This window comes from Aequitasia blattaphilus (assembly GCF_024721305.1).
Lineage (GTDB): Bacteria > Bacillota > Clostridia > Lachnospirales > Lachnospiraceae > Aequitasia > Aequitasia blattaphila.
This window is the reverse complement of sequence record NZ_JAMXOD010000012.1, coordinates 1-111,911: the sequence shown is the minus strand read 5'-3', so window position 1 is coordinate 111,911 and position 111,911 is coordinate 1. Positions and strand designations below refer to the sequence as shown.

Sequence of the window (111,911 nt, the reverse complement as noted above, 5' to 3'; positions counted from 1 at the left end):
AGGTCTTTCAGGGTTGTTGTCTATTGTTTAATTATCAAGGTTCTGTTGTGTTTTTATTGGCTGCTCGTCACAGGCAACTTTGATATAATAGCATGGTATCCAAGCAAAAGTCAATAACTATTTTCACTTTTTTTACTGTCTTTCTCTTTTTGAACAAATAGTCCAATATCCCCTCTTCTTTTACCCGTTTTGTTGTCTATTATTATGAGATATAGCTGTCCCCTCCTTAGAGAACCTCTAGGACATTTAGATTTTGGTCTGTCAAAACAATGTCTGCTCTCTTCCCTGCCGTCAGTGACCCTGTATCATGGTAAATGCCAATTCGTTTTGCAGGATTACGGGTCGCTGCCAGCAGCGCCATTCCCTCTGGAACCCCCATACTAATCACACGTTTGACACAGGTGAACAGATTTACAGCCGATCCCGCAATGGTTCCATCTGTCAGTGTCGCTTTTCCGTTTTCAACTACTACAGTCTGCCCTCCCAAATCATATTTTCCATTTTCCATCCCAGTTGCTCTCATAGAATCACTGACTAGAATGACTCGCTTACTGCCAAATAGCTGAAAGGTCATTCGCACTACTGATGGATGAACATGAACTCCATCTCCTATTAATTCCACTGTACAATTTTCACAATCAAAGGCTGCTCCAACCAAACCAGGCTCACGATGTCCCAAAGGAAGCATTGCATTATATAAGTGAGTGATGTGGTTTGCCCCCTTTTTCAGCCCATGAATACAGGTTTCGTAATCTGCTTCTGTATGTCCCAGAGCAATAACGACTTGATTTTGGAGCTCCTCAATAAATTTTTCTCCTCCCTTTATATCGGGTGCTAAAGTGACAATTTTTATCTGGTTCCCACTGATTTCATTGCATTTTTTAAACATTTCAATATCCGGCTTTTTAATATACTCAGCCCGGTGAGCCCCTTTTTTGACAACATCTAAAAACGGGCCTTCCATGTTAATTCCCACAATTCTGGCATTCTTCTCATCCTTTTCTAAATCAGCAGCTGTCTTAAACGCCTTCATTAACATCTGTTCAGGTAAAGACATGGATGTAGGACAGTAAGATGTAATCCCCTGGCTCTTCTGATATTTTAATATCTCCACCAAGCCTTTCTTAGAACCATCCGAAAAATCATACCCTGCCGCCCCATGGCTATGAATATCAATCAATCCTGGAATCACCTTTAATCCCGATGCATCAATGGAAGTTCGGTCACTTAAGCCTTCTTTATCCGAAACAATTCTCCCACCCTCAATAAAAATATCTTTCGAAGTATACAATCCATCTTCACCGAAAACCAAACCATTTCGAATAATCATACCCAGACTCCCTTCCATCCTTTTTCTCTAGTACTTACTCTAGCATATTTACAAAGAAGAAAAAAGAAGGCATCCACAATCAAGCTCGTTCTTACCCAAGTTGATTGAAGATCCCTTCCTTTTTTAATTCTAATCTACAAAATAACAAATATCCTCTAATTCTTTTCTCTTTGGACTTTTATGCTCTACATCAGCAGGCACACCAAAACTCATTAAACAAGTGAAGAAAAATCCTTCTTCATCAAAACCTGTTTTTTCCTTAATCAGATTTACGATTTCTTCCCCTGCGTAATTTGCACTGGTAAGCCAGCAAGAACCGTAGCCTAAATCCGTTGCTGCAAGAGTCATGTGCTCCATCGCAGCTCCTATATTCTGCATTCCCGGATTTGGTTTATACGCCAAATAATTCAGTTCTTCTTCTGAGGCTCCGCTCTTTTTCATTTCATGGTAGCCAGAGGGTAGATAATCCTTTCCCAAAGTAAGAATAACAACTGGAGCATTCTTAATAAATAACGTGAAATTCTTACAGAACTTACGAAATCTATTCGCTGCTTCTTCATCATCTTTTTCAAGTTTTGCTGAAATTTCTTCATTCTTGTCTGCAATTACTTGGCACAAAAGATTAATATTTTCCTTTGTGTCCAAAACAAAGAAACGCCAGTTTTGAAGATTTTTTCCCGAAGGAGCAATCCTCGCTGCATCTAAAATTTTCTCAATGTCCTTGCGAGGGATTCCTTCTTCTTTATATTTACGAATGCTTTGTCTTTTTGATATTAAATCAAAATACTCCATCTTTATGCCTCCGTAGCCGCAATACTTTCCAGGCTCTTTGCAAGTGTCGGAACGATTTGTTTGTAATCTCCTACAATTCCGTAATCCGCCACATCAAAAATAGGTGCCGTTTCATCTTTATTGATTGCAATAATAATATCTGCTTCTTCCATTCCTGCCACATGCTGAATTGCTCCCGAGATACCAATTGCAAAATATACATTTGGTCGAACCGTCTTTCCTGTCTGTCCTACCTGTAAATCTTTTGGTTTCCATCCTGCATCTACAACGGCTCTTGAACAACTCACTTCTCCACCAATTGCTTTTGCAAGCTCTTCTAAAATATAGAAATTCTCTGGACCACCTACTCCACGTCCACCAGATACCAAAATATTTGCATCCATAATATCCACTGTATTAGAAAGACTCTTCACAACATCTACAATCTCAACGTATTTATTATTTTCTTCAAATCCAGGATTGTACGCAATCACTTCTGCCTCAGCATCTGCAATTTTTTCAATTTTCTGCATGACACCAGGTCTTACTGTCGCCATCTGAGGACGGTTATCCGGACAAGCAATTGTTGCAATTGTGTTTCCTCCAAAAGCCGGTCTGGTCATTAACAGCTGATTGTGCTGTTGTTCTTTTCCCATCATTGGCTTAATCGGAAAATCTCCAATATCAAGCTGCGTACAGTCAGCTGTTAAGCCTGTCTGTACTCGTGCAGATACTAAAGGTCCTAAATCTCTTCCGATTGCTGTTGCACCTACTAAAACAATTTCCGGTTTAAACTCATTAATAATCGATGCAAGGGCATGTGTGTATGGCTCTGTACGATAATCCTTAAGTGCTGGATCATCTACAAGAATCACCTTATCAGCACCATACTGTGCCAGCTTCTTTACCAGACCTTTTACATCACTTCCCAAAAGTACTGCTGTTACATCTGTATCCAAATCTTTTGCCAAATCTCTTGCTTTTCCTAAAAGTTCAAGAGCAACTCCGTCTATCTTATTATCTACTTGCTGTACATAGACATATACACCTTTATATTCATTTAAATTCATTATGTCCCAGTCTCCTTTATCTATATAACATGCTTTTCTTTTAGCTTCTCAAGTATGTATCCAACTGATGCTTCAGGGTCTAAGTTTACCTGTTCACCTGCACCTTTTCTGACTTTATCAGAGGCCTTTGCTATCTTTGTAGGAGATCCCTTTAATCCAAGGTTTGAATCCTCTACATCAATTAGATCCTTACGGTTGAATTCTACAATCTCAGCATCATAAGCATCAAAAATTCCACCTGGAGTCATATATCTTGGTTCGTTCAATTCAGCAAGAGCAGTAATCAAACAAGGCATCTTCGCTTTTACAACGTGGTATCTGTCTTCATATTGACGCTGTGCTACTACGTAATCTCCTTCAATTTCAAGCTTTTGAGTATAAGAAATTACAGGAATATTTAGGTGTTCAGAAATTTGAGGACCAACTTGAGCTGTATCTCCATCAATTGCCTGGCGTCCGGTAATGATTAAATCATACTCCAGATTGCGGATTGCGCCTGCCAAAGTTGTAGATGTTGCCCATGTATCGGCTCCACCAAGTACTCTGTCTGTTACTAAAACTGCTTTATCTGCACCCATAGCCATAGCTTCTACTAATACGTCAGAAGCTTTAGGCAGTCCCATGGTGATAACGGTTACTTCTGCACCGTATTGATCTTTTAAACGGAGTGCCGCTTCTAATCCCGCTTTATCATCAGGATTCATAATTGCCAACATTGCTCCTCTATTTAATGTTCCATCTGGATTAAACTGTACGCCGCCTTTTGTATCCGGCACCTGCTTTATACAAACAACTATTTTCACTTTTCGTCCTCCTACTTCAAAAGATCTGCAGCTATAACCATACGCTGTACTTCTGATGTTCCTTCATAAATCTCTGTTATCTTAGCATCTCTCATCATACGCTCTACATCATATTCCCTGATATAACCGTAACCGCCGTGTAATTGGACTGCCTTGGTTGTTACTTCCATTGCAGTTTCTGCAGCATATAGCTTCGCCATAGAAGCTTCTACACTATAGTTACCGCCTCTTTTCTTTGCTTCAGCTGCTCTGTAAACCATCAACTGTGCCGCCTTTACTTTTGTAGCCATATCTGCAAGCTGGAACTGAGTATTCTGGAATTTAGAAATCGATCTTCCAAACTGCTTTCTTTCTTTTACGTACTCAATGGTTGTTTCTAATGCGCCTTCTGCAAGACCTAATGCCTGAGATGCAATTCCGATACGTCCTCCATCTAAAGTATGCATTGCGATGCCAAAGCCTTTGCCTTTTGCACCTAGCATATTTTCTTTTGGAATACGGCAATCTGTGAAGATTAGCTCATAAGTAGCAGATCCTCTGATACCCATTTTCTTTTCCTTTGTTCCAAAAGAAAAACCTGGAGTTCCTTTTTCAACGATGAATGCAGAGATTTCTTTTACTTGACGCCCTCTTTTTTCAACGGTTCCAGTCACAGCGATTACAATGTACACATCTGCATATTTACCGTTTGTGATAAAGATTTTACTTCCATTTAATACCCATTCATCTCCATCAAGAACAGCTTTTGTTTGTTGTCCTTGAGCATCTGTACCTGCTCCTGGCTCTGTCAGTCCAAAAGCTCCCAGCTTCTCACCTTTTGCAAGTGCTGGTAAGTATTTCTGCTTTTGTTCCTCTGTTCCATAAGTCATTATAGGATCCACGCACAAAGATGTATGAGCCGATACAATAACAGCTGTGGTTCCACATACCTTCGCCAGCTCTTCTACACACATTGCGTAGGTCAAAATATCACAACCTTGTCCACCATATTCTTTGGGTACTGGAATTCCTAAGAATCCGTATTTCGCCATTTTCTTTACCGTTTCTTCCGGGAAGCATTCGGTCTCATCCACCTCTTGTGCAAGGGGTTTTACTTCTGTTTCAGCAAAATCTCTAAATAACGTTCTTGCCATCTCGTGTTTACTGCTTAAATTAAAATCCATCTTTACTCCTCCGTTAATCCTGCCATTTAATTTTAAATCTATCTTCCCATTGACTAATGAGCTCTTCTCTGAAGTTTGGATGAGCAATCTGAATCAGTGCTTTGGCACGTTCTTTTAGAGATTTTCCTCTAAGATCTGCTATTCCATACTCTGTTACAATGTAACCCACATCATTTCTTCCTGTTGTAACGGCCACACCTGGTTCCAACATAGGAACAATCTTTGAAATACTTCCACCCTTTGCCGTTGAACTCATTGCAATAATGGATTTACCACCTTTTGACATGTTCGCGCCTCTTACGAAATCAACCTGTCCGCCTACACCAGAAATCTGCATCGTTCCCACACTCTCTGAGCTGACTTGTCCCATAAAGTCCACTGCCACACAAGAGTTGATGGAAATCAGATTATCATTCTTTGCAATCACATAAGGGTCATTGGTATAGTTTGCAGAAGCCATGTAAACAGTTGGATTATCATCAACGAAATCATAAAGTTTTTGACTTCCCATAAGGAAGGTTGCTACCAATCTTCCCGGATTGAAATTCTTCTTCTTATTCGTAATAACACCTGCTTCAATCAGCTCCACCACACCGTCGGAAAACATTTCAGAATGAATTCCCAAGTCCTTTTTATCTTTTAAAGATAGCAACACTGCATCTGGAAGTGCACCAATCCCTAATTGTAAGGTATCTCCGTCTTTAATCAGACTTGCACAATTTTCACCGATTTTCTTTTCCACTTCGGAAAGTTCGCTTCGTGGAAGTTCAATCATCGGAATATCTTCTTCTACCAAATAATCAAACTCACTTAAATGCATAAAGCATTCTCCATGACATCTTGGCATGTTTTTATTGATTTGAGCCACTTTCATCTTCGCAACCTTAGCAGCGGTATAACTATAGTCCACCGAAACTCCCAAGCTTACATAGCCATGTTTGTCTGGCGTACTGACCTGTACCAGTGCAACATCCAAAGGCATGAATCCATCTGTAAATAACGAAGGAATTCTTGAGAAGTACTGAGGCGTGTAGTCTCCACGACCTTCTTTAATTGCAGCCCTCTCATTTTTTCCAACAAAAAGTGAATTGTGTCTGATATGACCTTCGGCCTTCTCGGAACAATATCCGCTTTCACCCATACCAACCATTGTTGTTGTTTCTACATTTTTCAGCTCATCCATTCTGTCACAGAGAGCTTTTGTCAGAGCAATTGGTTCACCACATGCATGTCCAATAGCAACTCTGTCATTGTCCTTAATACACTTTACTGCTTCTGCAGCAGTGACAATTTTGTCCTTATACTTTTCCTTGTAATCCTGCATCTTTTCACCCCATCCAAGAATTTGTTTCATCACTTCTTTCCCACTAATCTGATGGTTCATAAATACTTCTGGTTTCTGTCCCGTTCCTTTTGGACAATTCCTTTCACATCCTGCAACCAGCAGATGAATGTCAGCATCTGACGGATTTGTAAATTGTATCTTTGCAGACAGGTGCCCCCCTATCTCTTTGACCGCTTTCATCCGGTCATACCTAGGGTTACACCCACCACAAAATTTTACATAGATATTCATATACTATTTTTTCTTAATCCCTGCAATGTTTTTTGCAAGCTCTTTTTTATGCTCAACGTTGGCCTGTCTTCCAATCATAATTCTCTGAGCCTGAGGTGAGCCCGCTCCATGCATAGATTCTGTTCGATATCCAACAGCTGCTGTTCCTAGAGTGATGTTCTCAATTAATCTTAATATTCTCATGCGATCCTCAGTGGAAACATCTGCATTACCCTGTAAATATTTATCAATGTATGGTCTTAGCTTTTCATTATCATAATCTTGCTGGCTTGGCATTGTTACCATCAAACCACCTGCAATATCCTCTGCAAGACGTGTGATTTCATAAGGCATACGAGTAATGTTCTGTTTACAGACATTTGCAAGTAAAGTATCTACATAGTAGTTTCCAGCCTTCATTTTTGAACCTTCACAAGAGCATGCAATACCACAAGAATACAAGGTTTCATTTAAGTGATTCATTTCAATAATTTTGTCTTTGATATGGCTTGCTTTTGGTACTCCGTTATAATCTGCTGCCAATGCCGTTGCTCCGATTAAAACATCACCAACACCAACTTTACATCCACCATAGCTTTGACGGTGATAAGATGCAAATCTTTCAACCATCATACCAGCAAAGTCTGTCTCACCATTCATAAAGATGCGGTCATTCGGAACGAAAACATTATCAAAAATCATTAATGCTTCATGTCCTCCAAAGTTCTTATTTCCAACATCGATATCAGCATTTGGTTCCATTTTTCTTGTATCACAGCTTTGACGACCGTAAATCATGAAAATACCTTCTGCATCAGATGGAAGGGCAAAAGCAACTGCGTAATCTTTATCTTCCGGTCTCATTGCTATTGTTGGCATTACAATAACTTCATGTGAGTTTACAATTCCTGTTTGATGGGCTTTAGAACCACGTACAACGATTCCATCTTCCCTTGTCTCTACTACTCTTAGATACATATCTGGATCTTTTTGCTGCGAAGGTGAAAGTGCACGGTCTCCTTTTGGATCCGTCATGGCACCATCCACAACAAGGTCTTCTCTTTGAATTCTTTCCCAGTATTTTTTGAAGTTTTCATGGTAGTTTGTTCCATGAGCTTCGTCACACTCATAAGTAGTTGAATATACTGCATTTGCAGCATCCATTCCCACACATCTCTGGAAGCAGGAGGCAGTTTTCTGTCCAAGAAGTCTTTGCATTTTCACTTTCTTGATTAAGTCATCTGTGCTTTGGTGAAGATGTGCAAAACGATTCACTTTTTCTCCTGTTAAGTTGGAGGTTGCAGTCATTAATTCTTCGTATTCAGGTTGTTGAGCCAATTCATAGGTCATAGCCACTGAGTTCATTGAAGGCTTAATGATTGGATGCTCTGTTGGAACATCTACTTTTTCACCCATAAGATACACTTCCAGGTTAAGCTTTTTTAGACTTTCGATATACTCTTCTCTTGTTTTCATTTGTTTTCTCCTTTTTTATTTTATACATCTTTCATAAATTATTTTTATCTGCTCCTGAGATAATTCAATTGGGTTATTTGCCAGCAGTCTCTGCTGATTTTCAATAACAGAAGCCGCCATTTCTTCCGCTATTTTTTCATCCACTCCAATGCTTCCCAAGCTTTCTCTCTTTAACACAAAATCAAGTAAGTCAAACATCTGCTTCCAAGATTCCTCTTTCGAGCAGTTGAAAATTTCTGCCAAAACTTCTTCTACAGGGCTTAGATCCGCGCCCAATTCTTTGTACATATTGAAGGTTGCTTCAAAAACCATATGGTTTGCTTTTCCATGAGGCACATGATAAATTGCACCAATTGGATAAGCCAAGGCATGTACTGCTGCACATCCTGCATTTCCAAAAGCAACTCCTGCCATTGTGCTGGCAATTAGAAAATCTTCCATATCTGCTGGAAGTTTTGCTTCCTGCTCTTTCTGCATTTTTTGGTAACCATTCAGAATTTTTTCCATTGCTGCTTTTCCAAACATTCTGGAAAATGCTGTCGCTTTCGGTGATACGTAAGACTCCATTGCATGTACCAAAGCATCAATTGAACTGGTGGCGAAAACACCATAAGGCAAAGTGGATAACATCTTTGGCACTAAAGCTGCTTCGTCAGCAAAAAGCTGAGGTACTGCCAATCCCATTTTTGTCTTTTTCTTCTTGAATTCCAAGATGGAGATATTTGTAACTTCACTTCCAGTTCCGCAAGTTGTTGGAATTACAATAAGTTCCCTTTCTTTTACCAAATCAACTCCCTTGGCATAAATTTCTTCTACATTATAATCATCATTAAAACGTAACAGCTTCGATATATCAATAATTGTACCTCCGCCGATTGCAATGATTCTCTTGTAGTTCTTTCCTTTGATGTCTTTAAGAATGGCATCCACCATCTCATCGGATGGCTCCCCTTGTCCGTACTTTTCCTGATACAATACTGCACAAGGTGCTTTTGCTTCGCCTAACTGTGGTGACAGCACATACTCATTGGTAACAATAAGATCGCCTTCTCCCACTTGTTTTTCTTCCATAAAACCTTTTAAAGAATCATAGACAGCAATTGTTGGTTTGATTGAAAAACTCATAGCTTCCTCCTTTTCTTCTTTAAACTCTTTCTATCTTTGTTAATTATTTAACTCTGTTTGCTTATAAATATCCTTACACTCATTAAAAATAGTATAGTTCATCAGTAGTTATATGTAAAATGCATTTAAGGTATGTTAAATATGTTATATTTGTATGGCTATTTCTTTGAAGTTTCTACGATCATTTGCTTCAGCTTATTTGCCGCAATATTCAAATGACGGCTGCTGTCTTCTACCAGACAGATCCTCCGAGGCGGCACCTCTTGTACAAGAGGAATTGCGATTACTTCTTTCTTATTGATTGCTTCAATGGCAAACTCCTCTGGAATAAAGGCAAGACCTATATTGTTCTTTACAAGTGGGAGCAGCTGATCTGTAGTGGCTGTTTCGGTATCTGGCGTTAATACCAGTCCATGGTGTGAATAAAATGTATTATAAAACTCTCGTGTGGTTGTTCCCTTTCCCAAGAAAATCATAGGATATTGAACTGTATCTTTTAGGTCAAGTGGCCGATCCGTCAGTTCTTTATATTGACTGCTTCCAATTAAAATTTCTTGAAAATTTTTCAAATCCGTTTCCACAAAGGGCTTTTGAATCTGCACTGGCGTCGTAACCAAAGAAAAATCTACTGTTCCATTTTTTAATGCCTGTAAGGATTGAGGCGTTGTCTGATTGGACAGCTTTAATTGAATTCCTGGATAGGCCTCTCTAAAATGACTTAAAACCGGCAGAAGAATTCCATGAAGAGCTGTGTTGCTTACACCAATGGTTACCACTCCGCTTTTCAGATTCTTATCATTGGCAAGCTCCAGCTCTGCCGCTTTAAATTGCTCGTATGCAACTGCCACATGGGAATAGAGCTTTTCTCCCTCTGGAGTCAATGTTACACCACGGTTTGTTCGTATAAACAACTTACAACTCAATTGATTTTCAAGGTTGTTTATATATTTGGTAAGATTCGGCTGATTACTATTCAGTACATTTGCTGCTTGTGTAAAGCTCTGGTATTTTGCCACATAATAAAAGATGCGGTAATAATCATAGGTAATTTCCATCCTGTTTTCCTCTCAAATCTTAATTCGATTTCAACTCTTGTATCATACCACATCTGTCATACATAATCTATATAATTGATATATTATAAATACTTTTTACATATACTGCCCCTTGTTATATACTCACATCTATGAAGCGAAGTTTTTCACTTATTGATTGTTATTACTTTAACAATATGCGGAGGAAATGTCATGAATGAAAATTTTACAAAAAGAATACGTAACAAAGACTTACTGGATAAGGTAATGTCTGCTGATGAGGCTGCTAAATTCATCAATCCCGGGATGACTCTTGGGGTGAGTGGTTTCACAATTGCAGGTTACCCTAAAAAGATTGGTGCCTCTCTTGCCAAAAGAGCAGATGCCGGAGAAAAGCTTGATTTAACTGTTTATTCCGGTGCTTCCCTTGGAGACGAGTTTGATGGAGAACTTACTCGTAAGGGTGTTTTCAAAAAAAGAATTCCTTACCAAACAAATACCGATCTTCGTAACGCAATTAATGCAGGAAAAGTCGGCTATTTCGATATGGCTCTTAGCGAGCTCCCACTCTGGGTAAAAAATGGCGTTCTTAACCCAATTGATGTAGCCATAGTAGAAGCTGCAGCTATCGATGAAGAAGGAAACATTATTCCAACCACTTCAATTGGTGTATCAAATACTTATGTTGAATACGCCGACAAGGTGATTATCGAATTAAACACCTATGTTCCAGAAGCAATTGAAGGAATTCATGATGTTTTTTCTCCTAAAAAAGTGCCAAACACAGAACCGATTATGATTACAAAGCCAAGCGATCGCATCGGTACAACATATATAAAGTGTGATCCTTCAAAGATTGTTGCAATTATAGAAAGTGACATTCCGGATAATGGGCGCTCTGTTGCAGCACCTGATGATGAGTTCAGACAGATGGCAAACAACTTAATTGGTTTTCTGAAAAGCGAAGTAGATGCAGGACGCTTATGCAATCCTCTTCCTCCTCTTCAAGCAGGAATTGGTAGTGTGACGAATGCTGTGTTAGACGGACTTCAGGCATCTGATTTCCAACACATGACTGTTTACTCAGAAGTACTGCAAAACTCTATCTTTGAGTTGATGGACAGTGGTAAAATTGATTTCGCCTGTGCTACATCCTTGACTTTATCTGCTGATGTAAGAGATAAATTTTTTGAAAACTTTGAAAAATACAAAGATAAAATTATGCTTCGCCCTCAGGAAATCAGCAACTCTCCAGAGGTAATCCGAAGATTGGGAATCATTGCAATTAACACCGTTATCGAAGCAGACATATATGGAAACACAAACTCAACCTATATTGACGGTCACCGTTTAATGAATGGCGTTGGTGGTTCTGGTGATTACTGCCAGAATGCTGGATTAGCAATTTTCATCACAAAATCCACAGCCAAAAACGGGAACTTATCTTCTATCGTTCCTCTTGTCAGCCATATTGACCATACCATTCATGAAACACATGTCATCATTACGGAACAAGGGGTTGCTGATTTACGAGGTCTTGATCCTATTGACCGTGCAAATACAATTATTGACAATTGTGCACATCCTGATTTCCGTCCTGCACTTCATGCTTATCTTGAGGAAGCACAGGAAAGTTGTTGCAACAAACACAAGCCAGTCAATTTAAAGGCTGCTGTTGAATTTAATAAAACCAAATAATTAATGATTCTATAGGAGGCAATAGAATGGAACAAGACGTAAACAAAATGATTGAAGAAATCGTAGCAAAAGCAAGAGTTGCTCAAAAGGAATTTGAAGCAAACTTCTCCCAGGAGCAAGTTGACGAAATCGTTCGTGCCATAGGTAAAGTGGTATATGACAATGCAGAAGAGCTTGCTAAGATGGCAGTTGAAGACAGTAAAATGGGTGTTTATGAGGACAAGGTTGCCAAAAATCGTGGGAAAGCTAAAATTATCTGGAATAGCTTAAAAGGCAAAAAATCTATCGGTGTCATCGAAGAAAATAAAGAAACCGGTATCCTTAAGGTTGCAAAACCGAAAGGAGTTATTGCCGCAATTATTCCTGCAACAAACCCTGTTGTTACACCTATGTGTAATGGTATGTTTGCATTAAAGGGACAAAATGCAATTGTAATCTCTCCTTCCAGCCGTGTCGGTAACCTGAACAAATATGTGGTTCGCATTTTCCGTCAGGTTTTAAAAGAACACGGTGCACCAGAGGATCTCTTCCAGATTATCGAACCTACCAGAGAAGCAACTGCAGCTCTTTTAAAGAATGCTGATGTAGTAGTAGCAACCGGTGGTTCTTCCATGGTAAAGGCAGCTTATTCCAGCGGAAAACCTGCTTACGGCGTTGGACCTGGTAATGTTCAAACAATTGTGGATCGTGATATCAATTATGAAGAAGCCATTCCAAAAATTATTGCTGGACGTATCTTCGACAATGGTATTATCTGTTCCGGTGAACAAAGTATTTTCATTCCAAAAGAAAAATATGACGAAGTAATAGACGTATTCAAGAAGAATAAAGTTTACTATGCAGAGACTCCGGAAGAGGTTGGCAAATTTGCAGAAGCCATCTTCCCAGGTGGCGGTGGAATGAATCGTGATGTCATTGGACAAAGCGTTCAAACTGTTGCCAAGATTGCAGGTGTGGATGTTCCAGAGGATACACAGATGATTCTCTTAAAAGCAAGAAGCTTAGACCACAACGAACCTCTTTGCAAGGAAAAGATGTGCCCAGTAATGATTAGCGCTGCTTATGATACCTTTGAAGATGCCGTTGCTTATGCACAGGCAAACCTTGAATGGGAAGGAATCGGTCACTCAGCATCTCTTCATAGCAATAGCATGGATCATATTAAATACGCAGGAGAACATTTATCCATTAGCCGTCTGGTAGTCAACCAAACATCTTCTACGGGAGCAGGCGGAAGTCTTTATAATGGATTTTCTCCAACCACCACTCTTGGTTGTGGTTCTTGGGGAAATAACAGTATTTCAGAAAACTTAAATTTTACACACTTAATTAATATCTCTCAGATTGGTCTTTTCAATGCAGATGCAAAAGTTCCAACAGATGAGGAAATCTGGGGATAAGAGAATACAATTTATGGGAGAATCTATTTTTAGATTCTCCCATTTTTTAATACTTCTTTTTGTAATAGAAACACGTAGCAATAGCACCACCTGCTAACACCATAAGAAGAAAATACACAATTATTCTCTGAGACTGTCCCGTCTTTACTGCTGTTGGTACCTTTAATGGCTTATTTACTGGTTTATCTACTGGTTTACTTACCGGTTTCATCTCTTTTTCCGATTCCTTATTTTCATTACTTGGAATCTCAGGATTCTTTGGTATCGCTTCAAAGGAGGCTGCAACTTCTACAGCTTGTCCCGGCATAGTAAATTGATATTGACCATCTACCAAAGGTATTACAACATCATTTGCTCTCACAGAGTCCGCCACAAGGCGATACCCCTCTTCTGGCTGTGGGCTCACCACAATAATCTCTCCCTCCAATGCTTGGTTCTTGTCTACACTTACGTTCCCTTTTCCAATTCCTTTTTGGATTGTAACATCATAGAGAGGTTTCCATTTTGCATAAAGTTTTGTGTTTTGTGTTGCAACATCTTCTTCAAAGTTCCACTCATTTTCACTCCCTGGTTCTTGGTACCAGCCACCAAATACATACCCTTCTCTAATAGGCTCTGTAGGAGGCGTTATAAAATTTCCCTCGAGAAAAAATGTTTTTCCTAAAACAGCATCCTCCTCTCCTCCATTTTCCATCCATTCTATCTGGCGCACCCACTCTCTTTTGGAATACATCCTGCCAACGTAGTTATCAGCCTCAACAGCTACACATATCAGCTGATTTAGTTCCTTCTCCGTAAGGGTGTATGTATCATTTTCAGCGTCACCCATCATTTCATTACCCACAAACCATTGATAGGAAAGAGAACCCATCTCTATTTCCGGAAGAAATGAGCTTTCTCCCAAATCTGCTCTTGCCTTTCCATCCTCATACCCTAGGCTTAAGTTTTCTTTTTTATAGACAAGCTTTAACTCCGGATGAATTCCCGCTCCTGCTTCTAACGGTGCATAATACCAAGAAGATTCTGCCCCATTGAACACATTCTTTTCAGTGACGTTTCCTAATCCATCTGGCACCTGTGCTCTTTGATAATTGGAGCCCTCAAGAGAATCCCTGAGTCCAGATATTTTCCCATTTTCATCTACAGCATCAGCAGTAATGGTTCCTCTCTCATCATAATAACAATCCACACACTCTGCTTCGCCTGTTTGTTGTAATCCTATGATTCCCCCGCCATAAGATGGAGGATTTAATGGAGATGAAAATATAGATGTAATTGATTCTGTATTATAACTACTGTAGACTAACTTCGAATTGTTGCCGGCTACTCCACCCCCATATACACTCGTTGCTGTTTGCAATTTCGGTATATGCATCGACAATACTTCCCCCGTGTTATAACAATGTCCAATAACTTCTTGATTATATCCTGCTATTCCTCCCCCGTAAGCCCCTCCATATGTTGCTTTTTGGGTTAGGGCAGCGGATACTGCTCCTGTATTGTAACTGTTCTGAATATCTCCTTGCTCAAAACCATAATTGTGTCCCACTATCCCTCCTCCATAAGAGTTGGAAAGAAACGTGCTGGATGAAGCCGTTTGAATCTCTCCTGTATTATAACAATTTTCAATAATACCGAGACTATCCCCCGCTATTCCTCCCCCATAAGAAGCCGTACTTGTGGTTTTAAATGATGATAAAATTTTTCCGGTATTATAGCAATTTTCTATGTAGGTGTCCACAAAACAGTATCCAACGATTCCTCCCCCTTTGGAGTTGTTTTCTGATGATGCTATAACTACACCACTATTGTAGCTGCTGCTAATTCGACTATTCGTACTGTATCCAACGATTCCGCCTCCATTGGCAAAACCTGATGCGTAGGCTACAGTGCAGCTATCAGAATCAATCCCAATATTAGAAATATTTCCTCCTTCTATAGAACCAAATAAGCCTGCATAGGCATGTGTTTCATCTCCTAAATCAATTGCAATCATTCTTTTAATTCTATGTCCAGCTCCATCAAAATTTCCTCTAAATGGATTCTCTTTTGTTCCAATGCCTTTCCACGCATTGGTTACTGTTCCACTATATTGAAGAAAATATGTATCATTTTCCTCAATTCTATTTTCTTCCAGCCCCGCTCCTTCTAAATCAATATCTGAAGTTAGTATAACAGTTTTTCCCGCAAAATCATTTCCTTCCCGGACAAGATCAGCAATTGCTGCTAACTCACTGGCTGTACCTACAAAAAAAGTTGCAACTCCTGCAGTGTATAATTCCCGAATCTGTCTATAATCTGCCATGTCATTGTCATAAGATAAATACTCCACACTATCAAAGGCTATTTCAATCCCTGTAAAAGCTTGTCCCTCCGCAGCCTCAGAGACATTTGATAGTATGAATACAAACAATAATGGTACAATCAAAAATCTTGTTATTCTTCTTTTCATTCTGCCATCCCCCCTTAAATCCATATGTTTCTAATAGGATTGTCGGCTGAAATGACAAAATGAATAAATATTTATTTAGCTGATGCTCTATCGGGTTAATAATTCTCCTGGAGTAAAAAATCTTTTAGATGCACAATCTTAATTCCATTAACATTCCCCACGTCAAGTTCTTCAAGGGTCACAACATACTTCGGATAATGGTCTCTAATTTCAAGTAGGTTTGCAATCTCTCTATCCGACCCCTCCGGCAATCTGCGGCATACCTGAACATAAATCCGCTCATCACGATGCACCGCTACAAAATCGATTTCTTTTGCTTCATTTTTACCGATATAGACCTCATAGCCCTTTCGACACAATTCAAGATAGACAATATTTTCCATCATAGCCGCAATCGACTTAGGATCAAAACCCATGATACAATATTTTAGCGAAGCGTCAGCAAGATAAAATTTTTCCTGGGTTTTCAACACCGACTTCCCTTGTAAATCATACCTCCTGCAACGATAAATAACAAAAGCTTTTTCAAGCCATTCCAGATAGTTATATATGGCTTCCACGGAGAGAGAACGCCCTTCACTTTTTAGAAATTTTACAATTGCGTTTGCCGAAAACGTCTTCCCTACATTCTCAACAATATATCTTACAACACGGTTGAACAAATCGTAATTGGTTATTCGGTGACGTCTCGTAATGTCATTTGTGATAACCGAATTATAGATCCCCTCCACAATTTGATGAGACGAAAGTTCGTCAAAATTATACTGAGCAACAATGGGAAAACCACCCACACGGATATACTCATACAACAAATCTTTACGAGACAAATTCTCTGCTTTTTTAAATTCCATGTATTCAGCAAAGGATAGCGTAAAAACCGGAATCGAAATATATCTGCCAGTCAGATAGGTAGATATTTCACTTGACATCAATTTGGAATTCGATCCGGTTACATATATATCTGTATTCCCATTTTCCAACAGACTATTAACAACCTTCTCCCAACTCTCTATTTCTTGCACTTCATCAAGTAAAATGTAATAGCGATCCCCGTCAAGAATTTTTTCTTTAATGCCATTATACATCTCTTTATCTGTCATACCATCAGCAAAATCTTCCGAGGTATACCGCATCTCTATAATATGTTCTGAATCAATACCACTTTTTAATAAGTCCTCTCGCAGCATCTTTAAAATAGTTGATTTCCCACAGCGGCGAATTCCTGCTAATATTTTTACAACAGGCACATCTCGATAAGTTTTTAGAGCTTCTACATATTTCAATCTGATAATCATTGTATCACCTTCCTTATATTACTCATATTAACCAAAAACCTTCTCATTTTCAATAGTTTTTACTTGAAATCCATAAAAAGAGCCATCCCGAAAACATATGCTTTCAGAATAGCCCTTCTTTGTCTGTTTGATTATTTGTCTAATACTTTCATAAAATCTTCTACATTTTTCGAAGCATCACCTTTGAAAACTGCTGACCCAGCTACAATCACGTTAGCTCCAGCCGCTAAAACTTCCTCAATGTTATGAAGATAAATTCCGCCGTCTACTTGTATATCAATCTGACGACCTCGTTTTTCCATAATTGCTCTGGCCTCTTTTATACGTCCAATACTTTCCGGTATAAAGGATTGTCCGCCAAATCCAGGCTCCACAGTCATAATCAAAAGCATATCCATATCATCTAAAAACTCTTCGATTACAGATACATCAGTTTTTGGTTTAATGGATACCCCAACCTTTGCGCCACAATCTTTAATCTTTTGTATGGTTGCTTTTAAATCTTCGCAGGCTTCATAATGCACTGTAATAATGTCTGCTCCTGCCTTCTGGAAGGTTTCAATGTAACGGATTGGTTCCTGAATCATCAAATGAACATCCAAAACCTGTTTTGTATACTTTGATACAGCCTCCAATACAGGCATTCCAAAGGAAATACTGGGAACAAAGAGTCCATCCATCACATCAAAGTGAAGATATTCGGCTCCTGCTTTTTCTGTCTTTTCAATTTCATCTTTTAAATATCCAAAATCTGCTGATAAAATTGATGGTGATAATATGTTTTTCATTTCGTCCTCCAAGGATTTTATATTTTCTTGGGGATATTATATCATAGTTTTACTTTTTTTGCTCCAAATATGCAGCTCTTCCTTCTTCATAAAGGTTATTGCCTTCTGTGTCAATAATTACAACTAAGGGCATTTCCTCTACATAGAGCTCCCTTAACGCTTCCGCTCCAAGATCTTCAAAGGCAATTAGTTCTGCTTTCTTAATGGATTTCGCAAGTAAAGCTCCCGCTCCACCGATCGCACCAAAATACACACCTTTATACTTTTTCATTGCATCAATTACTTCTGGTAATCTGGCTCCTTTTCCAATCATACCTCTTGCACCAACACTCATCATTGTAGGTGCATAGGCATCCATGCGGCCGCTGGTAGTTGGTCCTGCCGAACCTATCACCTGTCCTGGTTTTGCAGGAGTTGGTCCCACGTAATAAATGGTAGCATCTTGAGGATTAAAGGGAAGCTCTTCTCCTCTTTCCAGCGCTTCACACATACGCTTATGTCCTGCATCTCTGGATGTATAAATCGTTCCTGTTAAGTAGACTGTATCACCAGCTCTTAATCCTTTTGCTTTTTCCTCTGTAAGAGGCAGTTGAATGTGTTTTTCCATTATATCACCTCCGATGCATGACGCGTCACATGACAGTTAATATTAACCGCACAAGGCATTCCTGCAATATGAGTTGGCATTGTTTCAATATTTAAACCAATTGCCGTTGTCTTTCCGCCAAAACCTTGAGGTCCTATTCCAAGGGCATTTACCTTCTCCAGCATTTCAACTTCCAAATCTGCATAATAAGGGTCTTCATTCTTGGTATCAATTGGCCGCATCAGAGCTTTTTTAGCAAGAAGCGCCGCTTTGTCGAAGGTTCCTCCGATTCCGACTCCTACCACCATAGGTGGACATGGATTCGGACCTGCTGTTTCCACAACCTCAAGGATAAAATCTTTGATTCCTTGTAATCCAGCTGAAGGCTTAAACATACGGATCATACTCATATTTTCACTTCCGAAACCTTTTGGTCCTACTGTGATATGAATCTGGTCTCCTGGTACAATTTCTGTATAAATCATAGCTGGAGTATTATCTCCTGTATTTCCCCGTCGTACCGGGTCTTTTACAACAGACTTTCTTAAGTATCCATTTTCATACCCTCTTCGAACACCTTCATGAATTGCTTCACTTAAGTCTCCGCCACTTACATGGACCTCCTGTCCTATTTCCAAAAACACACAGGCCATCCCGGTGTCCTGGCAAATTGGTACATTTTGTGCATCTGCGATTTCATAATTTTCTACAATCTGATCCAACACACCCTTTGCAATATCCCAATCCTCACAGGCACGGCAGCTTTCAATTGCATTTTTTACATCTGTAGGCAGATGCTCATTTGCTTTGATACACAGTCTTTCAACAACATCCGTTATCTGATTCGCATTAATTTCACGCATATTCGATTCCTCTTATCTTTCATGACGAGCATATTTTGGCAGTAACAGTGGTGACACATCATCTGTCTGTACGTCAGCAGTTTTTAAAGCTTCTTCATAAGCTTTCACATGATCAAGATTTAAGTTTCCAATCTTTGTCTCCTGTGCCTTTTTCGCTGCCGCCTTTCCAGCATTTCTACCAAATACTATTATATCTAATAAAGAATTTCCCATCAATCTATTTCTTCCATGGATTCCTCCAACTGCTTCTCCTGCAACCAGAAGGTTTCCAAGCTCAGAAACGTATCCATCTCCATTAATTTCAAGACCACCATTCTGATAATGGAGTGTTGGGTAAATAAGAATTGGTTCTTTTCTCATATCAATATCATAGTTTAAAAACATACGAAGCATAGCAGGAATTCTCTTTTCAATTGTTCCTTCTCCACCAAGAATCTCAATCATTGGTGTATCCAGCCAGATTCCTTTTCCAATTGGAGTGTCGATTCCCTTTTCTCTTGCTGTACATTCACGAATAATCGATGCCGCTGACACATCTCTCGTTTCAAGAGGATGCATAAATGCCTCTCCATCTACGTTCACAAGCATTGCTCCTAAGGACCGCACTTTTTCTGTTACCAATGCACCAAATATTTGGGCTGGATAAGCTGCACCTGTAGGATGGTATTGAATCGTATCCTGGTAGAGTAGTGGTGCACCTGCACGATATCCCATAACAAGTCCATCTGCCGTTGCTCCATAATGATTGGACGTAGGGAAATCCTGGTAATGAAGGCGTCCCGCTCCACCTGTGGCAATGATAACAGTTTTTGCTCTTGCTACAGCATAGTCTCCTGTCTCCATATTTAAAAGAATTGCTCCCGCCACTTGACCGTGATCATCTTTAAGAAGCTCTACTGCTGAGGTAAATTCAACAACAGGTATTCCCAGGTTTAACACTTCATCTCTTAATGTACGCATAATTTCCGCTCCGGAATAATCCTTACAAGCGTGCATTCTCTTTCTTGATGTTCCACCACCATGGGTAGTAACCATATTTCCCTTTTCGTCCTTATCGAACATAACCCCAAGCTCATTCAACCATTCAATTGCATCTGGCGCTTCCATAACAAGCCTTTTTAAGAGCTCAGGCCTTGCTGCAAAATGACCTCCTCCGAAAGCATCTAAGTAATGCTGTACCGGAGAATCGTTTTCTTTATCTGCCGCTTGAATTCCACCTTCTGCCATCATGGTATTTGCATCTCCAATACGAAGCTTTGTCACCATCATTACATTCGCTCCGGCCTCTTTTGCTTCGATTGCTGCTGATGAACCGGCTCCGCCGCCACCAATTACCAATACATCCACATCATAATCTATTTTGCTTAAATCGATTTTTTCATTCAGAATACGACTATTGGAATGAATAAGATTTCCTAGTTCTACCGGAATCTTTTGTCCCTTATTTGGACCCACTTTTATTTCAACAAAGCCTTCTTCTCGGTAGTCCGGATGAAATTCTTTTAAAAGCTTCTCTTTTTCTTCCGCACTCATACGTTGTGGTTCATTCTCCATACGTTTTGCGCGGGTCTCTTCAACCTTTTTGATTGACTTTTGCATTTCTTCTGTAAACATCCCGGGCCTCCCTACTTTTCAATCTCTCTGTTATTGTAAAGTTCTTTCATTTCTGTAATTGGTTTTTCCATGATTTGTTCAATTAAACTATCAAACTCGCCATGTATAACCTCTTCCACTCTCTTCTTTAAATGCTCTGTTTCAGGAGCAATGTACTTCCCGGTCAGACGTCTTGCTAACACACCAACCATTGGGTGGGAGATTCCAGCAGGACATCTTGTAGAACAGCATCCGCAGCCCACACAATCAAAAGAAGCTTCTGCACACTTCTCGTACTCTCCTCTTTGAGCATATGCGATGTACTGCATAACATCTAAGTCCTGAGTACAAGCCTTTGTACAAGCATTACATCCGATACAGCTGTAAATTTCAGGATACAGCTCCATCATGATTTGTTCCGTTGGTTTAATTTTCTTTATATCATAAGTTCTCTTATCCGTCGGAAAAAATGGAATACTTGCAACATACATTCCTTCCACTACCTGTGTTTGACAGGCAAGACAAGTTTTGAGCTCATTCTTTCCCTTCACTCTATAAATCGTAGCACAAGCTCCACAGAAACCGTGACGGCATCCACAGCCTCTATTCAGGGTATATCCTGAGTACTCCATTGCTGTCATTATGGTTAGATCTGCAGGTACACTATACTTTTTTCCATAAAAATAAACGTTTACCATCTCTTGCATTTGCTTTTCCAATCCTTTCTAATATTCATCAGGCATACTGTCCACTTCATCACAACGAAAAACGGGACCGTCCTTACATACATACTTATCACCAATGTTACAACGTCCACATTTTCCTACTCCGCACTTCATTCTAAGTTCAAGAGTTGTATAAACCTGGTCTTTGCTAAAACCAATTTCTTCCAAGGCCTGAAGGACGAATTTAATCATAATCGGAGGACCACATACAAGAGCTGTTTTATCAGAGGAAAAACCAATTTCTTTTAAATACGTAGGAACAAAGCCTACATTTCCATCCCAGCCTTCCTGCTCACGGTCAATGGTAAGGTATACATTAACTCCTTCGGTCTTCATCCATACTTCTTGAATCTCTTTCAACTGAACCAAGTCATCAGCAGATCTTGAACCATATAAGATATCTACTTTTCCATAGTTCTCCCTGTTATCCATTACGTAGTTAATAACAGACCGCAGAGGTGCAAGCCCAATGCCTCCAGCAATAAAGAGTAAGTCTTTTCCTCGTAATTCCGTCTCTACCGGAAAATTATTACCGTAGGGTCCACGTACCAAAATTTCATCTCCCACCTCTAAACCGTGAAGATAATCCGTTAAAACACCACATTTCTTTATACTGAATTCTTGAAATTCTTTATTTGTAGGGGAAGAAGTAATCGAAAACATTCCTTCGCTGATTCCCGGTGCACATACCATTGCACACTGTCCCGGCATATGCTCAAATAACTTTCCGCCTTCCGGTGCATTTACACGAAATGTTTTAACATCCGGCGTCTCCTGGCGGATATCCGTAATCACACCTACTTGAGGAACTAAAGTATCTAAAGTATAGTCTTTTTTACAAGTACATTCGCTCAATTTGCTTTTCCTCCTTCCTCCTGAAATCTCTTTATTACTTTCACAATATTTAAAGATGATGGACATTTTGAAACACATCTTCCACAGCCTACACAGGAATACATTCCATCATTATTCGTTGGAAAGTATACCAGTTTATGCATAAATCTCTGACGGAATCTTTGCATTTGAGTGGTTCGGTTATTTCCATGAGCCATCATTGTAAAATCAGAATACATGCAAGAATCCCAACAACGATATCTCTCTACGCTATTGCCTGTATTATAATCCTTTATATCATAGCACTGACAAGTAGGGCAGATAAAAGTACACGTACCACAGGCAAGACAGGAATTTGCAAAACTTTCCCATATTGGAGAGTCAAACTTTTCATCTGTTTTTCCAGCGCCCCATCCTTCTAAGGAAAGATTGGAGTAAGGAAGCTTTTCTACAATACTTCGGATATCCTCTTGAATCGTCTCAACTGCCTTATCATCACTTTCTGCAAACAAACTGCTTACTTTTTCTGTTATCGCTTTTCCCTTGTCAGTGACTGGCTTCCAATAAAGAAAATCCTTGTCAAGCCATGCAGCCACGTCTCCCTTTGGATCTGCACAATCAATATCAAAAACTTTACAGAAGCAAGTTTCCTCTGGCTCACTGCACGCCATTGTCACAATAATACCGTGCTCTCTTCTTGCTTGATAATAGCTGTCTACAGGATCCACTAAAAACACCTTATCCAAAACTTCCACGCCGCGATAATCACAAGGACGCATACCAAAAATTACAAAGTCTTTGTCCCTCAGCTCTTCCTGCTGAATCTCTATTTTCTTCCCATCCTTTTTACAGGTATATAAGCTTTCACCTTGGGGGAAAAATGCGTCTTTCGGTGATTTCACCGAATTTAATGCTGTTAAATCTACTTCTACCTCTTCATCCCAAAGTCCAAAATTCACTTGTCCACTATTTTTGATTGGCAAAATCAGTTCTTGTTCATTTGCTAATAACTGGAATAATGCCGGTAACTTTTCTTTTGCTATCTTATACATACATTATCCCCTTTCTACCGCTTCTTGTGGTTCTGCATCATCAAAGGTAAACTCCGTAAGGGGACCAACTGTTTCCGCATCCTCTCCGGCTCTGAATTCTCCGTACAGCTCATCAATATCTTTGATAAACTTCCGATTGAATAGGTGAAGTGGTATTCCCTCTGGACAAACTCGCGAGCATTCACCACAGTCTGTACAGCGGCCAGCCACATGAAAAGCACGGATAATGTGAAACATTTTTTCTTCAAATGAGTTTGTATTCACTTTTTGTGCACTGTCAAACTTATTACTGTCAAAAACACATTTCCTGCAAGAGCATGCAGGGCAGACATTTCGACAGGCATTACAGCGAATGCACTTACTAAGCTCTTTCTGAAAGAATAAAAACTTTTCTTCTGAAGACATCTTTTCAATTGCTTCTACTTCACTAAACTTATCTTTATCATTTGTCTCTTTAGACTCACCAATGATTTCATCGAAAATACGGTGTTCTTTTCCTTTGCATACATGGCATCTATCCAGAAGAACGTCACTGCGGTTCAGGGTTTTATCACCGTAAAGTGTTTCCACATGAATCTTGTCTTCCTCTTCTGTAATCTTTTGGATTCCTTTTACTCCTGCCTCTTTTATCTTATCAAGGCTAAGCTTTCCACTACATCCAACACCAATGATGTATGCTTTTTCACGATCAATACGGTGCTCCTTTAAAAGCTGATTAAAGCTGTAGGTATCACATGGTTTTAAAAACACCAATGTTTTCCCTTCTTTTTTGGAAGCTTCTATCATAAATTTACTCAGATTTGCTCCACAAAATCCATCGTATATAAATTTATCTAATTCCTCTTCGTTCTGGAAGAATGCAGGCTCTGGATTGTAGGAGAAATCTCCTTCTTTCCATCCAAGAATTCCCACAACGCTTCCATCTGCCAACAGTTCTTTTCCACGTGTAATTAATTCTTGCATCTGATATCCCCCAATCTAACATTTTCTCCAAGAGAATGAATTGTCTTTGCAAAATCATTCATAGTAGTCGAAAACTTAACTCCCTCTGCTGCTGAAACCCATTCCACTCGGGTACGTCCATTTTCCACCCCAATATAATCAAGCATTGAGAATAACAAACTCATACGTCTTCTTGTGTAATAATTTCCTGTACTATAGTGGCAATCACCTGGATGACATCCACATAAAATCACTCCATCTGCACCTTTTTCAAAGGCTCTTAGAATAAACATCGGATTCACACGACAGGAACAAGGCACTCGAATAATCTTTACGTCTGCCGGGTAAGCCAGTCGGCTGCTGCCTGCCAAATCGGCTCCAGCATAGCTGCACCAGTTACAGCAAAAGGCAACTATTTTCGGCTTGAATTCTTTATTTTCTATCGACATATCGCATCTACCTCCGCTAAAATCTGTCTGTTGGAGAATCCTTGTAAGTCCATAGCTCCTGATGGACAAGTAACGGTACAAGCTCCACATCCCTGGCAAAGGGCTGTATTTACCGCAGCAACTCTTCTGGTCTCACGAATCCCATGATCATTGATTTCCTTTTCTTCATAAGCAATTGCTCCATAAGGACACACATTTGCACAGGTTGAACACCCATTACATAAAAGCTCATCAGCTTGTGCCGTACATGGATTGGTCAAGAGCTTATCTTTTGCAAGCAGACCAATGGCTTTTACCGCTGCTGCTCCAGCTTGTGCCACCGTCTCCGGAATATCTTTTGGTCCCTGACAAACACCAGACAAGAATACCCCTGCAGTTGGAGATTCTACGGGACGAAGCTTCGGATGCGCTTCGGTCAGGAAATCATTGGTATCAATACTTGCTGTTAACATCGTTGCAATTTTACGAACCCCTGCTTCTGGCTCAATTGCTGTTGCAAGAACGACCATATCTGCTTCTTTAAGAATCTGTCGATTGTCCAGTAAGTCCACTCCTTGAACCAAGAGCTTTCCGTTCTCCATTGGTGCAACTTTTCCTACTTGACCTTTTACGTAATTTACATTGTATTCTTCCACTGCACGACGGTAGAATTCATCGAAGTTCTTACCGGGTGTACGTACATCGATATAGAATACTGTTACATTAACATCTGGGTATTTATCACGAATCAGCATTGCATGCTTTGCTGTATACATGCAGCAAACCTTTGAGCAGTATTCTTTTCCTCTACAGGTTACATCTCTTGAACCCACACATTGGATAAATACAATTTCCTCTGGATGCTTACCGTCTGACAATCTCTCTAAATGTCCTTTTGTAGGACCTGCCGCATTCATTACACGCTCTAATTCAAGAGATGTAATGACATCCTTACTCTGGTTGTATGCATACTCGTCAAAATCATCCAGCTTAATGGTGTCAAATCCCGTTGCAACTACAATTGCTCCATACTTTTCTGAAATGATTTCATCCTCTTGCTCATAATCAATCGCCCCTGCCTGACAAACCGTCGAACAAAGTCCACATTTTCCGGTTTTAAACTTAATACAGTTTTCACGATCAATAACAGGAACATTTGGAATTGCCTGTGCAAAAGGTGTGTAAATCGCGCTTCTGTTTCCTAGACCTCTATTAAATTCACTGGGAATCTTCTTCATTGGACATTTTTCAGAACATACACCGCATCCCGTACATTTGTCCATATCGATACTTCTGGCTTTTTTCCGAATATCAACAGTAAAATCACCTACAAATCCACTTACCTTGTCTACTTCACTGTAGGTATATATATTAATCTTTTCATGGGCTGCCGCATCCACCATTTTCGGTGTTAAAATACATGCAGAACAGTCCAGGGTTGGAAAGGTCTTATCTAACTGTGACATTCTTCCACCGATACTTGGTGTCTTTTCAACGATATCTACTTCATATCCTGCATCTGCAATATCCAGCGCCGTTTGAATACCGGCGATTCCGCCTCCAATAATCAATGCTCTTTTTGTTACACGGCTTTCTCCTGGAACTAAAGGTGTATTTAAATTCACCTTTGCAATTGCTGCTCTTGCAAGAATAACTGCCTTTTCTGTTCCTTCCTCTTTATCCTTATGAATCCATGAACAATGCTCACGGATATTTGCGATTTCAACCATATAAGGATTGATTCCAGCCCGCTTTGCTGCATTTCTAAAAGTCGTCTCGTGCATACGAGGCGAACAGGAACATACTACAATACCTGTTAAATTCTTTTCTTTTACCGCTTCAATAATCTTCATTTGTCCCGCTTCGGAACACATATATTGGTAGTCTTCCGCATGAACCACACCTGGTTCTAACAACGCGTACTGAGCTACTCTTTCAACGTCTACCGTTGCAGCAATATTACTTCCACAATGACAGACAAAAACTCCTATTCTCTGCACCTTTATCACCTCCGATATCTTCTAAATGCGCTAACCAGTAGTTGTTGGGGTAATTCCGGATCTAACAACTGTGTCACTTCTTCGGGGCTTAACAACTCTGCTCCCCTCTTTCTTACCACCATTTGTCTGACTGTATCGATAAGATTTCCTGGCTTTACATCTCTTGGACAACGTTCCACACATGCAAAGCAGCTTAAGCATTGTTTGATGGACTCTGATTTTAACAATGCATCAATATCATCATTTAGTACATAGGATACAAATTGATGAGGCTTTATGTCCATCTCATTAAATGAGGGACATGAGGCTGAGCATTTTCCACACTTCATACATTTGTATGGATTCACGCCGCTGATTTTCTTAATATCATCCTGTATCATGCCTCTACCTCCTCTTTTACTCCCAATGCTTCTGCCAACAATTCTGTAAAATAGTACACCGGCATATCTGCTTTACTATTGTTTTTATTTAAGTTATACAAACAAAGTGGACAGGCTGTAATCAATCCTTCCGCCTCTGCGCCTTTTGCAGATTCCACAATCTTTGTCACCATCTCTACTGTTCTTTTTTCTTCCTTCAAGGATATGTATCCACCACAACATTCATTGCGAAACGGATACACTACTGGGGTTGCTCCTAATGCTCGAATAAAGTCTTCCATAATGGATGGATTTTCAGCATTATCAAAACCCATAACCTTACTTGGCCGCAACAACAGGCAACCGTAATATGCTCCTATTTTTCTTCCTTTTAAGGGATTTACTACTTTTTCCTTTATTTTGTCAAACCCTACCTTATCTCTTAAGACTTCCAGGAAATGATATACCTTCGTCTCTCCCTTATAAGGAGTATCCAACTCCATGTAGTTGTTTGCTCTTGTTTGAATATCTTCCACGTTTGCCATATCATCATTCACACGTTTAATCACGTGATGACAGGCGGAACACATCGTTACTAAATCCTGCTCCTTTTCTTTTGCCTCATTCAATGCACGAACCGAAGAAAGCTTGGAAGCAATTTCATCGGTTGCCAAAGGATATACTCCTCCACAACACTGCCATTCTTCTATTTCTTCCAATTCGATTCCAAGAGCCTTTGCCGAACGTCTTGCATAGATATCCAAGTCTTTCGCTTTTGTTTTAAGTGTACATCCCGGGTAATAACTGTATGTCATAACTCCTCCTACTTATTCCTGCTTAGATTTCGATTCCTCTGATTACTTCTTTTAATGCATTTGCACTGGCATGCAGTTTTTCCATTTCTTCATCATTAAGCTCTACTGGTATTTTTCCCTGAACTCCATTTGGTCCTACCAGAGTAAGCACACTGAGACAAACATCATCCACTCCATACTCACCATGCATAAGGGTTGAAACTGTGGCAATTGAATCAGAAGAAGCTAAAAGCTTTGCACAAAGCTTAACCACTGAAACGGCAATTGCATAGAATGTAGCACCTTTATTGGCAATAATTTTTCCTCCTGATTTGCGTACATACTCAATCATCGCCTCTTTGTCTACTGGCTTTGTCTCTTTATCAAAGGACTGAGCAATTTTTGTATATTCATCCATCTTCGCTCCACCGATTGCTGCACAAGACCATGGAATAAACGAGGTATCACCGTGTTCACCAAATACGTATGCGTGAATATTTTTTTGCGCCACGTCAAAGTGTTCCGATAAACCAGTTTTCAGCCGTGCTGTATCCAAGGTAGTTCCAGATCCAATAACCTGATTTTCTGGCAATCCTGAAGTTTTAGCGAATACATATGTCATAATGTCCACTGGATTGCTTACGATTACGTAAAGAGCCTTTGGCGCAACTTTAACAATCTCTGGAGCAATTTTTTTCATAATATTTACATTCGTTTGTGTCAATTCAATTCTTGTCTGACCAGGTTTTCGAGCAATTCCTGATGTAATTACAACGATATCTGAGTTTGCTGCATCTTCATATTCTCCTGCTATAATTGAAATAGGATCCCTGAAACTCATGCCTTGAGCGATGTCCATAACCTCGCCTTCTACTTTTTCTTTGTTGATATCAATCAACACGATCTCTGATGCCAGACTCTCCAATGATAATGTATAAGCAATTGTTGCCCCTACACTTCCCGCTCCGATAACCGTAATTTTCCTGCTCATAATAACTTTTCCTCCTTGGATTTCGTTTATTTTTTAACAATCGATAGTTAAAAAAATTAGTCTTCTATCGAATGTATTTCACTGATTCTCTCTGCGTGTCTCCCACCTTGAAATTCAGCATCCAGCCACTCGTCTACAATAAACTTAGCAACTTCTGTTCCTACTATTCTTGCTCCAAATGCGATTACATTTGCATTGTTGTGTTGTTTTACTAATCTTGCTGTCGTCGGCTCACTACATACTGCTGCCCGAACTCCTTTTACTTTGTTCGCTGCAATAGAAATACCAACACCTGTACCACATATGGCAATTCCTTTTTCCACCTCGCCTTTTGCAACTGCTTCTCCAAGGACTTTACCGTAATTCACATAAGAAACACTCTCTACATTATCTGTTCCATAGTCCAGAATGTCAAGACCTTTTTGGGATAAATAGTTAATTATTTCACATTTCAATTCATATCCAGCGTGATCGCTTGCAATTCCTAATTTCATATTCTTAAATCCTCCTTATAAACTTTAAAAGCCAGAGGCCCATAATTTGTGCCTCTGGCCAAGCTTTAAATAAAACTCTTTACTTTTTTGTAGATGCCTTCTGCATCTAAGCCATACTTCTTTAATAATTCCACTGCCGGTCCAGATTCTCCAAATACATCTTCGATTCCAATCCGGTGTACGCTTGCTGCGTTTGTCTCTGCAACCACTTCACTGACTGCTCCACCAAGTCCACCAAGCACAGAATGTTCTTCAATTGTAATAATCTTCTTTGTCTTCTTTGCAGAAGCAAGAATTGCATCCTTATCAATTGGTTTAATTGTATGCATGTTAATTACTTCCGCACTGATTCCTTCTGCCGCAAGCATTTCTGCCGCTTCCAAAGTGTTTGATACCGGCAGCCCTGTTGCAATTAAAGTAACATCTGTTCCTTCTCTTAAAGTAACTGCTTTTCCGATTTCAAACTTATAATCTGCATGATCATTAATAACTGGCACTGCAAGTCTTCCGAATCGCAGATACACAGGTCCGTCGTGCTTATACGCTGCGTGAACAGCTGCCTTTGCTTCCACATCATCTGCGGGGTTTAAAATCACCATTCCAGGAATGGTACGCATAAGAGCGATATCCTCATTACACTGATGAGATGCCCCGTCTTCTCCTACAGAGATTCCTGCATGAGTTGCTCCAATTTTCACATTCATATGTGGATATCCTATGGAGTTTCTCACTTGCTCAAATGCTCTTCCCGCTGCAAACATTGCAAAGGTACTTGCAAAAGGTACAAATCCACAGGTTGACATTCCTGCCGCTACCACCATCATATTACACTCTGCAATACCACAGTCAATGTGAAGATCTGGATATGCTTTTTTCAAAACACCCGTCTTTGTCGCTGCTGCAAGGTCTGCGTCAAGAACTACTAAGTCATCATATTTTTCGGCAAGCTCAACAAGGGCATTACCGTAACTATCTCTCGTTGCTATTTTCTTTACTTCTGACATAGTTCTTCACCTACCTTTTCTAAATCTGCCATTGCAACTGCATACTGTTCATCATTTGGTGCAGCACCATGCCACTCTGCTTTGTTTTCCATAAAAGATACGCATTTTCCTTTTACTGTCTTGGCAATGATTGCAGTTGGTTTTCCTTTCACGGTTTTTGCTTCGTCAAAGGCTGCCTTCAGTTCATCAAAGTTATGTCCACAGATATTAATCACGTGGAAATTGAAAGCTTCAAACTTTTTATCAATTGGATAGGGAGAGTTTACATCTTTGATTGATCCATCAATTTGCAAATCATTGTTGTCTACAATTACAACCAAGTTGTCCAGTTTTCTGTGAGCTGCTAACATAGAAGCCTCCCATACCTGACCTTCTTGAATTTCTCCATCTCCTAATAATGTATAAACTCTGTAATCCTTTTTCTTCATTTTACCTGCAATTGCCATTCCAACTGCCGCAGAGATTCCCTGACCCAGAGAACCACTACTCATATCCACACCTGGTATATGCTTCATATCCGGATGTCCTTGAAGGTAAGATCCTAGATGACGAAAAGTTTTCAAATCTTCAACCGGGAAAAATCCTCTTTGGGCTAAAGTAGAATAGTATCCTGGAGATGTATGACCTTTTGACAAGACAAATCGGTCTCTCTCTGGATTTTTCGGATTCTTTGGATCAATATTCATTTCTTCAAAGTATAAATATGTATAAATATCCGCAGCAGATAGAGATCCGCCTGGATGTCCCGCTTTTGCACTATGAACTGCCGTTACGATTCCTTTACGAACTTCACAAGCAATCTTTTTTAGTTCCAACTCGTTCATTTATTTCCTCCTCTTATTCACCAAACACTGCTTTGTAATCTGCCTGAAACTTCGCAATTCCTTCTGTTGTAAGAGGATGCTTTGTCATTTGTTCAATTACACCGTATGGAACCGTTGCAATGTCTGCACCTGCTAATGCACAGTCGGTTACATGAATTGGGTTTCTTACACTTGCACAAATAATCTCTGTATCCAAACCTGCGACATTGAAAATTTCAGAAATCTCAGAAATCAGATCAACGCCTCTTACAGAAATATCATCTAATCTACCAAGGAAAGGTGATACGTATGTTGCTCCAGCTCTTGCTGCGAGTAACGCCTGTGCTGCTGTAAAAATAAGGGTTACATTTGTTTTAATTCCTTCTTCGGTAAGTACCTTACAAGCTTTTAATCCTTCTACTGTCATCGGGATTTTAACTACCATGTTTGGGTGAATCTTTGCAATCTCTCTACCTTCTGCAATCATTCCTTCTGCATCAACGGTAGTCGCTTTAACCTCACCACTTATTGGTCCATCCACAATAGAAGCGATTTCTGCTATTACTTCTTCAAAATTACGGCCTTCTTTTGCAATCAATGATGGGTTTGTAGTAACTCCACAAATCACACCCATGTCGTTTGCCTTTTTGATATCCTCCACGTTTGCAGTGTCAATAAAAAATTTCATCGCTTTTCTCCTTTATTCTCTTTCTTTGTTGTGGGCTTCTTCCAATTCGTTCATTCGATCCGATTACTCGTTCCCCCATACACATAAATGAGTATGTTGCTCCTTTGACTTCCTCTGTTCACTTATGTGACCATCCCTAATCACTCCGTGTTCATTTTCAATCATAGCAACAGTAGGATATAGAATAACTTCATTTGCTTTGGCACCATTCAATAGTATACTCTAATTCAACCTTTGAATCAAGAACCGCGTGCCTTTTTCTTTATTAATTTTCTATAAGTATTCCATAATACCATCTGCCATTGTTGTTAAAATAATACAACAAGAAGTGGCTCCAGCATCCAACACTCCGCGGGAACGTTCACCAAGTCTGGCAGAACGTCCAAACTTTGCCATCATATCTTTGGTTTTGTCCCTGCCATCTTCTGCTGCTTTTTTCATTTCCAACAAGGAGCTTTTAAAATCCCTCTCTTCTCTCAAAGCATCAACTGCCGGTGAAAGTGTATCCACAAGGGTCTTATCTCCCACTTTTGCCTCCACAATCTCCTGCAGACCTGATAATCCTGCCTCCAGCATTGTCATCAATTCCGCTCTTCCAATTTCATCAAAGTCTTCACCTGCTTCTGCTGCATCCATAAAAATCGTTCCGTAAATCGGTCCCATAGAACCTCCAATTTCCGAAAACAAAATATTCCCAAGCTCATATAAACCATCTGCAAAGCTAAATTCTTTATCCTTAAACCGTTCCTCAAATACCGAAAACCCTTTATTCATATTCATTCCATGGTCTCCATCGCCAATCAGACCATCCACTTCTCCTAAATAAGCTTTATTCTCTTGAATCCCTTTTACCATTTTTAATAGCACGCTTTTACCATTTTCATTTTTAAACATCGCCACGTTTTCCTCCTACTATTTCTGGGTGAGTCCCATTGTCTCCACTGGCAGATCCACTAACTCTTTCAATTCATCATCCAGCTTCATAATTGTCAGAGTAGCTCCCATCATTTCTAATGATGTGAAATAATTCCCCACATAACTTCTATGTGTTACAATTCCTCGTTTCTCTAACAACTGGTCGATTTCATCATACAAAACATAAAGCTCCATAACCGGTGTCGCTCCCAATCCCGATACCAGCACTGCCACCTCGTCACCTTTTTCAAATGGTTTATCAGCCGCCACCAAATCCACCATTCTCTTTGCCATTTCTTTGGCCGTCTCCAGCTCACATACTTCTATTCCCGGTTCACCGTGATGCCCAATCCCCACTTCCATCGTGCCTTCTTTTATTTGAAAATTCGGATGTCCTACTGCCGGAAGCGTACAAGGGGTCAGTCCAATTCCCACGCTTCTTGTATTATCAATCGCTTTTTGTGCAGCTCCAATCACTTCATCCAACGTTCCGCCAAGTGCTGCCTTTGCACCTCCAGCTTTCCACATAAATATCTCGCCTGCCACACCTCTTCTTTTTTCAAGCTGATCCTTCGGAGCAGAGGCAACATCATCATTTGCCACCACAGTCTTCACTGTGATCCCTTCTCGCTTCGCCATCTTCACAGCCATCTTTACATTCATATTGTCACCAGAATAATTTCCATAAAGGCAAGCCACTCCTTGTCCTTGATCTGCTTCTTTGAATGCATCCAGGAAAGCTGCTGCTGTGGGAGAGGAACAAATCTCACCTACTGCCGCAGTATCACACATATTCTCTCCCACATAACCAATAAATGCAGGCTTGTGTCCCGAACCTCCTCCCGTTACAACTCCCACTTTGTTATCTCTGATTTTTCTTGCTTTTACCACTCTCTTGTTGTCTGTCTTAGACACAATATCTTTGTGAGTCTTTAAAAAACCTTCCAACATTTCATCTACGATATTATCTGGATTGTTTAATATTCTCTGCATAACTATTCCTCCTATAATCCTGGCACCAATACAACTTTAAGGGCACCATCTTCACCTGTCTTTGCAATTCGGAAGGCCTCTTCCCAATCTTCAATAGCAAATTGATTTGTAACCACGCCGTCTGTTGGCAAAATCCCCTTGTCAATCCAGTCAATTACAGTATCGTAACAGAAAGGACTCAGATGTGCGCCCAAAAGATCAAGCTCTTTTCGATCCGAAATAATCGACCAGTCACAAGTCACATCTTGTGCAAAAACAGAAAATTCCACAAAACGTCCCATTTTTCTGATGGCCGCCAACCCTTGCGTTACACTTGAAGGGTGTCCTGTTGCTTCTATATAGATGTCACATCCATATCCACCTGTCATTTCTTTGATTTTCGCAACAACATCCTCTTTCCCAGGATTCATAACCACATCTGCTCCAAACTCCTTCGCCTTTGCCAGTCTCTCATCGCTCATGTCCAAAACAATTAAAGCCTTCGGATTTCCTCTTCGGATTGCTCCAACCATTCCCAGACCTAAAGTCCCCACTCCTGACAGCACTACGACGTCCGAAGTTGTAACTTGTGCTCTCTCAACGCAGTGAAAAGAACATCCATAAGGTTCGATAAGCGCTGCCTTTTCAATCGGCATGCCCTCTGGAACACGATAAGGAAGAGCTTCTTTCGTTAATTTTACATATTCCGCCATTCCACCATTGACATTATTCTGAAATCCAAACAAGTCATGCTTTTCACACATCCAGTGACGTCCTGTTTTGCAAAACATGCATTCACCACAAGGTACTATCTGCTCTGGACAAATGCGATCACCTATTTTCCAATCTCCCTTTACATTCGGACCCATCTCTACCACGCGTCCCACAAACTCGTGTCCGGGAATCATAGGTGCTTTTATATAAGCGGGTTGGCCATTCCCTCCCCAAAAACTTTCTGCACCTGCATACGCCTTTGTATCTCCCGCGCACACTCCACACGCTTCCACCTTTAAAATCATTTCTCCTTCTCCCGCTCTTGGAGTGTCCACAATTTCAAACCGATAGTCTCCCGGTGCATACGCTACTACTGCTTTCATTTTCTCTGGTAAATTACTCATTTGTCTACCTTCCTTTCGTTTTATATCGTCATACTTATGTTAACTTTCTTTACTTAAGTCTATATTTTAATCTTTCTTCTGTCAATTGTGAATTCTTAATAAATTTTTTCAGTTTTCTTATACATTCTTTCCAAACGCCCACTATACTTGTGCTTTTCTTACATATTAAAGGTACCTCCTAAAACTCCATCTCATTTTCCATTCTTTCTTTTTGTAAATTTATTTTATATAGGTTTTTGTGCTTTTTATCCAATTTTCATTCTATTCCTTTGGTGCATTGCATGAATACCGTTACTTTTTTAACGTTTTATCAATGAAAATATACATTTTGCACAATTTTAACATGCTTTTTCTGTTGTTATCTATCAATTGACACAATCGAATCTATCATGTATTCTTGTGTAAAGTAAGTTTACAAAACATCCGAGGATAAGGAGGTATAAATATGAGCAACTCAGACTATATTCTTGAAATGAATAATATATGCAAATCATTTCCCGGCGTCATAGCTCTTGATAACGTCACTTTCAAAGTAGAAAAAGGAGAAGTGCACTGTCTCATTGGTGCTAACGGTGCCGGAAAATCCACATTAATGAAAATTTTATCCAGTGCATACACGGAGGATTCTGGAGAAATATACTTTGATTCTAAATTGTTAAAAGCTCATGGAACACAAAAAAGACGGGAGGAAGGAATTGCTGTTATTTACCAAGAACTCTCGTTATTTAATGAATTAACCGTTGGTGAAAATGTTTACATCAACAATTACCCCAAAACAAAGACCGGAGGAATCGACTGGAAGAAAGTTTATCGGGACACGCAAGATCTTGCCGATAAGCTCAATATAAAAATCGATGCCAAAGCGCCAGTCCATTCTTTAAATATAGGACAGAGACAGTTGACAGAAATCATGAAAGCTCTCGCCTGTAATGCAAAATTAATCGTGATGGACGAACCCTCTTCCACCCTTTCACAGTCTGAATTCGAGATTTTAGTAAAGGTAATCGAGGATCTTAAAAACCACGGTATTACCATCATCTATATCTCTCATCATCTTGAAGAACTTTTTATTGTAGGAGATCACATAACCGTGCTGCGAGATGGAAAATTTGTAGCCTGTAAAAAAACTTGTGACTTAGACGAAGACCGTCTGGTTGAGTATATGACCGGTATTGATTTATCTCAAATCGAATCCGAAGAAAAGACTATTCACCCTGTATCTGACGAAGTGGTTTTGGAACTAAAAGATTTGTCCAATGACGTGGTAAAGGATATCAACTTAAAATTACACAAAGGAGAAGTTCTTGGGCTCTACGGTTTGGTTGGCTCCGGAAGAACTGAAATTCTCCAATCCATCTTCGGTGTACGCAGCACTACAAATGGAAAAATACTCCTCAACGGCAAAGAGATTGTAATCAAGGATACCGGCCACGCAATCCGCAACAAAATTGGTTTAGCTCCAGAAAACAGAAAAGCCCAGGGACTTGTTCTTCCTCTACCCGTTTGGGAAAACATGAGTATGGTATCCCTGCCTAAGTTTTTAAAAAAAGGAAAAATCGACTACAAAAGCATCACCACAATATGCGAATCTCACAAGGACAAATTAAACGTAAAAACACCATCTATCAATACCGTCACCCAGAACTTGTCTGGGGGTAATCAGCAAAAGGTTATACTAGCGAAATGGCTGATGCAGGACTGTGACATCTTACTCCTGGATGAACCTACCCAAGGAATCGATGTTATGGCGAAGGAAGAAATTTATAAACTTATCCACGAGATAACCACACAAGGAAAAAGTGTGATTGTCGTATCTTCTGAATTACAGGAGCTTTTAAGAATTTGCGACAATATCCATGTAATGTATGATGGAAAACAAATTTTCGAGTCAAATAAAGGAAGCTTTAACCAAGAACAAATCTTACACGCTTCCGTAATCGGGAGGGCAATTTAATGAAAAAACTTAATATGAGAGAACTACTTAGAAAATACAATTTAATATTACTTCTACTTGTTTTTATGATAATATCCACGATACTATCTCCAAACTTTCTAACCATCGACAACTTTTTGAATCTGTTGCAGCAAGCCTCCATACCAGGAATTGTGGCAATCGGTATGACCACAGTTGTACTCCTTGGCGGAATTGATTTGTCTGTCGGCTCTGTACTGGCCTTCGCGGGGATGGTATCTTCAATGGTGGCTATGAATATTGGAGGAATCGGCGGACTTCTCTTAGCTTTTCTTGCAGGTTTGTGTGTGAGCGGAGTAATGGGATTAATCACTGGTCTTTTGATTTCCCGCTTTAAACTACCTGATTTTATTGCTTCTTTGGCAATGATGGAAATAGGGAGAGGTGCGGCACTTTTAACCACCAGCGGGAACCCTGTCTTCGGATTAAGCGAAGAGTTTCACGAAATTGGAGGTGGTTTTCTTCTTGACAAACTAGCCTATACAGCAATTATCTGGATTATTTTAACCGTAGTTTTTGCACTGCTTTTCAAATATACCATATTTGGCAGAAGCCTTTTTGCAATCGGCGGAAATTATGAAGCTGCTATGCTCTCCGGTATTAAGACAAAAAGAAATTATACCATCGCATACATACTCTCTGGATTATTATCTGGTTTTGCAGGTATCTTAACCGCTTCATGGATGTCCACAGGACAACCTACTGCCGGGAATGGATATGAGCTGGACGCAATCGCTGCCAGCGTAATTGGTGGTGCCAGCTTAAGCGGCGGAAAGGGTTCCGTAATCGGCACCTTTGGCGGTGTATTCCTTTTACAAATCATAACCAATATCTTCAATTTGGTTGGATTGCCTTCCTACTACCAGCGAATTGCAAAAGGAATCATCATTATTCTTGCACTTTTATTAAACAACTTCGTATCCTCTGAACAAAAGAAAAAATAAAAATAAGAGGCAAAAGCCTTTTATATAAAACGAAAGGAGAACACGTATATGAAACTAAGAAAACTAACAGCAATTTTCGCCGTAGCAGCTTTGACCTTATCATTAGCAGCCTGCGGTAACAAGGGAGGAGATACCTCCTCATCGAGCAGCTCTGAAGACACAGATACAAAGAGTGGGGACTCTTTTAAAATCGGATTTTCAAACTGCTCTCAGGACACTCCATTTTTTGCAAACATGACCCCAATCATTGAGGATTATGCCAAGTCGAAAGGACTTGAAGTAGTGTCACTTAATGCCGATAACGATACCACAAAACAAAACAAAGATATCCAGGATTTAATTTCTCAAGGCATTGACGTACTCATTATCAACCCTGTAAATGAGGATGGTCCTACCGCTGGTATTGAAGCATGTAACAAGAATGATATCCCCGTTATTACCGTAGATAAGAATGTTACCAAAGGCAATACCGCCTGGGTTGGACGAGACAATGAGGTTATGGGAAAATTGGTAGGTGAGAGACTAATCGAATTATTAGGTGGAGAAGATGCTACCGGTACTGTATTAGAAATCCAAGGAACTGCCGGTTCTACCACGATGATGAATCGTCGAGATGGCTTCCACGCAGCGTTAGAAAATGCACCGGGGCTTAAAATTGTCCAGTCTTCCTATTGTGACTACGACCGTTCAAAAGCCATTCCAGCAACTCAGGATTTATTACAAGCAAACAAAGATGTAGTAGCAATCTTTGGACACAATGATGATATGGCAATTGGCGCCGCACAAGTTTGTAAGGAACAAAAAATGGAAGATGTTCTAGTATGCGGTGTAGACGGACTTATGGAAGCAGTTCTCAAAATCGAGACAGGAGAATATCACATTACGTCTTCAAACGATCCTGTCCTCCTTGGACAGACTGCTGTAGATGCAGCAATTCAATATATGGCCGGTGAGACCTTAGACGAATTCATCGATGCCGGAACCGTTGTAATCGATACAGAAAACGTTGCAGAATATGCGGATAAAGATTTGGATTTTGCAACCATGGTAAAATAATTTTTCTTCGGCTGCTAAGACGTCAAAATCTTGGCAGCTATTATTTGACAAGAAATCCGTTCTTTAATACAATGATTTTATAAACGAAAAGAGGCGACCCATGTCAAAACATTACTCTGTAACAACTTTAAAAAAGAACAACAAAAAAAATGCTATCCGCTATATTTACAACCAAAGAAAATCCACTCCTCACAAGGTTGCAGAATACCTTGAGCTAAGCAGACCCACAGTTGCAAATATACTTAAGGAATTAGTAGAGGAGGATACAATTTACCAGGAGGGCTTTGCCAATTCTACCGGAGGTCGAAAGGCAAATATCTTCTCCTTTAATATGTCCAAAAAGATTGCCATTGGTGTAGAGATCAGACATGATCGTTATGAGGTTACTGCAATTAATTTATCTGCTCAAATGTTAAAGTTCGAGACTTTTTATATACCTTTCCGTAATGAACCAGTGTATTTTGATACACTCTCATCTTCCATCAATGCCTTTATCAACGCACTCAATGTTTCATCGGACAAGATATTAGGTGTCGGAATCGGATTGCAAGCTCTAATTTCTTCTGATGGAAAAACAATTATCTACGGAAAGCTTTTGGATTGCACCGGACTGTCCATTTCAGAATTTACCTCACGAATCCCATACCCTTGTACCTTCAATCACGATGCTGAATCCTTGGCAAACTCCGAGCTTTGGTTTGATTCATCTCTATCCAATGCAATCTTCTTTAACATCCGCGATAATGTCAGCGGTACAGTGATCATTAATCGAGATTTCTTTCGGGGAGGCGAATTGAAAAGCGGTGTTTTTGAGCATATGACTTTAATCCCCGATGGCAAGCAATGCTATTGTGGAAAGAAAGGTTGTGTTAATGCCTATTGCTCGTTTTCCGCCCTTTTACACCCTGAAGAGGATATCGATTCGTTTTTCTCTGCATTACGAACCGATGATAAGGAAACAAAAGAACGTTGGGAAGAGTATTTAACACATTTAGCCTCTACCATTGACAATCTACACATGATTATCACAAGCGATGTGATTTTAGGTGGAAAAATTTCCAATTATCTTACCCAGAAAGACATTGACACTCTACATAGAAAGGTTCACAAAAGAAGTGCTTTTCCAAGTGAAGAGAGGTATATAAAAACCAGTAAAACCACAAGCCTCCCACTCTGTGTAGGCGCAGCGATTCCACTGGTCAAAAAATACTTAAAGCTTCTATTTTAATATTGCAATATCTCCATACTTATCTGGATTTTTTTCAAATGCCCGAACAACATAAGAGCAAATCGGCACTGCTTTTATGTTGTTTTTTCTTGCCCACTCCACTAATGCATCTAGCAGAAGCCCAGCATAACCCTTTCCACCATGTTCCGGCGACACCTCTGTACGGGTAACATAAATCAGACTGTCATTCGCAACTCGATATTCAATCTCTCCTATTTTCTCTCCCTCATCTGTCTTTAATAAAAAACGATCCAAATTTTCTTTGTGTTCTATCTTCATGTCATATTCATCCTTTCTTAATCAATATAATGCATCAATTCCGCTACAGAATCCACTCCAACTACTTTAATTCCTTCTACTTCAAGTCCTTTCATAGAACTCTTTGGCATAATACAAGTAGTAAACCCTAGTTTTTTCGCCTCATTAACACGTTGGTCCGGCATTGCCACCGCTCTGATTTCTCCACTTAAACCTACTTCTCCAAACACAACCATATCTTCCGGTATAATCTTATTCTTATAGCTTGATATAAGCGCAATAACCACACCTAAATCTGCTGCCGGCTCATTCAATTTTATCCCTCCGGCAATATTGACATAAGCATCATAGTTTGAAAACTGAAACTTCAACCTCTTTTCCAGCACAGCCATCAACAAATTCACACGATTATAGTCCATTCCTGCCGCTGTTCTTCTAGGCATATTAAAATTCGTATAAGTTACCAGAGCTTGTACCTCCATTAAAACTGGTCTCGTTCCTTCCATAGCACATACAACAACCGACCCGGAAGCATTCTTCGGTCTTCCACTCAGCATAAACTCAGAAGGATTTTTTACTTCTTTCAGCCCTTCCTTTTGCATCTCGAAAACACCTATTTCATTTGTAGAACCAAACCGATTTTTTACTCCTCGCAATATTCGATAAGTTCCATGGCGGTCTCCTTCAAAGTATAAAACCGTGTCCACCATATGCTCTAACACACGAGGCCCCGCAACCGTCCCCTCTTTTGTCACGTGTCCAACAATGAAAATCGAAATATTCCTGCCTTTTGCAATCTGCATAAGTACATTCGTTGATTCTCTTACCTGAGACACGCTCCCTGGAGCAGAGGAAACCTCCTCATTATACATAGTCTGAATCGAGTCAATTACTACTACCTGAGGCTTTTCCTTCTCAATTGCATCCGTAATAATCTCCAGATTCGTCTCACAAAATAGAAGGAGGTTTTCATTGAACTTACCAATTCGGTTTGCCCTAAGCTTGATCTGACTCAGAGATTCCTCCCCTGATACATAGAGGACTTTTTTCTCATTCATTGACAAGCTCTGACATACCTGAAGCAATAATGTGGATTTACCAATCCCAGGATCACCTCCCACTAAAACCATAGATCCCGGTACAATCCCCCCACCTAAAACTCGATCCAGCTCGTCGATTTTTACTTTTATTCTTTCTTCCTGATCTGTGCTAATTGCTGAAAGACTCACAGGTCGAACATCACTTTTCCCACTACTTTTCGGACTTTTTCCTGCTGTGGATACACTCTCCTCCACAAATGTGCTCCATTCCTTACACATAGGACACTGTCCCAGCCATTTCATTTCTTCATGACCACAGTTCTGACAAAAGAAAACTGTTTTTTTTGGCTTTGCCATGTACTTCCTCCTGACTATTTCGATAACAAAAGGGTCGGAAAATTTCATTCCAACCCTTTCTTTTTCATTATTTTTTCACTACTTCTACCATAATTTTTTGTCCAGGTTCAAGTTCTGTGCTTACCACTAATTTACCGCTTACATTTGTATTCATATCTCCAATGTTTGCTTGATCCAGATAAACAACGTATTCACTATTTGCTTCCAGCTCCAAGGTAAATTGAATATCCTTATCTCCCTGTACCTGAAACGATACTACTTGATCATTCGCCTGGAAGTGTTCCACTCTAGTTCCGGGTACAGACTCATACACCATCATTCCATTTTTTTCCAATTTTGTGATTTCTGAGAAAGTCTTTACCTTATAAACATCTCCCTTAAACTGAAAATTTTCCACTTTTGACTTCTTATCCAATGTATAATCCCCAAAAGTCAACGTTTCATCCGTTTCAACTTTCAACAATTCATTTGTTAATTCCATGTTGCCCATCCTCCTAATAGGTTTAATAGATTTATTATATCTTATATTCAAGTTATTTTGTAGCTTTTGTGGTAAATTTAATTTCTTTTTTTGATACTCCCGCATAAACAACGGAATCTCTCTTAATTCTTCCACTTAATATTTCCTCAGAAAGAGAATCTTCTAGGAGGTTTTGTATCCCTCTCCGAAGGGGTCTCGCACCATATTTCATATCGGTTTTCGATTCGACAATAAACTTCTTTACAGAATCTCGGATAATCAGCTGAATACCTAATTGTTCTTTTGCTCTGTCCACAAGCTCTTTACACATCAAGCCGACAATCTTCTTCATATGCTCCATATCCAGCGGATGGAAGACTATAATTTCATCGATTCTATTAAGGAATTCCGGACGGAAAAGTAATTTGACTTCACCCATTACCTTCGTCTTCATTCTCTCATAATCTTGTTTTGTATCCTCTTGAATACTAAAACCTAATTTCTTTGGATCTACAATGCTCATAGCTCCTGCATTAGAAGTCATGATAATAATCGTATTACTAAAATCCACCTTGCGTCCTTGAGAATCCGTAATGCGCCCATCATCCAATACCTGCAGCAAAATGTTAAATACATCTGGATGAGCCTTCTCGATTTCGTCTAAAAGCACAACGGAATAAGGTTTCCTTCTTACCTGCTCGCTGAACTGTCCCCCATCATCGTAACCTACATATCCCGGAGGAGATCCAATCAGCTTCGAGACAGAATGTTTTTCCATATACTCGGACATATCGACGCGAATCATAGCATTTTCATTACCAAATACAGCTTCTGCCAAGGCTTTTGAGAGTTCTGTCTTTCCAACTCCTGTTGGCCCAAGGAATAAAAAGGATCCAATGGGTCTTCCTGGATCTTTTAATCCAACCCTGCCTCTTTTAATTGCTTTCGCAACAGCCTGCACCCCTTCGTCTTGCCCAATAACCCTTTTATGAAGTACTTTTTCAAGGTTGGATAAACGCATGCTTTCCGACTCCGTTAAACGGTTGACCGGAATCGAGGTCCATTGAGAAACCACATCTGCAATATCTGATTCCTCTACGATTACTGTTTTATTTTCATTTTGCTTATGAAAGCGTTTTTTCGTTTGTTCCAGCTTCTTTCTTTGTTTGCCCTGCTCTTGTCTGAGCTCACTGGCTTTTTTCATGTCACCTTCTTTTATTGCTTCCTCAACACCAGCTGTTAAGTCTCGAACTTCATCTTCCAGCTGATAAATGTTTTTCGGAACTTTAAATCCCCGCAAGCTCACCTTCGAGCACGCTTCATCCAATACATCAATTGCCTTATCCGGCAGAAACCGATCATTAATATAACGGCTGGCAAGATAAACGGCTGCGTGTACCGCCTCCTCGCTAAGAGACACCTGATGATGCTGCTCATACCTGGACTGTAACCCCAGAAGTATTTGTTCACACTGCTCTTCCGTTGGTTCTTCAATGGTTACAGGCTGGAATCTTCTCTCCAATGCAGCATCTTTTTCAATATGCTTGCGGTATTCCGTAAGAGTCGTTGCACCAATCAACTGGATTTCACCTCTTGCGAGAGATGGTTTTAAAATATTGGAAGCATCTATTGCACCTTCTGCCCCTCCTGCTCCAATAATCGTGTGAACCTCATCAAGAAACAAGATAATATTTCCAGCATTTTTCACTTCAGAGATCAGTTTTTTCATGCGCTCTTCAAATTCACCACGATACTTAGACCCTGCAATCATGCCTGCCAAATCCATGGATAGGATTCTTTTATCCTGCATTCCCTCCGGTACAATTCCGGAAGCTATTTGAAGTGCAAGGCCTTCAATTACAGCCGTTTTACCAACCCCTGGCTCTCCTACGAGACAAGGATTATTCTTTGTCCTTCTGCTTAGTATCTGCATCAAGCGGTTAATTTCATCTTTACGACCAATAACAGGATCCAGCTTTCCTTCTTCGGCAAGCTGGGTTAAGTCTGTTCCAAATTGTTGAAATACGTCCTCTTTCTGTCTTCCCGGATCCTGAAAATTTTCTTCTGCAAATTCTTTGACGTCCATTCCCGCTGCATTTAATATATCAATATAAATCTTCTTTAAATTGACGTTTAGTGTTTTCAATATTCTGGCAGCAACACTATCACCTTCCTGTATCAAAGCAACCAACAAATGCTCTGTCCCAACCTTTTCCGAACGAAATTGGCTTGCTACATCTTTACTTGCTTCAATAATTCCTTCCAGCTTTGGACTCGCCTTCGGTCTTCCTTTCGTTGCCAATTTTCCAACCGGTGCCACTAACTCATTAATAATGCGTAGTACACTTGCCTCAGCCACATCATTCATTGCTAAAACCTGGCCTGCCACTCCTGAATACGCTTTGCAAAGCCCTATTAGCAAATGCTCCGTTCCTACATAGGAATGATTCAGTTCCACTGCTGATTTTTCAGCTATTTTAAAGGTTTCTTCTGCCTGTTTTGTATAGTCCATATCCTAATTCCTCCTATTGAAATTCCTGAAATACTTCATCAATCAACTGATAGATATCTTCCTTCGAAACATTTTTACATCTGCTCTTTGCAATCAAAATACGCATATTATTTTTGATTTCCGAAAGTATCTTCTCCTTATCTTCATTCACCCTTACATAGGCTCCTTTCCGTCGGTCCAACCCAATATAACCTTCTTCCCGAAGAACGGAATAAGCCTTATTTACCGTGTGCATATTAATTCCAAGGGTATTCGCAAGTTGACGAACAGAGGGAAGGGAGTCTCCTTCCTTAACGGACTGATATGCTATTCCAATGATAATCTGATTACGCAACTGTATATAGATGGCTTCCTCACTATCAAAATCTATCTTAAGAATCACAAAAACACCCTCTTTCTTTTGTTATAGTGATAATATAACACACCTTCCCATCTTGTTTCAAGAATTCCCTTACCTCTTTAGAAAAGTTTTAGATAATTGCAATAAAAAACTGCCACAAATCTTGTGACAGTTTTCCTCATTATACACTATACCAATGTTTTAATATCGACATACTCATAATCGCCAAAGCTTTCTGCCACGCCTTTGTGAGTAAGTTTTCCTTTGTAAGTATTAATTGCAGAATAAATTGTATCATCCTGAGCACATGCACCCTCCAGACCCAAGTTCGCAATCTTAAGTCCATAAGAAAGTGTTGCATTGTTCAATGCTATTGTAGATGTTCGTGGAACTGCACCAGGCATATTTCCAACACAGTAATGAACGATTCCATCTACTTCAAAAATCGGATCATCATGATAGGTTACTCTTGTCGTCTCACCACAACCACCCTGGTCAACTGCAACATCTACAAAGACTGCTCCCGGCTTCATCTCTTTCAAATATTTCTTTTTGAAAATCTTAGGAGCTGCTTTTCCTGGTATCAGTACTGCACCAATAACAACGTCTGCATCCTTTACCTCATTCTCAATATTTGCATCTGTAGACACCATCGTCTGAATTCTTGCTCCAAAAATATCATCCAGATAGGATAGTCTATGAAGATTAATATCAAGAATAGTTACATCTGCTCCCATTCCTACTGCAATCTTACATGCATTTGTTCCTACTGCTCCACCGCCAAGGATTACGACTTTTCCTTTTTTCGTTCCTGGAACACCCGATAGAAGTACTCCTGCACCACCAAATATTTTTTCAAGATATTTTGCACCTTCCTGTACACTCAATCTTCCTGCTATCTGACTCATTGGTGCTAAAAGTGGAATGGTTCCCGCCCGGTCAATTAAAGTCTCATATGCAACTCCCTTGACCTTTGACTGTAAAAGTGCATCTGTTTGAGCTTTATCTGCTGCAAGATGTAAATAAGTATAAAGTATTAAGTCTTCTCTAAAGAATTGATATTCCTCTGGTAATGGCTCTTTAACCTTTACCATCATATCGACACTATCCCATACTTCTTTTGCGGTATCTGCAAGCTTCGCACCTGCTGCAACATACTCATCATCTGTAAATCCTGAACCTAAACCAAGACTTTTTTCAACAAGCACATCATGACCGGCATTTACATAGCCCTTCACTGCATCTGGTGTTAAACCTACTCGAAATTCTTTGTTTTTAATTTCTTTTACGCATCCAACTTTCACTTTTTTTCCCTCCTAATGATAAAGTTTCATTATTGATGACGATTATTATTCTTTTCCGTTTCCTCTTGAATAATAACATTCATTTGTTGTATAATTAGACTATCACAAATCATTATATTTATCAATGATAGTTACAAAATTAACAAATCTGACAATTTGATGTTTTTCTAACAATCATAAACCGAAACCGGTTTATTATAGGAGTATGAATTATGAGTGCATTAAGAGAATTAATTAACAAAGCTAATCTAACCAAAACACAAAATGTGATTTCCGAATTTATTTTAGATCATTCTGGAAAAGCCTGCTTTATGACCTCTACGGAAATTGCTTTAAAATTAGGCGTCAGCGAGTCCTCGGTTATTCGTTTTAGCCGCTCTCTTGGTTTCGCCGGATACAGCGATTTCCAAAAGTTTTTAAGAACGGACTACCAAAAGAGAGTGTCCAGTATTTCCAACTCGATTACGAATCCGGCTCAAAGAATTATTGAAAGATCAAAACACGGTGCTGATACGGCCTATATTCCGAATCACTTTAAAAACACTTTACGTAATTTGGAAAATGTTTTTGCCGAAAATACAGCTGCCATTATTGAAAAAGCTGCTGATGATATCATTGCATGCAATAGAAAATACATCGTTGCCTCCCGAGGAAATACTGGCCTGGGTGACTTTTCTCTTCTTTACTTAAAACATATGCTGCCCGGTGTCGAAGGGACAATGTCTCCTTCTGCAGGTTCTTTGGACTGTTTAAGTAATATTTCAAAAGAGGACTGTGTAATTGCCTTTAGCTTTCCCCGTTATTCATTAACGGACAAATTAGCGGTACAAATGGCTTATGATATTGGTGCAAAAATCATTGTTATCACCGACAAACCCAGTGCCTCCCTTGCAAGTTATGCAACCCATTTATTACGTGCTCCTTGTGATGGTGACACTTTTTTCAATTCTCTAGTTGGTGCTCAGTTTGTCACAGAAATTCTATTGGACGCCATCAGCCGTAAAGTAGAAGGTATCGAAAAACGCCTCGAGCTCATAGACCGCTACATGGAAGAAACCGGTAATTTCTAAACCTCATTCAAAAAAGATGTCACAAAACTTTTCTATTTTAAATAGGAGGTTTTATGACATCTTTGCTATTTTTTATGCTTCATCGATTGCTTTTCCAATATCCTTCCGCATATATTTATTCTCAAATTTCACCCACTCTGTTGCTTTATAGGCATTCTCCCGGGCTTCTTTCAGGTTTGCACCTTTTGCAGTAACACCAAGAACCCTTCCACCATTTGTGACAATTTTTCCATTGTCAAAGGAAGTTCCTGCATGGAAACAGTAATATCCTTCCTGTTTTTTGAATTCATCCAGCCCTGTAATCTCAAAGCCTTTTTCGTAGGAAACCGGATATCCGTCTGATGCCAGCACAACGCATACGGCAGCATTGTCTTCAAACTCCAAATCAATTTGATCTAATGTTCCGTTAATGCAAGCCATCATTACATCAACAATATCATTTTTCATTCGTGGCAGAACAACCTGGGCTTCCGGATCTCCAAATCTTGCATTATACTCTAAAACTTTTACCCCTTCTGGAGTCAGCATCAAACCAAAGAAAATAACTCCTTTAAAAGGTCTCCCTTCTGCCTTCATAGCATCCACAGTTGCCTGATAGACGTACTGGTTGCAGAACTCTTCTACTTCTTTGGTATAGAACGGACTTGGACAAAATGTTCCCATTCCTCCTGTATTCAATCCTGTATCCCCATCTCCTGCTCTCTTATGATCCTGAGCCGAACTCATGGTTTTAATTGTATTTCCATCCACAAAGGACAAGACTGAAACTTCTCTTCCAGTCATAAACTCTTCAATAACCATTTCATTTCCGGCATCTCCGAATTTTTTATCCTCCATAATTTCCTTTACACCAGCTTTTGCTTCTTCCAATGTCTGGCAAATCAAAACCCCTTTCCCAAGGGCAAGACCGTCTGCCTTTAATACGATAGGGAATTTCGCTGTTTCCAGATACGCATATGCTTTTTTTGCATCTGTAAAGTTTTCGTATCCAGCTGTAGGAATATTGTACTTTTTCATCAAATCTTTTGAAAAGGCCTTTGACCCCTCTAAGATTGCAGCGTTTCTTCTTGGACCGAATGTCTTAATTCCTGCATCTTCCAATACGTCTACTAAACCACCTACCAATGGGTCATCCATTCCTACAATCACAAGATCAATTTCTTTCTCTTTTGCAAAAGCAAGTATCTTATCAAATTCCATCGCACCAATTGGCTCACATATTGCATATTCGGCAATTCCTGCATTTCCCGGAACACAGTATAATTTATCTACCTGACTACTTTTATTGACACAATAAGCGATTGCATGTTCTCTGCCTCCGCCGCCTACAATTAATACTTTCATCCCAATCTCCTTTACTCCTGAATCCACACTTTGCCGTCTTTTATCTTCACTTTCCCATTTGCAATCAAATCAATGGCTCTTGGTAAAATAACCCACTCTGCCTCTTCCATTACCCTTTGCTGAAGGACTTCCGGAGTGTCACCTTGCTTTACTTCCACAGCCTTCTGCAAAATAATTGGCCCTGTATCCGTTCCTTCATCCACAAAATGGACCGTCGCACCTACTACTTTAACTCCTCGCTCCAACGCTTTTTCATGCACTTTTAAACCATAAAAGCCTTTTCCTGCAAAGGATGGAATCAAAGATGGGTGAATATTGATAATACGATTCTCGTACTTCTGAATCATTTGAGGAGGAATCACCACTAAAAAACCAGCCAATATAACCAAATCCGGATTCATATCATCCATAGTTTTCAAAAATTCCTGATTGAATTCATCCCGTGTTGCATAATCCTTTGGAGAAACACATACATGATTAATCCCATGATTTTTAGCACGGGTCAATGCATAAGCATTTTTATTGTTGCTGATAACTCCTGCTATCTCTGTGTTTGTAATTTTTCCTTCATCAATTTGATCAATAATCGCCTGTAGATTCGTTCCTCCACCAGAAACCAATACTACTATTTTTAGCATAGCGTAACCCCTTTGTCTCCGTTTTGCACTTTTCCAACTACAAATACCTCTTCACCAGAAGCCTTTAATGCTGCAATTGTTTTTTCTTTATCTTCTGGGGAAATTGCCAGCATCATACCGATACCCATGTTAAAGGTGTTATACATATCCTCTTCCTTTACTTGGCCTTTTTCCATAAGAAGTTTAAAAATAGCCGGAATTTCATAACTATTCTTTTCAACAACAGCGTGAACTCCTTCCGGCAGCATCCGGGGAATATTTTCGTAAAAGCCACCACCTGTAATGTGGCTGCATCCTTTAATTGTTACGCCCGCCTCTTTTACTGCGCGCAATGCTTTTACATAAATCTTTGTTGGCGCTATCAACGCTTCTCCTAAAGTAGATCCCAACTGGTCATAGTAAGTATTCAAAGACTCTTTTGTCATATCAAAAATACTTCTCACAAGAGAAAAACCATTACTGTGGACACCAGATGAAGCAATTCCAATTAACACATCACCTTCTGCTATTGTTTTTCCTGTAATCAAATCTTTTTCATCTACCACACCAACTGCAAAACCAGCTAAATCATATTCATCCTCTGGATAAAACCCAGGCATTTCAGCAGTTTCTCCACCGATTAAGGCTGCATTTGATTGTTTACATCCATCAGCAACACCACTAACGATTGTTGCAATTTTTTCCGGGAAGTTTTTCCCGCATGCAATGTAATCCAAGAAGAATAATGGTTCTCCTCCAGCACACGCTATATCATTCACGCACATTGCAACACAATCAACACCAATGGTGTCATGCTTATCCATCAAAAATGCCAATTTTAACTTTGTACCCACGCCGTCTGTACCAGATACCAATGTTGGTTTTTCCATGTTCTTGAATGCTTCCATTGAAAATGCACCTGAGAACCCTCCGATATTTGTGAGCACTTCTTTACGCATGGTTTCCTTTACATGCTTCTTCATAAGTTCTACCGATTGATATCCTGCTTCTATGTCGACTCCTGCCTTTTTATAATCCATAACTTCTCCTTTTACATTTCCTCTATGTATCTTTTATAACCTACTTGATCCAACTTCTCCGCTTTCTTAGAAACAGCATCTTTCATTTCTTTGGAGTACTCTTTTAAACGCTCTAAAAGCTCTGGATTAGAAACAGATAAAATTTTCGCCGCCAAAATCCCTGCATTTGCCGCTCCATCAATTGCTACTGTGGCAACTGGAATTCCCGGTGGCATCTGTACGATCGAATACAGAGCATCGACTCCATCCAAATTCTTTGAAGATAAAGGTACTCCTATAACCGGCAACGGAAAAATTGCTGCACACATCCCCGGTAAATGAGCTGCCATTCCCGCTCCGGCAATAATAACTTTAAAATCTTTCTCTTCAGCAGATTTTGCATAATCAAAAAACACATCCGGCATACGGTGCGCGGAAATTACGGTCATTTCATATTCTACACCTAGCTTTTCCAACATATCTGCAGCCTTTGACATTGTCTTCATGTCTGAATCGCTGCCCATGACTATTCCTACTTTTGGCATTTTTTATCTCCTTTTTCCTGTAAAACTTTTCTTTACCATCTAATAAATAATATCTTATTTGCCCTACTTTTTCAATGGAGTATTTAGAATCTCCATATTTGGCAGCACAAATTCACCTTCTCTGAATATATCAACACTTTCTTGATTCTTTTTATAAACTTTAATTCCACCTAGTTCATCGTAGGGAATCGTGATATCTGTGTGGAGATTGTAGTACGCATTTTTCACATCATCCTTTCGATTTTTTGAGATGCTGTTCTCCTTTGCCACGATTTCTTTTCCATTTGGATTAAAGACCCTTACGTCCTCGCTCCAGCTATAACACGTATCACCAATTGCAAAATGTGTCCCTGTTTTTTCTGCAATAAGAACTGGAAGCTTATCTTCTATTTCATATTTTCGTGCCATCTTATAGGCCAATGTGTTTGTTCCAATAGCAAACTCCCCCATAGGGAGATGTTCTTTATAGTGGAACAAATTGCTTTCAATAAACTTCTGGTTATCTTCCTTAGTCTCAAAATTTTCACAGCTATAATCCACTACTTTTCCATCTTCAAAGCTTAGGATTAATTCTTTAAACAATAAACCGTTTAAATACGCTTTTTTAACATGAAGCTTTCCTTGGGTTCCTTCCAAAACCGGACTGGTAAAGACCTCTCCCACCGGGATATTCACATCAGCAACACAATTTTCAAAGCTTGTTTGCTCCTCGTTTTCCAGCTCGTATAACTTAATTTTAATATCTGTCTGATTCTCTCCGCACCCCAAAACATGAACGTAGTCTCCCAAATCCAATACATCAATAATTCTTTGCTGTAGTTCCAGATATACATCGTAATCCAAAGTGTTTATTTTAATAATCTCTGAAAATATTTCCTGAAAGTCTTTTCCAATTTCTGGTATTGGATAAGCAACAATTGTAAAGCTTCTTTCTTCTCCTGGAACAAATCGATTGACCACCTGTCTTGCCTTCATATCGTATTCGATTTTCAGCATTTCCTGCTCTTTTGTATATCGGATAGCACTCTCTTTTTGACTTGGTTCAAAGGGTTCCTCACCAAAGGTTTCAATAACAGCTGGACCGGCTAAGAGCCTCGCTTCTTCCTTTAAAGCCCCATAGCTTCCCTCTAGTACCTCTAGCTCACGATTCTTATAGGCTCTGTCCATAACAAGGGCTCCGTCCTCCTTGTGATCAAAATCGTACTGAGGATTTGTCCGGCTTCCGCTGTATAACAGGATAGATTTTAATCCCATTTTCTTAAATTTATCCACTGCCCTTGAAACCACTCGTTCAAAACCAATCGGATAGCGAATATTCACCCGGTCTTTGATGGATAAATCCTTCCTTCCCAACTCAAATCCCTTCCGGAATCCTTCCACATAGCTCTCAGCCATTCTGCTAATGACTTCTTCATCTTGCTGCTGTAAAAATTCGGCAACCTTTCTTTCATTTTCTCCTATATACTCTCCATATAAATATAAGGCTTCTAATTCTCCCGACGCTACCCCTTCTACAATCTCCATTGCCTTCCCTTTGTCAGGCAGCAGCTGATTCTCAACTCTTTCCCGAACAAAAATTTCACAGTAATCCTTTTCGTACCAGTAAAGAATATCTTTTAGTTTTTCATAATCTTCTTCATGCCAGGAAAACAAGGAGTATATCTCTAAAAAAAGCTCCATTCTAATCAACAGCTCTTCATTTTTCCCATGAAATGCACATGAAATGCCTCGTCTGACTTCATGATATAAAAAAGTCATTGCTTTCTGTAATTCTTCTCCAAAACACGCCTTGCTATAAGATGGATTTCCATAGCACTTCTCATAATTTTCTTTTAAAAGGTCTCTATAAAGCATATCATTGTCAGCCACCTTTGCTTCCTGACTCAGATTTTTATATTGATTCTTTATAACCAGCACACAAATCTCATCCAGTTTCAGCAAAAAGCTGCACAGCTTCGAGAAATACTCTTTGTATTGTTCTCTTGTCTCTGAATGTTCTTTTATTTCAAGTAATCTTTCTTTTGCGATTCGATAACGTTCTTCGTACATCTTATATCAACCCCCTTATAAAGAGAAGTACCAGGCAAAGGAGTATACCGCTGTTCGCTCCAATACCTGCCTTGCACCAAAAATATCTCTTATTTCTTTCTTTAAATCCCAGAACACCATAATAAATACCTTTTATATCCATATATCCCATAACAATACATAAAAGTCCTGCATAAAGACTGATTCTTCCCTCGTTCATGAAAGCAGCCAGCAAAAGAAGCAAGAGCATAACAAGAACAAGGACGGCCAAAATCATTGATTTCAGCCCTCCTCTGGCGTGTCCTATTTTTTCCTGCCCAAATTTGGTACGGACTAATTTTTTCTCTTTTTTACTTTTTCTTGTAAACATGGTTCCTCCTAAAAAAAGATATTACAGCATAGATCAAATATCCCAGCATGCCTCCAAGGGTGTTTAGCATCAAATCATCTACATCAAAGCTTCCAATCATCGTTAATAATTGCAAAGTTTCAATGCAAAGACTCAGCAAAAAGCTATAAAGCAACGTTATCAAAAAACTTCTGTATCTGCTTGCCATTGGAAGAAAAAAACCAAAAGGTAAAAAAATCAAAATGTTACCTGCAAGATTCGTAAACGTAGCATAAAACCCTAATTCGTTACGATAAATCCAGAATCGTTTTATCTCTTTTAAAGGAATAAAATTATAGCTATATCCGTCTGTATGTACTCGTCCATAAAGATCTGAAAAAAGGAGAAAATATATAATAAAAGACACATACAGAATAAAGAGTACTTTTCCAAGCGCCCGAATCCAAGTATTTTTCTTTGATTTCAATTTTACACCTTCTTTATTTCACACCGTAAATTTCATAATAAGCATCAATTGCTTCTTTTAGCTGGTCATCAATAATTACGTTTCCTTTGTAAGGTTTATTGTATAGATGCTCTACGACCTCTTCCATGGTGACAATAGCCGTTGTTTTTAAACCGTATTTTTCTTCAATTTCTGACAGAGCACTTTTTTCTCCTTGTCCTCTTTCCATGCGATCCACCGATACTACAAGCCCAAGAACCGATACATCCTTTGTCTGGTTAATAATCGGTAATGTTTCACCAATAGAAGTTCCTGCTGTTGTAACATCTTCTATGATGACCACCTTATCTCCTGCCTGAATCGGACTTCCAAGTAAAATTCCTGTATCACCATGGTCTTTTACTTCTTTTCTATTTGAGCAATATCCAATGTCTTTGTTATACTGTTCACTAATTGCCATCGTAGCTGCAACACTTAGGGGAATACCTTTGTAAGCTGGTCCAAACAGAATATCAAATTCAAATCCAAATTTGCCTTCAATTGCCTTTGCATAAAATTCACCCAGCTTCCTCAGCTGACTTCCGGTACGATAGAAACCTGTATTAACAAAAAATGGTGTGTTTCTTCCGCTTTTCGTCACAAAGTCTCCAAATTTTAAAACTTCACAATCAATCATAAACTCAATAAACTCTTTTTTGTACTGTTCCATTCTAATCTCCTATTTCACTAATCCAATGATATCTGCTACATTGTCGAAATTCATTGTCTTTAGATATTCTTCTATTCCATTTTTTATTTTTATCATCGATGTTGGATCGTTAAAATTTGCCGTCCCAACTGCAATACCCGTTGCTCCTGCCAGCAAAAATTCCACACCATCTTCCCAAGATGTAATGCCCCCCATTCCAATAACCGGTATCGTAACAGCATTTGCAACCTGGTGAACCATACGCAAAGCCACGGGTTTAATTCCTGGACCTGATAATCCTCCCGTTCGATTTGCAAGACTAAAGCTTTGTTTGTAAATATCAATTTTCATTCCCAGCAAAGTGTTAATCAACGAGACACAATCTGCACCTCCAGCCTCTGCTGTTTTTGCCATCTCTGCAATATCGGTTACATTGGGACTTAATTTAATGATGATTGGCTGCTTGGCAACCCGTTTAATCTCCCGGGTCACTTCCAATAAGCATTTTGGATCCTGACCAAAAGCAATTCCTCCGTGCTTTACATTGGGACAAGAGACATTTATCTCTAACAAATCAACGGCCTCATCACCTAAGCGTTCTACCACTTCCATATAGTCCTTTGTTGTTCTTCCACATACATTCACAATTATTTTTGTATCAAATTGCTTTAAAAAGGGTAAGTCCCTTTTACAAAACACATCGATTCCAGGATTCTGTAATCCAATCGCATTGAGCATGCCGCTTCTTGTTTCTGCAATTCTTGGGGTAGGATTCCCTTCCCATGGCACGTTTGCCACCCCTTTAGTTACAACGGCTCCCAGTTGGTTTAAATCAACAAACTCCGAATATTCTTCTCCCGACCCGAAGGTTCCGGAAGCACTCATCACTGGATTTTTAAGCTCCACGCCTGCTATACTTACTTTCGTATTCATCAAAATTCCACCTCCCACGCCGAAAATACAGGTCCTTCTTTACAGACCCTTTTGTTCTTTACATGAGTGTGGCTATCTACTTCCTTTGACTTGCATACACATGCTAAGCAAGCCCCAACTCCACATGCCATTTTTTCTTCCAAAGACAAATAAACCTTTTCGATTCCTTCTTCTTTCGCGTACTCTTTTACGGCTTTTAACATAGGTGTTGGACCGCAGGCATAGAGGACATCCGCTTTAATACCATTGTCTCTGATTGCATCTAAAACAGTTCCTTTGGTGCCTGCACTGCCGTCCTCTGTAGCAATAGCAACCTCTCCCCATCTTTGCAAATCTTCCATCAGGAAAGTAGAGTCTTTAAACCCTGTAACAATATAGCTCTTACCACTTCTTTCCTTTGCAAGCTCCAGCATAGGAGGGATACCAATACCACCTCCAATTAGAATTGCATCTTCCGGAATTGAGGTGTCGAATCCATTGCCCAATGGCCCTAGTATCTCTATTTCGTCCCCTTCTGTCATTTTGCTGAAGATCTTTGTCCCAGTATGCTCTCCTGTCACCCGGTATACGAGACGCAGTGCGTTTCTGTCGGAATCAATTTCGCATATGCTAATTGGCCTTGGAAGAAGTCTGCTTTCGTCTCCGGTATAAAGGGATACAAACTGTCCTGCCTTCCCATCTGCTGTAACAGACTGTGATTCGATCCATAAGTCAAAAATATCTTTTGCAATTTCTTTTTGTGAGAGAACTTTTGCGATTTCCTTTTTTCTTTTCATCTTAATTTCTTCCTTCTAGCGCCTGATTAATATCTAAAATCATATCTTCTACTGCTGCCCTTGATGCCTCTGCATAATTTTTTTCGCCAAACTGCTTATAAGCATCTTGTTGATATGCCGCGATGATTCCTCTGGAAGAATTCACAATTGCACCTAATCCATCCTCATTAAAGAAGTGAACCAAATCTTTTCCCTTTCCTCCTTGTGCTCCGTAACCAGGAACTAAAATATATGTTTTGGGCATAATTTTTCTTAACACTTTTCCCATCTCTGGATAAGTAGCACCTACCACTGCGCCTACGTAGCTATAATCATCTCCCATAGCACCATCTCCCCATTCAGCAACTTTTTCACCCACTAATTCATACAATGGTTTGCCGTCTATGAGCTGGTCCTGGAATTCTCCACTGGATGGATTTGATGTTTTAACCAACACAAAGATTCCTTTCTTTTCCTCTTTGCAAATATCAATAAAGGGATTGATTCCATCTGATCCCAAATAAGGATTCACCGTTGCAAAATCTTCATCAAAAGGTGCAATCTTTTTCCCGTTCCATTCTATTTTTCCTAAATGTCCCACTGCATATGCTGCCGAGGTCGAGCCAATATCTCCTCTTTTAATGTCTCCAATTACGACCAACCCTTTTTTCTTGCAATAATCTACTGTCTTTTTAAATGCTACTAATCCTGGTACTCCAAATTGTTCATACATTGCAATCTGAGGTTTTACTGCCGGAATCAAATCCCAAACCCGATCTACAATCCCTTTATTATACTCATAAATTCCATGGGCAATTTGCTCAAGGGGATCTTCTGACACCTCTTTTGCCTCCTCCAATATATGCTTTGGAATAAAGGAAATCATTGGGTCTAATCCTACCACAATAGGAGCCTTTGTCTCTTTAATTTTTTTCACTAACTGATTAATCACGCTTTACTTCCTCCTGCTTCGTATACAATATTTCCATCTATTATGGTATGGGTTACCATACCCTTCACCTCATATCCATCAAAGGGCGTGTTGTGTCCCTTTGATTGAAAGGTACTTTTATCAATTTTATATGTGTTTTCAATATCGAAAATCACCAAATCACCAATCATTCCTTCCGAAACAGACCCTTTTCCTTCAAGATTTAGAATCTTGGCCGGTGCATAACTCATTTTGTCTGCCATTTCCATAAGAGTTAGCTTCCCTGTCTGTACCAAATATGTATACGTTAGTGCTGCACAGGTTTCTAATCCTACAATTCCAAAAGCGGCATCCTGAATGGATTTTTCCTTTTCTTCCTGGCTATGGGGAGCATGATCTGTTGCAATCACATCAATGGCTCCATTTTTCAATCCTTCTATCAGCGCATCCACATCCTCCCTTGTCCTAAGAGGTGGATTCATTTTGAAGTTCCCATCATCTCTTTTAATATCTTCTGTCGTCAAAACAAAATGATGGGGGCAAACTTCTGCAGTTACACAAATATGATCCTTCTTTGCCTCTTCCAGCATGCGGACACTGTCTTTCGTGGAGCAATGGCAAAGATGCAGCCTTACTCCTGTTTCCTTTGCCAATAAAATATCTCTTGCCACAATCACATCTTCCACAGCATTTGTAATTCCCTTAAATCCCATTTTTTTCGCAGTTTCATCGGCATTCATTACGCCACCTTCTACGAGGTTAATGTCTTCACAGTGAGCAAGAACCAATAAATCATTTTCTTTCGCAAGCTTCATTCCCTGACGATATACTGCAGAGTCCATAACAGACTTCCCATCTTCGCTGATTCCTTTGCAGCCTGCTTGTGCCATCCCTTTTATATCTGCAACTTCTTTTCCTTCTTGTCCATAAGTCACAGCACCAAGCTGAATAACATTGACCTTTGTCTCTTCTTTTGCTCTTCTGTGAACATCCTCCACCTTGTCTTTTGTATCGATGACCGGTTTTGTGTTTGGCATAGCCAGCATCGTTGTAATTCCACCTTTTGCAGCCGCCAAACCACCACTTTTCAAATCTTCTTTGTAAGTAAGTCCTGGATCTCGTAAGTGCACATGCATATCAATAAATCCCGGCATAACAATTCGATTTTCTGCATCTATGATTCGATCTGCTTTTTCTTCGATATTTTTTTCTACTTTTTGTATGATACCATCTTGAATTAAAACATCTGAAATCTCGTCCTTATCCGTTTTCGGGTCAACCACCCGTCCTTTTTTTATCAGAATTTTCATACCTTCACACCTTTCTGTTAAAAAGCCACATTGTGATTTATTTTACCATAATCACAAAAAAAAAGAAAGGCGACAGATTTGTATCCATCCCCTTTCTTAATTACTTCAAATAATTGATTGCTTCCTCCAGTTGATTGTCGTAATCCGGATTCTCTTCATCCGCTTCATACTCAACTACTTTATCCGGCGTAATCCCTTCACCGTCTATGTTTCTTCCTTTAGGTGTAAAGTATTCTGCAATGGTCAGTTTTACGCTGGTTCCGTCTTTCAAATCAAAAATTTGCTGTACCACACCTTTTCCATAGGTTTGCGTCCCCATAATCGTTCCACTGCCATAGTCCTGAATCGCTCCGGCATAAATCTCTGACGCAGATGCACTGTTTCCATTTACCAGAACAACCAAAGGCTTTTCAAACTTATTCGCCTCATCAGATGTTAGTTCTGATTTTTTCCCCGACTTATCTTCCATGTAGACTGTGAGTCCTTCTGGAAGCATAAGATCCAAGATATTGCTTACCGTTTGAAGACCACCCCCCGGGTTGTTTCTCAAATCCACAATCAGGCTCTTCATACCTTGCTTTTCCAACTCATCTAAGGCATGCTTGTATTGCTCCAAGGTAACATCACTAAACTCTGAGATTGAAAGATATCCCACGCCATCATTCTTCATCTCAAAATCCACCGTCTGGGCTTCAATCTTCCTTCTTGTAACGGTTACCACCACATCTTCTGTTTCGCCTTCGCGGTAGAGAGTAAGCTCAACCGGAGTTCCTTCTTCCCCTTTGATATGAGTTACCACTTCTGCCAAATCGTCTTTACTATTCAGCTCCCGGTCTCCCACCGTTAAAAGAATGTCACCATCCTTTATCCCAGATTCCTGAGCCGGTGAATCATCATAAACACGTAGAATTGTAATTCTTCCATCCTTTTTATCCTGGGTCAGAACGGCTCCAACTCCACTATACTCTCCCGATGTACTTTCAGACATCTGCTTGGTGTCTTCCTCATTATAATATTCTGAGTAGGGATCATTCAATCCACTGATATATCCTTTATATATCCCATCTCTTAGAGCTTCTTCATCTACTTCCCCAATATAAGAACGATCAATATACTCCTTTAAAACATCCAATTTTTCATCAATTTCGTCTTGAGACACTTCCGTATTCTCTGTCTCATCATCCAGAGTCTCATTCTTTGTTTGTCTATTAATCAAGTTTGAAATTGGCGCACAGGAAACAACTCCCAATACTAATAATATAACAAGGGCGCCACAAAGCGCCCCTTTTAAAAATTCATTTTTCTTCATCGTTTCATCCTTCTACAAATAACTTGTTGCATCAACAGCTGAACCATTTACCATAACCTGGAAATGTAGATGTGGCCCTGTCGAATATCCAGTCGTTCCTACTGCTGCAATATTCTGTCCTCTTTCTACGGTTTCTCCTGCTTGTACATGTAACGCGCTTGCATGCATGTAATAAGTCAACAAACCATTTCCATGATTTATAATAATCCAGTTTCCTGCGGAAGGATCATAGCCAGCCAAAGTCACGGTACCTGCTTCTGCGGCGTATATAGGGGTTCCCATAGACGCTCCAAAGTCTGTTCCCAAATGCATTTGACCTCCTCCTGCAATAGGATCTGTCCGGTATCCAAAAGGACACGTAATAGGCGCTCCCGGTAAAGGATGGGCAAATTGTCCATTCCCTGAAACAACCGTACCACCACCAGGTGTATACACCGAGCCTCCTCCAGATGACGAAGCTGCATTTTCTCTTTCCTGCTGCATTCGAGCCGCTTGCGCTGCTGCTTCCTTTAAGCTTGCAAGCTTATCACTTTGCTCTTTTAGCTGTGTATCCAAAGAACCTATTTCCTGGTTCTTTTGACTCAACATACTCTCAACATTGTCTTGCTTTTCAACAAGGGAACTCTGTAAAGATTCCAGTTCTTGATACTCTGCTTTTAAGTCTGCTTCCTGTTTTTCCATTTCATTTACAGTTTTTTCATACTGGGTCAGCATGTCTCTGTCATACTCTGAAACAGTCTTAATATATTCTGCGTTATTTAAGAACTCTCCAATATTTTTTGAGTTTACCAGAACTTCTACAAACTGTGCATTTCCAGACTCATACATGAAACGGATTCGCAATTTCATTGCTTCATACTGCTCATTTGCATTTGCTCTTGCCACACCAAGCTCTGATTCTTTCTGTGTAATTTCTTCTAGCTTAACATGCACTTTTTTCTGCGTCGCTTCCATCTCCCCAATAATCGACTGCAGATTTGCGGAAAGGCTTGCTGCCTCTTCCTCCGCTGCATTTTTTTGGTTTTCTATCTCTTTTGCTTTTTGCTCTGCCTCGGAAATCTCATCGGCGTTTGCCGTGATTCCCAATGAGAAACATAATATCAGTGATAAAATTATTGATGCTATTTTCTTACTCCCTGTTTTCATAAATGTCCCCCTTATTAAACCTTTAAATGTTTCCGAATTGTAAAGGAACTACCTAAGAACCCGATACCAACTCCCAGTATCAGTCCTACCGGCAATAACGTTTTGTAGACCTCTGTTACAGGTAAAAATGCAATAATATTATTCAATAAACTAAATTTAGCCATTACATATTGGATGACTCTATCATATGCAAAGTAAAGTAACGCTAAAGGTATTATAGCACCAATGAAACCAATCAATAAACCTTCAATTACGAAAGGCGCTCGTACAAATCCATCTTTCGCTCCAATGTACTTCATAATTGCGATTTCTTCTCTTCTGACCGTAATACCCATTGTAACGGTGTTACTAATCAAGAAAATGGAAACTGCAAGTAGTATTACGATAATCGCAATGGATACATATCCTACAAGCCTATTCACACTTGTTAAGGTTTTTGCAACGACATCTGATTTGTTTACCTTACGTACTCCATCCAGCTTCTCTGCTGCATCTACAACAGCTTTTTGCTGAGACACATCCTCCATATAGACTTCGTAATGATCCGAATTTGCAAGTGGATTGTCTTGTTTGAAGCCTTCTGCCAAATCAGGGTTTCCCTGGAAGTATTGTTCCTTGAAATTCTCCCATGCTTCATCTGCACTGATATACTTTATTTCTTTTACTCCGCTTTGCTTTTCCAGCTCTTTTCCAATGCTATCCTTCTTAGATTGTGTTATATCATCTTCAAAGAATACCGTGATGGCCACTCCCTCTTCAGCCTTTTCAACGATATAATTGAAATTGACTACCAACGAATAAAAGATACCAAACAAAAAGATGCAGGCCGCCATGGTTGCGATAGATGCTATTGAGAACATCTTATTACGTCTGATATTCTTAAAGCCCTGCCTCAAGCAATATCCCATTGTACTAATTTTCATGCTTATAACCACCTTTTTTCTCGTCACTTACAATGACACCTTTTTTCATTGTAATAACTCGCTTTTTCATTTCGTTCACGATTTCCTGGTTGTGGGTTACAACAAGGACTGTTGTCCCTCTTTCGTTAGCCTCTTCCAATAGTTTCATGATTTCCCATGAGTTTGTCGGGTCCAAGTTTCCGGTTGGCTCATCTGCCAAAAGAATCGCCGGCTCATTTACAATTGCTCTTGCGATTGCAACTCTTTGCTGCTCTCCACCGGATAGCTCTTTCGGAAATGCTTTATACTTCTGTGCAAGTCCTACTAAAGACAATGCCGCAGGTACTTTTTGCTTAATAATTCTTGTACTTTTTTCTGTGACACGCTGTGCAAATGCAATGTTGTCATAAATATTTCGATCCATTAACAGTCTGAAGTCCTGAAATACAACTCCAATACCTCTTCGGTACATCGGTATCTTTCTATGCTTCATTCGACTCAAATTTTGACCGTTTACGATAATGGTTCCTGATGTTGGCTCCAACTCTTTTAAAATCAGTCGGATTAGAGTAGACTTCCCAGAACCACTGTCACCTACTATGAAGACAAATTCGCCTTGCTCAATTTTCAAATTCACTCCATTTAAGGCTGCTATTCCTTTGGAATACTCCTTCTTCACATCTTTTAATTCAATCATATTGACCTCCTGTTACTAATACTCCAAAGATTCCATATATTTCATGTATTTTACTACCATCAACGCAATTTTAAATGTGATAGCATCTTCAAATACACGCAAATCAAGTCCGGTACCTTTTTGAAGTTTATCCAATCGATATACAAGAGTATTTCGATGAATATATAGTTGTCTGGATGTTTCCGATACGTTTAGATTGTTTTCAAAGAATTTATTAATAGTTGTTAATGTCTCTTCATCGAAATCATCCGGAGACTTTCCTTCGAAAATCTCACGTATAAACATCTTACATAATGGTATGGGAAGCTGGTAAATCAATCTCCCAATTCCAAGTGTGCTGTATGCAACAATATTCTTCTCATCAAAGAAAATCTTCCCTACATCTAGAGCCAGCTTTGCTTCTTTGTATGATTTTGACACTTCACGAATATCATCTACAATAGTTCCATAGGCAATTAAAATCTGATCTTCTCCTTCATCTTTCAGAAAATCATAATAGCTTTGAGCAATTCTGTTCAATTCCTCAATTCCATCCTTCGCCTCTAATTCTTTTACCACAATTGTACTCTTCTCGTCAACTGCTGTTACGAAATCTTTTGTAGGACTTCCTACGATTCGTCTAATAATATCAAGAGTATTTCCTTCTTTTTCTTTTTTTGTTTCAATGATAAAAATAACTCTTCTTACTTCCGTGTCGATTCTTAATTTCTTTGCGCGGTTATAAATATCCACTAACAATAAATTGTCCAAAAGAAGATTTTTGATGAAATTATCCTTATCAAATCTTTCTTTGTAGGCCACTAGTAGATTTTGAATCTGAAAAGCTGCTATCTTTCCAATCATGTAGATATCTTCACTACTACCACTGACAACCAATACATACTCTAATTGATGATCGTCAAAAATCTTAAAAAACTGTTTCCCTTTAATCTCCTGACTGTCCGCCGGAGAATTTACGAATGGTCTGATTTGTTCCTCATAGCTTTCGTGGGTAGCATTTGTGCTCACCACACTTTTTCCATCCAAATCTAAAATCAAAATATCAATTCTGGTAATTGACTTCAAACCTTCTATCGTATTTTGAAGTATCTGATTAGATATCATACTAGTATCCTCCACATCTTAACATATACATTTTTCACAATTTTTCTCATTCCTTCTAGTTCATTTCTTATAGCGTACACATATATCTTAATACATATTAACAAATAAATAAAGAGGAAATCATTTTTTTTTGTTGATTTCCTCTTTCGCACTTATCAATTTGCCCAATTTAGAGCATGTTTTTTCTTTGCTGTATTCGAATTTTCAGTATTTTCTTCTTTAGAAACTGGGTTAATTTCTCTGATATCAGCCGCTCTTTCGAGGAGATTGTGTAGTCCTTTCCAATACCCAGCCAAATTCTTGCATTTAACAAATTTCTGTTTTTAAGAATAAAGTCTTCCTGGAGGGGTGTTGACAAAATCGAAAGCACACATTCTACTTCCCCGCCATTAATTGCATTTACCAGCATATCGTCAGAACGGTTTTCCTCAGACACCTTTGCCATTCCAACAAGTTGAATGTTCTCATATCTTGAGTTTAGAAGATGGTAAAATTCTTTTCCTTCTTCCTCCGAGTTCGTCAGAAGAAATATCCTGCTCTTTTCACGATTCAAGTACTTGAGTAATAGCTTCGTAAAAGTTTTACCCCTGGCTTCTTCCAACAGCTTCTTCTCCGTAATATTCGCCGCCTCCAGGATGTGATCATCTCCCGGAAGAATTAAATCGAAATCTTCCATGCTCCTAATCAGTTCCTCATTGCCATCTAACTGCATGGCCGTATCAAGATTCATAACCTCAACCACACTGAGAGCTTCACTGCCGCAAAACCGAATCACAAGCTTCATCGCCTCTTTGGAAGATATTCTGCTAATATTTATATCCAGTATGTCTATTGTTTCAATCATACAAAATCACCCTTTTTCTATATCCAATTTAAGGATTATATCAAAAGGGTGATTTCATTTCAACTAATACCAGGAATTGTTCATACTATTTAACATTCGTAACACTTTTGTCACATTACGGCACCATTGGATAATCCGGTATAATGATTGCCGCAAGAAAGTAAGCCAATACTACTGTGCCACAAGATACAAATGCACCAAGGACGGCTCCTAATCGAATCAATGTTGAATCAACGTTAAAATATTCTGCAATTCCTCCACACACTCCACACACTTGTCTGTCTCTTCTTGAACGATATAATTTTCTAGGCTCCATGCTCCTACCTCCTATTGATTAAAACTTATTGCAACTTTTCCAACCCCACACTCGACTTTTATGTCTCTGTCACTATTATTTGAAACATTTCCATCACTGCCAATTCCTCCATAAGAAGTCTCTCCAATTCGAACTTCTCCGATTCCACTGGACACACTATAATTGTAATCGGTACTATCTCCCTTAACTCCAACTACGACTTCGCCAACCCCTGTCTCCACATCAAGATTTCTTGTTGCATCTCCTGTTGCTTCAACTCGTCCGGCACCATTTTTAATCGTCACATAATCCCCCTGAAAATCTTCTAACTTTCCTTCTCCTGCTCCTACCTCTAAATGAATCTCTTTCGCCGATAGGTTATTGACTTGCAGTTGGCCTGCACCTAATTCCAAATCCACTTCATCCAACTGTAACTTTTGAGGAATTGTAATTCGCATTGAACGATTTCCTCTTGTGTTAAACCAGGAGATACCACCTTTGTGTGACTCGATTTGAAGTTCTCCATCTTCTACTTCATAATCTGCACTTCTTCCTGTGCGCGTAATTTCTTCCACTTTAATTTTTTTCGCATTTGAATCTGTTAGAATCTCCAGTTTTCCATAATAATATTTCACATCTAAGGATCGGATATCATCATATTCCGTTACTTTTGCATTTCCTAAGTCATCATTATCAAAATCATAATCAAAAAATGGACCAAATCCCAGCTCATTCCTGATTACTCTCGTGCTTGCACCAAGGGAAACACCTAATATCGTCAGAACGAGCCCCAGTACTGCCATGGACGCCATAATCACCCAAAATGTTTTCCATCCTTTTTTCATTACGCCACCACCTTTCGGTTAAATGGCATTCTGCATACATTCACAATAAATCTGCATATTCCCGGAATGCCAACCATGCATAGCCGAACACTGGCCACACTGGCTACAATACCAATTGCCAGTAAAATGAGACCGATACCAATCACTGCAATTCCCACTACGAGCTCAGGAATGAGAAGTGCAAACCCTAAGACAAGAGTTGCCACTCCTGCGATTGCAATTGCAAATGATGCAATCAAAATGCTAAAGAATAAAGCGGCTATTGCAACAACAATAGAGAAAGCCACTGGTATCACAACAGGACCCAGAATGATAATAGCAAGAATAAGCACCACAATCTTTAATACACTATTATTTTGGGAATTCACATGAGAACCTTCTTGCTGTCCCCTGCCAGGATTATATGGAACCTCCTGGGAGGATGCTGTATTGTAGCTCCCTTGATCTGCATTTTGTATAATTGTTGCCGCAACATCTCTGGGACTTTTTAGCTCTCTAATCACTTCTTCTTCTTTATCTGCACCAGCATCATCGAAATACGCCTCATAATATGCTAATGCTTCGTTTCTTTCTTCTAGTGGTAATGATATGAGTAACGAGGATAACTCAGCCATAAATTCTCTACGCTTCATGCTGTTGCACCTCCCTCAAAAAGTCTATTAATCTTTCCGGTATAGTTTTTCCATTCTATCCAATAAAGATTCAACTGGGCTACCCCTTTTTCTGTAACCCTATAATAGCGTCTGTTTCTCCCGTCAATCTGTCTATCATATACCTCTAAGCACTCATCTTTTTGAAGTCTCCTTAACACAGGATATAACGTTGACTCCGATATCTCAATGGCACTTCTCACATCTTGAGTTATCTTGTATCCATATGTCCCCTCATCTTCATGAGAGACCGTCGCAAGTACAATCGCATCCAAAAGCGCTGCACCAGTATTAAACACCATATCATCACTCCTTTTCTATACAATACTGTTTTCATATGCATATTATACGTCATATAATATAGTATGTCAATATAGTATTATATAAAAAATTAAATTGCATATCCTTCTCCAAATTTTGTTGAATAAATCACCTGCTTCTCAACTTCTTTACCTGTCAGTTGCTCCAAGGCCTGTTTATAATAACGAAGCTGTTCTTTATATTTATGTATTAAGACTTCCTTCTTCTCTACGTTGTCTGTTTTATAATCTAATAAAGTAAGCTTTCCATCCCTCTCATAATAAACATCAATAATTCCTTGAACAAGTACCGTTTCTTCTGCTTCCTCCAATTCAACTCCCAAGACAAAGGGTTGTTCCTTAAAAAGGTCACCCTTTTTTGCCGCTTCATGCATTTCCTTACCATAAGGAGAATCTAGAAACTTTTTAATTTCTATTTCGTTAATTATAATTCTCATTTCCTTGCTAAGCTGATTTTTATCCACCATATCATCTAAAAAGTCACTAATCTCCTCTATTGTATATTGTTTTGAATAGTCAATTAATTCAAACACTTTATGGTACAGGCTTCCTCTTTCACCTCCTGTGTAGCGCTTTTCCTTCCGAATAAATTCTGGGACAAGCTGTTCCTTTTCAGAATCTCTTTTATATAGAAGGAACTCATTCTCTTCATTCTCATCTATATAACGCTGCTTAAGTTCAGAGACTGTATACTTGGGCTTCGTTTGGCTACTAACTTTATGAGGATAGAAATAATTAAATTGCTCTTCCAGTACCTCTTTTGTTTTTTCATCATATGTTTTCTCTGGAGAAATATTATCGATGTCTATTTTGATCAAATCATCAATCAATGCTTCCTTTTTCTTTTGAAATATAAATTCATCTTTCGCTACAAGTTTTGCATCAACAATATCTTTTGCTCCTTGTTGAAAAAAGCAAGGTATCATCATGTCCAAATAAGTCTTTGACTCCGATAACAACGAAATTTTTCCCTTTTGGATTTCTTCCTCTGCTTCCTCTAGAATTCCAGTTATTACAAGCTTCTCCTTCGCTCTTGTAAGAGCAACATAAAGAACTCTGATTTCTTCACCTAAAGATTCCAGCTTTTCTGACTGTATAATACTCTTTTTTACAATCCCTGGACTCATCATATTCCTGGCCTGATTTCTCAAGTCAATTCCCAGTCCAATAGATGGATGAGTTTGAATTCCAGCACTGTACTGCCTTGCGTTGAACTTCTGCGCCGTGTTCGCCAGGAAAACAACTGGAAACTCAAGTCCTTTACTCTTATGAATTGTCATAATACGCACGACATTCGCATTTTCATCCTGTAAATTGGCTTCTCCAAAATCCAGCTCATATTTACGCAGCTGCTCAATATAACGTACAAAGTGAAAGACTCCTTTATAGCTTGTGCTGTCAAAAGTACGGCCTTTTTCTATCAACATCTCTATATTTGCCATCCTCTGCTCCCCATCACAAAGAGCCATATTTAATTCCAGATATCCTGATTCTTTCACGATATATGTAAGCAGCTCATGGATTGGCAAATAGACGGATTTTTCTTTAAAATCCTCCAGCTGGCTTTCGAAACGAATTAATTTTTTTGAAACTTTTTCATTTCTCCCTTCCTTTCTATATGTGAAAACAGCATCATGAAAAGGCAGACTTGGATCCATCTCACCTCGTATTATTGCCAATTCTTCTTCATTCAGTCCTCCAAATGAAGAAACCAAGACCGTTGTAAGGGGAATATCTTGTTTTGGATTATCCATAATTTTCAGATAGTCAATCAGCGTTTTTATTTCACGGGTATTGAAATATCCTTCTTGAGAGGCAATGTGTACCGGTATCCCCTCTTCGCTTAATACTTGTTGGTATATTTCCCCTGTGTTTTTGATGCCACGTAAGAGAATTACGATGTCACGATATTCCACCAGCCCCTTTTCAATCTCCATTACGCCCACCATCTCTTCAATACGGCTTGCAATATATCTGGCTTCTACTTCTTTTTTCTCTTCCTCATAATCTCCTTGTTCCAAGATCCGAAGCTCCATTTTCATATCTGCCGACTCTCTATAAGACGCCCCCAGATTTAGTCTCGCTTCCTCATCATAAAGAATTCCTCCCACCCTTGGCTTCATAATACGTTCAAAGAGATAATTCACTCCCTTCAGTACTTCACTTCTGCTTCGGAAATTTTTGCTTAGACTTATCCTCTGGGTTTGGGACTCTTCAATCGAATACCTTTGGTATTTTGAAAGAAACAAGTCTGGCCTTGCAAGGCGGAAGCGATAAATACTCTGCTTCACATCTCCTACCATAAACATATTATATTCTCCCTGAGAAATACGGGAAATGCATTGGAATATTTCTTCCTGAAGATAATTGCTGTCTTGATATTCATCTACCATAATTTCTTTGAATTGCTTTTGATATTCTACTGCAACCTGAGGATCCCGTAATATTCTTAATGCATAATGTTCCATATCTGAAAAATCCAGGATGTTTTTCTTTCGCTTTTCTTCCGTATAGTATTCATCAAACTGCTTCACAAGAGATACAATCACATGAATATAGGGCTTACATTGCTTCATATCAGAAAGCATTTCTAATGGTTCCTGAAAATAAAAATCCTTTACTAGCTTCGCAAGTCCTTTCTTTACTGTATCACGCAGATATTTATTCTCTTCTACTAATTCTTCATCTGCCTCATCCTTCTTATTCTGACGCAGTGTTCCAAAGGAAAACCCTCTTATCCCCTCATATAATTTCTGATACGTTTCCTGTTCTCTTATTGAAAGAAGCTGCTGCTCCAGCTCCTGAAAATACCCTTGATTCGATTTGGGTCCACACTCCAGCATACAATTATCAGCTGCTTGTCTCATGAACTCCACGTACCCATCCACTTGCATTTGAGTATACTGAATAATTTCTTTTATAAAATTCGATTGCTCCATTTCCTCTTCCGAGTCAATATCGTAGGTTTGAAGACAACTTGCTAACCACTCATCCGGGTTTGGGTTACTTTTTGAATACTGGTAAACATTTAAAATCATATCCTCCAAAGATTCATCTCCCCGAATAGATCCATAGGAAGTAATAAAGTCCAGAAAAGAATCCTCTCCCTCTTCATATGCCTTTTCAAAGATTTCCTTCATGGCATCCTTCATAAGAAGCCTTAATTCTCCCTCTTCACCTGTTCGAAGATTAGGATTTAAATCTATTTCGTGGAAATGGTCCTTTATTACAGACATGCAAAAGCTGTCAATTGTGGTAATCTGGGCATTATGAATTAAAATACTTTGGTTTGCAAGATGTTCATTCTCCGGGTTCTCTTCTGCTTTTTTTTCTATTGCTATGCGAATTCTTTCCTTCATTTCGGCCGCTGCTGCCTTCGTAAAAGTTACAACTAAAAGCTCATCTACACTCAAAGGAGAAACGGGGTCTAATACCCTTTGGATAATGCGCTCTACTAACACTGCGGTTTTACCGGAACCTGCCGCTGCAGATATCAATAGATCCCGGTCTCTTAAATTAATTACCTGCTGTTGTTCAGGCGTCCACTTCATTTCCATTCTCTTCTCCTCCTTTCATTCTTCTGAGTCCTTCTTCCATATCCACCGGCGTTGCTTCCCGATATTCGTATTCCTTTTTTGATCCATCAAATCCGCAGATAAAACCATAGGGGCAAAAATCACACCCCGTCTTTTTCCCTAATTTAATCGGTTCCGGAGCAATCCGTCCTTCCAGTATTTCCCCCTTCTCTTTTGCAATCAAGGTCTCTGAATAGTCCATCATCACCTTTAAATCCTCTTTTTCTACTCCTTTTTGATAGGATCTCTTTGATAAACTTCCATCCTTATTAAACTGTATTGGAAGAATTTCTTCCCCGCCTTCCTTTTGGGTTAAAAAATGGGGAAGGCATTCCTCTTCAATATTAATAACTCCATCAGGTTTTAGGGCTTTAAGGAGGAGTCTCATTAACGCAGTCTCATCCTTTGTCTTTTCAATAAGAGGATTTTTGATTTGATAATACATTGCGCCTGCAGGTATTGCCTCTTTCCCTGGATAGTCCCTCTCTGCTTTTGAAAGAGCTGCCTTTAAGTAAAACAAAAGCTGGAGCTGCAATCCATAATACACCTCTGTAATATCAAACTCCTTATGACCTGTTTTGTAATCCAATACTTTCACATAGACCTTATCCTCCGTTTCCGAAAAATCGATACGGTCAATAATTCCATGCTCAAACTTCTCTTCAAAATAAGTAGGAATAAAGTCTCCTGCCTCCAGCTGCTTCGTCAGAGCCCATACTGTTTTCTTCAAAAGCTCTTTGATTCGAGTAATCAAAAAGGCATTTCCCTTTGTATCATCAAAAATGTCATTTTTAAACTCTTCCACTTCACGTTCTACTGATTCATTGACAAGGGCTTCTTTTTCCTCTTCCTCTAAATCTCCCCAGCGTATTCTTTTTTCTTTGAGACTTTTGGAGTATTTTTCCAAAGCCCCATGACACACATTCCCTAAATCCATTGCATTAAAAGTAAACTCTTCCCGTTCCTTTAAATGCAATCCGTAATTCAAGAAATGAGAGTAGGCACAGTTGGCATAGTTTTCCATTCTGGAAATACTTTCACGGAAGTCTTCGTGATACATTGCTTTTGCTATTTCTTCTGAAAGATTCTGGATTTTTCTACTTCCAAATCTTGCCTGGAAAATATTCAAAAGCCTTTCTTCATACTCTTTTCTTTCCCGATACCATTTTATTAATTCTTTCGTTTCATCTGAAACATATTCATTTCTTTTCCATAAAGAATGAATCACCTTAGAAAATCCACTTCCAGTCGTATTTTCATCCTTCCACAATGGGACTTCATCATCAATTCTTTCTTCAATATCACCAAAAAGCCTTTTTACCTCTCCAATAAGGTAGGAAGGCCTTTGAGCACTTCCATCAATTCCCATTGTAGAATAGCTGATAAATAACCGTTCTGATGGTTTCGTTAAGTTACTATACAGATAGAATTTTTGGGTATAAGCTTTTTCTTTTCCTCCAGGTGATAAGGCATATTTCTTTTCCCGGAATTTCTCTCGATCTGACTCCGTTAATAAGCCATGTGTATTGAGATTTCCTGGAATATAAATATCATTCGCTCCTATAAAGAATAAAACCTTTATATGATCCAGTCGTGTTCTGGTCAAATCTCCTACAATCACCTGATCCATTCCCGGAAATACTGCCCCCACCTTGGCCTCTAATAGTCCTGCGTCCAGCAACTCCACAAAATCCTTTAAAGCAATCTTTTCTTCTCCTAAAAGAGCCACCATCTTATCCAGAAGCTCAAGAAGAATCCGGTATACTTGACCGTATTCCTTGCTTCTTTCAAATTCTTTCTTTTCTTCAAAATAAGCTTCTTTCTCTCTGAGCTTTGCTTCAATCTCTTCCTCTACTAAAAATTCGTAAAGAATCCCTGCAATATCTTCGACTGTCTTTTGTGCATTGCGGAACCGAGGCGCATATTTCAGTACTTTTTTCAAAAAATTGTTTTTCAGCTCTGTCAATTCTTCCTTTTCAAGCTGTAACTCTTCCCACTTTTTCTGTCCCTTTGTTCCTCTGGCCAGACAAATATTCTCCAATTCTGCAACCAACAAAAAATCATAGCCAGAAACACTGGATTTTAGGTATCGAAATACGCTGTCATAAGAAAACTTTTCAGTAAACAGCATTAAAAAGCTTCGGATGTAATCGATGACCGGATTATACAAAACACTCTTTTTCTCATCAATAAATAAGGGGATTTCATAATCCTGAAAAGCATTTCGAAGCCCATCCTGATAAACCTCAATATCTCCTACAATAATTCCAATGTCCCGGTAACGCATCTCCTCATTTCGAATCAGGCGTCGGATTTCTTTTGCTGCCATTATTGCCTCTTCTTTTGGGCTCTTTGTTCTTAAAATCCGAATGTTTTTCACTTCATTTTGAAACCCTTCATAGGATTTGCCAAATATGTTCTTATTTAAAAAGGCAAGTTCCAGAGATCCTGACTGTGCAAAACGATAGGGCAAGTCTTCAAAAAGCCGTACCGGCTCCTTAATTTCAACTTTTCTCTCCCTTGCAATCTGTACCAGGGAGGTCACCATCTGCTTACTGAGTGCAAACATATGATACGGGTGAGGATTCGTATATGGATCTACATTTTTTCGAATCGTAACCGTAATGACCACATTCTTGCAATGACAAAGAAGCTCTGTTAAGAGACGCATCTGTACCGGTGTAAAACCTGTGAAGCTGTCTAAAACAAGGGTTGCATTCTTCAATATATTTGATTCCTTTACAAGAGGACAAAGTTTGTCTAGTAATTCCTCTTTTGCTAAATATCGATTGTCAATAAACCCTTTGAATTCCTTATAGAGACTTGCAATATCCTTTAGTTTATAATACAGGCGTGATTTTTCACCCACCTCTTCCAGCATTTCATCCAACTGCTCTTCTCCAATATCGTATTGCATAAATTCTGACAGTACAGACTTTACTTCCTGGATATAGCCCGGTTTCTGCATATTTCCTTTTAGTATTGTGAGGTCCTTTTCACAATGCTTTGCTATTTTTTGAAGAATTAAGTTTTTTCCTTCATCATCCAAAAGAATCAGCTCATTGTATGCCTGTTCTTCAAATACACGGTAAGCGAGACGCGCAAAACTAAGGACATCAATGTTCATGATGCCCTTCTTTGGATGTCTGGTAACAATCTCCCTTTGCGTTGTAAGAGTAAACTGCTCCGGAACCAATATAATGAAATTTTCTTTCGGATATTTGATAGATTCTTCAATTGTATAAGACTGTAGATAGTAAGATTTTCCGGAACCGGATGGTCCCATAACAAACTGCAAGGCCATTACTTTCCCTCCTTCGGACGTGTCTTCTCCAAAATTTCAGGGGTTACATAAGCTTTTACCCATATTCCATCCTCGCGAAACTCTTCTTCTAAAAGTTCTCCATGCTTACGAATTAACTGAATTTTATCCCCTTCTTTATAGTCGTAACGTCCCTCTATATAGACTTTTTTCTCTCTCAACACGGTTCCAATCGCACCAAGCAGCTCTTCAAAGCCCCTCTTCTCTTTGGCCGAAATCGAAACCCTATAATCCGCTTTAAAGTCCCTCAATGTAGAAAGACCTTCCAAAAGATCCTGTTTGTTAAAGGCCGTAACAATTGGTTTATCCTTTATGTCCAACTCCTCAAGGGTCTGATATACCGTATACATTTGTCTCTCTACTTCAGGATTTGAAGCATCCACCACATGAAGAAGGACATCTGCATATTTTGCTTCTTCTAAAGTACTACGGAATGCTTCAATCAAGTGATGGGGAAGTTTTCGGATAAATCCTACCGTATCAGTCAGTAAAACCTCTCCTCCTGTTTCAAGCTTTACACTTCTTGTTGTTGCATCTAAAGTTGCAAACAGTTTGTCCTCTGCCAGGATATCGGATCCCGTAAGCCCATTTAGTAAGGTAGATTTACCTGCATTTGTATAGCCTACAATTGCCACCACCGGCAGCTTATTCCGCTTTCTTGCTTCTCTCGTTATCTCACGGTGTCTTTTCACTTCTTTAAGTTCTCTGTTTAGCTGAGCAATACGATTTTTGATTACTCTTCGATCCTGCTCCAGCTTCTTTTCACCAGGACCTCTGGTTCCAATTCCTCCACCTAACCTGGAAAGGGAAATTCCCATTCCAGTAAGCCTTGATTGGCGATATTTCAGCTGCGCTAACTCTACTTGAATTTTCCCTTCATTTGTTGAGGCTCTTGCTGCAAATATATCTAAAATAACCAAGGTCCTGTCCATGACCTTGGTATCGAGTTCATCTCTTAAGTTTCGAAGCTGAACCGGTGAAAGTTCATCATCACATATGATTCCAGTTCCGTCTAATTCCCACAGAGCATCTTTAATCTCTGAAAGTTTTCCCTTTCCTACGTATGTTCCCGGATGAATCGTTTCCCGTTTTTGAATCATTTTTCCTACCGTTACAGCACCAGCTGTTTTAGCCAATTCTTCCAGCTCCTCCAAGGAAGCAATTGTCTCCTCTTCGCTTTCACCGGCTACACCAACCAGAATTACTTTTTCAATTTCTTTTTCCAGTGTTATCATATTCTATTTATCTCGTTTCTAAGAAATCATGTTCTTTTTTTGCTTTTTCGTCTTCCGGATAATCTGCTATATAAGAGGCAAGCTTGACTTTGGCACTTTCGAAATCACCTTTTTTTTCAAAAGCGGCTATCTGATTGTAACGCATCTCTTTCATCAGCTCTCCGCTTCCTTCTCCCAAATCAATTCCCTGCTCAAAGTATTGAATCCCGCTCTCGTAGCTGCCGCTATTTAGCTTACACAGGCCTAACAAATTATAGATGGTGGCTGTTTCCTTTGTACCATTTTGAAGGGCGCTCTCAAAGGCTGCCGCCGCCCCTTCATAATCCTCCATCTCCCATTTTGCCAGTCCAATACCTCTGTAGGCATCACCAACATTTACTTCCTTTTCCACTGCCTTTTCAAATTCCTCAATGGCACTTTCGTAGTTCCCCTCTTCCAGATAAGCCAATCCTTCTTTTCCAGGATTTTTCTTGGTACAAGCTACCAGTAAACCCATCACTAAAAACAGACAAAGTAACCGTAATCTTTTTTTCATCATTATTCGTTTATATGCTCCATTCCCTGACTGATGATGGTCTGAATATGATCATCTGCCAGAGAATAGATAACTGTTTTCCCTTCTTTTCTGTTTTTGACTAATTTCGCTTGCTTTAGAACCCGCAGCTGATGAGAAATTGCTGACTGATTCATTTCCAACAGCTCTGCCAAATGACGTACACAGAGATCTGCCTCCTGTAAAGCACAAAGAATTCGTATTCGTGTTCCATCACCAAAGACCTTATAAAAATCTGCTAAACTATTTGTGGTCTCTGAATCTGCCATCTTTGACCCGATTTCTTTTAGTATATCGTCCTGACTACAGCAATTTTTTTCACTCATGTATACGACTCCTTTTCTTACTATATTGATTATGACAAATCACCTCTGAAAAAGCAACCCTAAAACTTCTTTCTGTATAGAATTCGAACGGAGTTTAATACACACAGCAATGCCACACCCGTATCCGCAAAAACTGCCAGCCACATATTGGCAAAGCCCATAAATCCAAGAATCATAACAATTGCTTTAATGGCCAGTGCAAATACTACATTTTGAATTGCTATCTTCCCGGTAGACTTTGAAATCTTAATGGAATTCAAGATTGCTCCAACCTGGTTGTTCATGAATACAACATCTGCAGCCTCAATCGCCGCATCTGCTCCACTTCCCATAGCTGCTCCCACATCTGCTCCAGCCAGTACAGGAGCATCATTGATTCCATCACCAACAAACAACACAGGACCATATTCTTTCCGCAGCCCTCTCAGCCGTTCCAGCTTCTCGTCCGGCAACAGCTTTCCATACACATCCTGAACACCAACCTGCTCTCCTACTGCCAATGCACTGGTCTTTTCGTCACCTGTTAAAATACTGGTATGTAGTTTTAATTGATTCATTTTTTGAATTGATTTTTTCGCATCTTCCTTAATGGTATCATCTATGAGTATCCACCCTGCTAATCTGTGGTCAAGAGCAACATAGACTATTGTAGCACCACCTGGATTTTGTGGAGTTTCTTCTAATTCAACCCCTGCATCCTCCATAAGCTTTCTATTTCCACAAAGAAGTTCTCCCTCTGAAAACAGTGCCTTTATTCCTTTTCCCCGAATCTCTTGTACCTGACTTGGAGTGACTGTTTCATAACCCTCGGCTCTTGCCGCACGTACAATACTGTTGGCAATTGGATGGGTGGAGGCACTTTCCGCGCCTGCTGCCATGGTTAGGATTTGTTTATTGGTAAGACCTGAAAATGCTTTTATTTCTTTTATAGTAAAGGTTCCCTTTGTTAAGGTACCTGTTTTATCCATGGTAACTGCCTTGATTTTTTCTAACCCTTCAATGGCTGCTCCACCTTTAAAAAGAATTCCTCTTTTTGATGCTGCGCCAATTCCTGCAAAGTAAGCAAGAGGGACACTTAAAACAAGCGCACATGGACAACTGATAACCAGGAATGTAACCGCTGTATAAATCCATTTGTTCCAGTCTCCAGTAATCAGAGACGGAATGATTGCTGTTGCTACCGCAATCAGTACAACAATTGGTGTGTATACCTTTGCAAATCTAGAAATAAATCGATCCAGTTTTGGTTTTGTCGCTGCTGCATTCTCCACAGAGTTTAAAATCCTGGTAACCATAGAATTCTCCAAAGCCCTTGTTACCTCTACTCTTAGCACACCGCCTTCGTTCACACACCCTGATAAGATTTCATCACCTGGCAACACAGATACAGGTACGGATTCTCCCGTTACCGGAGACGTATCCAAACGGCTCTCTCCCTCTACCACTTTTCCATCTAAGGGAATGCGGTCCCCTGGGCGTATCAAAATAATATCTCCAGGCTTTGCCTCTTTTGCACCCACCTCAATGATCTCATCACCCTTTACCACATGAACACTTTCCGGGCGCATATCAACGGCATCCATAATCTGAGAACGGCTTTTCTCCACTGCTACATCTTCAAAGAATTCACCTACTCGGTAAAACAGCATAACCCCGGCTGCCTCAGCAAAGTCTCCCAGTGCAAATGCTGCAATGGTTGCGATACTCATTAAAAAGTTTTCATCAAATACTTGTCCCTTTGTAATGTTCACTACTGCCGTCTTTAGAACCTTAAAACCAAAAATCAGATAAGCTGCTGTAAACAGGATGTTTCCTGCTATTGGAACGTATCCTCGTGAAACAAATCCTGCTATAAAAAGAACTGCCCCTGCTATTAAAGAAATAATTTCAGCCTTCTTTTCTTGAAACAATGTTTTTTTCACTACTTTTGTATCTTCTTTTTCTTTGAATACAACACCATCTTCTACTGAGTCCGCTATCCCTTGGATTTTTTTCAAAAGTCCATATTCATTCTTCGTTTCCACGGTCAGCTGCTTGGTCACAAAAGTCAGAGAGGCGCTCTCTATCTCTGGCATTTCTTTGATTTTATTTTCGATTACACCTGCACAGTGTGCACAATCCAGATTTTCAAACGTATAGGTAAGCTTTTTGGTCTTTACCTCTTCTTTCTTTTTGAAAATGACTCCATCTTCTACCGAATCTGCTACAGATTGAATTTTCTCAAGCATTCCCTTTTCATTTTTCGCTTCAACGGTCAATTGTTTCGTGACAAAAGTAAGGGACGCACTTTCCACCTCCGGCATTTTTTGAATCTTACTTTCAATTACTCCTGCACAGTGTGCACAATCTAAATTCTCAAACGTATATACTAGTTTCATAGCCTTTCCTCCATTTATATATGAATGATTGTTCATATGTTCATACATCCACTATAACTCTACGCCTGTGAAAAGTCAATAGAAAAAAACGCATCTTCCCGATGCGTTTCTCTTTCCTTAATCAATCTGCCAATCTATGGGTTCTTCTCCTCGTGAATGCAGAAATTCATTTGTCTTGCTAAAGGGTTTACTTCCAAAAAATCCTCTATAAGAAGAGAGGGGACTTGGATGGGGTGCCTTTAATACCAGGTGATTCGGATTCGTAAGCATTGACGCCTTTTTCCCTGCCGGTCCACCCCAGAGAATAAACACGATTGGACGGTTTACTTCATTGAGTGCCTGAATCGCAGCATCCGTAAATTGCTCCCAGCCGATTCCTCTGTGAGAATTTGCCATATGAGCTTTTACCGTGAGTACTGTATTCAAGAGAAGCACTCCTTGATTCGTCCATTTCGTAAGATTTCCATGATTGGGAATTGGACATCCCAAGTCATCTTCTAATTCTTTATAAATATTCACAAGAGACGGTGGAACCGCCACACCTTTTTGTACGGAAAAGCATAGTCCATGGGCCTGCCCATCATTGTGATAAGGATCTTGTCCCAAGATAACTACCTTCACCTTTTCAAAGGGCGTGTATGCAAAAGCATTAAATAGATCTTCTTTCTTCGGAAAAACTTTATACTTGCTGTATGCATCTACAACCTTGCTATATAATTCCCGGTAATAGTCTTTCTTAAATTCTCCCTGCAGCACTTCTTTCCAGTCGTTTTCAATACCAGCCATAATCTATACCCTTACCGGAATACCTTTTTCCTTGAGATATTCCTTTACTTCTAAAATTTCCAGTTCCTTATAGTGAAATAGGGATGCTGCAAGAGCTGCATCTGCCTTGCCCTTTTCAAAGGCATCATAAAAATCTTCCAGTTCTCCTGCTCCCCCTGAGGCAATAACCGGAATCCCTACTGCTGAAGCAATCTGATTCGTGACATCTAAATCATATCCTGACTTCGTTCCGTCGCAATCCATGCTAGTCAGGAGAATTTCACCTGCACCTAATTGCTCTGCTTTTACTGCCCATTCAATGGCATCTAGTCCAGTATCAATTCTTCCACCATTTTTATAAACATTCCAGCCACTTCCATCTGCTCTCTTTTTTGCATCAATCGCAACCACAATGCATTGACTTCCAAACTTCATTGCACCCTCTGTAATTAGTTCAGGCGTATTGATTGCAGAAGAATTAATGGAGATTTTATCAGCACCTTCCCGCAGAATCTTTTTAATGTCCTCCACAGTTCGTATCCCTCCACCCACTGTAAAAGGAATGAAAACCGTTTCTGCAACCCGTCTTACCATATCTACTACTGTTTCTCTGGCATCGGATGATGCCGTTATATCCAAGAAGACTAATTCATCTGCTCCTGCTCCGTCATAAGCTTTTGCGATTTCAACCGGGTCACCTGCATCCTGCAAATCCACAAAATTTACGCCTTTAACTACTCTTCCATTATGTACATCTAAACACGGAATAATCCTTTTTGTATGCATAGCCCCTCCCTATAATTCAATAAAATTCTTTAGTATCTTCAGACCGGTTTTGGAACTTTTTTCCGGATGAAATTGACACCCAAATACATTATCCTTCTCCACAGATGCATGAATCGTAACACCGTAATCTGCAGTCGCCGTTACCACACTTTCATCCTTGGCTTTCAGATAATAGGAGTGCACAAAATAGACAAAGGAATTTTCGTCAACTCCTGAAAATAGGTTTCCGCGTCTCGGGAAATCCAACGAATTCCAGCCCATATGAGGGATTTTTAATTCCCTGGAAGATGGAAACTTGCAAATATCTCCTTTTAAAATCCCTAAACCTTCCACGCCTTCCGCCTCTTCACTTCTTTCAAATAAAAGCTGCATCCCCAAACAAATCCCAAAGAAAGGGGTTTTTCTTTGGATTACCTCTAAAATTGTTTCCACCAAATCATATTCCACAAGCTTTGCTTTTGCATCTCCAAAGGCTCCCACTCCTGGTAATACCACCTTATCCGCTCTTAATATTTCTTCCTTTTCTCTCGTTACTTTTATATCCGCGCCTAAATATTCAAATGCTTTTACAACACTTTTTATATTCCCGGCATCATAGTCAATTATTGCTATCACAGGCTCTCATCCCTTCTTTAAAAAGTCACTTTAGTTTACCATATTTTTAATTAAGCATCTACCTCAAACCAAAATCCAACTCCATTATCATAATTTGTGACTCCATATTTTTGATTTAAGGACTCCATTGCTGCTTTTACAATAGATAAACCAATTCCATTCCCACCATAAGCTCTTGTTCTCGCTTTATCCACTTTGTAAAACATGTCCCAAATATGGTCGATATCCTCTTCCGGAATTGGCGCTCCTGTATTAAAGACGGAAACATGAATTTTATCTTCTTGTTTTTGTATTTTAATTTCGATTACCTTCTCTTTATCCAAATGATTCAATGCGTTATTAATGTAGTTTCGCACAACTTGTTCAATTTTAAGCTCATCTGTACACACAAAGGTATCCTCTTCATGTTTAAAAACCACAGTAACATCTTTTTGTTCAATTAATATTTCCATACTTTGAAGGATGCTTTGAATCAACTGGGTTAAATTCACTCTGGAAAATACCGTACTCTCTTTTCCAAACTCCAATTCATTAAGTGTAAGAAGATTCCGTACCGTTCGATTCATTTTATTGGCTTCATCAATAATAACATCTAAGTATGCCTCTTGGTGCTCCTTATCATCATGGATGCCTTCTTTTAGACCTTCTGCATAGCCTTGAATCAAAGCAATAGGAGTCTTTAGCTCGTGAGAAACATTCCCTAAAAATTCGTTTCTCATTTCTTCTTCTTTTTCTTTCCGCACAATGTCCTGCTGAAGATCATTGTTGGCTTTTTTCAGTTCCAGAATCGTTTGCTCCAGCCGATTAGACATTCGATTGAAGTTCGCCCCTAACTCTCCTATTTCATCTTCCTCTTCTCCTGTATACCTTGCCTCAAAATCAAGATTCGCCATTTGGGCCGACAGAATGGTCAGTATATTAATCGGTCTGGTAATACGATTCGAGAAATACCAAACCAAAAGACTGCTGATTACAATAAGTATACTTCCAATAAAGATAAAGAATTGATTGGAAATTGTCGCCGATTCCTGAATACTTTCCAATGGACTTCTGAAGATAAACGAGGTGTCATCATCAAGCTTCCCCCACATTTCTATATATTCCATGCCATTTCTTGTGTCCCTTGATTGAAAAATCTGATATTTCTCCGTAGCATGTATAATCTTGCCTTTTTTTTGAATTTGATCAAGCATATAACCACTTAACTGACTCATCAATCGGTCTCTGTCACTTACATTAGAAATAAGCCTTTCATTCTCTATGTCAATAACCAGATAAGCCACATTGCTTTTTTCAGCTTCTTTTGCCATCACAGTCATTGTATCCTGATTTGTCCAGATTTCCTCTTTCACTTGATTTAATTCGTCATAAAATTGGACAAACTCATCCTCTTTCTTGGCGAGGTGGTACTTTTCCAGAAAATTGACATTGATAAAAAGTATCACCAATAACAGCGATACCATTAATCCTATAAAGACAACCATCATTTGTGCCTTAATTGATCTTTTTACACTTCTCACCTAGTTCACCTCGAATTTGTATCCCATACCCCATATTGTCTTGATATAATCACCTTTTTCACCTAGCTTGCTACGTAATTTTTTCACATGGGTATCGATTGTCCTGGCATCTCCAAAATAATCATAGTTCCATACACTGTTTAGTATTTTCTCTCTGGACAGAGCCATCCCTTCATTTTCTACAAAGTAAGATAGAAGCTCAAATTCTTTAAAGCTTAAGTCAATAACTTTATCACCTATTTTGACTTCATGAGCTGCCTTATCAATCATAATTCCCCCTGCATCGATTACATCCGAGGTCTCTTTCTTATACATTCTTCGATAAATTGCATCCACTCTTGCTACCAGGATTTTAGGGCTAAAGGGTTTGGATATGTATTCGTCTACCCCCAACTCAAAGCCTTTTAATTCATCGCGTTCCTCTCCTCTTGCTGTAAGCATCATAATAGGAACCTTGGAAGTTTCTCTAATTTCACGACACACTTGCCATCCATCCATTCGTGGCATCATCACGTCCAAAATAATGATTGAAATGTTTTTATTACTGTAAAACAAATCCAATGCCTCCATGCCATCTTTTGCTTCCAGCACCTGATAATTTTCTCTTTCCAAAAAATCTTTTATTAACGTTCTCATTCTGTCTTCATCATCAACAACTAAGATTGTAGGTTTTTCCATCTTATATCGCCCTCCGGTTCTTTGCTTTTCCCTATTTTAACAGGGAATTATGTCTCTTTTGTGAATATGCTTATTTTGATTGTAAACGAGTAAGCGTTACAAGTCAAAGAGAGCAGTACATTCTTATGCACTGCTCTCTCTAACTCCGAATTATATTTCGTGAAAGTGAAACTTATACTTTTTGAATATTCTTACGCATATCCAGTACCACTGAACCAATAATAATCAGACCTTTTAAAACATTTGTCATATTATCATCCACACCCATTAGAACCAATCCATTGTTGATTACACCCAGAATCAGTATACCTGCAATTACCCCAGTTACTGAACAAACACCACCTGTATGGGAAGTTCCTCCAACTGTTGCTGCTGCAATCGCATCAAGCTCATAGTTGAGTCCTGATGTTGATGGATCTGAGGATCCAGACCTGCCGGCCAATAGGATTCCTCCCAGTGCTGCCATCACCGAACACCAAATATATACTTTTATCAGTGTCTTTTCCACATTTATTCCTGCTACTGTTGCTGCCTGTGCATTTCCACCAATGGCGTATAGACTCTTACCAAACCGGGTATGGTTTAGAATAAACCAGGCCAGAATCGCAATAATGATAAATACCAGAACTATCATTGGAATTCCGAAAAACTGTTTGCTTCCTAAAAAACGATAAGATTCCGGCAAATTTGAAACAGGTCTGTTTGAAACCATTTTTGCTCCGGCGCGACAAATCAATTGTGCCCCCAAGGTTGCAATAAATGCTGGAATATGCGTATACGCGATAATCGCTCCAATACAGGCTCCAATCAAGGCTCCAATTACTAATCCCAGTAAAATAGATAATGGTACTGACAAATGTGCTCCACCTGGAAAGGCTCTGGTTGCCAAATCTATCGGCTGTACTAATCCTCCTGTGATTGCTCCCACAAGCGCCGCCACTGCACCAATCGATAAATCGATTCCCTTTGTCAAAATCGCAAATGCCACACCAAAAGCCATAATTCCTTTAATCGCTTCTCCTGTTAATAGCGTTCTTAAATTTGCAACAGTTGCAAAATTTCTGTTTGCAACGGACATAAAAATAATCAACGCTATCAATACAAGCCAAATCATATTATCCGATAAAAATTTTTTTCTCTTCAAACTCACTATTCGTTCCTCCTATTGCACTGCTTTTTGTTTGCTCTTATCAAGTGTGGCATATTTCATAATTAACTCCTGAGATACTTCTTCACGCCCCAGACAGCCTGTAACGACTCCTTCACGCATGACAACAATTCGATCTGCAACACCTAAAACCTCAGGCAATTCTGAAGAAACAACGATAATCGATTTTCCCATACCGGCTAATTCTGAAAGAATTGTATGAATCTCTGCCTTCGCACCAACATCAATTCCTCTCGTCGGCTCGTCTACAATCAAAATATCCGGATCTGTTAACAGCCACCTGGCTAGTAGCACTTTTTGTTGATTTCCACCTGACAAATTGCCAATCGGCGTTTCAATAGATGGTGTTTTGGTTCCCAAGCGTTCCACATAAGCTTGCGTATCCTCAGCCATTTTTCTGGAATTTATTGGAAATCCATAACTCTTTAAATGAGCCAATACCGTATTCATCTTAATACTAAGAATCCCAACGATACCATTTCCTCTCCGGTCTTCCGTCAACATCCCAATACGATTCCTGATTGCATCCTCCGGACTCTTAATATGGATTTCCTTTCCATCTTTATATATTTTCCCACCTGTTTTCTTTCGCATACCAAAAATGGTTTCCATTGTTTCAGTTCGTCCTGCACCAACAAGTCCTGCAAATCCCAGGATTTCACCTTTACACAAGGTGAAAGAAACATTTTGAACTGCTTTTCCCGAGCACAAATTTTCCACTTTCAGAACTTCTTCACCTATTTCACAATGCTTTTTAGGAAACATATCTGTAATCTCACGGCCTACCATAAACTCAATTACCTTGTCTTGCGTTAAATTTTCCGCTCGGTCCGTCGTAACATATTCACCATCACGGAAGACCGAAATATCATCGCTGATTCGGAATATTTCCTCCATCTTATGAGAGATATAGATAATCGCAACACCCTTGGATTTTAGTTCTTCAATAATTTTAAATAAATCTTCTACTTCCGACTCCGTCAATGCTGATGTTGGTTCATCCATAATGACAATCGATGCATCGTAAGAAATTGCCTTAACAATCTCAACCATTTGCATTTTCGCAACGGTCAGGTTTTTCATCTTTTCACTAGGATCTATCTTCAAACCAATCTTTTCAAATAGCTCTAAACAATCCCCGTGCATTTTTTTATAGTCCAGAAAAATCCCCTTTTTAGGCTCTCTTCCCAGAAATACATTATCGCTGACAGATCTCTCCAAAACCGGTGAAAGCTCTTGATGAATCATTGATATTCCAGCGTTTAAAGCTTCCTGTGTTGTTTTAAATGCTACTTCTTTTCCTTTGTATATTATTTTTCCAGATGTAACAGGCTGCATCCCTATCAAACATTTTACCAGGGTTGATTTCCCGGCGCCGTTCTCACCCATTAAGGTGTGAACGGTACCAGGACGTACACTTAGCTGCACTCCGTTTAGTGCTTTTACCCCTGGGAATTCTTTGACAATGTCCTGCATTTCCAGAATATATTTATCACTCAATATATTCACCTCAACCTTCAGCTTTATCTATTGTCATAGTCTGCAACATTATCCTTTGTTACTGGTTCAAATGGAACCCATAAGATGTTCCCTGTATCATCCAGTTCATAATCCGAGCCATCATTAATTGCATTTCCTTCAATCAGATTTTTTGCCGCCACTAAAGCACCTCTTCCTTGTCCTTTCGGATCTTGGAATACCGTCATATCTAACGTTCCATCCTTCACAGCTTGTCGTCCATCTGCTGACGCATCTATCCCAACGATTGGCACAGATGTTGGATCAATTCCTTCTGCGTTCATTGCTTCAATTGCGCCAAGTGCCATGCCGTCATTGTTTGAAATGATACAGTCATACTTGGTTGTTTTAAGCAATGGTGCTATCATGTCTTGAGCAGTTTCTCTAGCATAATCACAAGCTAATGGTGCTGTTGCTTCTGTTGCATTAATACCATTATCTTCTAAGGCTTTTAATACAGACTCTGTTCTTAAGGTCGTCGAGGTTTGTCCAATAATTCCATTTAACAAGATATATTTGATGTCCGTTTTTCCTTCTTCGTTAAAGTGTTCCGCCAGCCATTCACCCTGGTATTTCCCTGAGGTGTTCTCGTCAGACCCTACGTATACAACCTTCTCATTTAACACTGAGTCATCCGCCGGATATCGATTTACAAATACAACAAACATATCTCCAGCTGCTTCCACACATTGAGCTGCTGTTTCCGGGTCTACCATGTTAATGATAATCGCCTTCTGTCCATCATTACGGGCAGTTTCAATGAACTGCAGCATCTTGCTGGCATCACTTTGTGCATCAACTGATGTCAGCTTAATTCCCAGCTCTTTTGCTTCCTTAAGAGCAGCCTCTTCCATTTCACTAAGCCATTCGTCACGCTGTGACATGATTAAAGTTAATGCCATTGCGTCATTTCCTGTTGCTGATGTGCTTCCTGATTCCTCTTTGTCACCACAGGCAGTTAACATGCTAATTACCATGGCTGCCAACAAAAAAACTGCTATCACTCTTCCAAAAATTCTCTTTTTCATTCTACTTTCCTCCTCTTTTTGTGTTGGATTTATTTAAAAAGTAATTCCTTTTCAATTCGTTCACGTGCTTCCGGTGCTTGTTTATCCATTTTCTCAGGGAATCCAAAGTATGATACTGCTGCAATCGGCTCTCCACCGACCTTAAATTTACGATTGGCAAAATCCGTCTCTCTCAAGGTTTGAAAAATCCGTTCAAAATCTACGTCTCCCTCACCCATTGCCAGATGCTGGTGTACCGTTACGTCTGCTTTTCCACGGCCATTTAACCATGGCGGATTAACAATATAACGGCAATCCAGTTCCTGATTAAACGTATCACCAAATAAAACGTGTGATAAATCATCCCCTGCATATTCAATCATGCTCTTTACATCCCCTTTACCTTGATCATAAAAGAAACCATGAGCCGTTGCATATACATATTTCAGGTAGTCCGAACGAAAGGATTTAACAAGATCACAACATTCATTGTTCAACTCACAGAAATCATAAGGATGGGATTGAATCTCAACACGAATTCCTTCCTTTTCAAAAAGCGGCAACAGTTCCTCCACTGACTTGAACCACATTCCATTGCAGATTTCCTGCCGATTTGGATCCCCTGACAGCTCCGTGTTGATAACTTGAACTCCCAGATTTACTGCAATCTCAATTAATCTTTTCCAATTTTCAACAGCAAACTGTCTTTGTTCTTCTGTCGGTCCTGACCACCGATATACACAGATTAATGAGGAAATCTCAACTCCTGTTTCCCTCAGAGCCTTCCTGTACTCCGCTTCACACTCTTTTGAAAAGAGAGGATGTTTATAAAATGGATTGATTCTTGGATGTGGGGATTGTTCAATATATTTATAGCCCCAATCTGCCACCTGATGAACCATTCTGTTTATATCCATTTGTTTTGCTAAAACATCAACATCAAATGCTATCTTCATACTTTCTCTCCCTCCTTATAACCCTGTTTTTTGGGTAATGTACTTTCTGGCTTTGATTGCATATTCCAGAGGATTTGCTTTGGCTGGATCTTGTTCCGCTTCCACCACCATCCATCCTTCATAATCCGCTTCATCTAAAATTTCAAACAAAGGTCCAAAGTCAACATCACCATCACCCGGTACTGTAAATACGCCCTCACGAACCCCTTTTAAGAAACTCCATTTTTCCTGTCGTGACTTTTCGACCATCTCTTTACGAATGTCCTTTAGATGCACATGCCCAACCCTATGAACATATTTCTTTAATACTTTTTCTGGATTGATTCCTGCAAAGGATAAGTGTCCACTATCAAACAGCAAGAAGACCAATTCCGGATTCACCATATCCATAAACTTATCAATCTCTGCCTCTGTTTGCACAACTGTACCCATATGATGGTGAAACGTCAGCTTCATTCCTTTATCTTTGGCAATTTGTCCCAGTTTATTAAGTCCCTCAGCCAACATTAGCCATTCCCCTTCGTTCATCTCATACTTGCCCTCCCAAACCGGCTGGTCAAGCATTCCCTGAATGCTGTAACTTTGTTCTGAAACTCCAATCACCCTTGCTCCAACTGCTTTTAGAAAATCTAACTGTCGAATAAACTCTTTCTCCGTTTCTTCATAAGGTTTGGAAATCAGAAAAGATGAAAACCAGCTGTTGCAAATAGTTAAACCACGAAGATCCATTGCTTTTTTTAAAACCGCCGGATCCGTTGGATACTTTGCTCCAACTTCCGAGGCTGCAAAACCGGCTAATGCAATTTCACTGACACATTGCTCAAATGTATTTTCCTTTCCCAAATCCGGCATATCATCATTTGTCCAGGCAATCTGTGCAATTCCTAGCTTTACCTTATTTTTATCGAACATTCACTGTTCCTCCTTGCCCTAGTTGAAATATTTATTTACAAAAGCCTTCGTTACCTCGGCTGCCTTTTGAACATTCTCAGCATGAGAAAGCTCATAGTATTCCGGACGAAATTCTTCTATTGTGCACACACCATCAAATCCTATTTTCTTTAATGCTGCTACAATTCCTGCATGATTTACAACTCCTTCTTCTGGCCACAAACGCTTATCATCACCACAAGAACCCAGCGGTAAATCCTCACAGTCATTTAGGTGATACGCAAAAATCTTTTTGCCATCTGCCTTTTCTAAATCCTCTAATTTTGAACACATCTCATGGAAATGGAAGGTATCAACAGTTACACCAACATTATCACGATTTACTTCTTTTACTACATCGTAGGCTGTTCCAAATTGATTGATTGAGCAATTTGGTGCACCACAGAATTCCAAAGAAATCTTCATATTCGGTCCTACCTTGTCTGCTAAATAGCGTAGTCTCTCAACTGCTTCTTCCTTGATTTCTGAAACGGATTTGTCTTTTACATCAAAGGATGGAACTGTGATAAGCATTTCCATGCCAATTGCCTCAGAAACTTCCATAATGAAATCCACCTCATCATCAATTTCCTTTTTTCCTGCTTCATCTCTTTGGTTAAAAAAGATTAAAGTATTATATGCCCATGGCTTTAAGTTATGGGTCTTAAACCAGGTTGCCAGTTCGTCAAGCGTATGTTCCTTCAAATAATCTTTGATACAGTCGAAGCGGATTTCAATATAATCGAAACCATTTTTCTCACATGCTTCTAAATCTGCCATCAATGATTGTCCCTTACATTCTAATGCTGTTGCCTCATTAAATCCTGTTTTCATCTTCATTTCCTCCTCATGGGTTTTATTACTATTTGTAGAAGTCTGGTTTCTCTACTGCTGTAACAACTGGCTCAATTTGTCCGGTTTCTTGTGCTTTTACTAAAGCATCTGCTGTTACTGCTGCTAAGTATCCATCCCAGGCATTCGGTCCGGTAATCACACCGTCTTTCGCCTTATCTGCCCAATCCTGGACTTCAACATCATAAGCATCTTTAAACCGAACAAAGCAGTCTGTGTCTATTGTTGTAGACAGCTTTGCATCCCTTCGCACATCTGGATAAGCTGGTTCAGCCATTTTAATAGAACCATCTTCACAAACAACTTCACACTGAATATCGTAACCAAATTTGCAATTCACAAACACTTCAACATCAATACAAATTCCCTTTTTCGTCCTTAAAAGCATAATTTGTGGATCATTTAATTTTCCATGGGAATATTTCGTTACTCTTGGCATAATCACTTGTACAGATTCGTATTCATCATCTGTTAACCAATGAAGAACATCAATCTCATGAATCGCTGTGTCATGCACTGCCATTGGCGTTGTATAGTTTTCTCCTACTTCAGGATTACGATGGGTACAGTGAAGCATCAATGGCTCTCCATACATGCCCGAGTCAAGAGCTTCTTTTACTTGGCAGTACCCTTTGTCATATCTTCTCATGAATCCAGTTTGAATTAAGTGCTTTCCTGCCTTTACTTCTGCATTTACAATTTCAAGGCAATCCATCGCTGTTGTTGCCAATGGCTTTTCACAAAATACTCTTTTTCCCAGTTCAATTGCTTTTAATAGAGGCTCTTTGTGAGCAAAACCTGGAGAAACAACAAAAATTGCATCAACATCCTGTGCCTCAATCAAAGCATTTGCATCTTCATAAATCTTCCCTCCACAGATTGCAGCTGCCAATTTTGCATTGTCTGCTACTGGATCAGAAACTGCTACTACTTCCACACCTTGAATTTTGTTTGTTAAGCGGTCAATATGGTCTCTTCCCATACCGCCGCATCCGATTACACCTACTTTTAACATCTCCTATATCCTCCTATAATTTTCTTGGACTTATAATCCAAAGCTTCTTTTGTTTGTCTAATAGTAGCATTTGCGGTCACGTGAACGCAATGTGTTATTTAACTAATCTTACCTTTGCATTTTTGTGAATATCACCAAATTGTTAATTAAAAAACAAAAAAAGTGTGCAAATTGTAGAAAATTCATCCGATTTTCTTTAATTTACACACTTTAAATTAGTTGTTTTGTATACTGTTGGTTATGTTCTGGTTTATTTTTGTTATTTGTTGGTTATATATTGAATCTATTTTTGATTATTATGCTGGTATACTCGAATTCCTTTTCTGGATTTCGCTCTTCAACCAATAGTCTAAAGAGAATCATAATTGGCTCATATCCCTGCATATATCCTTCTTGACCAATTAAAAAATTTATTGTTCCTTCCTCTAACTGTTTGAGATTCTCCTGCAGCAAATCATGAGATATCAACTTTATCTTCTTATCTACACGTTTCTTTCGCATAGCCCTGCATACGCCTAAGACCACTGGCGGACTGACATATACTCCTCCTAAATCAGGATATTTCTCAATCATTTTCAATGCAATTTTTTCCGATTCTTTATTATCATTTTCGTTTGTAACATATAAAGAATCAACAATTTCAATATCCGGTCGAATTCCCCTTAAGCCCTCAATAAAACCATTTGTCCGGCTTGGAATAGCTGGATTGAGCTCTAATCCTCCAATGACACAGACCTGACTGTTGGCTGGCAAACATTCTGCCATAAGACCAGCCGCTGTTCTTCCAGCTTTGTTATTGTCCTGCCCTACAAAACAAATCCGTTTACTTTTTGACACATCAGCATTTAGAGTTACAACTGAAATGTTGTCTTCTTCCGTTAACTGATTGATTTTCTTCTTTACCTTTTCATCATCCGTAGGAACAAGCGCTATACCTCTAACTCCTACTTGCTTTAACTCATCAAGTGCCGCTATCGTCTGATGCACATCTTTACCATAAGTCGTTCTAATCTCAATGATTACACCTTTTTTTTCAACTTCTTCTTTTGCATCACGAACGCCTTTTAATACCTCTTGCATAAAAGGAGTTTGCATGGACGATAATAGGACACCTATTTTAAAATGTTGTTTTGAAAGCGCCAACATCCTTGCTGCTTGATTTGGATGATAACCCATCTCTTTTGCAATTTTCTTGATTCTCTCTGCCACCTCTGGGCGCACCCGCCCCCGATCTTTCAGTGCACGATCTACAGTCGCCCTTGAAACACCTGCTGCATCGGCAATTTGTTGTGATGTTACAGCCATCTTAAATACTCCTTTTTATTTCTTTATTTCCACCAGTACTTCTGGCAAAATCAAATCTCTGCTTTTTAGAACATTCTCTTTCTTTAACATAAGGTTTTCAAAAAACAGTTCAAGATACTTATTATCATTCCTAATCCCTTTTTCATAATTTGTATATTTTCTGGAGATACTCACTCGGTTCCAACTCATCTACGGCTTGAAGACCAATTGCCATATCCCAGGTAGAACGCTTATATTCTTTACTATATTTATTTTCCAACTCTCTATATTCTGACATGTCAAATTTCCTTATTTCATATCTTTTATACCAATTCAATTATTCCATAAGGGAGCAGATCGAAACGCTCCTTCATTATATCACTCTCAGACAGCAATGCAACACAAGGCAACACAAAAAATAAGAGACGCTTTAAAAAGGCGTCTCTTGACAATGGGGCAGACAAAACTACAGACGAATCGGTTACTATGCGTTACAACCGAGTATTTTATATGCGCTGTAAAGATTTCTTTAGATTAACAATTTTCTGCAAATATTTATTGACATACGGTGCACCGTATGCTATAATTAAAACATAGAAAGGAGGTAATAAATGGCTAAGAAGAAAAAGAAACACAAAAAGAAGAGCCATATCGACTGGATTCAAATTGTGGTTGAAATCGTCGCTGGACTCTTCACAGGGATTATCTTAATGATAATCGACAGGCTACTCAACTAGCCAATGGAGGGGCGAAAGCCCTTCCATATAATAAATATAACACACTTAGTCATTTTAAACAACATGCGTACAATTACAATCATTATTATAGCGGTCATTGTTGGATTTATTGCTGGTCGCATCTACAAAGTCTGGAGGGATAAAAATGGACGAAAAGAAAATTAGACCTCAAGATAAGTGGAATGCCAAAGCTGGATATATTAGCAAATCCTACAAGCTAAAAAAAGAAATCGTTGCCGACTTTGCCGACGCTTGTGAAAAAGCTGGTGTAAGTCAAGCTGGCCAAATCACCAAAATGATGTTGGAATTCTGTGAGCAAGTTAATAATGCTGAATAACGAAAAACAAGGCTCCCCGGTCAGAGGAGCCTTGAGTGATTATTGCTTCATAATGAGACCACCCGATGAATTAAAGTTACAATTAATCGCAACCTTACCAGTTACCATCTGCCCTTCTGCAACTTTTAATTCCTTTGTTCGTGCTGCCGGACAGAAGTAGTATGCGATACCTGCAACAACGTACAGACCTACAATCATAGCCCCTAGCACGATGCCGTTTGCATCATCATACTTAGTAGAAAGGTAAAACCATCTCTTGGCATCATAAAGCCAACCAGTAACCATCTGCCCCTCTTTATAAGTCTTTCCATCGTGGTGTTTTTTGCCCGATACCGGATTGAGATAGTACCATTTTCCGCTTGTTTTAATCCACCCGGTCATCATAAATCCATCAGCGCCAATGAAGTACCAAGCACCTTTATCAGATACCCAATCATTTACCACATACTTACCGTTCTTTTTATATTTCCACTTCTTACCGACCTGTTCCCATCCTGTCTTCTTTACTTCTTCCGTTTTAATCCCCATTGCATTTAGCAAACCTCTCGCAATCGCATCTAAATTGTTGTTAAACTTTGTGAGATCTGCATGGTTTGTAATGAAGCAGCACTCCACTAATCTGTAAGGATACCCTTTTGCCGCTGCCCTATCCGCATTAGAAAGTGCTTGGTTTACAATCTTGTTAGACCTCCCCTGAAAGTACCCTGATATAAAGTCTGCGATTGCATTGTCTATCGCGTCTGGAGTAAGCCCAGGCTTTATAATTACATGCCCGCCTCTTGCAGTGCTACTGGCTGCATCTAAATGCAATTCTACAATCTGAGTCCCTGCAGGCAAATTAAGATTAGATATAGCACCTGTTGAATAATAATCGATGCTGGTATCCCCTATCGTGACATCTGCGCCCCCCAATGCCTTCATGCGAGCTGCTAATGCCCTTATTCTTTCTGCCTCTGTAAATCCAAATCCGGAAGCACCAGAATCTACACCCCCGTGACCCGTTATAACAAATACTTTTGCCATGATAAAAATTCTCCTTCCAAAAAAGAGCACCCTCTACGGATGCTCCTGATTATCTGTTGTTTCTATTTTGCTCTCTGTCTGGTCTTGTACGTATTTAACCAGCTTAAGCAAAAACGGTGGCAATGGTGTTCCTATATCACCTATGTTCTCTAAAATGCTTATCAACTCATTACAGATTAGCCATATGGCAACTATACAAGCCACTGCAAAATCAAATGGTATGCGATATCCGGCGGTAGCCACTGCATATATGATTAGCTGGTCTAATATAGCCCCAACTACCACTAACAGCCACATACACACCTTTTTCACGATACCCTTCATACTTTTGTAGGACGATATCTTTTCGTCACGACTCGGACTCGCCCAAAGCCCAGTAACATAGTCGATTACATTACATAGGACTAACAAACATACTGGAACAAACAAAACCCCTAGCATGCTTGATACGAAAGCCAAAACACTTGTTACTAAAATCTTAATCTTATCCATTTTCTTCATTTACCTCACCTTCTTTTTCAAAAAAATAACACCCGCCTAGGTGTTGGTTAACGAGTTACATTTATGCAGTCCTTACCCATATAGCTGCCGCAATATATGGCGGTAACTGGTTTTTTGAATCCGAACTAGCGGTATGTTTATGTACAGGTACAGAATGAGTGTGTCCGGGCGTTGTATGGGTATGCCCGCTTCCAGACCCTGTCGAACTGGAAGTGAACCCTGTCCCGCCACTAACAACTAATCTACCGTTAAATGCATTACCAGGAACCCATGCTCCAGCAGTAGAGCTCTCCGTACTGGAACTCTTTACTGGTATAGTGTGGGTATGTCCAGGCATCTGTGCTGCCGTAATAGCTGTGGAGCCAGTATTACCCGCGCCGCCTGTGCCAGTATTAGCTGCAGCATTGTTGGCAACACTAATCGTATGGGAGTGTGTAGAAGAACCTCCTGTTGTGCCAGCCGCCGTTGAGCTACTCGCACCTAATAACATTCTTCCTTCGGCATACCTCGACCATGTAGTACCTGGATAACGTTCCTGAGGGTTGTATCCTGTGGTTATTTCTATTGAGCCTACTGGTGGATAATTAGTATTATTAGCACTTGAAGTTATGGCTTCGAAATATGTTCCGGTATATACCAACTGCACAATCGAGTTTACCTCTAATTGGAGCGTATTGCTTGCCGAAATTTGTGAAGCATTTTTATAGATAGGTGATGATGATACTGAGTTCATTCCCTTGACATCAAGATATATATTCACGGCTGTGTTACCCTGGGCAAAAAGTACGGTAAGTATGCTTCCAGGAAGCAAATCTATTGTTGTTGGGATATCAATTCCTTTATAAGTTGCCGTTGCCTCAGTGTAACAGATTGCATAGAATGTTTTTTCGTCCGATGGCGCTGGGTAAATGTAGGGATTATCTTCATCCGATGGTATCATCCAAGGCTCTTGCTTCCACAACTTTCTTATTGTGCTTGTTGTCGATGCCTGCTTCTGGTACACGATTATGTTGTAATACCAGTAGTCGTAACCTCGATTGGTGCCATAACTACATTTGTTCCACAAAGGGTCTGTTTTCAGCGGCGTTCCCGTCGACAAACTTCGGATGAGCCCAAATTGCTGAATATCGACCGCGTATCCCCTAGTACTGTTGTATGTATCTATTAGTATTGGTTTAGATGTCACAGACCATTTATCGTTGTACTTAAATACTATTTCGCTCCACAAGCACACATAGGGAGTAGGAATGTCATACCGGGATCCTACTGTCCATTCGGTAGGCACCGTACTCGAATTAGATGAGATACCATAATAAATTTCGATTTTTTCTAATTTGGTATTCATCACTAAACTTCGAACCAGCACCTCGCACTCCCCATATTCGCCCATTATCTCAGCGGCATACTTAATCCTCACATCTTCTATAAGTATATTCGAGGCATGTTCAGTCCACGTCAACTCTAGTTCATCACTAGTGCTAGTTTCATAGCCTTTTCTATACCACTTTAGTTTATCGACTTGACTGGTGATATCTGTTTTACCATCATATATTTTTGCCGTAAGAGTTGTCTCCCCTCTTCCGTTGTAGAATATGAGACCGTCACTAGCTTCAATTTTGTAAGTGTATCTACTTTTCCCATCGTTGACATTTGTTACTGTAACCTCATATCCCCCCGACGCTTGTTTGTAGGTGGATTCATATCGAAATACGCTCTTTTCATCTATGTGTTTAGCCTCAATAGATATACTTTTACCTGTCGCAATATATTGTCCATCTTGATACCACTCTATGGTTGCCTTATTTGTTATTTCTGTTACACCATCCAAAACCCTTGCAGTTAAAGTTGTCTTCCCTACACTGTTTTTAAACACTGTTCCGTTGCTGGATATAATCTGGTATTCATACTGCTTATTGGCAGCAATTAGTGCTTCCATGCGATTAATCAAAGATTGTGATATCTGGCTGCCAATATTTTTAAAGTTGGAAAAAGTAGTCCTGTTTTTCGATGGCGTTGTAAAGCTCTCTGTCTGTTCGGACACTCTAGCTTCAATAATTAAAATAGGGTTGAATTGATTATTTTCTATTGTTACCGTATCTCCAGGATTCGTGTCAAAATATCCATCAACCTCATATTCCACCTCTGGAACACAATTCTTTTTCAGTTCTGCTAGTGCAGCTCCGCACAAAGCAGCCTGTGAAGTATACTCTGTCTTAAATCCTTTATTAATGTACCTGTCATTTGTCGAATTAACAGAAGATGGATATCTGTTTCTAGCCTGCACTGCGAGAATTACTCCGTTTTCTAAGACGTATTCAAGGTTCCCATATTTATCATACTTGGGAGGCATATTATATCCGATTAGATATAAATCGTTTTTCCCTGTTGCCGTAATAGCAGTATACAGTTCGTCAATGCTTTCTCTCTTTGATATTGCCTTTATTTCTTTTCCAAGCCTTAATGTCACACTGGTTCTATCGATACCCATGCCCTGATTATTCTCATCGTGTTTTCGATAAACATTCATCCTATTTTCTTTCAACGAATAATCCGGATTTAGGATTGTGACAAACTCTATTTCTGCATCAAATACATTCGCAACTGAGTACAGTCGCCCCAAGGTATTCTGGTCTCCTGTCCATTCATGAGTAATGCGCTTATCAGACACCTCGTTTACATTAATCTTTAATGTTCTCTCTGGATCAAAAATTGCCACGTACTCGGCAAAACTCATAGCTTTTGGAGCCTTGTATGCACCCTGCTCCTCGTTATTTAGTTCCAAAAAGAGAGAATAAGCAGTAAGTGTTATCTTTTGCTCATTCTCTTCTGTGTTGGATATAGTCATCCAGTAGTCTTTCTTACGCCACACAAACGCCAGCTTATTACCAACCGCTAGATGCTTAATGTCATCATTTGTCTTTAAAACATCAAGAGTGAGCACACTGGCATCACCCTCGATGAATCTTGTTAATGTATCATTTGTATAATGCAATGTATCAACCGCCGAATTATCTAATACCGTCAAGGTTTGGCTATCTATACTGTCTCTCACCATTATTCTTACGTTTTCCATCACACCCATGCCTCCCTTATTTCTGCGGTTATCTTGTCGAACACACCGAACGAAGATTTAAAAAATTCCACCGTAGTTTCACCTGGTGGAATCTTAAAATATTGCGTTCCCTTCACCTCGTCATCTATTGCCGGTATCCCATTTACATAAAGTTTTGTGGTATTACCATCAATTACAAGCTCACTACCTGCTGCATATCGGTTCGGGACGTCTCGCCACTTACTTACTCCCACTTTAGTAAATTGGAAGTTCGTGGTCTCCAAATAGTGTCTCGTTATAAACGTGCTATCTAATGCCCTATCATTATGCTGTCCAATATAAAGACCTATCTTGGCACATTCCCAGCTCTTTATTTCGGGGACGGTATATGTGTATTGAACGCCCCAGTAATAAAAAGTTAGCTTATCGCCACTCTTACGTAAATCGGTTGGACCTCGAGTAATATCGAATGAGTTTTCGGTAGTCTTGCTACTCGCCGTAAACGTCCATTCTTTTACTGTACGGGGGTTATTTCCACCCACATAAAACGTGCAACGACCAGTGTTGCCTGATCGGTCATCTTTGGCAACAAAATACCCAGCTATCAATTTATCATCAGCTGTGAAAAAATCAACATTGACACATCCTGTTTGCCCCATCAGTCCCGCTTCGAACCAAAATCTGAACCATGCATAAAAATTCACTGCACCAACTTTGCCATTACTGTCCGGCGGTATAGTTTGCATTTTCATGCCACCATTCCACCAGCCACCACCAGAACCCGGGGAAGTCAAAGACAGGAACTTGCGGTTATTTGATGTAATCTCAGACAAAGTGCCGTTTGTAGATTTATTTACTTTATCCTGGGGATTCTGACCCGTATATCTTGGCCAAGAGCCTATGCCGCCATTTATCAGCCTTTCATTCGCTGTATAGGTTTGTCCATCTTTTTCATCGATTTTCCCAAACTGCATAGCCCCATGCGCGGATACAACACCTACGTAACCATTGTCCTGGTTGCCATGTTTAATTCTAAATGTAACTGGCACCTCTTCAGTACCTTCATTCTTTATTTTTACTGTCGTTTTCCCTCCGCTAGTTGTAGCTGTAAAAGACTTAATAGTCGTGGAATGTGCCAAGCCGTCCGGAACAAGCCATGTGATAGTTCCAATACCAAGAAAATTATTTTCTTCGACGTTTACGTCACCGGTTGGAATTGCTAAGTAATACTTGTCCGGTTCATCACCAAAAACCAGTTTCTTCGGTTCCTTAACATCTAATATTTTCGCAAGAGCTCTACGTTTGGCAATCAAATCATAGCGTAGTTTAAACGGCATAGAAAATTGTGCTTCTTCCTTCGTGGAAGATACAAAACTTCCACCTCTACTGTTTCCAATCTTAAGGAGCTCCACATCTCGACTTGTCCCGATACCTCGCTCAAAACCAGATATAACTGTTAAAAAATCCGATAACTCATGACCATCAAATTTTACGGATAGATTCATTATGCTTCACCCCTTACTTTTTTTCTTATATAGTCCCTTCTATCATTCGTTTGTTTAACAATTGTTGCTGTATTTCTTCCAACAACTTCGTCATTCATCTCAAGGACGTTTTCCACTACAATATATTGCGGGGACTCATTATTTTGCCTGTTGTAATAATTATTTGTTGTATTTGTCCCAACCATAGCTGACACCCTGTTTCCGAGTAACTTCTCAGCATTTAGAGCTGGCAATACAACATTTTCTGCCACTCCTGCAAGTGCAAGTTCTGGATATTTGGCATACTTATCAAACCCATCAGCCCATCCAAGCATCATGTTTTTGGCAATAAAATCACGCATCCACCGTGACGGTGAATGAATATCCATAGCCGCTTGAATAGTTGCCTTTACACGGTCGGCAATGCTTTGTGCTGCGGCAATAGCTGCGTCCCCTCCAGCACTTATTCCTCTCGCAAGTCCATAACCCGCATTTAATCCATAAGAGTAAAAGGCAGATTCTAAGCTTGATACAATAGAGGTCATGCTGCCACAACCGCTCCTTGTGGCGGATACGGAAGCGTTCATACCGTTTGAAACGGCATTTCTAAAACTATTCATCCCAGAATTTGCCACTGCCGTACTTGTAGCAAACCCAACTCTAAACGTCGTTTGCATAGTCTGCATTCCGCTATTCGTTGCTGCGTTTGCCTGTGCCATATTCGTTCTTGTTGTTGCAACAAACATTGTAAATGCCATAGCACTCACCATGTTTATATTTGCCAACCCCACTTGGAATGACATGTTTATCATAGACATCATGCTTTGGATTGTTCCTGTGAGGATTCCCTGTTGTGACAGCACACCATTATTTATACCAATGACAATATTTTGTCCCGTTAAACTGAAATCGGCTGTTGCCATAGCCAAGTTCACGGCTTGGACAACCTGGGTCATGACAGACATTCCCATAGCGCTGTAATCAGCTGCCGCCACAGCTGTGTTAATATCGGTTGTTATTTTTTGTACAACTGTAGTTCCTACTCCTTCAAATCCAGTACTCTCGGTAAATCCTTCATTTATCTTCTGTGTAACCTGTGTTCCAACAATAGCAAAGTTTGCAATGCCAATGGCTTCTACTATTGCACCTAAGATGGTTGTTACCATAGTTGTTCCAAGCATTTTCATAGATTCTTGGCTCTCTGCCATTGAAGTCTGAACCTTTTCGGTTATGCCTGTTGCAACAGTTGTTCCTATCTCAGAACTTTCAACTGCGGTAGTTGCCGCCGTCTCAAACCCCTGCACCATTTCGGTACCTGCAGTGTCAACAGCTTCTTGATTTTCTGTAACGGACGTAGCCACTTTTTCAGACACACCTTGCCCTATTCCGCTAAAATCCGCCGCTGCAACCGTTGAGGCTAATGTCTCAGGAATTGTTTTGGCCATTGCTTCAATTTCAGGTGCTAAGTCTATACCACCTATTTTTTCTTTTAATGCTACATCGGCATGATCACCAGCAAGCGAAAATTGATTTGATAATGTGGATAATTCTTCATCTGTCGCACCAACCATTGTAGCCACATGCTGAGCATATTCTGGACCTAGTTCTCTCATACGCTGCACAAACCCTTGGTCGAGTCCTAAATCTGCTGCTCTTTGTGCAAGAGTTTGTATATTTGTCGACCAGTCTAGCATTGCCTGTTGGTTAAATTGTAGGTTCTGTATCATTTCATCCATTGATTGCGCTGACTTTATCGAAATCTGGTCAAACATATCGGATGACTGTGTATACAAGTCCTGATAAGCCGATGTTATATCGTCTACAGCGCTTTTAGCACCATCTGACAATTTGTCATAGGATGAAACCATTTGCCCTGTTGTGGCATCTGTGGTTTGTTGTTGTTCAACAAGGCTTGATTCCATACGTCCTGTTAGTAGCTCGATTTCGTCACCGCTTTTTCGATACGCCTCTTGGAGTTCCGATTCTTTCTCAACTGCATCTACTTGTTGCTGCGAATAAAGTTGACGAATCTTCGAATACTCAAGTATTCCCTCTTTTTCTTCTTTGCTAATACCTTTTGTTTTCTCTTTCACCTCGTTCAATTGATTCTCGATAGCAATTTGCTCTTTCGTGGCTTCGACAAGCATTTCTTGTGCTGCCTGTGCCTCTGCTAAATCTTTCCATGCCGATATTTGTGCCCGTATTTCCCCTTCTGTTTTATTCAACGTTCCGCTTACCGAATCATAAGCTAGATTCAATCCATCTACCGAGCTGTTAAGAGTGTTTATAACACTTTGTAATTCTTCCAAACTCCCCGAGCCATTTTTCACATCTTTTGCCAACGAAACAACTTGACTTGCTAACTTGTTATACGCTTGTGACTCATTATCAATATCTGATAATTGCTCTTTTCTAGCTTTTTGATTTGACTCTGTACTTTTCAATAATTCATTTGATGAGCTGATTAGCTCCTCATGCTCTTCCCGCATCTTTCTCAAATTATCATTGTTACTCATTATCACTTTGTCTAGAGCCATTACGCCGCCCACTAAAACGGCTAACGCTGCCGCCGTAGCTATAGCAGGGTTTGCAAGCATTACATCATTCCACAAGCTTGTTGCTGCTGTTACAATGCCTATTTGCCCCGTCAAGACACCTATAAGTAATGTTTTGGTTGTGATAACTCCATTATTCGCTAGTTGCATAGCTGTGTCTCTTTCTGTTGCCTTTGTTGCAGCTGCTTGAGCTGCTGCTCTTGAGCTTAAAACAACCGTGTAGCTTCCTGTTACAAGGTCAGCAGTCATAAGTGCGCTATTAGCAATTTCAAGTGCGGTACTTACTTTTCTCACAACACTATCTATTGTCATAGCCGCCTTAAATGCGATCAGTCCAGCGGTTGCCCCTTTGATGGCTGGCGTAAGCGCAACAAATGCTTTTCCAGCAAACTCTACGCTTTTCGCCACACCCTTGAATACATCATTAATGGTTCCCTTCAAGGAATTAAGATTCTGTGCTATATTCTTTCCCGTCATTGTTGTTACCATCTTGTCAAACGCCGTAATAACATCCGTAACACCTTTTGTTACTGCGGTTTTAATGTTTTTAAAGGATGTAGCGATACCCTCAGAGTTTACTCTTGCTAGCTCTGCGAATCCTCCCATACCTTCGTTAAGCTCAACTAATTTTGCATTAAAATCACTAAATGTTATTTCTCCATCTCTCAAAGCAGCGTAAAGATCATTCTTTGCCGACTCTCCCACAAAGCCAAAGGACTCTGCAACCTTAGTAAGGGCATAAGGCATTGTCTCTAACAACGTCTTCCACGACTGCATATCAACCTTCCCGGATGATAACATCTGCACATATTGGGTTAATCCACGACTTGCATCAACTGATGATGCACCAGAAGCCAAGAAAGCATTGTTTAGAGCTATTGTTGTATCTGTGGCACTTTCCAAATCTCCTGTGATGAGGGCGAGGTTTTGAGCTGATGCCACCACTTCATCTAGGGATGTTGGAAGTCCGTCTATGCCATCTGAAAGCTTGTTAATCGCATTCTTAGCATCCAAAGCAGAATATCCTAAGTTTTGCATCATCTTTGGGAATCGGTTCATGGTATCAAATCTTGATATCGCCCCATCCAAGGAGCTTTTAAGAATTTCTAAGCCCTTAGCCGCCGCTTTTGCTGCCAAGAGTGATACAGTCATAGTCTTTATGCCCGAATTAGCTTTCTGTGCCGAACCGTCTAGCCCATTGAATGAGTTTGAGATTTCGTTTACACTACGAGAAGCATCTTTGTCATCTACATTAATGACTATTTTTACTTTTCCATCCGCCATTTACTCACCTTCTTCCTCTTCCGGTAATCTGTATATTTCCTTTAGTTTCGCCATCCGGGTATGTTCCTTTTCATTTTTGCTCGGCTTTTTCCAAGTCCGGATTGACACCACCTGGGAAAACTTTGTATTACTTGGTAGTCCCGATAAAAGGGCTTGAAATTTTGTCCATGACAGTTTCCCTTGCTCTTCAATCAAATCAATCCCGTAAGCTTGCATAAAAGAGGCGTAGATAAACTCGGCATCATGTTTTAAAGAGTAGTTCCGTTCTTCAGGGTCTTTCATTTGTGGTAATTCATTCCCTGCAATGTCGTACTTGATTTCTTCCTTACCTTTGCCGATAAAAAGCTCAATAAGCTGATTAAACACCTTGTTCAGCTCATTAAAATCCCTTTCAAGGAGTTCATCACCGTCTAAATCCCCCAGGAACATTTGCAAGCCGATAATGACCTTATAAGCTGGCTCTACCATGACATCGTTTAGCATGTCGATAAGCCTTATTACATTGTCAAAAGAATCATCTACCGGATATATCTTTCCATCTATCTCAATATCTGTTTCTGGTTTATAAGCAAGTGAAAACAATACAATCACCTACTTTGTCAGATACTTTGATGCAATAGCTTTCATTGGGTCTTCGGTAATCTCCTTTTTGATGCCTAAGCACAACTCAAAAAAGTAAAACGCAATATTTGTCACTGACGGAATTAGTTCGTAGATTTTGTCATAGGCACCTTCTTCCAACATGGAATCAAGAGCGTCTTTAAGCAGCTTTCCTAATGCGTCTATCTTTTCTGGCGTTGCTTCCTCATTGGCTTCTTCCGTTTCATCGAAAAGCTCATGATATGTTTTTTGATATCCGTTTAGTTTTTTATAAAACTCCTTGATATGCTCATCCGACTTATCAAACTTGAATTTCAGCTCCCCAATCTCCACATCTATATAAGGTTTTTCCATTAAAATCTTAATTGCCATTGTTTTTCCTCCTAAAAAGAGCGATAAGGTCTCTCTCCCTACCGCTCCTATCTTCTTATGCTCCTGTGTTTGTTTCCTCTGGGATTTGGTCATAGTTCAAAATGCAACCAAATGCTTCGTACTCAGACGCTTCACCGGAACCGGCTTTAATTTCCGATACGGTCGCAACTCCAATTGCTGTTACTCCGTCTGTCTGTACTACCTTGTGCCATACCTTACGGTCGTCTCCAAGTTTTCTCTTCATTCCTGCAATTAATTTCTGTGCAGGGTCTTCTGGATCATAAGTTCCTTCTACTGTCCATTTCTCAGAAACTGATGTAACATCTGTAGATGGGGTTCCGTCTCCAGCGTAATCCGCATAGTCATCTGATGCCTCATCGGTATCATCTGAAATGTTAGTAATCCATTTGGCCAGCTCTAAATAAGCTTCATCTGCCGGTTTTGTTTCTGCGTTCGTGTAAGGTGCGATAAAGTGACCCCTTAGGGCATTCTTTTTTCTACTCATTGTTTTCCTCCTGTTGTTAAGTTCGCTTGAAAATCCAATAAAAAAACGAACCAACCTTGTTCATCTGCATCGTTGATGAATGGCTTGCTCGTTATGTTTAAATCATTGAATTCAAACTGTTTACTTTCTAAAGTTTCCATTGTTTCTAAAAAATCAGCCACAAGCCAAAGACAGGTGTCTATTTTCCCTGCATCTTTAGACTTCATAGCAATTTCGCAATTTAGTTCAATATCCTTTGCCCCATCCATATAGGTTTGAGCTTTTTGTCCGCCTGGAAGCGGATAGAGTACCATGCATTCCGTGGGACCAAGATACCCTTTACGGATTGGCAAAGGAAGGTTCGGAATCTGATTAATCGACTCCACTAATTTGTCCATAAAATCCATTTAAAATCCTGCTCCTTTCAAGAATGCTTGCTCCCATTTTTTCATATACAGTCCTTTCGCTTTTAAATCCCAACGTGGACCAGTACCAAGTGTTGAGTAACCTTTCTTAAGCAATTTGGGGTTATTCTTGAGTGCCCAAAAGATAAACTTACGTTGCTTATCTGTAAGTTTCTTCTTTCTTCCGCCCTTAGGACCGTAAAACTGAATACCTGCATACTCAGTACTCCATATCAACTCACTACCATCTCCAGACACGCGTCCAGTTTGCCGTAAGGTGTTTGACTTTTTCGGCACAAATTGATTCATGTCTGCAAGCATCTGATTCGCCATTGCATATTGTCCACGTTTAAAATTACCCCTGGATAGCTTTTTTGATACACCATCCAAATCAATGCTAATTGATACACCCATTAGACCACTTCCAATTCATAAGAATATAGCTCTTTAGTGTAAGGCTCGTAGATAGGTACTACCTTCGTTAGGATGTGTTCTTTTTCATCAAAGATGATTTTTGACATCTCCTTAAACCCCGGCATAGGTGTTGACATACCAGTGTAACAAAAGATTACCGCATTGTAGAGCAGGTGCCTACCTGTACCATCGAAGGTATACCGAGATTCCCGGTCAATACGACACACTTGAATATCGACCGGCTCTGCATAAATTGTTTCTCCCCAAGAAGCTTCCCCCTGTACCTCACAATACTGAAAAGCATCAATCAGAAATTCTTCTGGTGGTTTTGGTGCACTCATCTCATCACCCCCCGGTATAATAAACCAGTACCCTCTAAATATAGCATCACATCCTCAGCCAAAAGTTCTTTTGACTCATTTTTACCTCCGGCATTGTATCGGCTCCCAAGAGATACTGATGTCCGGCCAGCGGAAAAGCTCTGAGGCATCTTATTGATAGCCTCATAAGTGTCTCCGCCCATTTCAACAAAATAGAGAATCTGAGCGCATAGAGCCTTCTTGAACTGAGTTGAGCGAAATCGATTATCCTGTATGATATCATTGAAGTGGTAAAAGTTCCGGGTCAGATTATCAAGAACAGACTGTGCCTTAGGTAAGAATCTATCAAAAACAGGTTCTTCTACTTCATCTCGGTTTGTCAGCTTTTTGAACTCTTCATAGGTCAAATACATGGTCATTCCTCCTAAGGAAGAGAATACTACTTGCCTTCCTCTTCTTTATCTCCTCTTGTAAGGGTTTTTGTCTCCTTTTTTACATTTTTGGTGTCGGGTTCTTTGGGTTGTTCCGGTTCCTTGAGCGGTTCCGAAATCTCTTCAATCAGAGGGACTCCCTGGAGATTCTTACTTGTTGACAGTATCTCCAACCGCTCCTTCGTCACTTTAAGGCCTTCCCGGGGGAATGTATCCCCCTCATCATACTTGTGACCTTTATCTTCAATATCTGTAAACATTTTAACTACTCTATACATATCCTACCTCCTACGCTCCTGTGAATAGTACCTTAGATACTGCCTTTTTGTTGTCATCAAGAATAAATTCTCCGGCTTTACCTGCTCCCTGAAGAGCGACACCGTCAAAGTCCTCGGATTCAATTGTACGTGCAGTATTGATGCCGGTAAATGCCTTACCTACTCCAGTGATGTATGCATAAGCAACTTCCCCTGTCTGCATAAGTTCATCCGGCATCTCTTCGATTAAGAACCCTTTAAATTTAACAACACCATTCTCATCAATATTGGCTGTGGAATGTTTACTGGTTGTCATAAGCGGGTGATCTACAATAGCATTGTAGAGATCGGCATTTACCTTTGCTGCCTTTGTGCCAATCGCCTGAATATTTACATAGTACTTAGACAGCTCATTGAAGAGTGTCAGTACTGCCTCCGGTGTGTACGCCGCCAAATTAATAGACTTTCCTGCCGCATTGGAAATAAACTTTCCGTGCTGTGCATTGAATTTTTGAACCTTTGCTTGTGCCTGAAGATCCAGTCTATCTGCAACAGCTGCATTAAAGTCATTATTTACCGTGTGTCGATCAATTCCTTCGTGGAATACCCACTCCCAGGTATAAGGTACCGGTGTATCCTGATAGATAATTTCTTTTCTCTCTCCAAAACGGGTGGATTTCCCTGTTCCGGATCCGAAACCTACATTCGCATCTTTGATATATGCGTTTCCCACCACGACAGGAATGTCAGAGGTTTTTACATAAAATGCAGTATCATTGTGCTGCACTCCATCAAGTGCTTCAATCCCACCTCCAAAAAAGTCTGCAAAATATGCTTGCTTCTTAAAAACTGCCGATAACAGCTGCTTAAATTGCTTTTGATAACTACGTGCTGCTTTGTTCTGATTGTGTGTTGACATAATAAATTCTCCTTTTTCTTATTCGTATTTTGCGAGTTTCGCTTCAAACGGATCATTAGGTGTTGAATTTCCACCTGTTGGATTTCCCTTATGAACGATTTGTGGGGGTACAACCTCTGGCTCAATAGATTCCTCGTGTTGGAATAAGAAAGCTTTGTTTTCTTTCAATCCATTTAATTGTTCCTCGAATCCTTGGAGTTTCCCGTCTACGAGCTTTACCGTATCTTTGTCAATCTGACCCAATACGATATCCGCATCTAAGGCTTTTGCATCCTTAATAGCCAGCCTTAAAGCATAGTCCATGTCCTTTGCCGTCAATGCCTCTTGGTAGGTCTTTTCAGACTCATTAAACTTTTCTTGCAGCGTTTCAAGCTGTTTCGTAAGTTCTTCGTTCCCTTTGGCTGCTTCCTTTAGGGCGTTTAGCTCCGTTTGATTAGTTTGTAACTGTTCTTCCAGTTGCTCTTTTTGACCTTTGAGTTTCTCGTATCTTTCTCCAAGCTTTTCCTCATTTGCCAGATAAAATTTATTCTCAGGCATGCCACTGACAATCGCTTCTGCTTGTTCCTCAGATAACCCTTGTTTCAATAGATACTCTTTAAATGTCATATTTCTTCCTCCTATACGCTTTTTACGTGGTTGCATCACCTTAGTTTGTTGTTATCCCATTTATTACGCCCTGGATAAAGGAGGGCATAAGAAAAAGCCCCATAAGAGGCTTTTGTATATAAAAATAGCACCTAACCAGATTTGATTAAGTGCTAGATTTATTCAATTATGTCGATTTCTTTAATGTCTGAAACAAATACCAGTTCTAATGGGTATTGCTTCGGTGGTTTAAAGGGTAGATGCTGACATTTTTCATACACAAGTAGTGCGTCTCCTTCGTCATTATCTATTTCTAGTTCGCATTCATCCACTAAGCCTGTGATTACGGTTCCATCATTTTTGATTATCTGAACGATATGATTTTCGTAATCATATACATTTATGTTTTTTGGCATTTACTCCCTCCAATCTTTTTGCCTTGTCGGTGCAATGTGACAACCTGTTTTTGACAGGTGTATAGTTCCCCTAGTTGTCTTATAAGCCTTGTTGGTTTTCTGGTCAACGTAATACCCGATTTCTTCTGCAAAATCTGCTTTAATGCGTTGTTTCGTGGCATTCTGCAACGCAACATGAGTGTCTATAAGTATCTGTGCTTTTTCTTGGCTTATGGTCAAGTAACCAGGTGCACCACCTGCCTTTGTCTTTTTCTCAAAATAGTCCTCATACTCCTTCGTGCCTTGAATATGTCTGTTGAATTTTTCGGGATTTATCTTTGTTCTCATTATAGCACTATTTTCATGGTCTTTCACCAGCAAATCTAAAGGAGTAAAGACTTTTTCACGGCTTAAATCTCTGTACAACCACTTATTGCTTTCCACAAGCTCTCTCATGCGGTTATTGGTCGCTTTTATGGATTTATTCCATCGTTTCACACTTTCCTTGTCTCCCATTTCATCCGCAACCATCTTACGCTTTTTAAGGTCTATCAGTCTGCGTTCTAACCTCCGTTGTTCGGTTCGTTTCTTGGCAACTTCGGCATTCTCCTTTAAATCATACTTTGGCTGGTTATTGGTGTTTACACCGGGAATAAACGGTATCCATGCATGTTGGCAGTTACACCCTCTATGTCCTCCCGGTGCGCCGTAGTCAGCTCCCCAATATGGGTCATACAAGCTCCGGTATTCTGAACCTTCTGGCAATTGCTCTATGGGTCTTATATCCACAACATTTCCTTGGATAAGGCTACATGCAAGTCTTGCCCCCATGTGACTTGTTACAACTACTGTATGGACGCCATAGTCAGCCATACGCTCGGTTCTTATCGTGTTGTAAGTATTGGCTAGGGTAGAGTCTAAAACTGTCTGTACGTAACGTTCTAGGCTCCAGGCATGACCTCCCTTGTCTATAAAGGTGCTTCGTATCCCTTTCTGTGCTAATTCAACCACTGCTCTTTCAAGGGCTTCTGTCCTTGTGTACATACCGGTATTAAAAGCTGCCTGTGTCCGGTTTAGGACTCCTGTGTAAGCCTTGGTCGCTGTACTCCCATACTCATAGTTAGTGCTAATTAATGTTTGATTGACATAATTATTAATCTCACTCCAACACTGCTTTGCATACCCTCTCATTACTTGGTCTACATTGTTGGGATAAGGTTGGTTGTCATAAGGCATACTGCTATCAATCTCAACAACAAAAGAATGGCCGGCAACCTCAAACATCCTGTTTATCTCTTCCTCTGCGATGTCTGTTACCTTGGCAATCTCTTTTGCCACATCCTTGTTAAACAGATGCAAGTCTTTTAATGCCTTTGCATGCCATTCTCTTATATCTGTATGGTCATTGTTTAAGCGCTCAACAATCAGCCGGATAATTTCCCCAGTCAGTGACTCATATAATTCTGCCATCTGCCATGTCCATATATCCATTTGGTGCGGGGTAATTTTCATTATTCACCACTCCCGTATATTTTCTCATGATCCTTTTCTTCAATTTCCTTGTAGTCCAAGCCAGAACGCTCATGTTGTATGTTGTTGTACCAGGTCTTGGCCTCTTTATCCGTAAGACCAAACTGACGCTTTATGGCTTCTACGATTGGCATCATGTCACCTTGTACCGCCTTAAGGTTATAATCAAGCTGTGCTTCTTTGCTTACGAATACGCCATCGTCAAAATCAATGCTCACATCTCCTGGGTCTTTTGCATATAATCCGTAAGCCCTTGCAAGCTCAAATATCGTGATAACAAGCTCTTTAAGTGCATCCTCTATGATAAGCACATTGTCCGAACGAGTTGAAAAGGTCTCAGTGTTATCACTAATTACCTCTGTCGCTGTCTTTATAGTTTCACCATCAAAGGAAAATGTACCGACACTAAATCCCGTCTGCATCTCAAAAATACGAAGAAGAAAGTTAATACTCTCTATGTACTCAGTTGCCCTTAATGATGGTGCAAATGCATCAATAAACGGCTCATCTGTCTTTAACCTTTGGTAAATATCGGTCTTACTGTCAAACCTTTGTATGGGATTGCCTTTTGTATCATACCGGACCGTAAAAAAGTGATCTGATGCAAGAATCTTGGAAGCTGCCTTATCAATTTCCCACATAAACTGGTCGTACTTATCATTTATATCCAATAGTTGCTTTTTACCATTGTCAATAATCCCTGCTCCTAGTGGGCTGTTTAGATTCGCGTTGTTTTTACCTGCAAGTCTTATGTAAACAAATAAAGGACGTGAAAAGCCTTTTAGGATTACTGATGCTTCTAAGTCTGCATATTTGTCAAGAGCGGTAAGGGGAACGCGAATACCAACTTTTCCTTTGTCCTCAGAGCGATAAAGCTCGTTTGATATCACATAAGCATCCTCCACCCACTCATGAAACTCTAATAGGGTATAATAAATCGTCTTTTTGTCTTCCACCATCTGTGTAACTGTCGAGATAGCCGCCTCTGATATATCGTTTGTATTTGACTCCAAGGGGAAAAAGCTATCTGCATGGCAATAAGCAATCTTAATTTGATTCCCGTCCACGTATGGACGTAATACAAGGCCACTAATTGCATATCCTGCTTCCAGTTCGTCCCCGAAGTTCTTTCTAAATTTATTTGTCCGGAATACATTTTCAAGGAATTCATTTGCGTTATCTTCATCTGCCTTTATTTCGCAACCTTCGTTGAATATCAGTTTTGACATTTTCCGGGCAGCTATCTTGGCAACATTAAGAGAATGATAGTCTCTCTCCTCCTGCTTTCCCTCACTGGATAGGTAATAAACCTTTCCGAACTGTTGCGTATATATTCTCTTATTCTCTAATATCCTCTCATATTCGTCTTTTGGCATTGCAATCTTAGGATGGTCTAAGATACTGCCTAAACTATCCACTAATCCCATTTTTGCACCACCCTTTCGAAATAAATTTTTGATTCTCTCAAACACATCTTATCCTCCTACACTAGGTATGTTTTGGTAAAGTAATTAACTCCATACCGCAATTCATCACAAGCATGGTTGTTTTTATCCACCGGGATTCCATTAGCTGTCCTTACGTACATCCCCATTTCTTTTATGAGATTGTAATGATCATAGGTATCCTCAATATCGTACAAAAAAAGAACGCCCTTCGTTAATGCGTTCTGTACTCTCTCAATTCCAACTTCTATTTTTAATCCATTGCTGGATATCTTATCACTGCTATTATTATCAGCCTTATCTGTCATGATGCCAAGCAGGTGCAACTCCTCACGTAATGACTTACACGCCGGGTCTACAAAAAAATTATTCCAGTGCGGAAAATCCGACCAACGTTCTTTACACCATTCTATAAATATTTTTATCTCTTTAGCATAAATCGACATAGCCTTTACATTTCCTGTCTCTGTTCCACTGTGATAATAATTCGCCAGTCGATACAGTAAATATCCTCCATCTTCTATACTGTAGGTTACTACCCAATAAGCACAGGTGGTTGCATCTCCCTGCCCACCGTCCGCGGTAAAGAATGTTTCTATCACATTCCCCTTAATTGATCGTGTAAGATGTTTTTTTTCAGAGAACATGGCATAAATTACACCTTCCGGCATTCTCCGTTTTCCATACCAGTCCCGATCTAGCAAGTATTCACTTGCAGATAATTCTGCCTTAAGCTCTGCTTTTCGTTCCGGTGTGAGAATTGGATTATCATGTGGTCTCCAATGCCTGAACCTATATGTTCTTGCATCCTCAAATCTTTTTAGCAGCTCCAGATTCGGATGATTCGGTGCCGGCGGGTTCTGCTCTCCCAGGTGATATCTTTGCTTTGCAGCAAAGGTACGTCGGAAGCACTCATTTATAAAATCAGGATGCAATAAGTTAAACTCTAAAAAAGTAACTGTGCCAAGAGACATACCTGTAACCGCTCCAACACTGTTTACTTTGCCGCCCCCTTTATAATAAATCTTCTTTTCTCCATTAGGCGCATGTATCAAAAGATGATCTCCATGCTCGTCATGTTTTATATCTGCACATCCGGAAAAGATATGCACCAATCCAAAACCGTCACCATCCATAAACATACGATAAGCCTGCTCTTGATTATATGCCGTCACAAGATGATTCTGATCCGGAGACCGTAAATAGATCGCTGCCATCTTAAATATATCAGCAGTTGTCTTTCCTGATCTAGGCGTTCCTTCGTTTAATTCAAAAGTAATCCCTTTAATACTCTGCCGGATATTTTCCTGTTGTTTTGCGCTAAAAGCAATCACTGATTATCACCACCTTGCTCAGAACCATCACCGCCACTCATTACATTATTCAATGCTTCCAATAACTCAAAAGACTTATTGTCTGCGGTTAGTTTGTCCGCAGTATTCTTTGCAACCGTTGCATCCGCTTTCAACTTCTTAATTCTTGCCTTCTGCTCTTTCGTAGCCAGTCCCCAATTCTTGTTCAACATCTCGTCGTACTGCTTTATCAGGTTCCTAAGTTCTGC

General features: G+C 39.7%; 107 protein-coding genes and 1 pseudogene. 9 read left to right on the top strand and 99 right to left on the bottom strand.

Going from position 1 to position 111,911, the window contains the following annotated elements; all coding sequences use genetic code 11:
* Positions 1–226: 226 nt before the first annotated feature.
* The 9 genes from nagA to NHH15_RS09680 all read right to left on the bottom strand — a co-directional run bounded on the left by nagA (position 227) and on the right by NHH15_RS09680 (position 10,348).
* Positions 227–1,330, bottom strand: a complete 1,104-nt coding sequence (gene nagA, locus NHH15_RS09720) for an N-acetylglucosamine-6-phosphate deacetylase (protein ID WP_262066471.1) — start codon at positions 1,328–1,330, stop codon at positions 227–229.
* A 129-nt stretch (positions 1,331–1,459) separates the two neighbouring features.
* Positions 1,460–2,122, bottom strand: a complete 663-nt coding sequence (locus NHH15_RS09715; protein ID WP_262066470.1) for a nitroreductase family protein — start codon at positions 2,120–2,122, stop codon at positions 1,460–1,462.
* 2 nt (positions 2,123–2,124) lie between these two features.
* A complete protein-coding gene (locus NHH15_RS09710) occupies positions 2,125–3,171 on the bottom strand; it encodes an electron transfer flavoprotein subunit alpha/FixB family protein (RefSeq protein ID WP_262066469.1) in 1,047 nt (348 codons plus the stop codon).
* Between the two features lie 20 nt (positions 3,172–3,191).
* A complete protein-coding gene (locus tag NHH15_RS09705) occupies positions 3,192–3,974 on the bottom strand; it encodes an electron transfer flavoprotein subunit beta/FixA family protein (RefSeq protein ID WP_262066468.1) in 783 nt (260 codons plus the stop codon).
* Positions 3,975–3,985: 11 nt separating this feature from the next.
* A complete protein-coding gene (locus NHH15_RS09700) occupies positions 3,986–5,137 on the bottom strand; it encodes an acyl-CoA dehydrogenase (protein WP_262066467.1) in 1,152 nt (383 codons plus the stop codon).
* Positions 5,138–5,150: 13 nt separating this feature from the next.
* Positions 5,151–6,662 carry an acetyl-CoA hydrolase/transferase family protein gene (locus tag NHH15_RS09695; protein ID WP_330639189.1) on the bottom strand — a complete coding sequence of 504 codons (1,512 nt, stop codon included), beginning with the start codon at positions 6,660–6,662 and terminating at the stop codon, positions 5,151–5,153.
* Between the two features lie 54 nt (positions 6,663–6,716).
* The gene (locus tag NHH15_RS09690; RefSeq protein WP_262066466.1) at positions 6,717–8,168 is read right to left on the bottom strand and encodes a 4-hydroxyphenylacetate 3-hydroxylase family protein; all 1,452 of its coding nucleotides are present in this window, start codon (positions 8,166–8,168) and stop codon (positions 6,717–6,719) included.
* Positions 8,169–8,183: 15 nt separating this feature from the next.
* On the bottom strand, positions 8,184–9,293 hold the full coding sequence (locus NHH15_RS09685; protein WP_262066465.1) for an iron-containing alcohol dehydrogenase: 1,110 nt from the start codon (positions 9,291–9,293) through the stop codon (positions 8,184–8,186).
* Positions 9,294–9,451: 158 nt separating this feature from the next.
* A complete protein-coding gene (locus NHH15_RS09680) occupies positions 9,452–10,348 on the bottom strand; it encodes a LysR family transcriptional regulator (RefSeq protein ID WP_262066464.1) in 897 nt (298 codons plus the stop codon).
* 192 nt (positions 10,349–10,540) lie between these two features.
* Between NHH15_RS09680 and NHH15_RS09675 the strand changes: the two genes are divergently transcribed.
* Positions 10,541–12,025, top strand: a complete 1,485-nt coding sequence (locus NHH15_RS09675) for a succinate CoA transferase (RefSeq protein WP_262066463.1) — start codon at positions 10,541–10,543, stop codon at positions 12,023–12,025.
* 26 nt (positions 12,026–12,051) lie between these two features.
* Positions 12,052–13,425: an aldehyde dehydrogenase family protein gene (locus NHH15_RS09670; protein ID WP_262066462.1), complete on the top strand. Its 1,374-nt coding sequence runs from the start codon at positions 12,052–12,054 to the stop codon at positions 13,423–13,425.
* A 46-nt stretch (positions 13,426–13,471) separates the two neighbouring features.
* On the opposite strand, the gene NHH15_RS09665 is transcribed toward NHH15_RS09670, so the two are convergent.
* The 22 genes from NHH15_RS09665 to NHH15_RS09560 form a co-directional block, all read right to left on the bottom strand.
* On the bottom strand, positions 13,472–15,877 hold the full coding sequence (locus NHH15_RS09665; protein ID WP_262066461.1) for an InlB B-repeat-containing protein: 2,406 nt from the start codon (positions 15,875–15,877) through the stop codon (positions 13,472–13,474).
* Positions 15,878–15,972: 95 nt separating this feature from the next.
* The gene (locus tag NHH15_RS09660) at positions 15,973–17,172 is read right to left on the bottom strand and encodes an ATP-binding protein (RefSeq protein ID WP_262066460.1); all 1,200 of its coding nucleotides are present in this window, start codon (positions 17,170–17,172) and stop codon (positions 15,973–15,975) included.
* Positions 17,173–17,303: 131 nt separating this feature from the next.
* Positions 17,304–17,960: a ribulose-phosphate 3-epimerase gene (gene rpe, locus NHH15_RS09655; protein WP_262066459.1), complete on the bottom strand. Its 657-nt coding sequence runs from the start codon at positions 17,958–17,960 to the stop codon at positions 17,304–17,306.
* A 49-nt stretch (positions 17,961–18,009) separates the two neighbouring features.
* Entirely contained in the window at positions 18,010–18,567 is a 558-nt protein-coding gene (locus tag NHH15_RS09650) for a Fe-S-containing hydro-lyase (protein WP_262066458.1), read from the bottom strand.
* Positions 18,567–19,409, bottom strand: a complete 843-nt coding sequence (locus NHH15_RS09645; RefSeq protein WP_262066457.1) for a fumarate hydratase — start codon at positions 19,407–19,409, stop codon at positions 18,567–18,569. Before NHH15_RS09645 ends, NHH15_RS09650 begins: the two co-directional genes overlap by 1 nt.
* Positions 19,410–19,421: 12 nt before the next feature.
* A complete protein-coding gene (locus tag NHH15_RS09640) occupies positions 19,422–21,023 on the bottom strand; it encodes an FAD-dependent oxidoreductase (RefSeq protein ID WP_262066456.1) in 1,602 nt (533 codons plus the stop codon).
* Between the two features lie 11 nt (positions 21,024–21,034).
* Positions 21,035–21,709, bottom strand: coding sequence for a 4Fe-4S dicluster domain-containing protein (locus NHH15_RS09635; protein ID WP_262066455.1), 675 nt, complete (start codon positions 21,707–21,709; stop codon positions 21,035–21,037).
* A gap of 18 nt (positions 21,710–21,727) precedes the next feature.
* Entirely contained in the window at positions 21,728–22,582 is an 855-nt protein-coding gene (locus NHH15_RS09630) for an FAD/NAD(P)-binding protein (protein WP_262066454.1), read from the bottom strand.
* Positions 22,579–23,613, bottom strand: a complete 1,035-nt coding sequence (locus NHH15_RS09625; RefSeq protein ID WP_262066453.1) for a 4Fe-4S dicluster domain-containing protein — start codon at positions 23,611–23,613, stop codon at positions 22,579–22,581. Before NHH15_RS09625 ends, NHH15_RS09630 begins: the two co-directional genes overlap by 4 nt.
* Before the next feature lie 3 nt (positions 23,614–23,616).
* Entirely contained in the window at positions 23,617–24,576 is a 960-nt protein-coding gene (locus NHH15_RS09620) for a 4Fe-4S dicluster domain-containing protein (RefSeq protein ID WP_262066452.1), read from the bottom strand.
* A complete protein-coding gene (locus tag NHH15_RS09615; protein ID WP_262066451.1) occupies positions 24,564–25,004 on the bottom strand; it encodes a hydrogenase iron-sulfur subunit in 441 nt (146 codons plus the stop codon). The genes NHH15_RS09620 and NHH15_RS09615 overlap by 13 nt, the downstream gene beginning before the upstream one ends.
* Complete coding sequence (locus tag NHH15_RS09610) at positions 24,995–26,983, bottom strand: CoB--CoM heterodisulfide reductase iron-sulfur subunit A family protein (RefSeq protein WP_262066450.1); 1,989 nt, start codon at positions 26,981–26,983, stop codon at positions 24,995–24,997. Before NHH15_RS09610 ends, NHH15_RS09615 begins: the two co-directional genes overlap by 10 nt.
* A gap of 5 nt (positions 26,984–26,988) precedes the next feature.
* Positions 26,989–27,363, bottom strand: a complete 375-nt coding sequence (locus NHH15_RS09605; protein ID WP_262066449.1) for a 4Fe-4S dicluster domain-containing protein — start codon at positions 27,361–27,363, stop codon at positions 26,989–26,991.
* On the bottom strand, positions 27,360–28,157 hold the full coding sequence (locus NHH15_RS09600; RefSeq protein ID WP_262066448.1) for a CoB--CoM heterodisulfide reductase iron-sulfur subunit B family protein: 798 nt from the start codon (positions 28,155–28,157) through the stop codon (positions 27,360–27,362). Before NHH15_RS09600 ends, NHH15_RS09605 begins: the two co-directional genes overlap by 4 nt.
* Before the next feature lie 22 nt (positions 28,158–28,179).
* Positions 28,180–29,127 carry an L-lactate dehydrogenase gene (locus NHH15_RS09595; protein ID WP_262066447.1) on the bottom strand — a complete coding sequence of 316 codons (948 nt, stop codon included), beginning with the start codon at positions 29,125–29,127 and terminating at the stop codon, positions 28,180–28,182.
* Between the two features lie 56 nt (positions 29,128–29,183).
* A complete protein-coding gene (rpiB, locus tag NHH15_RS09590; protein ID WP_262066446.1) occupies positions 29,184–29,621 on the bottom strand; it encodes a ribose 5-phosphate isomerase B in 438 nt (145 codons plus the stop codon).
* A 65-nt stretch (positions 29,622–29,686) separates the two neighbouring features.
* Positions 29,687–30,625 (bottom strand): transketolase family protein, encoded by a 939-nt coding sequence (locus NHH15_RS09585; RefSeq protein WP_262066445.1) that lies wholly within the window; start codon positions 30,623–30,625, stop codon positions 29,687–29,689.
* Positions 30,613–31,449 (bottom strand): transketolase, encoded by an 837-nt coding sequence (locus NHH15_RS09580; protein ID WP_262066444.1) that lies wholly within the window; start codon positions 31,447–31,449, stop codon positions 30,613–30,615. The genes NHH15_RS09585 and NHH15_RS09580 overlap by 13 nt, the downstream gene beginning before the upstream one ends.
* A gap of 13 nt (positions 31,450–31,462) precedes the next feature.
* Complete coding sequence (fsa, locus tag NHH15_RS09575) at positions 31,463–32,116, bottom strand: fructose-6-phosphate aldolase (protein WP_262066443.1); 654 nt, start codon at positions 32,114–32,116, stop codon at positions 31,463–31,465.
* Between the two features lie 273 nt (positions 32,117–32,389).
* Entirely contained in the window at positions 32,390–33,016 is a 627-nt protein-coding gene (gene dhaL, locus NHH15_RS09570; RefSeq protein WP_262066442.1) for a dihydroxyacetone kinase subunit DhaL, read from the bottom strand.
* A gap of 12 nt (positions 33,017–33,028) precedes the next feature.
* On the bottom strand, positions 33,029–34,024 hold the full coding sequence (locus NHH15_RS09565) for a dihydroxyacetone kinase subunit DhaK (RefSeq protein WP_262066441.1): 996 nt from the start codon (positions 34,022–34,024) through the stop codon (positions 33,029–33,031).
* Positions 34,025–34,035: 11 nt separating this feature from the next.
* A complete protein-coding gene (locus NHH15_RS09560) occupies positions 34,036–35,121 on the bottom strand; it encodes an alcohol dehydrogenase catalytic domain-containing protein (protein WP_262066440.1) in 1,086 nt (361 codons plus the stop codon).
* Between the two features lie 445 nt (positions 35,122–35,566).
* On the opposite strand from NHH15_RS09560, the gene NHH15_RS09555 reads away from it, so the two are divergent.
* The 4 genes from NHH15_RS09555 to NHH15_RS09540 all read left to right on the top strand — a co-directional run bounded on the left by NHH15_RS09555 (position 35,567) and on the right by NHH15_RS09540 (position 40,321).
* Complete coding sequence (locus NHH15_RS09555; protein WP_262066439.1) at positions 35,567–37,075, top strand: sugar ABC transporter ATP-binding protein; 1,509 nt, start codon at positions 35,567–35,569, stop codon at positions 37,073–37,075.
* Entirely contained in the window at positions 37,075–38,037 is a 963-nt protein-coding gene (locus NHH15_RS09550) for an ABC transporter permease (protein WP_262066438.1), read from the top strand. Before NHH15_RS09555 ends, NHH15_RS09550 begins: the two co-directional genes overlap by 1 nt.
* Before the next feature lie 48 nt (positions 38,038–38,085).
* The gene (locus NHH15_RS09545) at positions 38,086–39,093 is read left to right on the top strand and encodes a substrate-binding domain-containing protein (RefSeq protein ID WP_262066437.1); all 1,008 of its coding nucleotides are present in this window, start codon (positions 38,086–38,088) and stop codon (positions 39,091–39,093) included.
* A 100-nt stretch (positions 39,094–39,193) separates the two neighbouring features.
* Positions 39,194–40,321 (top strand): ROK family transcriptional regulator, encoded by a 1,128-nt coding sequence (locus tag NHH15_RS09540; RefSeq protein ID WP_262066436.1) that lies wholly within the window; start codon positions 39,194–39,196, stop codon positions 40,319–40,321.
* Here NHH15_RS09540 and NHH15_RS09535 read toward each other — a convergent pair.
* From NHH15_RS09535 to ald, 6 genes are all read right to left on the bottom strand, one after another.
* Positions 40,313–40,600 carry a GNAT family N-acetyltransferase gene (locus NHH15_RS09535; RefSeq protein ID WP_262066435.1) on the bottom strand — a complete coding sequence of 96 codons (288 nt, stop codon included), beginning with the start codon at positions 40,598–40,600 and terminating at the stop codon, positions 40,313–40,315. The two genes, NHH15_RS09540 and NHH15_RS09535, sit on opposite strands and share 9 nt — an antisense overlap.
* A 17-nt stretch (positions 40,601–40,617) precedes the next feature.
* A complete protein-coding gene (gene radA / locus NHH15_RS09530; protein ID WP_262066434.1) occupies positions 40,618–41,976 on the bottom strand; it encodes a DNA repair protein RadA in 1,359 nt (452 codons plus the stop codon).
* Between the two features lie 67 nt (positions 41,977–42,043).
* Positions 42,044–42,457, bottom strand: coding sequence for an endosialidase (locus tag NHH15_RS09525; RefSeq protein WP_262066433.1), 414 nt, complete (start codon positions 42,455–42,457; stop codon positions 42,044–42,046).
* Between the two features lie 52 nt (positions 42,458–42,509).
* The gene (locus NHH15_RS09520; protein ID WP_262066432.1) at positions 42,510–44,948 is read right to left on the bottom strand and encodes an ATP-dependent Clp protease ATP-binding subunit; all 2,439 of its coding nucleotides are present in this window, start codon (positions 44,946–44,948) and stop codon (positions 42,510–42,512) included.
* A gap of 13 nt (positions 44,949–44,961) precedes the next feature.
* The gene (locus NHH15_RS09515) at positions 44,962–45,330 is read right to left on the bottom strand and encodes a GntR family transcriptional regulator (protein ID WP_262066431.1); all 369 of its coding nucleotides are present in this window, start codon (positions 45,328–45,330) and stop codon (positions 44,962–44,964) included.
* A 146-nt stretch (positions 45,331–45,476) separates the two neighbouring features.
* On the bottom strand, positions 45,477–46,592 hold the full coding sequence (gene ald / locus NHH15_RS09510) for an alanine dehydrogenase (RefSeq protein ID WP_262066430.1): 1,116 nt from the start codon (positions 46,590–46,592) through the stop codon (positions 45,477–45,479).
* A 212-nt stretch (positions 46,593–46,804) separates the two neighbouring features.
* Between ald and NHH15_RS09505 the strand changes: the two genes are divergently transcribed.
* Complete coding sequence (locus NHH15_RS09505; RefSeq protein ID WP_262066429.1) at positions 46,805–47,662, top strand: MurR/RpiR family transcriptional regulator; 858 nt, start codon at positions 46,805–46,807, stop codon at positions 47,660–47,662.
* Between the two features lie 72 nt (positions 47,663–47,734).
* Here the strand turns inward: NHH15_RS09505 and purD are convergent, their stop codons facing one another.
* The 42 genes from purD to NHH15_RS09295 form a co-directional block, all read right to left on the bottom strand.
* Positions 47,735–49,006: a phosphoribosylamine--glycine ligase gene (gene purD, locus NHH15_RS09500; protein ID WP_262066428.1), complete on the bottom strand. Its 1,272-nt coding sequence runs from the start codon at positions 49,004–49,006 to the stop codon at positions 47,735–47,737.
* Positions 49,007–49,017: 11 nt separating this feature from the next.
* Positions 49,018–49,644, bottom strand: a complete 627-nt coding sequence (gene purN, locus NHH15_RS09495) for a phosphoribosylglycinamide formyltransferase (RefSeq protein ID WP_262066427.1) — start codon at positions 49,642–49,644, stop codon at positions 49,018–49,020.
* A complete protein-coding gene (gene purM, locus NHH15_RS09490; RefSeq protein WP_262066426.1) occupies positions 49,638–50,663 on the bottom strand; it encodes a phosphoribosylformylglycinamidine cyclo-ligase in 1,026 nt (341 codons plus the stop codon). The genes purN and purM overlap by 7 nt, the downstream gene beginning before the upstream one ends.
* A gap of 11 nt (positions 50,664–50,674) precedes the next feature.
* Positions 50,675–51,187, bottom strand: coding sequence for a 5-(carboxyamino)imidazole ribonucleotide mutase (gene purE, locus NHH15_RS09485; RefSeq protein ID WP_262066425.1), 513 nt, complete (start codon positions 51,185–51,187; stop codon positions 50,675–50,677).
* A 63-nt stretch (positions 51,188–51,250) separates the two neighbouring features.
* On the bottom strand, positions 51,251–53,236 hold the full coding sequence (locus NHH15_RS09480; RefSeq protein ID WP_262066424.1) for an aminopeptidase: 1,986 nt from the start codon (positions 53,234–53,236) through the stop codon (positions 51,251–51,253).
* Position 53,237: 1 nt separating this feature from the next.
* Positions 53,238–53,585: a DUF6142 family protein gene (locus NHH15_RS09475; RefSeq protein WP_262066423.1), complete on the bottom strand. Its 348-nt coding sequence runs from the start codon at positions 53,583–53,585 to the stop codon at positions 53,238–53,240.
* Positions 53,566–54,030 carry a VanZ family protein gene (locus tag NHH15_RS09470; protein WP_262066422.1) on the bottom strand — a complete coding sequence of 155 codons (465 nt, stop codon included), beginning with the start codon at positions 54,028–54,030 and terminating at the stop codon, positions 53,566–53,568. The genes NHH15_RS09475 and NHH15_RS09470 overlap by 20 nt, the downstream gene beginning before the upstream one ends.
* 13 nt (positions 54,031–54,043) lie before the next feature.
* Complete coding sequence (gene pyrE, locus NHH15_RS09465) at positions 54,044–54,718, bottom strand: orotate phosphoribosyltransferase (protein WP_262066421.1); 675 nt, start codon at positions 54,716–54,718, stop codon at positions 54,044–54,046.
* 9 nt (positions 54,719–54,727) lie between these two features.
* A complete protein-coding gene (locus NHH15_RS09460; RefSeq protein WP_262066420.1) occupies positions 54,728–55,630 on the bottom strand; it encodes a dihydroorotate dehydrogenase in 903 nt (300 codons plus the stop codon).
* Complete coding sequence (locus NHH15_RS09455) at positions 55,630–56,406, bottom strand: dihydroorotate dehydrogenase electron transfer subunit (protein ID WP_262066419.1); 777 nt, start codon at positions 56,404–56,406, stop codon at positions 55,630–55,632. The genes NHH15_RS09460 and NHH15_RS09455 overlap by 1 nt, the downstream gene beginning before the upstream one ends.
* Before the next feature lies 1 nt (position 56,407).
* Complete coding sequence (gene pyrF, locus NHH15_RS09450) at positions 56,408–57,337, bottom strand: orotidine-5'-phosphate decarboxylase (protein ID WP_262066418.1); 930 nt, start codon at positions 57,335–57,337, stop codon at positions 56,408–56,410.
* A complete protein-coding gene (locus NHH15_RS09445) occupies positions 57,334–58,626 on the bottom strand; it encodes a dihydroorotase (protein ID WP_262066417.1) in 1,293 nt (430 codons plus the stop codon). Before NHH15_RS09445 ends, pyrF begins: the two co-directional genes overlap by 4 nt.
* Before the next feature lie 100 nt (positions 58,627–58,726).
* Complete coding sequence (locus NHH15_RS09440; protein ID WP_262066416.1) at positions 58,727–59,935, bottom strand: S41 family peptidase; 1,209 nt, start codon at positions 59,933–59,935, stop codon at positions 58,727–58,729.
* Positions 59,936–59,947: 12 nt separating this feature from the next.
* Positions 59,948–61,081 carry a murein hydrolase activator EnvC family protein gene (locus NHH15_RS09435; RefSeq protein ID WP_262066415.1) on the bottom strand — a complete coding sequence of 378 codons (1,134 nt, stop codon included), beginning with the start codon at positions 61,079–61,081 and terminating at the stop codon, positions 59,948–59,950.
* A gap of 14 nt (positions 61,082–61,095) precedes the next feature.
* Complete coding sequence (ftsX, locus tag NHH15_RS09430; protein WP_262066414.1) at positions 61,096–62,004, bottom strand: permease-like cell division protein FtsX; 909 nt, start codon at positions 62,002–62,004, stop codon at positions 61,096–61,098.
* Positions 61,994–62,680, bottom strand: coding sequence for a cell division ATP-binding protein FtsE (gene ftsE, locus NHH15_RS09425; RefSeq protein ID WP_262066413.1), 687 nt, complete (start codon positions 62,678–62,680; stop codon positions 61,994–61,996). Before ftsE ends, ftsX begins: the two co-directional genes overlap by 11 nt.
* A 15-nt stretch (positions 62,681–62,695) precedes the next feature.
* Positions 62,696–63,784, bottom strand: coding sequence for a PucR family transcriptional regulator (locus tag NHH15_RS09420; protein WP_262066412.1), 1,089 nt, complete (start codon positions 63,782–63,784; stop codon positions 62,696–62,698).
* A gap of 169 nt (positions 63,785–63,953) precedes the next feature.
* Positions 63,954–64,628 (bottom strand): WecB/TagA/CpsF family glycosyltransferase, encoded by a 675-nt coding sequence (locus NHH15_RS09415; protein ID WP_262066411.1) that lies wholly within the window; start codon positions 64,626–64,628, stop codon positions 63,954–63,956.
* Positions 64,629–64,743: 115 nt separating this feature from the next.
* Positions 64,744–64,944 (bottom strand): PspC domain-containing protein, encoded by a 201-nt coding sequence (locus NHH15_RS09410; protein WP_262066410.1) that lies wholly within the window; start codon positions 64,942–64,944, stop codon positions 64,744–64,746.
* 11 nt (positions 64,945–64,955) lie between these two features.
* Positions 64,956–65,768: a DUF4097 family beta strand repeat-containing protein gene (locus NHH15_RS09405; protein ID WP_262066409.1), complete on the bottom strand. Its 813-nt coding sequence runs from the start codon at positions 65,766–65,768 to the stop codon at positions 64,956–64,958.
* Positions 65,768–66,400, bottom strand: coding sequence for a DUF1700 domain-containing protein (locus tag NHH15_RS09400; protein WP_262066408.1), 633 nt, complete (start codon positions 66,398–66,400; stop codon positions 65,768–65,770). Before NHH15_RS09400 ends, NHH15_RS09405 begins: the two co-directional genes overlap by 1 nt.
* Positions 66,397–66,720, bottom strand: coding sequence for a PadR family transcriptional regulator (locus NHH15_RS09395; RefSeq protein ID WP_262066407.1), 324 nt, complete (start codon positions 66,718–66,720; stop codon positions 66,397–66,399). The genes NHH15_RS09400 and NHH15_RS09395 overlap by 4 nt, the downstream gene beginning before the upstream one ends.
* Before the next feature lie 89 nt (positions 66,721–66,809).
* Positions 66,810–70,295: a helicase-exonuclease AddAB subunit AddA gene (addA, locus tag NHH15_RS09390; RefSeq protein ID WP_262066406.1), complete on the bottom strand. Its 3,486-nt coding sequence runs from the start codon at positions 70,293–70,295 to the stop codon at positions 66,810–66,812.
* Positions 70,273–73,617 carry a PD-(D/E)XK nuclease family protein gene (locus NHH15_RS09385; protein WP_262066405.1) on the bottom strand — a complete coding sequence of 1,115 codons (3,345 nt, stop codon included), beginning with the start codon at positions 73,615–73,617 and terminating at the stop codon, positions 70,273–70,275. Before NHH15_RS09385 ends, addA begins: the two co-directional genes overlap by 23 nt.
* Positions 73,617–74,870 (bottom strand): GTPase HflX, encoded by a 1,254-nt coding sequence (gene hflX / locus NHH15_RS09380; protein WP_262066404.1) that lies wholly within the window; start codon positions 74,868–74,870, stop codon positions 73,617–73,619. The genes NHH15_RS09385 and hflX overlap by 1 nt, the downstream gene beginning before the upstream one ends.
* Positions 74,871–74,877: 7 nt before the next feature.
* The gene (locus tag NHH15_RS09375) at positions 74,878–75,408 is read right to left on the bottom strand and encodes a tetratricopeptide repeat protein (RefSeq protein ID WP_262066403.1); all 531 of its coding nucleotides are present in this window, start codon (positions 75,406–75,408) and stop codon (positions 74,878–74,880) included.
* Positions 75,408–75,692, bottom strand: a complete 285-nt coding sequence (locus NHH15_RS09370; RefSeq protein ID WP_276008844.1) for an ArsR/SmtB family transcription factor — start codon at positions 75,690–75,692, stop codon at positions 75,408–75,410. Before NHH15_RS09370 ends, NHH15_RS09375 begins: the two co-directional genes overlap by 1 nt.
* A gap of 116 nt (positions 75,693–75,808) precedes the next feature.
* Positions 75,809–78,127, bottom strand: coding sequence for a heavy metal translocating P-type ATPase (locus NHH15_RS09365; RefSeq protein WP_262066401.1), 2,319 nt, complete (start codon positions 78,125–78,127; stop codon positions 75,809–75,811).
* A gap of 117 nt (positions 78,128–78,244) precedes the next feature.
* Complete coding sequence (locus tag NHH15_RS09360) at positions 78,245–78,913, bottom strand: uracil-DNA glycosylase (RefSeq protein WP_262066400.1); 669 nt, start codon at positions 78,911–78,913, stop codon at positions 78,245–78,247.
* Between the two features lie 3 nt (positions 78,914–78,916).
* Positions 78,917–79,678, bottom strand: coding sequence for an imidazole glycerol phosphate synthase subunit HisF (gene hisF / locus NHH15_RS09355; RefSeq protein WP_262066399.1), 762 nt, complete (start codon positions 79,676–79,678; stop codon positions 78,917–78,919).
* 9 nt (positions 79,679–79,687) lie between these two features.
* On the bottom strand, positions 79,688–80,293 hold the full coding sequence (gene hisH, locus NHH15_RS09350) for an imidazole glycerol phosphate synthase subunit HisH (protein WP_262066398.1): 606 nt from the start codon (positions 80,291–80,293) through the stop codon (positions 79,688–79,690).
* 50 nt (positions 80,294–80,343) lie between these two features.
* The gene (locus tag NHH15_RS09345; RefSeq protein WP_262066473.1) at positions 80,344–81,780 is read right to left on the bottom strand and encodes a sensor histidine kinase; all 1,437 of its coding nucleotides are present in this window, start codon (positions 81,778–81,780) and stop codon (positions 80,344–80,346) included.
* Between the two features lie 33 nt (positions 81,781–81,813).
* Positions 81,814–82,491 (bottom strand): response regulator transcription factor, encoded by a 678-nt coding sequence (locus NHH15_RS09340; protein WP_262066397.1) that lies wholly within the window; start codon positions 82,489–82,491, stop codon positions 81,814–81,816.
* A gap of 172 nt (positions 82,492–82,663) precedes the next feature.
* Positions 82,664–83,641, bottom strand: a complete 978-nt coding sequence (locus NHH15_RS09335; RefSeq protein ID WP_262066396.1) for an ABC transporter permease — start codon at positions 83,639–83,641, stop codon at positions 82,664–82,666.
* A 12-nt stretch (positions 83,642–83,653) separates the two neighbouring features.
* Complete coding sequence (locus tag NHH15_RS09330; RefSeq protein WP_330639185.1) at positions 83,654–85,159, bottom strand: sugar ABC transporter ATP-binding protein; 1,506 nt, start codon at positions 85,157–85,159, stop codon at positions 83,654–83,656.
* A gap of 23 nt (positions 85,160–85,182) precedes the next feature.
* Positions 85,183–86,205: a substrate-binding domain-containing protein gene (locus NHH15_RS09325; RefSeq protein WP_262066395.1), complete on the bottom strand. Its 1,023-nt coding sequence runs from the start codon at positions 86,203–86,205 to the stop codon at positions 85,183–85,185.
* 29 nt (positions 86,206–86,234) lie between these two features.
* Positions 86,235–87,140 (bottom strand): sugar phosphate isomerase/epimerase family protein, encoded by a 906-nt coding sequence (locus tag NHH15_RS09320; RefSeq protein ID WP_262066394.1) that lies wholly within the window; start codon positions 87,138–87,140, stop codon positions 86,235–86,237.
* Between the two features lie 15 nt (positions 87,141–87,155).
* On the bottom strand, positions 87,156–88,052 hold the full coding sequence (gene iolE / locus NHH15_RS09315) for a myo-inosose-2 dehydratase (protein ID WP_262066393.1): 897 nt from the start codon (positions 88,050–88,052) through the stop codon (positions 87,156–87,158).
* A gap of 18 nt (positions 88,053–88,070) precedes the next feature.
* Positions 88,071–88,904, bottom strand: a complete 834-nt coding sequence (locus tag NHH15_RS09310; protein WP_262066392.1) for a sugar phosphate isomerase/epimerase family protein — start codon at positions 88,902–88,904, stop codon at positions 88,071–88,073.
* Between the two features lie 28 nt (positions 88,905–88,932).
* Positions 88,933–89,937, bottom strand: coding sequence for a Gfo/Idh/MocA family protein (locus NHH15_RS09305; RefSeq protein ID WP_262066391.1), 1,005 nt, complete (start codon positions 89,935–89,937; stop codon positions 88,933–88,935).
* Positions 89,938–90,207: 270 nt separating this feature from the next.
* Entirely contained in the window at positions 90,208–91,242 is a 1,035-nt protein-coding gene (locus NHH15_RS09300) for a LacI family DNA-binding transcriptional regulator (protein WP_262066390.1), read from the bottom strand.
* A gap of 142 nt (positions 91,243–91,384) precedes the next feature.
* The gene (locus tag NHH15_RS09295) at positions 91,385–91,519 is read right to left on the bottom strand and encodes a hypothetical protein (RefSeq protein ID WP_262066389.1); all 135 of its coding nucleotides are present in this window, start codon (positions 91,517–91,519) and stop codon (positions 91,385–91,387) included.
* Positions 91,520–91,832: 313 nt separating this feature from the next.
* Between NHH15_RS09295 and NHH15_RS09290 the strand changes: the two genes are divergently transcribed.
* Complete coding sequence (locus NHH15_RS09290) at positions 91,833–91,958, top strand: hypothetical protein (RefSeq protein WP_262066388.1); 126 nt, start codon at positions 91,833–91,835, stop codon at positions 91,956–91,958.
* 145 nt (positions 91,959–92,103) lie between these two features.
* Positions 92,104–92,295 (top strand): hypothetical protein, encoded by a 192-nt coding sequence (locus NHH15_RS09285; protein WP_262066387.1) that lies wholly within the window; start codon positions 92,104–92,106, stop codon positions 92,293–92,295.
* A gap of 39 nt (positions 92,296–92,334) precedes the next feature.
* Here the strand turns inward: NHH15_RS09285 and NHH15_RS09280 are convergent, their stop codons facing one another.
* The 20 genes and pseudogenes from NHH15_RS09280 to NHH15_RS09185 form a co-directional block, all read right to left on the bottom strand.
* Positions 92,335–93,318: an N-acetylmuramoyl-L-alanine amidase gene (locus NHH15_RS09280; protein ID WP_262066386.1), complete on the bottom strand. Its 984-nt coding sequence runs from the start codon at positions 93,316–93,318 to the stop codon at positions 92,335–92,337.
* Between the two features lie 33 nt (positions 93,319–93,351).
* Positions 93,352–93,819 (bottom strand): phage holin family protein, encoded by a 468-nt coding sequence (locus NHH15_RS09275; RefSeq protein ID WP_262066385.1) that lies wholly within the window; start codon positions 93,817–93,819, stop codon positions 93,352–93,354.
* Positions 93,820–93,880: 61 nt separating this feature from the next.
* Positions 93,881–96,892 carry a phage tail protein gene (locus NHH15_RS09270; RefSeq protein ID WP_262066384.1) on the bottom strand — a complete coding sequence of 1,004 codons (3,012 nt, stop codon included), beginning with the start codon at positions 96,890–96,892 and terminating at the stop codon, positions 93,881–93,883.
* Positions 96,892–98,376 (bottom strand): distal tail protein Dit, encoded by a 1,485-nt coding sequence (locus tag NHH15_RS09265; protein ID WP_262066383.1) that lies wholly within the window; start codon positions 98,374–98,376, stop codon positions 96,892–96,894. The genes NHH15_RS09270 and NHH15_RS09265 overlap by 1 nt, the downstream gene beginning before the upstream one ends.
* Complete coding sequence (locus NHH15_RS09260; RefSeq protein WP_262066382.1) at positions 98,376–102,194, bottom strand: tape measure protein; 3,819 nt, start codon at positions 102,192–102,194, stop codon at positions 98,376–98,378. Before NHH15_RS09260 ends, NHH15_RS09265 begins: the two co-directional genes overlap by 1 nt.
* A complete protein-coding gene (locus NHH15_RS09255; protein WP_262066381.1) occupies positions 102,195–102,776 on the bottom strand; it encodes a bacteriophage Gp15 family protein in 582 nt (193 codons plus the stop codon).
* Between the two features lie 9 nt (positions 102,777–102,785).
* Positions 102,786–103,166, bottom strand: a complete 381-nt coding sequence (locus NHH15_RS09250; protein WP_262066380.1) for a hypothetical protein — start codon at positions 103,164–103,166, stop codon at positions 102,786–102,788.
* A 55-nt stretch (positions 103,167–103,221) separates the two neighbouring features.
* Positions 103,222–103,671, bottom strand: a complete 450-nt coding sequence (locus tag NHH15_RS09245; RefSeq protein WP_262066379.1) for a phage tail tube protein — start codon at positions 103,669–103,671, stop codon at positions 103,222–103,224.
* Complete coding sequence (locus NHH15_RS09240) at positions 103,668–104,057, bottom strand: minor capsid protein (RefSeq protein ID WP_262066378.1); 390 nt, start codon at positions 104,055–104,057, stop codon at positions 103,668–103,670. Before NHH15_RS09240 ends, NHH15_RS09245 begins: the two co-directional genes overlap by 4 nt.
* Positions 104,058–104,468, bottom strand: coding sequence for a minor capsid protein (locus tag NHH15_RS09235; protein ID WP_262066377.1), 411 nt, complete (start codon positions 104,466–104,468; stop codon positions 104,058–104,060).
* The gene (locus NHH15_RS09230) at positions 104,468–104,809 is read right to left on the bottom strand and encodes a minor capsid protein (protein WP_262066376.1); all 342 of its coding nucleotides are present in this window, start codon (positions 104,807–104,809) and stop codon (positions 104,468–104,470) included. The genes NHH15_RS09235 and NHH15_RS09230 overlap by 1 nt, the downstream gene beginning before the upstream one ends.
* Positions 104,806–105,201 carry a head-tail connector protein gene (locus tag NHH15_RS09225; protein WP_262066375.1) on the bottom strand — a complete coding sequence of 132 codons (396 nt, stop codon included), beginning with the start codon at positions 105,199–105,201 and terminating at the stop codon, positions 104,806–104,808. The genes NHH15_RS09230 and NHH15_RS09225 overlap by 4 nt, the downstream gene beginning before the upstream one ends.
* Positions 105,202–105,227: 26 nt before the next feature.
* Positions 105,228–105,497 (bottom strand): hypothetical protein, encoded by a 270-nt coding sequence (locus NHH15_RS09220; RefSeq protein ID WP_262066374.1) that lies wholly within the window; start codon positions 105,495–105,497, stop codon positions 105,228–105,230.
* Between the two features lie 10 nt (positions 105,498–105,507).
* A complete protein-coding gene (locus NHH15_RS09215; protein ID WP_262066373.1) occupies positions 105,508–106,395 on the bottom strand; it encodes a hypothetical protein in 888 nt (295 codons plus the stop codon).
* 18 nt (positions 106,396–106,413) lie between these two features.
* On the bottom strand, positions 106,414–107,001 hold the full coding sequence (locus tag NHH15_RS09210) for a phage scaffolding protein (RefSeq protein WP_262066372.1): 588 nt from the start codon (positions 106,999–107,001) through the stop codon (positions 106,414–106,416).
* A 158-nt stretch (positions 107,002–107,159) separates the two neighbouring features.
* Entirely contained in the window at positions 107,160–107,396 is a 237-nt protein-coding gene (locus NHH15_RS09205) for a hypothetical protein (RefSeq protein WP_262066371.1), read from the bottom strand.
* Positions 107,397–108,887: a phage minor capsid protein gene (locus NHH15_RS09200; RefSeq protein ID WP_262066370.1), complete on the bottom strand. Its 1,491-nt coding sequence runs from the start codon at positions 108,885–108,887 to the stop codon at positions 107,397–107,399.
* On the bottom strand, positions 108,887–110,377 hold the full coding sequence (locus NHH15_RS09195; RefSeq protein ID WP_262066369.1) for a phage portal protein: 1,491 nt from the start codon (positions 110,375–110,377) through the stop codon (positions 108,887–108,889). The genes NHH15_RS09200 and NHH15_RS09195 overlap by 1 nt, the downstream gene beginning before the upstream one ends.
* A gap of 11 nt (positions 110,378–110,388) precedes the next feature.
* Positions 110,389–111,684 carry a PBSX family phage terminase large subunit gene (locus tag NHH15_RS09190; protein ID WP_262066368.1) on the bottom strand — a complete coding sequence of 432 codons (1,296 nt, stop codon included), beginning with the start codon at positions 111,682–111,684 and terminating at the stop codon, positions 110,389–110,391.
* Positions 111,681–111,911 (bottom strand): annotated as a pseudogene (locus NHH15_RS09185) (hypothetical protein); the annotation flags it as partial. The pseudogene NHH15_RS09185 and the gene NHH15_RS09190, both read right to left, overlap by 4 nt.

What these genes read in the sequence shown, in the direction of transcription:
- nagA (WP_262066471.1), bottom strand. Translation starts at nt 1,330, where the DNA reads ATGATTATTCGAAATGGTTTGGTTTTCGGTGAAGATGGATTGTATACT.
- NHH15_RS09715 (WP_262066470.1), bottom strand. Translation starts at nt 2,122, where the DNA reads ATGGAGTATTTTGATTTAATATCAAAAAGACAAAGCATTCGTAAATAT.
- NHH15_RS09710 (WP_262066469.1), bottom strand. Translation starts at nt 3,171, where the DNA reads ATGAATTTAAATGAATATAAAGGTGTATATGTCTATGTACAGCAAGTA.
- NHH15_RS09700 (WP_262066467.1), bottom strand. Translation starts at nt 5,137, where the DNA reads ATGGATTTTAATTTAAGCAGTAAACACGAGATGGCAAGAACGTTATTT.
- NHH15_RS09695 (WP_330639189.1), bottom strand. Translation starts at nt 6,662, where the DNA reads ATGAAAGCGGTCAAAGAGATAGGGGGGCACCTGTCTGCAAAGATACAA.
- NHH15_RS09690 (WP_262066466.1), bottom strand. Translation starts at nt 8,168, where the DNA reads ATGAAAACAAGAGAAGAGTATATCGAAAGTCTAAAAAAGCTTAACCTG.
- NHH15_RS09685 (WP_262066465.1), bottom strand. Translation starts at nt 9,293, where the DNA reads ATGAGTTTTTCAATCAAACCAACAATTGCTGTCTATGATTCTTTAAAA.
- NHH15_RS09680 (WP_262066464.1), bottom strand. Translation starts at nt 10,348, where the DNA reads ATGGAAATTACCTATGATTATTACCGCATCTTTTATTATGTGGCAAAA.
- NHH15_RS09675 (WP_262066463.1), top strand. Translation starts at nt 10,541, where the DNA reads ATGAATGAAAATTTTACAAAAAGAATACGTAACAAAGACTTACTGGAT.
- NHH15_RS09670 (WP_262066462.1), top strand. Translation starts at nt 12,052, where the DNA reads ATGGAACAAGACGTAAACAAAATGATTGAAGAAATCGTAGCAAAAGCA.
- NHH15_RS09665 (WP_262066461.1), bottom strand. Translation starts at nt 15,877, where the DNA reads ATGAAAAGAAGAATAACAAGATTTTTGATTGTACCATTATTGTTTGTA.
- NHH15_RS09660 (WP_262066460.1), bottom strand. Translation starts at nt 17,172, where the DNA reads ATGATTATCAGATTGAAATATGTAGAAGCTCTAAAAACTTATCGAGAT.
- rpe (WP_262066459.1), bottom strand. Translation starts at nt 17,960, where the DNA reads ATGAAAAACATATTATCACCATCAATTTTATCAGCAGATTTTGGATAT.
- NHH15_RS09650 (WP_262066458.1), bottom strand. Translation starts at nt 18,567, where the DNA reads ATGGAAAAACACATTCAACTGCCTCTTACAGAGGAAAAAGCAAAAGGA.
- NHH15_RS09645 (WP_262066457.1), bottom strand. Translation starts at nt 19,409, where the DNA reads ATGCGTGAAATTAATGCGAATCAGATAACGGATGTTGTTGAAAGACTG.
- NHH15_RS09640 (WP_262066456.1), bottom strand. Translation starts at nt 21,023, where the DNA reads ATGTTTACAGAAGAAATGCAAAAGTCAATCAAAAAGGTTGAAGAGACC.
- NHH15_RS09635 (WP_262066455.1), bottom strand. Translation starts at nt 21,709, where the DNA reads ATGCAAGAGATGGTAAACGTTTATTTTTATGGAAAAAAGTATAGTGTA.
- NHH15_RS09625 (WP_262066453.1), bottom strand. Translation starts at nt 23,613, where the DNA reads ATGTATAAGATAGCAAAAGAAAAGTTACCGGCATTATTCCAGTTATTA.
- NHH15_RS09620 (WP_262066452.1), bottom strand. Translation starts at nt 24,576, where the DNA reads ATGCAAGAATTAATTACACGTGGAAAAGAACTGTTGGCAGATGGAAGC.
- NHH15_RS09615 (WP_262066451.1), bottom strand. Translation starts at nt 25,004, where the DNA reads ATGTCGATAGAAAATAAAGAATTCAAGCCGAAAATAGTTGCCTTTTGC.
- NHH15_RS09605 (WP_262066449.1), bottom strand. Translation starts at nt 27,363, where the DNA reads ATGATACAGGATGATATTAAGAAAATCAGCGGCGTGAATCCATACAAA.
- NHH15_RS09600 (WP_262066448.1), bottom strand. Translation starts at nt 28,157, where the DNA reads ATGACATACAGTTATTACCCGGGATGTACACTTAAAACAAAAGCGAAA.
- NHH15_RS09595 (WP_262066447.1), bottom strand. Translation starts at nt 29,127, where the DNA reads ATGAGCAGGAAAATTACGGTTATCGGAGCGGGAAGTGTAGGGGCAACA.
- rpiB (WP_262066446.1), bottom strand. Translation starts at nt 29,621, where the DNA reads ATGAAATTAGGAATTGCAAGCGATCACGCTGGATATGAATTGAAATGT.
- NHH15_RS09585 (WP_262066445.1), bottom strand. Translation starts at nt 30,625, where the DNA reads ATGTCAGAAGTAAAGAAAATAGCAACGAGAGATAGTTACGGTAATGCC.
- NHH15_RS09580 (WP_262066444.1), bottom strand. Translation starts at nt 31,449, where the DNA reads ATGAACGAGTTGGAACTAAAAAAGATTGCTTGTGAAGTTCGTAAAGGA.
- fsa (WP_262066443.1), bottom strand. Translation starts at nt 32,116, where the DNA reads ATGAAATTTTTTATTGACACTGCAAACGTGGAGGATATCAAAAAGGCA.
- NHH15_RS09565 (WP_262066441.1), bottom strand. Translation starts at nt 34,024, where the DNA reads ATGCAGAGAATATTAAACAATCCAGATAATATCGTAGATGAAATGTTG.
- NHH15_RS09560 (WP_262066440.1), bottom strand. Translation starts at nt 35,121, where the DNA reads ATGAGTAATTTACCAGAGAAAATGAAAGCAGTAGTAGCGTATGCACCG.
- NHH15_RS09555 (WP_262066439.1), top strand. Translation starts at nt 35,567, where the DNA reads ATGAGCAACTCAGACTATATTCTTGAAATGAATAATATATGCAAATCA.
- NHH15_RS09550 (WP_262066438.1), top strand. Translation starts at nt 37,075, where the DNA reads ATGAAAAAACTTAATATGAGAGAACTACTTAGAAAATACAATTTAATA.
- NHH15_RS09545 (WP_262066437.1), top strand. Translation starts at nt 38,086, where the DNA reads ATGAAACTAAGAAAACTAACAGCAATTTTCGCCGTAGCAGCTTTGACC.
- NHH15_RS09540 (WP_262066436.1), top strand. Translation starts at nt 39,194, where the DNA reads ATGTCAAAACATTACTCTGTAACAACTTTAAAAAAGAACAACAAAAAA.
- NHH15_RS09535 (WP_262066435.1), bottom strand. Translation starts at nt 40,600, where the DNA reads ATGAAGATAGAACACAAAGAAAATTTGGATCGTTTTTTATTAAAGACA.
- radA (WP_262066434.1), bottom strand. Translation starts at nt 41,976, where the DNA reads ATGGCAAAGCCAAAAAAAACAGTTTTCTTTTGTCAGAACTGTGGTCAT.
- NHH15_RS09525 (WP_262066433.1), bottom strand. Translation starts at nt 42,457, where the DNA reads ATGGAATTAACAAATGAATTGTTGAAAGTTGAAACGGATGAAACGTTG.
- NHH15_RS09520 (WP_262066432.1), bottom strand. Translation starts at nt 44,948, where the DNA reads ATGGACTATACAAAACAGGCAGAAGAAACCTTTAAAATAGCTGAAAAA.
- NHH15_RS09505 (WP_262066429.1), top strand. Translation starts at nt 46,805, where the DNA reads ATGAGTGCATTAAGAGAATTAATTAACAAAGCTAATCTAACCAAAACA.
- purD (WP_262066428.1), bottom strand. Translation starts at nt 49,006, where the DNA reads ATGAAAGTATTAATTGTAGGCGGCGGAGGCAGAGAACATGCAATCGCT.
- purN (WP_262066427.1), bottom strand. Translation starts at nt 49,644, where the DNA reads ATGCTAAAAATAGTAGTATTGGTTTCTGGTGGAGGAACGAATCTACAG.
- purM (WP_262066426.1), bottom strand. Translation starts at nt 50,663, where the DNA reads ATGGATTATAAAAAGGCAGGAGTCGACATAGAAGCAGGATATCAATCG.
- purE (WP_262066425.1), bottom strand. Translation starts at nt 51,187, where the DNA reads ATGCCAAAAGTAGGAATAGTCATGGGCAGCGATTCAGACATGAAGACA.
- NHH15_RS09480 (WP_262066424.1), bottom strand. Translation starts at nt 53,236, where the DNA reads ATGTACGAAGAACGTTATCGAATCGCAAAAGAAAGATTACTTGAAATA.
- NHH15_RS09475 (WP_262066423.1), bottom strand. Translation starts at nt 53,585, where the DNA reads ATGTTTACAAGAAAAAGTAAAAAAGAGAAAAAATTAGTCCGTACCAAA.
- pyrE (WP_262066421.1), bottom strand. Translation starts at nt 54,718, where the DNA reads ATGGAACAGTACAAAAAAGAGTTTATTGAGTTTATGATTGATTGTGAA.
- NHH15_RS09460 (WP_262066420.1), bottom strand. Translation starts at nt 55,630, where the DNA reads ATGAATACGAAAGTAAGTATAGCAGGCGTGGAGCTTAAAAATCCAGTG.
- NHH15_RS09455 (WP_262066419.1), bottom strand. Translation starts at nt 56,406, where the DNA reads ATGAAAAGAAAAAAGGAAATCGCAAAAGTTCTCTCACAAAAAGAAATT.
- NHH15_RS09445 (WP_262066417.1), bottom strand. Translation starts at nt 58,626, where the DNA reads ATGAAAATTCTGATAAAAAAAGGACGGGTGGTTGACCCGAAAACGGAT.
- NHH15_RS09440 (WP_262066416.1), bottom strand. Translation starts at nt 59,935, where the DNA reads ATGAAGAAAAATGAATTTTTAAAAGGGGCGCTTTGTGGCGCCCTTGTT.
- NHH15_RS09435 (WP_262066415.1), bottom strand. Translation starts at nt 61,081, where the DNA reads ATGAAAACAGGGAGTAAGAAAATAGCATCAATAATTTTATCACTGATA.
- ftsX (WP_262066414.1), bottom strand. Translation starts at nt 62,004, where the DNA reads ATGAAAATTAGTACAATGGGATATTGCTTGAGGCAGGGCTTTAAGAAT.
- ftsE (WP_262066413.1), bottom strand. Translation starts at nt 62,680, where the DNA reads ATGATTGAATTAAAAGATGTGAAGAAGGAGTATTCCAAAGGAATAGCA.
- NHH15_RS09420 (WP_262066412.1), bottom strand. Translation starts at nt 63,784, where the DNA reads ATGATATCTAATCAGATACTTCAAAATACGATAGAAGGTTTGAAGTCA.
- NHH15_RS09415 (WP_262066411.1), bottom strand. Translation starts at nt 64,628, where the DNA reads ATGATTGAAACAATAGACATACTGGATATAAATATTAGCAGAATATCT.
- NHH15_RS09410 (WP_262066410.1), bottom strand. Translation starts at nt 64,944, where the DNA reads ATGGAGCCTAGAAAATTATATCGTTCAAGAAGAGACAGACAAGTGTGT.
- NHH15_RS09405 (WP_262066409.1), bottom strand. Translation starts at nt 65,768, where the DNA reads ATGAAAAAAGGATGGAAAACATTTTGGGTGATTATGGCGTCCATGGCA.
- NHH15_RS09400 (WP_262066408.1), bottom strand. Translation starts at nt 66,400, where the DNA reads ATGAAGCGTAGAGAATTTATGGCTGAGTTATCCTCGTTACTCATATCA.
- NHH15_RS09395 (WP_262066407.1), bottom strand. Translation starts at nt 66,720, where the DNA reads ATGGTGTTTAATACTGGTGCAGCGCTTTTGGATGCGATTGTACTTGCG.
- addA (WP_262066406.1), bottom strand. Translation starts at nt 70,295, where the DNA reads ATGGAAATGAAGTGGACGCCTGAACAACAGCAGGTAATTAATTTAAGA.
- NHH15_RS09385 (WP_262066405.1), bottom strand. Translation starts at nt 73,617, where the DNA reads ATGGCCTTGCAGTTTGTTATGGGACCATCCGGTTCCGGAAAATCTTAC.
- hflX (WP_262066404.1), bottom strand. Translation starts at nt 74,870, where the DNA reads ATGATAACACTGGAAAAAGAAATTGAAAAAGTAATTCTGGTTGGTGTA.
- NHH15_RS09375 (WP_262066403.1), bottom strand. Translation starts at nt 75,408, where the DNA reads ATGATGAAAAAAAGATTACGGTTACTTTGTCTGTTTTTAGTGATGGGT.
- NHH15_RS09370 (WP_276008844.1), bottom strand. Translation starts at nt 75,692, where the DNA reads ATGGCAGATTCAGAGACCACAAATAGTTTAGCAGATTTTTATAAGGTC.
- NHH15_RS09365 (WP_262066401.1), bottom strand. Translation starts at nt 78,127, where the DNA reads ATGAAACTAGTATATACGTTTGAGAATTTAGATTGTGCACACTGTGCA.
- NHH15_RS09360 (WP_262066400.1), bottom strand. Translation starts at nt 78,913, where the DNA reads ATGGCTGGTATTGAAAACGACTGGAAAGAAGTGCTGCAGGGAGAATTT.
- hisF (WP_262066399.1), bottom strand. Translation starts at nt 79,678, where the DNA reads ATGCATACAAAAAGGATTATTCCGTGTTTAGATGTACATAATGGAAGA.
- NHH15_RS09345 (WP_262066473.1), bottom strand. Translation starts at nt 81,780, where the DNA reads ATGATGGTTGTCTTTATAGGATTAATGGTATCGCTGTTATTGGTGATA.
- NHH15_RS09340 (WP_262066397.1), bottom strand. Translation starts at nt 82,491, where the DNA reads ATGGAAAAACCTACAATCTTAGTTGTTGATGATGAAGACAGAATGAGA.
- NHH15_RS09325 (WP_262066395.1), bottom strand. Translation starts at nt 86,205, where the DNA reads ATGAAAAAGAGAATTTTTGGAAGAGTGATAGCAGTTTTTTTGTTGGCA.
- NHH15_RS09320 (WP_262066394.1), bottom strand. Translation starts at nt 87,140, where the DNA reads ATGAAGATAGCATTTGATGTTGATGTTTTAGCAAAACAAATGGATATA.
- iolE (WP_262066393.1), bottom strand. Translation starts at nt 88,052, where the DNA reads ATGTTCGATAAAAATAAGGTAAAGCTAGGAATTGCACAGATTGCCTGG.
- NHH15_RS09310 (WP_262066392.1), bottom strand. Translation starts at nt 88,904, where the DNA reads ATGAAAACAGGATTTAATGAGGCAACAGCATTAGAATGTAAGGGACAA.
- NHH15_RS09305 (WP_262066391.1), bottom strand. Translation starts at nt 89,937, where the DNA reads ATGTTAAAAGTAGGTGTAATCGGATGCGGCGGTATGGGAAGAGACCAT.
- NHH15_RS09300 (WP_262066390.1), bottom strand. Translation starts at nt 91,242, where the DNA reads ATGGCTGTAACATCACAACAAATTGCCGATGCAGCAGGTGTTTCAAGG.
- NHH15_RS09295 (WP_262066389.1), bottom strand. Translation starts at nt 91,519, where the DNA reads ATGTCAGAATATAGAGAGTTGGAAAATAAATATAGTAAAGAATATAAG.
- NHH15_RS09290 (WP_262066388.1), top strand. Translation starts at nt 91,833, where the DNA reads ATGGCTAAGAAGAAAAAGAAACACAAAAAGAAGAGCCATATCGACTGG.
- NHH15_RS09285 (WP_262066387.1), top strand. Translation starts at nt 92,104, where the DNA reads ATGGACGAAAAGAAAATTAGACCTCAAGATAAGTGGAATGCCAAAGCT.
- NHH15_RS09280 (WP_262066386.1), bottom strand. Translation starts at nt 93,318, where the DNA reads ATGGCAAAAGTATTTGTTATAACGGGTCACGGGGGTGTAGATTCTGGT.
- NHH15_RS09275 (WP_262066385.1), bottom strand. Translation starts at nt 93,819, where the DNA reads ATGAAGAAAATGGATAAGATTAAGATTTTAGTAACAAGTGTTTTGGCT.
- NHH15_RS09270 (WP_262066384.1), bottom strand. Translation starts at nt 96,892, where the DNA reads ATGGAAAACGTAAGAATAATGGTGAGAGACAGTATAGATAGCCAAACC.
- NHH15_RS09265 (WP_262066383.1), bottom strand. Translation starts at nt 98,376, where the DNA reads ATGAATCTATCCGTAAAATTTGATGGTCATGAGTTATCGGATTTTTTA.
- NHH15_RS09260 (WP_262066382.1), bottom strand. Translation starts at nt 102,194, where the DNA reads ATGGCGGATGGAAAAGTAAAAATAGTCATTAATGTAGATGACAAAGAT.
- NHH15_RS09250 (WP_262066380.1), bottom strand. Translation starts at nt 103,166, where the DNA reads ATGGCAATTAAGATTTTAATGGAAAAACCTTATATAGATGTGGAGATT.
- NHH15_RS09245 (WP_262066379.1), bottom strand. Translation starts at nt 103,671, where the DNA reads ATGAGTAGAAAAAAGAATGCCCTAAGGGGTCACTTTATCGCACCTTAC.
- NHH15_RS09240 (WP_262066378.1), bottom strand. Translation starts at nt 104,057, where the DNA reads ATGGATTTTATGGACAAATTAGTGGAGTCGATTAATCAGATTCCGAAC.
- NHH15_RS09235 (WP_262066377.1), bottom strand. Translation starts at nt 104,468, where the DNA reads ATGGGTGTATCAATTAGCATTGATTTGGATGGTGTATCAAAAAAGCTA.
- NHH15_RS09230 (WP_262066376.1), bottom strand. Translation starts at nt 104,809, where the DNA reads ATGAGTGCACCAAAACCACCAGAAGAATTTCTGATTGATGCTTTTCAG.
- NHH15_RS09225 (WP_262066375.1), bottom strand. Translation starts at nt 105,201, where the DNA reads ATGTATTTGACCTATGAAGAGTTCAAAAAGCTGACAAACCGAGATGAA.
- NHH15_RS09220 (WP_262066374.1), bottom strand. Translation starts at nt 105,497, where the DNA reads ATGTATAGAGTAGTTAAAATGTTTACAGATATTGAAGATAAAGGTCAC.
- NHH15_RS09215 (WP_262066373.1), bottom strand. Translation starts at nt 106,395, where the DNA reads ATGTCAACACACAATCAGAACAAAGCAGCACGTAGTTATCAAAAGCAA.
- NHH15_RS09210 (WP_262066372.1), bottom strand. Translation starts at nt 107,001, where the DNA reads ATGACATTTAAAGAGTATCTATTGAAACAAGGGTTATCTGAGGAACAA.
- NHH15_RS09205 (WP_262066371.1), bottom strand. Translation starts at nt 107,396, where the DNA reads ATGCCAAAAAACATAAATGTATATGATTACGAAAATCATATCGTTCAG.
- NHH15_RS09200 (WP_262066370.1), bottom strand. Translation starts at nt 108,887, where the DNA reads ATGAAAATTACCCCGCACCAAATGGATATATGGACATGGCAGATGGCA.